This window comes from Methanofastidiosum sp. (genome assembly GCA_013178285.1).
Lineage (GTDB): Archaea > Methanobacteriota_B > Thermococci > Methanofastidiosales > Methanofastidiosaceae > Methanofastidiosum.
The window spans coordinates 173,015-259,375 of sequence record JABLXD010000001.1; the positions used below are offsets into that span (position 1 = coordinate 173,015).

Annotated in this window: 105 protein-coding genes and 4 tRNA genes (1 of these 109 running past the window's edge); 60 read left to right on the forward strand and 49 right to left on the reverse strand. The window is 37.2% G+C overall.

The annotated features are described in order from the left end of the window. Positions 1–272 carry the 3' portion of a HAMP domain-containing protein gene (locus HPY60_00955; protein ID NPV49754.1) on the forward strand. It extends 1,711 nt beyond the left edge of the window, so only the last 272 of its 1,983 coding nucleotides appear in the window; its start codon lies beyond the left edge, outside the window; the stop codon is at positions 270–272. Continuing rightward, on the forward strand, positions 272–1,099 hold the full coding sequence (locus tag HPY60_00960; protein ID NPV49755.1) for a response regulator: 828 nt from the start codon (positions 272–274) through the stop codon (positions 1,097–1,099). The genes HPY60_00955 and HPY60_00960 overlap by 1 nt, the downstream gene beginning before the upstream one ends. On the opposite strand, the gene HPY60_00965 is transcribed toward HPY60_00960, so the two are convergent. Both HPY60_00965 and HPY60_00970 read right to left on the reverse strand, forming a co-directional pair. Next, complete coding sequence (locus HPY60_00965; protein ID NPV49756.1) at positions 1,068–2,219, reverse strand: hypothetical protein; 1,152 nt, start codon at positions 2,217–2,219, stop codon at positions 1,068–1,070. The genes HPY60_00960 and HPY60_00965 overlap by 32 nt on opposite strands. Positions 2,220–2,222: 3 nt before the next feature. Then, entirely contained in the window at positions 2,223–3,203 is a 981-nt protein-coding gene (locus HPY60_00970) for a hypothetical protein (GenBank protein ID NPV49757.1), read from the reverse strand. A gap of 48 nt (positions 3,204–3,251) precedes the next feature. Between HPY60_00970 and HPY60_00975 the strand changes: the two genes are divergently transcribed. From HPY60_00975 to cca, 7 genes are all read left to right on the forward strand, one after another. Beyond that, a complete protein-coding gene (locus tag HPY60_00975; GenBank protein ID NPV49758.1) occupies positions 3,252–3,743 on the forward strand; it encodes a gamma carbonic anhydrase family protein in 492 nt (163 codons plus the stop codon). A 10-nt stretch (positions 3,744–3,753) separates the two neighbouring features. Then, positions 3,754–4,551 carry a di-trans,poly-cis-decaprenylcistransferase gene (gene uppS, locus HPY60_00980; GenBank protein NPV49759.1) on the forward strand — a complete coding sequence of 266 codons (798 nt, stop codon included), beginning with the start codon at positions 3,754–3,756 and terminating at the stop codon, positions 4,549–4,551. A gap of 123 nt (positions 4,552–4,674) precedes the next feature. After that, a complete protein-coding gene (locus tag HPY60_00985; protein NPV49760.1) occupies positions 4,675–5,187 on the forward strand; it encodes a TIGR00288 family NYN domain-containing protein in 513 nt (170 codons plus the stop codon). Between the two features lie 50 nt (positions 5,188–5,237). Continuing rightward, positions 5,238–5,726, forward strand: a complete 489-nt coding sequence (locus HPY60_00990) for a hypothetical protein (protein ID NPV49761.1) — start codon at positions 5,238–5,240, stop codon at positions 5,724–5,726. Between the two features lie 9 nt (positions 5,727–5,735). Beyond that, complete coding sequence (locus HPY60_00995; GenBank protein ID NPV49762.1) at positions 5,736–6,203, forward strand: phosphoribosyltransferase; 468 nt, start codon at positions 5,736–5,738, stop codon at positions 6,201–6,203. Next, the gene (thpR, locus tag HPY60_01000; protein ID NPV49763.1) at positions 6,170–6,757 is read left to right on the forward strand and encodes an RNA 2',3'-cyclic phosphodiesterase; all 588 of its coding nucleotides are present in this window, start codon (positions 6,170–6,172) and stop codon (positions 6,755–6,757) included. Before HPY60_00995 ends, thpR begins: the two co-directional genes overlap by 34 nt. Continuing rightward, on the forward strand, positions 6,757–8,031 hold the full coding sequence (gene cca, locus HPY60_01005; protein NPV49764.1) for a CCA tRNA nucleotidyltransferase: 1,275 nt from the start codon (positions 6,757–6,759) through the stop codon (positions 8,029–8,031). The genes thpR and cca overlap by 1 nt, the downstream gene beginning before the upstream one ends. On the opposite strand, the gene HPY60_01010 is transcribed toward cca, so the two are convergent. Beyond that, positions 8,028–10,625 (reverse strand): calcium-translocating P-type ATPase, PMCA-type, encoded by a 2,598-nt coding sequence (locus HPY60_01010; protein NPV49765.1) that lies wholly within the window; start codon positions 10,623–10,625, stop codon positions 8,028–8,030. The two genes, cca and HPY60_01010, sit on opposite strands and share 4 nt — an antisense overlap. A 120-nt stretch (positions 10,626–10,745) precedes the next feature. On the opposite strand from HPY60_01010, the gene HPY60_01015 reads away from it, so the two are divergent. Next, on the forward strand, positions 10,746–10,952 hold the full coding sequence (locus HPY60_01015) for a hypothetical protein (protein ID NPV49766.1): 207 nt from the start codon (positions 10,746–10,748) through the stop codon (positions 10,950–10,952). Beyond that, a complete protein-coding gene (locus HPY60_01020; protein NPV49767.1) occupies positions 10,945–11,442 on the forward strand; it encodes a PIN domain-containing protein in 498 nt (165 codons plus the stop codon). The genes HPY60_01015 and HPY60_01020 overlap by 8 nt, the downstream gene beginning before the upstream one ends. A gap of 20 nt (positions 11,443–11,462) precedes the next feature. Here HPY60_01020 and HPY60_01025 read toward each other — a convergent pair whose 3' ends face one another. Beyond that, positions 11,463–12,560, reverse strand: a complete 1,098-nt coding sequence (locus tag HPY60_01025; protein NPV49768.1) for a hypothetical protein — start codon at positions 12,558–12,560, stop codon at positions 11,463–11,465. Positions 12,561–12,702: 142 nt separating this feature from the next. Here HPY60_01025 and HPY60_01030 point away from each other — a divergent pair, with 142 nt between their 5' ends. After that, positions 12,703–14,070 (forward strand): TldD/PmbA family protein, encoded by a 1,368-nt coding sequence (locus HPY60_01030; GenBank protein ID NPV49769.1) that lies wholly within the window; start codon positions 12,703–12,705, stop codon positions 14,068–14,070. 16 nt (positions 14,071–14,086) lie between these two features. Here HPY60_01030 and HPY60_01035 read toward each other — a convergent pair whose 3' ends face one another. From HPY60_01035 to HPY60_01095, 13 genes are all read right to left on the reverse strand, one after another. Further along, the gene (locus tag HPY60_01035) at positions 14,087–15,028 is read right to left on the reverse strand and encodes a hypothetical protein (protein NPV49770.1); all 942 of its coding nucleotides are present in this window, start codon (positions 15,026–15,028) and stop codon (positions 14,087–14,089) included. A gap of 39 nt (positions 15,029–15,067) precedes the next feature. Then, positions 15,068–16,771: a hypothetical protein gene (locus tag HPY60_01040; GenBank protein NPV49771.1), complete on the reverse strand. Its 1,704-nt coding sequence runs from the start codon at positions 16,769–16,771 to the stop codon at positions 15,068–15,070. 38 nt (positions 16,772–16,809) lie between these two features. Then, positions 16,810–17,871 carry a type 2 isopentenyl-diphosphate Delta-isomerase gene (locus HPY60_01045; protein NPV49772.1) on the reverse strand — a complete coding sequence of 354 codons (1,062 nt, stop codon included), beginning with the start codon at positions 17,869–17,871 and terminating at the stop codon, positions 16,810–16,812. Further along, on the reverse strand, positions 17,837–19,336 hold the full coding sequence (locus HPY60_01050; GenBank protein ID NPV49773.1) for a cytochrome c biogenesis protein CcdA: 1,500 nt from the start codon (positions 19,334–19,336) through the stop codon (positions 17,837–17,839). Before HPY60_01050 ends, HPY60_01045 begins: the two co-directional genes overlap by 35 nt. Before the next feature lie 121 nt (positions 19,337–19,457). Then, a complete protein-coding gene (locus tag HPY60_01055; protein ID NPV49774.1) occupies positions 19,458–20,417 on the reverse strand; it encodes a dipeptide ABC transporter ATP-binding protein in 960 nt (319 codons plus the stop codon). Further along, a complete protein-coding gene (locus tag HPY60_01060; GenBank protein ID NPV49775.1) occupies positions 20,405–21,388 on the reverse strand; it encodes an ABC transporter ATP-binding protein in 984 nt (327 codons plus the stop codon). Before HPY60_01060 ends, HPY60_01055 begins: the two co-directional genes overlap by 13 nt. After that, positions 21,385–22,290: an ABC transporter permease gene (locus HPY60_01065; GenBank protein ID NPV49776.1), complete on the reverse strand. Its 906-nt coding sequence runs from the start codon at positions 22,288–22,290 to the stop codon at positions 21,385–21,387. The genes HPY60_01060 and HPY60_01065 overlap by 4 nt, the downstream gene beginning before the upstream one ends. Position 22,291: 1 nt before the next feature. Then, positions 22,292–23,275, reverse strand: a complete 984-nt coding sequence (locus HPY60_01070) for an ABC transporter permease (GenBank protein NPV49777.1) — start codon at positions 23,273–23,275, stop codon at positions 22,292–22,294. A gap of 60 nt (positions 23,276–23,335) precedes the next feature. Then, positions 23,336–25,024, reverse strand: coding sequence for an ABC transporter substrate-binding protein (locus tag HPY60_01075; protein ID NPV49778.1), 1,689 nt, complete (start codon positions 25,022–25,024; stop codon positions 23,336–23,338). Between the two features lie 185 nt (positions 25,025–25,209). Continuing rightward, positions 25,210–25,287: a hypothetical protein gene (locus HPY60_01080; GenBank protein ID NPV49779.1), complete on the reverse strand. Its 78-nt coding sequence runs from the start codon at positions 25,285–25,287 to the stop codon at positions 25,210–25,212. A 92-nt stretch (positions 25,288–25,379) separates the two neighbouring features. After that, complete coding sequence (locus tag HPY60_01085) at positions 25,380–25,589, reverse strand: type II toxin-antitoxin system HicB family antitoxin (GenBank protein NPV49780.1); 210 nt, start codon at positions 25,587–25,589, stop codon at positions 25,380–25,382. A gap of 57 nt (positions 25,590–25,646) precedes the next feature. Next, on the reverse strand, positions 25,647–26,168 hold the full coding sequence (locus HPY60_01090) for a hypothetical protein (protein ID NPV49781.1): 522 nt from the start codon (positions 26,166–26,168) through the stop codon (positions 25,647–25,649). Between the two features lie 21 nt (positions 26,169–26,189). Beyond that, entirely contained in the window at positions 26,190–27,026 is an 837-nt protein-coding gene (locus HPY60_01095) for a hypothetical protein (protein ID NPV49782.1), read from the reverse strand. Positions 27,027–27,328: 302 nt separating this feature from the next. On the opposite strand from HPY60_01095, the gene HPY60_01100 reads away from it, so the two are divergent. The 6 genes from HPY60_01100 to HPY60_01125 all read left to right on the forward strand — a co-directional run bounded on the left by HPY60_01100 (position 27,329) and on the right by HPY60_01125 (position 31,018). After that, positions 27,329–27,664, forward strand: a complete 336-nt coding sequence (locus tag HPY60_01100) for a hypothetical protein (protein ID NPV49783.1) — start codon at positions 27,329–27,331, stop codon at positions 27,662–27,664. A 202-nt stretch (positions 27,665–27,866) separates the two neighbouring features. Beyond that, positions 27,867–28,247: a hypothetical protein gene (locus HPY60_01105; GenBank protein NPV49784.1), complete on the forward strand. Its 381-nt coding sequence runs from the start codon at positions 27,867–27,869 to the stop codon at positions 28,245–28,247. A 191-nt stretch (positions 28,248–28,438) separates the two neighbouring features. Continuing rightward, on the forward strand, positions 28,439–28,780 hold the full coding sequence (locus HPY60_01110; GenBank protein NPV49785.1) for a hypothetical protein: 342 nt from the start codon (positions 28,439–28,441) through the stop codon (positions 28,778–28,780). A gap of 115 nt (positions 28,781–28,895) precedes the next feature. Further along, positions 28,896–29,939 (forward strand): hypothetical protein, encoded by a 1,044-nt coding sequence (locus HPY60_01115; protein NPV49786.1) that lies wholly within the window; start codon positions 28,896–28,898, stop codon positions 29,937–29,939. 188 nt (positions 29,940–30,127) lie between these two features. Then, entirely contained in the window at positions 30,128–30,457 is a 330-nt protein-coding gene (locus HPY60_01120; protein NPV49787.1) for a hypothetical protein, read from the forward strand. Positions 30,458–30,922: 465 nt separating this feature from the next. Beyond that, a tRNA-Met gene (locus tag HPY60_01125) sits at positions 30,923–31,018 on the forward strand. A gap of 45 nt (positions 31,019–31,063) precedes the next feature. Here HPY60_01125 and HPY60_01130 read toward each other — a convergent pair. From HPY60_01130 to HPY60_01140, 3 genes are read right to left on the reverse strand one after another with little or no spacing between them, the layout of a single operon-like run. Then, on the reverse strand, positions 31,064–31,588 hold the full coding sequence (locus HPY60_01130; GenBank protein NPV49788.1) for a hypothetical protein: 525 nt from the start codon (positions 31,586–31,588) through the stop codon (positions 31,064–31,066). A gap of 58 nt (positions 31,589–31,646) precedes the next feature. Next, a complete protein-coding gene (locus tag HPY60_01135; GenBank protein NPV49789.1) occupies positions 31,647–32,462 on the reverse strand; it encodes a site-specific DNA-methyltransferase in 816 nt (271 codons plus the stop codon). Next, positions 32,452–33,264: a hypothetical protein gene (locus HPY60_01140; protein NPV49790.1), complete on the reverse strand. Its 813-nt coding sequence runs from the start codon at positions 33,262–33,264 to the stop codon at positions 32,452–32,454. Before HPY60_01140 ends, HPY60_01135 begins: the two co-directional genes overlap by 11 nt. A 99-nt stretch (positions 33,265–33,363) precedes the next feature. Between HPY60_01140 and HPY60_01145 the strand changes: the two genes are divergently transcribed. Further along, positions 33,364–33,594, forward strand: coding sequence for a hypothetical protein (locus HPY60_01145; GenBank protein ID NPV49791.1), 231 nt, complete (start codon positions 33,364–33,366; stop codon positions 33,592–33,594). A gap of 70 nt (positions 33,595–33,664) precedes the next feature. On the opposite strand, the gene HPY60_01150 is transcribed toward HPY60_01145, so the two are convergent. Beyond that, entirely contained in the window at positions 33,665–34,138 is a 474-nt protein-coding gene (locus tag HPY60_01150) for a hypothetical protein (protein ID NPV49792.1), read from the reverse strand. Between the two features lie 138 nt (positions 34,139–34,276). Between HPY60_01150 and HPY60_01155 the strand changes: the two genes are divergently transcribed. After that, entirely contained in the window at positions 34,277–34,696 is a 420-nt protein-coding gene (locus tag HPY60_01155; GenBank protein ID NPV49793.1) for a GNAT family N-acetyltransferase, read from the forward strand. A gap of 4 nt (positions 34,697–34,700) precedes the next feature. Here the strand turns inward: HPY60_01155 and HPY60_01160 are convergent, their stop codons facing one another. From HPY60_01160 to HPY60_01175, 4 genes are all read right to left on the reverse strand, one after another. Beyond that, on the reverse strand, positions 34,701–35,606 hold the full coding sequence (locus HPY60_01160) for a PhzF family phenazine biosynthesis protein (protein NPV49794.1): 906 nt from the start codon (positions 35,604–35,606) through the stop codon (positions 34,701–34,703). A gap of 32 nt (positions 35,607–35,638) precedes the next feature. Beyond that, complete coding sequence (locus HPY60_01165) at positions 35,639–36,547, reverse strand: DMT family transporter (protein NPV49795.1); 909 nt, start codon at positions 36,545–36,547, stop codon at positions 35,639–35,641. Positions 36,548–36,611: 64 nt separating this feature from the next. After that, positions 36,612–37,499, reverse strand: a complete 888-nt coding sequence (locus HPY60_01170) for a DMT family transporter (GenBank protein NPV49796.1) — start codon at positions 37,497–37,499, stop codon at positions 36,612–36,614. Between the two features lie 101 nt (positions 37,500–37,600). After that, on the reverse strand, positions 37,601–38,041 hold the full coding sequence (locus HPY60_01175; GenBank protein NPV49797.1) for a hypothetical protein: 441 nt from the start codon (positions 38,039–38,041) through the stop codon (positions 37,601–37,603). Between the two features lie 203 nt (positions 38,042–38,244). Between HPY60_01175 and HPY60_01180 the strand changes: the two genes are divergently transcribed. Further along, positions 38,245–38,406: a hypothetical protein gene (locus HPY60_01180; GenBank protein NPV49798.1), complete on the forward strand. Its 162-nt coding sequence runs from the start codon at positions 38,245–38,247 to the stop codon at positions 38,404–38,406. Between the two features lie 82 nt (positions 38,407–38,488). Here HPY60_01180 and HPY60_01185 read toward each other — a convergent pair whose 3' ends face one another. Then, the gene (locus HPY60_01185) at positions 38,489–38,902 is read right to left on the reverse strand and encodes a hypothetical protein (protein ID NPV49799.1); all 414 of its coding nucleotides are present in this window, start codon (positions 38,900–38,902) and stop codon (positions 38,489–38,491) included. A gap of 125 nt (positions 38,903–39,027) precedes the next feature. On the opposite strand from HPY60_01185, the gene HPY60_01190 reads away from it, so the two are divergent. The 5 genes from HPY60_01190 (at position 39,028) to HPY60_01210 (ending at position 42,701) form a co-directional block, all read left to right on the forward strand. After that, the gene (locus HPY60_01190) at positions 39,028–40,194 is read left to right on the forward strand and encodes a winged helix DNA-binding domain-containing protein (protein ID NPV49800.1); all 1,167 of its coding nucleotides are present in this window, start codon (positions 39,028–39,030) and stop codon (positions 40,192–40,194) included. A gap of 4 nt (positions 40,195–40,198) precedes the next feature. Continuing rightward, a complete protein-coding gene (locus tag HPY60_01195; protein NPV49801.1) occupies positions 40,199–41,086 on the forward strand; it encodes a radical SAM protein in 888 nt (295 codons plus the stop codon). A gap of 12 nt (positions 41,087–41,098) precedes the next feature. Next, complete coding sequence (locus tag HPY60_01200) at positions 41,099–41,653, forward strand: flavodoxin family protein (protein NPV49802.1); 555 nt, start codon at positions 41,099–41,101, stop codon at positions 41,651–41,653. Positions 41,654–41,735: 82 nt separating this feature from the next. Further along, positions 41,736–41,993 carry a hypothetical protein gene (locus HPY60_01205; GenBank protein ID NPV49803.1) on the forward strand — a complete coding sequence of 86 codons (258 nt, stop codon included), beginning with the start codon at positions 41,736–41,738 and terminating at the stop codon, positions 41,991–41,993. A gap of 93 nt (positions 41,994–42,086) precedes the next feature. Beyond that, the gene (locus tag HPY60_01210) at positions 42,087–42,701 is read left to right on the forward strand and encodes a hypothetical protein (GenBank protein ID NPV49804.1); all 615 of its coding nucleotides are present in this window, start codon (positions 42,087–42,089) and stop codon (positions 42,699–42,701) included. Positions 42,702–42,727: 26 nt separating this feature from the next. Here the strand turns inward: HPY60_01210 and HPY60_01215 are convergent, their stop codons facing one another. From HPY60_01215 to endA, 4 genes are all read right to left on the reverse strand, one after another. Continuing rightward, positions 42,728–43,666: a hypothetical protein gene (locus HPY60_01215; protein ID NPV49805.1), complete on the reverse strand. Its 939-nt coding sequence runs from the start codon at positions 43,664–43,666 to the stop codon at positions 42,728–42,730. A 137-nt stretch (positions 43,667–43,803) separates the two neighbouring features. After that, positions 43,804–44,982, reverse strand: a complete 1,179-nt coding sequence (locus HPY60_01220) for an NAD(P)/FAD-dependent oxidoreductase (GenBank protein ID NPV49806.1) — start codon at positions 44,980–44,982, stop codon at positions 43,804–43,806. Beyond that, positions 44,979–45,128 (reverse strand): 4Fe-4S binding protein, encoded by a 150-nt coding sequence (locus HPY60_01225; GenBank protein ID NPV49807.1) that lies wholly within the window; start codon positions 45,126–45,128, stop codon positions 44,979–44,981. The genes HPY60_01220 and HPY60_01225 overlap by 4 nt, the downstream gene beginning before the upstream one ends. 57 nt (positions 45,129–45,185) lie before the next feature. After that, on the reverse strand, positions 45,186–45,692 hold the full coding sequence (endA, locus tag HPY60_01230; GenBank protein NPV49808.1) for a tRNA-intron lyase: 507 nt from the start codon (positions 45,690–45,692) through the stop codon (positions 45,186–45,188). Between the two features lie 91 nt (positions 45,693–45,783). Here endA and HPY60_01235 point away from each other — a divergent pair, with 91 nt between their 5' ends. The 7 genes from HPY60_01235 to HPY60_01265 all read left to right on the forward strand — a co-directional run bounded on the left by HPY60_01235 (position 45,784) and on the right by HPY60_01265 (position 48,670). Further along, positions 45,784–46,326: a DNA-directed RNA polymerase gene (locus tag HPY60_01235; GenBank protein ID NPV49809.1), complete on the forward strand. Its 543-nt coding sequence runs from the start codon at positions 45,784–45,786 to the stop codon at positions 46,324–46,326. Position 46,327: 1 nt separating this feature from the next. Then, on the forward strand, positions 46,328–46,513 hold the full coding sequence (locus HPY60_01240; protein ID NPV49810.1) for a DNA-directed RNA polymerase, subunit E'': 186 nt from the start codon (positions 46,328–46,330) through the stop codon (positions 46,511–46,513). A gap of 9 nt (positions 46,514–46,522) precedes the next feature. Continuing rightward, positions 46,523–47,041 carry a DUF359 domain-containing protein gene (locus HPY60_01245; protein ID NPV49811.1) on the forward strand — a complete coding sequence of 173 codons (519 nt, stop codon included), beginning with the start codon at positions 46,523–46,525 and terminating at the stop codon, positions 47,039–47,041. Further along, a complete protein-coding gene (rps24e, locus tag HPY60_01250; GenBank protein ID NPV49812.1) occupies positions 47,032–47,328 on the forward strand; it encodes a 30S ribosomal protein S24e in 297 nt (98 codons plus the stop codon). Before HPY60_01245 ends, rps24e begins: the two co-directional genes overlap by 10 nt. Further along, positions 47,328–47,477 (forward strand): 30S ribosomal protein S27ae, encoded by a 150-nt coding sequence (locus tag HPY60_01255; protein NPV49813.1) that lies wholly within the window; start codon positions 47,328–47,330, stop codon positions 47,475–47,477. Before rps24e ends, HPY60_01255 begins: the two co-directional genes overlap by 1 nt. 142 nt (positions 47,478–47,619) lie before the next feature. Beyond that, the gene (locus tag HPY60_01260) at positions 47,620–48,096 is read left to right on the forward strand and encodes a cell division protein SepF (protein NPV49814.1); all 477 of its coding nucleotides are present in this window, start codon (positions 47,620–47,622) and stop codon (positions 48,094–48,096) included. Further along, entirely contained in the window at positions 48,086–48,670 is a 585-nt protein-coding gene (locus tag HPY60_01265) for a ZPR1 zinc finger domain-containing protein (protein ID NPV49815.1), read from the forward strand. The genes HPY60_01260 and HPY60_01265 overlap by 11 nt, the downstream gene beginning before the upstream one ends. Here the strand turns inward: HPY60_01265 and HPY60_01270 are convergent. From HPY60_01270 to HPY60_01280, 3 genes are read right to left on the reverse strand one after another with little or no spacing between them, the layout of a single operon-like run. Continuing rightward, positions 48,667–49,551, reverse strand: a complete 885-nt coding sequence (locus HPY60_01270; GenBank protein NPV49816.1) for a hypothetical protein — start codon at positions 49,549–49,551, stop codon at positions 48,667–48,669. The two genes, HPY60_01265 and HPY60_01270, sit on opposite strands and share 4 nt — an antisense overlap. A 56-nt stretch (positions 49,552–49,607) precedes the next feature. After that, positions 49,608–50,534, reverse strand: coding sequence for a transcription initiation factor IIB (locus tag HPY60_01275; protein ID NPV49817.1), 927 nt, complete (start codon positions 50,532–50,534; stop codon positions 49,608–49,610). A gap of 56 nt (positions 50,535–50,590) precedes the next feature. Continuing rightward, a complete protein-coding gene (locus tag HPY60_01280) occupies positions 50,591–52,567 on the reverse strand; it encodes a DUF460 domain-containing protein (protein ID NPV49818.1) in 1,977 nt (658 codons plus the stop codon). A 46-nt stretch (positions 52,568–52,613) separates the two neighbouring features. Between HPY60_01280 and HPY60_01285 the strand changes: the two genes are divergently transcribed. Together HPY60_01285 and corA are read left to right on the forward strand one after the other, a co-directional pair. After that, positions 52,614–53,306, forward strand: coding sequence for an RNA methyltransferase (locus HPY60_01285; GenBank protein ID NPV49819.1), 693 nt, complete (start codon positions 52,614–52,616; stop codon positions 53,304–53,306). A 38-nt stretch (positions 53,307–53,344) separates the two neighbouring features. Further along, positions 53,345–54,301, forward strand: a complete 957-nt coding sequence (corA, locus tag HPY60_01290) for a magnesium/cobalt transporter CorA (GenBank protein NPV49820.1) — start codon at positions 53,345–53,347, stop codon at positions 54,299–54,301. Here corA and HPY60_01295 read toward each other — a convergent pair whose 3' ends face one another. Next, positions 54,302–56,110: a hypothetical protein gene (locus HPY60_01295; GenBank protein NPV49821.1), complete on the reverse strand. Its 1,809-nt coding sequence runs from the start codon at positions 56,108–56,110 to the stop codon at positions 54,302–54,304. It lies immediately after the preceding gene. A gap of 92 nt (positions 56,111–56,202) precedes the next feature. Here HPY60_01295 and HPY60_01300 point away from each other — a divergent pair, with 92 nt between their 5' ends. From HPY60_01300 to HPY60_01380, 17 genes are all read left to right on the forward strand, one after another. Next, a complete protein-coding gene (locus tag HPY60_01300; protein ID NPV49822.1) occupies positions 56,203–56,514 on the forward strand; it encodes a hypothetical protein in 312 nt (103 codons plus the stop codon). A 136-nt stretch (positions 56,515–56,650) separates the two neighbouring features. Next, positions 56,651–58,732: a CDC48 family AAA ATPase gene (locus tag HPY60_01305; GenBank protein ID NPV49823.1), complete on the forward strand. Its 2,082-nt coding sequence runs from the start codon at positions 56,651–56,653 to the stop codon at positions 58,730–58,732. A gap of 51 nt (positions 58,733–58,783) precedes the next feature. Then, the gene (gene amrS / locus HPY60_01310) at positions 58,784–59,776 is read left to right on the forward strand and encodes an AmmeMemoRadiSam system radical SAM enzyme (GenBank protein ID NPV49824.1); all 993 of its coding nucleotides are present in this window, start codon (positions 58,784–58,786) and stop codon (positions 59,774–59,776) included. Positions 59,777–59,878: 102 nt separating this feature from the next. Further along, complete coding sequence (locus HPY60_01315; GenBank protein NPV49825.1) at positions 59,879–61,429, forward strand: methylmalonyl-CoA carboxyltransferase; 1,551 nt, start codon at positions 59,879–59,881, stop codon at positions 61,427–61,429. A gap of 9 nt (positions 61,430–61,438) precedes the next feature. Beyond that, entirely contained in the window at positions 61,439–61,780 is a 342-nt protein-coding gene (locus tag HPY60_01320; GenBank protein NPV49826.1) for an OadG family protein, read from the forward strand. Beyond that, positions 61,780–62,220 (forward strand): acetyl-CoA carboxylase biotin carboxyl carrier protein subunit, encoded by a 441-nt coding sequence (locus HPY60_01325; GenBank protein NPV49827.1) that lies wholly within the window; start codon positions 61,780–61,782, stop codon positions 62,218–62,220. Before HPY60_01320 ends, HPY60_01325 begins: the two co-directional genes overlap by 1 nt. 8 nt (positions 62,221–62,228) lie before the next feature. Then, the gene (locus HPY60_01330; GenBank protein NPV49828.1) at positions 62,229–63,365 is read left to right on the forward strand and encodes a sodium ion-translocating decarboxylase subunit beta; all 1,137 of its coding nucleotides are present in this window, start codon (positions 62,229–62,231) and stop codon (positions 63,363–63,365) included. Between the two features lie 5 nt (positions 63,366–63,370). After that, complete coding sequence (locus HPY60_01335; protein NPV49829.1) at positions 63,371–63,757, forward strand: biotin attachment protein; 387 nt, start codon at positions 63,371–63,373, stop codon at positions 63,755–63,757. Positions 63,758–63,776: 19 nt separating this feature from the next. After that, positions 63,777–63,914: a hypothetical protein gene (locus HPY60_01340; GenBank protein ID NPV49830.1), complete on the forward strand. Its 138-nt coding sequence runs from the start codon at positions 63,777–63,779 to the stop codon at positions 63,912–63,914. Further along, on the forward strand, positions 63,911–65,098 hold the full coding sequence (locus HPY60_01345) for a CoA transferase (protein NPV49831.1): 1,188 nt from the start codon (positions 63,911–63,913) through the stop codon (positions 65,096–65,098). The genes HPY60_01340 and HPY60_01345 overlap by 4 nt, the downstream gene beginning before the upstream one ends. Before the next feature lie 31 nt (positions 65,099–65,129). Further along, entirely contained in the window at positions 65,130–65,717 is a 588-nt protein-coding gene (locus HPY60_01350) for an RraA family protein (protein ID NPV49832.1), read from the forward strand. A 22-nt stretch (positions 65,718–65,739) separates the two neighbouring features. Further along, positions 65,740–67,044 (forward strand): histidine--tRNA ligase, encoded by a 1,305-nt coding sequence (locus HPY60_01355; GenBank protein NPV49833.1) that lies wholly within the window; start codon positions 65,740–65,742, stop codon positions 67,042–67,044. 25 nt (positions 67,045–67,069) lie between these two features. Continuing rightward, positions 67,070–67,140, forward strand: a tRNA-Cys gene (locus tag HPY60_01360). Between the two features lie 7 nt (positions 67,141–67,147). Continuing rightward, positions 67,148–67,291 (forward strand) — tRNA-Trp (locus tag HPY60_01365). Between the two features lie 16 nt (positions 67,292–67,307). Next, positions 67,308–67,751 carry an acyl-CoA thioesterase gene (locus HPY60_01370; GenBank protein ID NPV49834.1) on the forward strand — a complete coding sequence of 148 codons (444 nt, stop codon included), beginning with the start codon at positions 67,308–67,310 and terminating at the stop codon, positions 67,749–67,751. A gap of 9 nt (positions 67,752–67,760) precedes the next feature. Further along, a tRNA-Leu gene (locus HPY60_01375) sits at positions 67,761–67,845 on the forward strand. A gap of 141 nt (positions 67,846–67,986) precedes the next feature. Continuing rightward, entirely contained in the window at positions 67,987–68,526 is a 540-nt protein-coding gene (locus HPY60_01380) for a hypothetical protein (protein ID NPV49835.1), read from the forward strand. 7 nt (positions 68,527–68,533) lie between these two features. Here the strand turns inward: HPY60_01380 and HPY60_01385 are convergent, their stop codons facing one another. Further along, on the reverse strand, positions 68,534–68,716 hold the full coding sequence (locus HPY60_01385) for a hypothetical protein (protein NPV49836.1): 183 nt from the start codon (positions 68,714–68,716) through the stop codon (positions 68,534–68,536). Positions 68,717–68,858: 142 nt separating this feature from the next. Between HPY60_01385 and HPY60_01390 the strand changes: the two genes are divergently transcribed. Continuing rightward, on the forward strand, positions 68,859–69,206 hold the full coding sequence (locus HPY60_01390; protein NPV49837.1) for a hypothetical protein: 348 nt from the start codon (positions 68,859–68,861) through the stop codon (positions 69,204–69,206). Positions 69,207–69,226: 20 nt separating this feature from the next. Here HPY60_01390 and HPY60_01395 read toward each other — a convergent pair whose 3' ends face one another. Beyond that, positions 69,227–69,919 carry a DUF2927 domain-containing protein gene (locus HPY60_01395; GenBank protein ID NPV49838.1) on the reverse strand — a complete coding sequence of 231 codons (693 nt, stop codon included), beginning with the start codon at positions 69,917–69,919 and terminating at the stop codon, positions 69,227–69,229. A gap of 100 nt (positions 69,920–70,019) precedes the next feature. On the opposite strand from HPY60_01395, the gene HPY60_01400 reads away from it, so the two are divergent. Beyond that, the gene (locus tag HPY60_01400; GenBank protein ID NPV49839.1) at positions 70,020–70,328 is read left to right on the forward strand and encodes a hypothetical protein; all 309 of its coding nucleotides are present in this window, start codon (positions 70,020–70,022) and stop codon (positions 70,326–70,328) included. Between the two features lie 124 nt (positions 70,329–70,452). On the opposite strand, the gene citG is transcribed toward HPY60_01400, so the two are convergent. The 12 genes from citG to HPY60_01460 form a co-directional block, all read right to left on the reverse strand. Further along, positions 70,453–71,304, reverse strand: a complete 852-nt coding sequence (gene citG, locus HPY60_01405) for a triphosphoribosyl-dephospho-CoA synthase CitG (protein NPV49840.1) — start codon at positions 71,302–71,304, stop codon at positions 70,453–70,455. Next, the gene (locus HPY60_01410) at positions 71,301–71,948 is read right to left on the reverse strand and encodes a hypothetical protein (protein NPV49841.1); all 648 of its coding nucleotides are present in this window, start codon (positions 71,946–71,948) and stop codon (positions 71,301–71,303) included. Before HPY60_01410 ends, citG begins: the two co-directional genes overlap by 4 nt. Positions 71,949–71,956: 8 nt before the next feature. Then, positions 71,957–73,075: an acyl carrier protein gene (locus tag HPY60_01415; protein ID NPV49842.1), complete on the reverse strand. Its 1,119-nt coding sequence runs from the start codon at positions 73,073–73,075 to the stop codon at positions 71,957–71,959. Positions 73,076–73,119: 44 nt separating this feature from the next. Further along, positions 73,120–73,995, reverse strand: a complete 876-nt coding sequence (gene mdcE, locus HPY60_01420; GenBank protein ID NPV49843.1) for a biotin-independent malonate decarboxylase subunit gamma — start codon at positions 73,993–73,995, stop codon at positions 73,120–73,122. After that, positions 73,996–74,961: a biotin-independent malonate decarboxylase subunit beta gene (locus tag HPY60_01425; GenBank protein ID NPV49844.1), complete on the reverse strand. Its 966-nt coding sequence runs from the start codon at positions 74,959–74,961 to the stop codon at positions 73,996–73,998. It abuts the gene before it with no gap. 10 nt (positions 74,962–74,971) lie between these two features. Further along, complete coding sequence (gene mdcC / locus HPY60_01430; protein NPV49845.1) at positions 74,972–75,295, reverse strand: malonate decarboxylase acyl carrier protein; 324 nt, start codon at positions 75,293–75,295, stop codon at positions 74,972–74,974. Continuing rightward, a complete protein-coding gene (gene accC / locus HPY60_01435; protein NPV49846.1) occupies positions 75,296–76,657 on the reverse strand; it encodes an acetyl-CoA carboxylase biotin carboxylase subunit in 1,362 nt (453 codons plus the stop codon). Between the two features lie 11 nt (positions 76,658–76,668). Continuing rightward, on the reverse strand, positions 76,669–78,414 hold the full coding sequence (gene mdcA / locus HPY60_01440) for a malonate decarboxylase subunit alpha (GenBank protein NPV49847.1): 1,746 nt from the start codon (positions 78,412–78,414) through the stop codon (positions 76,669–76,671). A gap of 29 nt (positions 78,415–78,443) precedes the next feature. Then, the gene (locus tag HPY60_01445; protein ID NPV49848.1) at positions 78,444–78,929 is read right to left on the reverse strand and encodes a hypothetical protein; all 486 of its coding nucleotides are present in this window, start codon (positions 78,927–78,929) and stop codon (positions 78,444–78,446) included. A gap of 203 nt (positions 78,930–79,132) precedes the next feature. Then, positions 79,133–79,999: an agmatinase gene (speB, locus tag HPY60_01450; GenBank protein ID NPV49849.1), complete on the reverse strand. Its 867-nt coding sequence runs from the start codon at positions 79,997–79,999 to the stop codon at positions 79,133–79,135. Between the two features lie 2 nt (positions 80,000–80,001). Further along, positions 80,002–80,493, reverse strand: a complete 492-nt coding sequence (locus tag HPY60_01455; protein NPV49850.1) for a flavodoxin family protein — start codon at positions 80,491–80,493, stop codon at positions 80,002–80,004. Position 80,494: 1 nt separating this feature from the next. Beyond that, positions 80,495–80,641, reverse strand: a complete 147-nt coding sequence (locus tag HPY60_01460; GenBank protein NPV49851.1) for a hypothetical protein — start codon at positions 80,639–80,641, stop codon at positions 80,495–80,497. Between the two features lie 140 nt (positions 80,642–80,781). Here HPY60_01460 and HPY60_01465 point away from each other — a divergent pair, with 140 nt between their 5' ends. Continuing rightward, the gene (locus HPY60_01465; protein NPV49852.1) at positions 80,782–81,006 is read left to right on the forward strand and encodes a hypothetical protein; all 225 of its coding nucleotides are present in this window, start codon (positions 80,782–80,784) and stop codon (positions 81,004–81,006) included. Here the strand turns inward: HPY60_01465 and HPY60_01470 are convergent, their stop codons facing one another. Next, the gene (locus tag HPY60_01470; protein ID NPV49853.1) at positions 81,007–82,203 is read right to left on the reverse strand and encodes a TIGR00375 family protein; all 1,197 of its coding nucleotides are present in this window, start codon (positions 82,201–82,203) and stop codon (positions 81,007–81,009) included. Positions 82,204–82,295: 92 nt separating this feature from the next. Here HPY60_01470 and HPY60_01475 point away from each other — a divergent pair, with 92 nt between their 5' ends. The 5 genes from HPY60_01475 to HPY60_01495 form a co-directional block, all read left to right on the forward strand. Further along, positions 82,296–83,225, forward strand: coding sequence for an FAD-dependent oxidoreductase (locus tag HPY60_01475; GenBank protein NPV49854.1), 930 nt, complete (start codon positions 82,296–82,298; stop codon positions 83,223–83,225). Then, positions 83,210–83,932 (forward strand): hypothetical protein, encoded by a 723-nt coding sequence (locus tag HPY60_01480; protein ID NPV49855.1) that lies wholly within the window; start codon positions 83,210–83,212, stop codon positions 83,930–83,932. The genes HPY60_01475 and HPY60_01480 overlap by 16 nt, the downstream gene beginning before the upstream one ends. A gap of 11 nt (positions 83,933–83,943) precedes the next feature. Continuing rightward, positions 83,944–84,585: a thioredoxin family protein gene (locus tag HPY60_01485; GenBank protein NPV49856.1), complete on the forward strand. Its 642-nt coding sequence runs from the start codon at positions 83,944–83,946 to the stop codon at positions 84,583–84,585. A gap of 53 nt (positions 84,586–84,638) precedes the next feature. Continuing rightward, positions 84,639–85,154 carry a hypothetical protein gene (locus HPY60_01490; protein NPV49857.1) on the forward strand — a complete coding sequence of 172 codons (516 nt, stop codon included), beginning with the start codon at positions 84,639–84,641 and terminating at the stop codon, positions 85,152–85,154. Next, a partial coding sequence (locus tag HPY60_01495; protein ID NPV49858.1) for a 4Fe-4S binding protein occupies positions 85,154–86,361 on the forward strand: 1,208 nt, incomplete at its 3' end. The genes HPY60_01490 and HPY60_01495, both read left to right, overlap by 1 nt.

Here is an 86,361-nt window from a genome sequence, read left to right on the forward strand (position 1 = left end):
TTACAGTAAGGGTATTTAGAATAGATGACCACATAAGAGTTGAGATACAAGACACAGGGATAGGCATCAAACAGGAAGAGTTAGACGTGATATTTGATGAGTTCAGACAACTTGATAGCTCTGAAACAAAGGCTTATCGTGGTACTGGTCTTGGACTTTCTATATCAAAGCATTATGTGGAGCTACACGGTGGGCTCATCTGGGCAGAGAGTGAGCCTGGTAAGGGTTCAACTTTTATAGTTGAAATACCGATAGAAGCAGGGGAAGAGTAATGACTAGTATATTAATTGTCGATGATACAGCCGATAATGTAAAACTTATCCGGGCTATGATAAAATCAGTTGCGACAGAAATTGATGTTGCTGTTGATGGTGAAGAGGCTTTAAACAAGATTACAAATAATGATTACGATATTGTACTTCTTGATATAATGTTACCAAAGATTTCTGGTATCGATGTATTAAAAAGGGCGAGAGAAAGAGAGATAGACGTTCCCATAATTGTCATGACAGCATATGGCTCAGAAGAGCTTGCAGTTGAAACATTAAGAGAAGGTGGCGATGACTACCTTATCAATAAACCCATAAGGACTGAAGATCTACTTGAAGCTATTAACAAGGCGCTTGAAAAGAGAAAGTCAAAGAACATTGAAGAGGAGTTCACAAATGAAGATGCTTACTCAATGATCTCAGAGTTTGAGAATAATCTAAGGGAGTTCATTTTGGAAGCATTGAAAAGAAAATACGGCCCTTCATGGTGGGATAGAGGTATTCCAAATTTCATTAAGTCAATCTGCCTTAAGAGACAAAATGATGCAATAGTCAGAAAAAGAGAGGTATATCCCCCTCTTTTTTATACAGACTTTTCACATTACCTCCCAATAATACTTTTTAAAAACAATGAAAAGGAGATAGACAACTGGAAGGACGTCTTTGAATACTATTTTGTAAGCATCGGCTGGATAAAAGGGAGATTAATTGAGCTGACAGAGATTAGAAACGAGATTGTCCACCCAAAGAAGATAACAAAGAGGCAGTTTAAGAAGATGAAGCTCTACATCGATGAGATCAATGAGTATATGGACAGACCTCACGATTAAATCCTTTTATTTCATAAAGCCTTCTTCTCATTTCCCTTATTCTTTCACTTGATGAGCTGTACATTTTCTGGCATTTTTTACAGATGCACTCTTCTTTTTGAGGGCATGTAATATATTCCGCAGAATCTTTTGATAAGCCAAAATCTTCTAATTTCTTTTTTAGAGAAATATCATTTCCATTGAATGCATCTTCAAAATTTACTATGTTCCTCTTTGATGATGGTAACAAAAATTTATTCTTCGTTGATGATCTCTCCTGAAGCCTATTTAAGAGAATGTCTTCGGGATTATCCGCTTTTCTGAAAGGTATTCCAAGTTCAGTTAAAGCAATTATCCTCTCTTCATAAGGATCAAGGGGTTTGTCCTCTAATAACTTGGATGCGATGGTGCCCTCAACTTTTTTTAAGGGTAGCTCTACTTTTCCAATATTTAAGTAGCATGACAGTGCTGACCTAATCGCATAGTTTGATAGGTAAGTCAAGAAAATACCATTATCATTTAATCTATCTACCATAATCTTAACAAACTCTATTGTGAAAAGCTCTGGTGAAGCTTCTGCCTTATAGGGGTCAAAGAATATAACATCGAAAGTCTCTCTCATCCCTAAAAGCACCGTTTCTGCATCCCCAATGTGGAGATTTATATCTGGATCATTTTCATATGCAAGATTATTAATTAATCCCATTTGAGAGAGCCTGTATTCTATCGATCCTTTTATCCGCTCAAATGATGGTGTCAAAAAAGAATAATTTTCGGGGAGAGGTATTATCAAAGGTATAGCAGATATCTCCCAGTACTTTTCCGCCATATCTATCTTTAACTTAGGGTTGTGATATAGTGCATAGAGAGCATTATATCCGAATCCACTGCAAATATCAAGAAGTCTTTCTCTTTCAGATATTTTTGAAGGAATAGAGTAAGCATAAAGCCTTTCTTTGAGTGCCCCTATGTATGAATGCATGGTGTCTTGAAACTTGAGGGATAGGGCGCCATCATCAGTAGTTATAAACTCATCTTTTATACTGAGAAAGAAATTCCTCCTTGATTCAATAACTTCCTTCTTTGTCAGGCTCTTTTTGTTTTCTCCCTCAAAATAATCCCTAATTACTGAAAGGTCCATTTCTTAATCCCTCTCAAAATGACTAAATATGCTCCTTATGGAACTAAGCCCTTCGTTTGACTCTAAAACGCCAGCCCTAACTTCTCTCAATACCCTGTGGGCGGTGAAAAACTTTTTTGATGGATGTAATCTATGAACTTCCTTTAGCAAAGGGCATCCAAACCCAGGGGACTCATATCCTGGGATCCTGTTGGACAGGTACTTCATGTCTTTTTTCTTCAAGGCCAAAAGTGAAGGTAAATTTATCCTTATCATCCCATCTCTAATCAAAATTGTCTGGGATCCTGTTGGTAGTAAATCTCCGAAGGCGATTGCAGATATGCCCCTCTCCTTTGTAGCCTTTATTATAACATCTTCCATGTGCTTGTGGCACCTGCCACACGGATGGTACCTCCCTTCAAGGGCGCCTTTTATAATCTCGGAGATGTCACCTTCTATGTACTCATGAGGCACGGAAAGATGTGCAACAACATTTTGGATTATAGACCTTGTCCTTTTTGGAACAATCATGTCGGAGGGGTAGTAAGTAAGAGCAACTACCTTAAATCCCATCTCGTTAAGTAGATACATTGTAGCCGTGCTATCTGACCCACCAGAATAAGAGACGGCTACTGTTATCTCCCTATCAATAGTTTTTCTTTTGCCATGTATGTAGTCCCTAAAGAACTCAAGTATATCCTTATTCTCCCCTGTTGCTTTCTTTAGTAGCTTTTCTATAGTATTTAGAGATTCTAAGCGCTTAAGTTCACTTACAATCTCTTCAGTGCTTTCAATAACTGTGACGGGTTTTCCAATCTCTTCGCTTAACTTCCCCGCTACCCATCCACCAGGCCCAATGAGCATAGATTTGTCTGACCTGTGGTAGCCACAAATGATAAGGACCTCATCATCCCTGACCCATTTTATCCTTGGACCAGAGGAGACATCCTGCCCTATCTCTTCTCTTATCCTCTTTACCCTCTCTTTTACCTCTTCAATATCCATTATACGAATAACAAAAGGTTTATATTAAATCATTTCCGTATACGAATCATGATAAATGACGAGTTAGATATTCATCCTGAAGCTTTTGTCCATGAAAAGGCATTTATCAATGGCAAGGTAAAGATAGGAAAAAACTCTAGCGTCTGGCCATTTGCCGCTTTAAGAGGCGACATCGATAGAATTGAATTAGGAGAGGGCAGTAATGTCCAGGACAATGCTGTAGTTCACACTGACAATGGAAAGCCAGCGATTATCGGAAATAACGTTGTCATCGGCCACTGTGCAGTTGTGCATGGTGCATTTATTGGAAATAACGTCTTGATAGGCATAAACGCGACAGTCCTAAGTGGCGCAAGAGTTGGAAACAACTGCATAATCGGTGCTGGGGCAGTTGTAAATGAGAACATGGAAATACCTGACAACTCAATTGCCGTAGGTGTTCCTGCAATGGTGATTAAGAGAGCTGATGAGAATACTGTCGAGAGGATAAAGAAAAATGCCGAGTCATATGTTGAGTTATCAAAAAAATACAAAAAATGATTAGATTATTATGTTCTTTTCATCACTATCCAAAAACATTCCCCATTTTATCCTTGGGCCAGCCTACCGTATCTATGAAAAAAATCTCATAAGCGAGATAAAGGAAGAAAGGGTTCCAAGCCATGTAGGCCTAATAATGGATGGCAATAGGAGATTTGCCGCTTCAAAAGGTCTCCCTTCATACTTTGGGCATGAGATGGGTATGAAAAAGGCGGAGGAGCTTTTGGACTGGGCAAATGAGATTGGAATTAAGGTAGTAACATTATACGCTTTTTCAACAGAGAATTTCAAGAGGGATAGTGAAGAGGTCAAATACATAATGGATATGCTTGAGAGGAAGTTCAGAGAGGCTGCCACGAATAAAAAAATAATTGATAACAGAGTAAGGGTAAAGGCGATAGGGAATATTTCACTCCTCCCTGAAAATGTGAAAGAGGCAATAAATGAAGGGGAGGCGGCAACTGAAAAGTATGATAACATGACGCTGAACATCTGTGTAGCCTATGGAGGCAGGATGGAGATTATAGAGGCTATAAAGAGAATACTTGATAGTTGTAATGGCGGCGGAGTTGATCCCGAAGAGATAGACGCAAAACTATTGAGTGAAAACCTCTTTACAAAGGGGCTACCTGACCCAGACATAATCATTAGGACGGGCGGAGAGGTAAGACTCAGTAATTTTCTTTTATTCCAATCTGCTTATGCTGAATTATTCTTTTTGAACGTTTATTTTCCCCTTATAAGGAAAATCGATTTTTTAAGGGTCATAAGGGATTTTCAACGAAGGAACAGAAGATTCGGAAGGTAATTGGATAAATTTAAAAACTCCGGATGCATTTATTGTTTTGTTATATTTGTTACAACTGTAGGTGTTATAATGGTAGAAAGATTTAGGTCAATTACAAGTGTGGGAAGAGGATTTAGCCGATACATGGGATCAATATCCCGCAAAAAAAGAAAGGCCGATAGGATGATAGGCCTTCTTATTGATGGCCCCAATATTTTAAGAAAAGAGTTTGATATTAATCTAGAAGATATTAAAAAGATCCTAGAAGATATGGGAGACATTAGGATAGGAAAGGTTCTATTGAATCAGTTTGCTCCTCACGGCCTTATTGAGGCAATTGCAAATCAGGGTTTTGATGCTATTGTTGTTACAGGAGATATTGATGTTAGGATGGGTGTTGAAGCAATGGAAATTATCTACAATGAAAACATCAACACCGTTGCAATAGCTACAAGGGATGCAGACTTTGTCCCTATACTTGCAAAGGCCAAAGAGCACGGTAAGGAAACAATAGTCATAGGAGCAGAACCAGGTTTTTCTATAGCCCTTCAAAACACTTCAGACTTCGTTATCAAGATGGGAAAGATCCCTCCTGAAGCAGTCGAAGAAGAAGAGGAGCTTATGATTGAAGGAGAAGAACTAGAGGACTCCTATTAATTTTTTATTTCTTAGTAAGTTTTATAAGTTTCGAGCGCTTTAATAATAGAGTGGATACAAGCGATGAATCTAGCGTTCTAACAAGGACAGAGATGCAGATAATAAGGTCTCTGAAGCTTTCTTTTAGAACATATGATGACCTGGAGAAGGAAGGGGTCGGTGACTCTAAGACATTGAACTCGGCGATAAATGCACTTTTATCAAAAAGGTTGATGTCTCAGATGATCAAAGAAAATGATCTTGGCTATTCCACAGAATATTTCTTAACGCCAAAAGGAATTGAAATGTCAAAGATTTTGGCCCTCATGAGAGTCTATAAATTTCCTGACGAGGGTATGACAAGACTTAAACTTAAAATATTAGAGTTCTTAGACGAAGAGAAAAAGCTTGAAAAGATAACTGAGTTCCTCGAGATAGAGGAGGCAGAGGTCAAGAGAAACTTAAGAGTGCTTGTCAACACGAACCTTGTCAAAAAGGAAGAGGACATCTATTCTATAACTTATCCTGGCGGTAAGTTCTTGAGTTTATTCTTGAAGTAAGGCGATTTTATGGATATCCTTTATCTTGAGTGGAGCAAGGTAGACGAAGCTATATGGACCATGTGTGACCTCATAAAAAAAGACTATGATTTTGACGTCATTGTCGGTATTTCAAGGGGCGGACTAATACCTGCAGTAAGGATCTCCCATATCTTTGACAATAAACGTCTTTTGTTGATGGAAGCTAAGTATTACAAGGACATAGGAGTTAGAGATGAAAAGCCCCAGATTACTTTAACTTTGAAAAAAGAGGATGTCCTTGGAAAAAAGATCCTCCTTGTGGACGATGTCGCGGATACAGGTGTGACGCTCGTTGCCGTCAAGGAGTATATAGAGGGGCTCTCCCCAAAGGAAGTTAGGGTTGCAGTAGTTGCCTCAAAGCCAATATCAATTGTGAAGCCAGATTATACAGTTTTTAACACAGACAAATGGATAATATTCCCATGGGAGAAGATGCCTGTGGAGAAGAGGAAATGAGAAGTTTTATCTCGATGGATATTACCTCAAAAGAGTTATTGGATAAAATAAAGTCTTTTCAAACAAATTTAAAAAATTCGGCGTGTCCGATGAAGGTAGTCGAGAGGGAAAATCTTCACCTGACATTAAAGTTTTTAGGAGAGATTGGTGAATCATCTTACAAGAGAATAGTTGAGTCGCTTTCTCCGTCACTGTCTGAGTTTTCTTCATTTGAAGTCAATTTAAAGGGAACTGGATTTTTCCCAAGTATCTCTGATCTAAGGGTCATATGGATAGGTATGGACGCCCCAGAGATAGTCTATATCCAGAAAGATATTGACGAAACTCTGAAAACAATGGGATTTAAAGAGGATAGGAAGTTTGTGCCTCACCTCACAGTTTCACGAGTTAAAAGCTCTCTAAATAAAAAATCACTTTTGAATGTCCTTGATGAGTATAAGGATTACGAGTTTGGGAGTCAACAAATAACAAGTATAAACTTCAAAAAAAGCACACTTACACCGCAGGGGCCCATATACGAAACTTTAAAAGAATTTAAGCTAAAGAGTGTATAATGTTTTCTGATATTAAGGCACATGTTCTAAAAGAAATAGTTCCAAGTGATATAGAAAGGAAGGAAGTAACCTCACTTGCCACTAGGATAGTAGAACATCTGACTCAAAAAATATCAAGAGAAAAGATAAATGCGAGAGTTGAGGTAGTAGGCTCAATTGCAAAGGACACCTGGATATCTAAAGACAGGGACCTCGATATTTTTATCGTTTTTGACAAATCTATTCCTTTAGAAGAGCTAAAAAAGATGGGTTTAATCCTCGGGAAAATTGAGCTAGAAGGATTCACTTCTGAAACGGCCTACGCAAACCACCCTTACACAATAAACAGGTTCAAAGAGTTTAAGATTGATGTTGTCCCATGCTATGACTCTATTGAAATAATCACAGCTGTTGACAGGACACCACACCACACAAGATTTGTAAAGGAGAATATCGGCGAGCTTAGAAATGATGTCCGCCTGTTAAAGCAGTTCATGAAGGGCGTAGGAGTCTACTCGTCAGAGCAGAAGATCCAGGGGTTTGCAGGATATTTATGTGAGCTTTTAATAATACACTACAAGAGCTTTGAAAACGTGTTGAAAAGTGCAGCAAACTGGGAGTATGGGGAGTATATAGATATTAAAAAGAAGGGAAATAAATGTGACTTTAAAGATCCACTTATAGTAATAGATCCGGTAGACCCAAAAAGAAACGTTGCTTCTGCACTATCCCTTGATAGACTCTCAGAGTTCATACACTACTCGAGAATCTTCTTAGAATCACCTTCTGTTGAATACTTTAAGAAGAAGAAAAAACTTTTTGTAAAAAGATTCCCAGAATCAGAGGTCTATGTAATTATGTTTGAAGGCGAGATGCTTGATGATATAATCTACCCACAACTTAGAAAAAGTGCAAAATACATATCCACGATACTAGAAAAAAATGACTTTAAGCCACTTTCATATGGGCTTTTCAAAAAAGGAGAGTTCTCAGGGATAGTTTTCGAGATGGAAAAGTATCTACTCTCCCCAGTAGTAAAACACTACGGCCCAAAGGTATTTGACCGCGCCAACTATGATAGTTTTATCTCTAAGTACAAGGAGACCTTCATAGAAGGGGATAGAGTATATACCCTAAGGCCCAGGAACTTTTCTAACCCCCTCGGCCTCTTTCTAAATATCTTAAATGAAAAAGAAGGTATTGGGAAAAATATGAAATCTATGTCTTTCAAAATACTAAAGGATGAGCGAGCTTTGTCCTTCTTAATAGGCGAAGAGGCAGATATCTATATCTAACTTCTAATAAAGTATTTTCTAACCTCATCAACTATTAGTATTGTAAATGCTGAAGGGATTATAATTGCCCAGTCATTTAAGCTTAGAGGAACTGTGTGAAAGAACCCCTGTAGGAATGGCACATAGACTACAGCCACATGCAAAATGAATGATGCTGTAATTGCTAAGAGAAGATTCTTATTCTCAAAGAACTTAATTTTAAAGATAGACTGGTCAAATGACCTGCAGTTTAGGACGTTTACAAGCTGGTATATGACAAAGAGTGTAAAGGCCAGAGTCCTTGCGTGATCCAATTCGCCTCCAATACTTGTGAAAATGATGTATGTCCCAAGACCCATTGCTATCCCCCCTATAAACATGGAAAGGTATAGCGGGCTTGTTAGTATTGGAGAGTCTTTCTTTCTTGGTGGCTTCTCCATTAGCCCTTCATGGAAGGCTTCCATTGAAAGGGTAACTGCAGGTGGGCCATCCATTATTATATTGATCCATAATATCTGTACCGGCAGTAATGGCAAAGGTGCTCCAGTCATTATTGCAGTAAACATGAGAATGATAGCACCAATGTTAGTTGAGAGCTGGAATCTTAAGAATTTCCTGATATTATCATATATCCTTCTCCCTTCACGTATTGCAGTAACAATGGTATTGAAATTATCATCCATCAAGACCATGTTTGATGCTTCTCTTGCAACATCAGTTCCGATGAGCCCCATTGAAACGCCTATATCGGCCATTTTAAGAGCTGGGGCGTCATTTACCCCGTCGCCAGTTACTGCAACTACCTCACCCACTTCCTTTAGGGTTTCAACTATCTTCACCTTATGAAATGGGCTTGCCCTGTAGTAAACAACTACATCCTTTACAACGGCAGCAAACTTTTCTTTGGACATCTCATCAAGCTCTTTCCCAGAAAGAGTCATGCCTTCTTTGCCAAGTATACCCGCTTCTCTTGCAATAGAAAGACCAGTTTCCCTCTGATCCCCTGTAATCATGGCGACCTTAATCCCGGCTTTTTTACATAGAGCTATCGCATCTTTTACTTCAGGCCTTAATGGATCCTTAAAGAAGGCCATACCAACAAATATAATATCTTCCTCACTGTCCCCTTCCTTGTATCCAAGGGCAAGGGCCCTAAGACCTTGGGCAGCGTACTCTCTATTTTTAAGGATAATATCCTCCTTTTCTTTTTCAGAGAGCTGAGTTAACTTTCCATTGATAAGTGCATATTTTGAGCGTGAAATAATTATTCTTGGAGCTCCTTTGATGTAAGTTGTCTTCTTACCTTCTTCCTCAATAAGAACAGACATCATCATCTTTTCAGAATCAAAGGGATTCTCTTTTATTCTCTCAACTTTGTGATGGTGATAGTTTCTTTTCCTTGCAAATACTTTTAGTGCACCCTCTACAGGGTCACCAATTACTTCTAGTTTGTCTCCATCTGTCTTTATGTGGGCATTGTTACAGAGCTCTCCTATTTTGAAAAATAGTTCATGTTTTTTTGAATCGACTTTTTCAGGTTCTAAAAATTCGTTGTTGATTAAAGCAGCTACAACACTCATCCTATTTATTGTGAGTGTTCCTGTCTTATCGGTGCATATGAAAGTGGTAGTACCAAGAGCCTCAACAGCTGCAAGCTTTCTGACAATTGCATTATTTTTGGCAAGTATCTGTGTTCCTATGGCCAAAGTCACTAGGACAACTATAGGGAGCCCTTCGGGGATTGTAGCAACTGCAAGGCTTATTGCAGTAAGGGCTGACTCTATCAATGCATCTCTTAGCGGTAGGGGTATTAATAGCTCCCGTATTAAAACTGAGACAAAAAGTAGAGAACTTATAACAACTGAAAGTGCCCCTAGTTTTTTCCCAAGATTATCAATGCTCTTTTCAAGAGGTGTGCTTCCCCTATCCTCCATCGATATAAGGCTTGATATCTTCCCTATTGGAGAGTCCTTCCCAGTTAGTATTACTACACCAACACCTCTGCCTCTTGTGACAACAGTTCCCATGAAGGCTGTGTTGGGGTAACCTTCTTCAGACTTTGATTCGACAGTTTTTGATACTGGAAAACTTTCCCCAGTAAGAGACGATTCATCTATCTGAAGATTTATTGCTTCAATAAGCCTAACAGTAGCTGATAGCTTGTCGCCGTCTTCTATACTGATAATGTCTCCTGGAACAAGCTCTCTCGATAGGATCTCTTTCTTTAAGCCATCCCTTATCACAACGACCTTTGACTGGACCATAGCCTTTAGAACTTCAATGGCCTTGTCAGCCTTGTACTCTTGTAAGAATCCCATTACACCATTAACAGCTATGACTAAAAATATGACAATTGAATCCTTTAGATTTCCAATTGCAACAGATAATATGCCTGCGAGTAAAAGAACAATAATAAGATTATTTTTGAACTGATTTATGAACTTCTTTATGTTGGACTCTTTCTTAGTTACAGGAAGCTCGTTATATCCATATTTTGCTATTCTATCTTCTGCCTCTTTTGATGAAAGGCCTTCTTTTGTTGTATCAAGTTTTTTTAGTATAGTATCAATATTATCTTTAGTCCAGATCGAATCAATCAGCTCTAGATCTTCCATGGTGATTAGACACCAGATTAGTTTAAAAGCCTTATGGGTAAAGAAACTGACCCATTGGTCATTATTATTCTAATTCTATTATACAAGAAGATATTTATATTAAAAAAACAATGAAAAATTATGTCAATTATTGTTCATGCCAGGGTAGAAAAAGGCATAATTAAACCTATTGAAGATATTTATAAACTAGGTATAAAGGATGGGGATGTTATACTAGAAATAAAAAAATCTAAAGTTGATGAAATATACAATAAAATTATCCCATCAAATGAAAAGCTTATCGAAGAGAGCATTGAATTGACAGAAATTGGTGCAGACCTTGACTAGTCTTTCGTTGAAAGATTTCTCCAAAGATACCAAATATTTTGTAGATTCAAATATATTTATTTACTTTTTATTGGGCCATAAAACATATTCGCCAATCGTAAAGTCTTTCTTTAATGCGATAGAAAAAGGAGAAATTAAAGCGTATATAAATCCCACAATTGTTTCAGAAGTCTATTTTAATTATATTAGGATAAAAACAAGTGAAAAATACAAGATCTCTCTTAAAGATTCTAACCTATATATCAAAACAAATCCTGATGTAATAAGAGAAATTAACTTAGGCTTTATAAATGAGATTTTCTCCCTCCCAAATCTATATTTATTAAATATTGAGAATCTTATAAAAATTCAATCGGCTATTTTTGATTATTCCTTACTCCCAAATGATGCAATCCATGTCGCTACATGTATAGAACATGAAATAACTAATATCGCTACAAACGATATAGATTTTGAAAGAGTAAATTTTCTTAAGATTTGGAAAATATAGATTAAATAAAAGAAAAAATATTATTTGTTTTTGTTTTTCTGTAGAATCTTAAGAATGAACTCTATTGGAAGGCTCTTCTTTTTAGGTTCTGCTTGGTACTTAACTGTAAGGAAGTAATCAGTGTAATCAAGCCCAGATCCTTTCCATCCATATCCTGCTGCAATAATGTTGTTATTTGAGTCAGTAGTTATGTCGTATGCAAATCCCTTGCTATTACCCGGATTTACGCTCTTCCATCCAAAGTTGCCATTACCGTCATATTTTACTACAAGCCAGTTATCCTGACTAGATTCTTTAAAAAGACCTGCAACAAAAATGTTACCTATGTTATCAGTTGAAACAGAATAGCCAACTGTATCATTAGCTCCTTCTTTGTATGTTTTTACCCAGAGCTGATTTCCAGCTAGACTGTATTTTATATTGAGCATTTCGTTCCCAGAAACTCCAGTTGCGATAATATTGTTATTTGGATCAACTGCAACTCCGTATGCATAATCATTTACACCGACAACGTCATATGTCTTGGTCCAAAGTAAGTTTCCATTAGTATCAAATTTAAGAACTTTTAATGATCTATCGCTACCTTCGTCCTTATATCCAGCGACTATGATATTGTTATTAGAGTCTACTGCAACTGAAACAGCATTTATCGTGCTGCTTATAGGGCCAGCCAATAAATTCAAATTAGAGTTGTATTTGTAAATATTGTTAGTACCAGTTATAACTACAATATTATTGCTTGAATCGACAGCTATGTCTTGTACTAAACCAGGATTTGCAGAAGCTAAGGCGGCCCCACCATTTGGACCATACTTAGCTACTCCACCGTTCCCCCCTACAAAAATATTGTTACTAGAGTCAACTGCGACACTATTAGGGTCCGAAATTGTAGCTTGATCCCATATCTTATTTCCATTAGAATCATATTTTACAATAGTGTCCGAATTATATCCAGCAATTATTACATTATTATTTGTGTCAACTGCAACTCCATATACGCTCTCATTTAATACGCCAGTATCAAATTCCCTCTGCCATACCACATCACCCATGCAATACGCAGGGGCAATAGAAACTATGAACATGGCAGCTATTAAAATAACAGTTAATTTTTTCATAGTGATCACTTGATAAAATAATTGATATCCGAATATATATAAATATTTCGTAGAAAATAGGGAAAAATGTTAGATTTTCCATATTTTTTTATTTTTAGGAATTAAGAAAAAGCCTTTTATTGGATTAAATTCTTTCCAATATATGGATATATTTGAATCTTTTAATTATGATAATCTGAAGTTCCCAAACTGTTTTGTTGATATAAGGCTTCAGAAAAGGACCAATAACATTGCAAATTTAGAAAACGGCGAGCTTGATGAAGTCTCTTCAAACGAGCAGGCTGGCGTTGGAGTCAGGGCCTTAGTAAACGGTGCATGGGGATTCTCATCAACAAACAATACTGAAGATGTCCAGAGGTGCATAGACTCTGCACACAGGATTGCTAAAGCAACTTCAAAAAGCTCTAACAGAGAGAACTTCGAGATAAATCCGCCTATTGAAAAAGGTCACTTTGAAAACAAGGTAAAAATTGGGCCAGAGGATATATCGCTAGAAGAAAAGATCTCCTATGCATATGAGATAGAAAAAGGGGCAAAGATAAACCCCCTTGTCAAGAATACTGTTTCTGCTTGTAGCGACTCAATAACAGAGCAGCTATATGTAAATTCAATTGGTAGCGAGATCTATCAAAAAACGGCTAGAGTATATCTAAAGTCAGTTGTTGCAAGTGGGAATGACTCACTCCAGATGGGCTACGAAGTCATGGGTGGCACAAGAGGCTACGAGGTCTTAAAAGAGAAATCTTTGGAAGAGCTTGGAAGAGAGGCATGTGAAAAATCAATAAGGTTACTATCCGCAAAGAAAGTTTCTGGTGGAGAAAAAACTGTTGTATTGGATCCCAAAATCCTAGGCGTTTTTATCCACGAAGCTTTAGGTCACGCTTGTGAAGCTGACATAGTGTTGCAAGGCGACTCAATCCTAGAAGGAAAGCTAGGAGAAAAGATTGGGGCCGATGGAGTTAACATCTATGATGATCCGACATTTTTAGAGAAGAATGGTTCATACTTCTCTGATGATGAAGGTATTAAGGCAACGAAAACTTGCCTATTAGAAGATGGAGTATTAAAGTCATACCTGCACAACTTAGAGACAGCTTCTAGATTTAAAACAACACCAACAGGTAACGGCCGTGCTCAGGGGTTTTCTTCTAGGCCGCTAGTTAGGATGAGTAACGTCTACATGGGTAGCGGTGACCATAGCTTTGAAGAGCTTATCAACATTAAAGATGGGCTCTATGTAAAGGGCGGGAGAGGTGGCCAGGTAGACACTGCAAAGGGCCTATTCACATTCGGGTGCGAAGAGGTCTATGAGATAAAGAACGGAGAGCTTGGACAGCTCTATAGAGACGTATCGCTATCCGGGAACACCTTAGAGATATTAAAAAACATCGAAGGTATTGGAAAGGACTTTGAGATGGGAAATCCTGGAAGCTGTGGAAAAGGTCAGTATGTGCCTGTTGACGATGGCGGCCCACATATAAGAACTAGGGCACTAGTTGGTGGGGAATAAATAGAAAAGAAAAATATTATTTGTTTTTGTTTTTCTTAAGTATTTCTAGGATCTTCATTATAGGTATTGATCCTTTTGGGCCCCTATTGGAAGTGTAGTGAAAACCCATGTCAACTTTTCCAACATCCCATTTTTCATCTACCCTTGTTGTAAATCCGTTGTATAAGTCCAGGGTTATTGACTGGTCAGAGCCAGAATCAACACAGGGACTAGAGTATCCAAGATAGTAATCTCCGAGCCTTCCTGTAATAAATTTAGGATCTGACGAGATTGAGGCTGTTTTAGTTGTATCGTCATAATCATCTCCAATATTGCCCCATGAGTTTGAATAAAGAATTTCTGATGGGTAGTTGTTATCAAAATAGAATCCGTCTAGGGTATTTCCAACTGAGATACAGTTTATCACCTTTGCTCCACCATCTTCATTTATAAATCCAAAAAATCCATTATTTACGGAAGTACAGTTTATGTATGTACTGAAATCTTCATCACTGAATCCATTGCCACCGTTATTATAAGAAAGACAGTTTTTTAGTGTACAGTTGCTGTTAGCTTCAAAACCGCTGTATTCATTAGCATAAGCAATGCAATTTTCAATTGTTCCATAATTATCAATGACAAATCCATCGAGAGGTGCGTTTCTCAGAGTTATATTCTTGATAGTTACATATTCATGATCTGTATAGATGCCGTAACCTCCTGAAGAAGTTGCATCGATTATTGTATTAAAAGGACTGTCGCCAATTATTGTAATATAGCTGGCAGGGATATTGATCTGGCTATTGACATAATAAGTTCCAGCATGGATATATATTGTATCTCCTGAGGCGGCCGCACCGACTATACTCACTATGTCATCATCTGGATAAATATGATGAGTTGCTGCAGAAACAGGAATCATAAAGACCAAAATAGAACTTAAAAGAATCAATGCTAGTATAATTGAAATTTTCTTCATGATGTAACCTATTTATTCTCATTTTTAAAATTATGTTAATTAAATCTTCTTTCTCCTTCTGATAAATAAAAATCCTAGCGCACCACCTAAAACTGCAACTACTACCAGTATTGGAATCAATATCAGTGTAGGGCTAAAAGGTAAAGTCTGTTGTTGGACTGGCTGAATCTTAGCGGAAGTTTCAGAAATCATGGCGTCAGTTGTTGCAACCATCGCTTTGTTTCCTACCTTCTCAAAGATGCGCCTTGCCTCATTGAACTGCTCAAGTGCCTTATCGTAGTTACCATTGTTTAGCTCAGTGTTTGCATTGTTAAATAGCTCCATTGCCTGAGCATTTAATGCCTTGTATTCAACAGCCGTCATTATGTTTTTCTCACATCTCTTAACAGCTTCTGCATCCCCAAGCTTAGTGTATAGCTCCTTTGATTTTGCAAACTCCTTTATTGACTCATCAAACTGCGCCCTTAGAAGAAGTCTTTCTCCCTCAGCATAGTGCCTTCCTGCAAATATTGTGAGAAAATTATTTTTGTAAACAAAGACGTAGTTACTGCAAACTATAACATCCTTGTACCCATCAGAATCTATATCAACTATAGATACAGTCTTTATAGGTCCATTGACATTTGTTTCAGAGAGCTTCTCACCATCGCTAGAGAACACGTAGAATGTCCCCTGGTCTATCTCCTGCTTTGATGATGACCACTTACCGGCGGCAACTAAGATTTCTGGCGAGCCATCGCCTGTGAAGTCATCTATTGTTACGTATCTAACATCTTTTCCAATAAATTGCGGGTCATTCCAAACTTTGTACCCCTTGCTATCAAATAGGTAAAGCCATCCGTCAACAGTACCAACTGCAATCTCCTTCTTTCCGTCCTTGTTGATATCGCCAACACCAAAAGAATAGATATAAGACTCAAGGATGTTTCGCCAGAGCTTCCCCTCTAGGCCAAAGACCTGAAGGTATTTGTAGGAGGCAGTTATGACTTCCATTTTCTGGTCATTATTAATATCACCAGAGTAGACCTGCTCAATTGGGTAGACATTTTCTACCTCCCATAACTTCTTACCTGTTGGGTCGTAAAGGTAGATGTTTGGATCACGCTCTCCAGATGCTACAACATCAGGAAATATCCATGAGAGGTCAACTTTTACATTAAGCGGATATTCATCCCATGTTTCATATTCTTCTACAGCAAAGTCAGCTGTGTAAAGTTTCATGACATAAAATCTATAGAAGTCGTTTTCCTTCCTCCACTGTGTACCGCTTATCGAATATACAGAGAATGTTGCGTCTTTGAAACCGACAACTATCTCTGGTACCCTATCTCCGTCAAGGTCTGATGCAACTAGAGAGTTAATCGGCTTTGTCAGAGGAAAGTAAAGATTCCATTTACTATTGCCATTGGAATCAAGAAGGTAGACAAATCCCTTGTCATTATAAAAAAGAACGTATCGATCCGTACCCTTTCTTATGACTGATAGACTTCTTCCCGGTGAGTCAAAATCTTTAGACCAAAGTGTTATCCCGTCTAGGGTGTATGCCCTTATCTCGCCAGTATCTGTTGAAAGAACGACGTCATGCGTTCCATCCCCATCTATGTCGCCAAGAGCTGATGAAACTGTACCGTAGTCATGCCTGAAGTAGTACTTTATTGTAAATGGCTCTACCTCTGCGGCTACAGGAACAGTTAATAAAAATGATAAAGATACCAATATGCACAACAGTTGTTTCATATTCATGAATACCGTTAATCACTAATAGTATATAAAGTTATTGCTTAACGATAGTTAAAATAGTGGAAATCCATTCCCCGCTGCTGCATGAGCTTTGCCAAATCACCTGTTAGAAACAACGGCCTGTTCTTTAGGTCGCTTGGACTTTGGCACGAGTTTAAAAACATCGCTATTTTAAACTCCCTCTTTATTGTTTCAATCTTTTCTACCAATCCATCGACATTTTCTTCAACTGCTAGCTTTAGAAAAGGCAGTGCTATGCCACAAGCAGTAGCGCCTAGAGCTATGCACTTTGCAATGTCAAACCCAGTCCTTACACCGCCAGAGCCTATAACGGTCTTGATACCTGCGGCCTTGCACTCTGCTATTGAAAGTGGTGTTGGTATGCCCCAATTCCAGAGCTTCTTTACTGTCTCTTTGTGCTGTTTACTTCTGTAATACTCAACAGCGCTCCAGCTTGTGCCGCCGACGCCTGCAACGTCAACACCATCTAAAAATTTTAGAGTTTCTGCTGTTTCTTTTGAGATACCTGCACCAGTTTCTTTAACAATTAGGGGAAACTCTAAATTTTCTTTAAGTTTTTTTAGAGTTGAGATCCCGTCTTTAAAGAATAGATCTCCTTCAGGCTGGGATACCTCTTGGAGGCTATTTAAGTGAACGGCTAGCATGTCGGCCTTTATCTCTTCTACAGCATATTCTGCCTCTTTAATTCCGTACCCCTTAACAAACTGGGGTAATCCAATGTTACCAATCAGAAGGATGTCCTTAGCGTATTTTCTAATATCGTATGTATAAGTTAATGAGTGGTCTTCAATCATTGCCCTCTGGCTTCCAAGGCCCATGCCTATGCCAGTCTTTTGACATGCCTTTGCAAGGGCTTTGTTTATCTTGAAAGCCTCTTCAGTTCCACCGGTCATGGCAGAAATAAATAGTGGAAAAGAAAGGTTTTTCCCAAATAACTTTATGCCAGTTTCTATATCGTCGAAGTTTAGCTCAGGGAGAGCACTATGCACAAAGGAAACATCTTCAAGGTAGTTGTACTTCGATTGGACATCTTCTTCAAGACATATTTTAATATGCTCGAACTTCCTTCTTTCCGTCGTCACCTTTATCTACCTTCTTCCATTTACCGTAGGCAAACCCTACTATAAACATTGTTATTGCATATGAGAGTATTGTATATAAAATATACTCTGTAGTTACTGCTTCTACGACCTCAAATCCCTGTAGTATAAGCCAGAAGGAGATTATAATGACTATGGCGCCGACGACAACCCAGCCAAAGAATCTAACTGTTGGATTCCATCTCATATCCCTTGCAACATTCTTTGTAAAGGCTCCGACAACACCGATTGCTATGAAAGGAATAATAACGCCAAGTCCGTAAAATGCAACCTTTATGAAAGCTGATGCATTTGAACCTGTTACTGCCTCGTCTATAAGTAGTGGAAGAATAATTGCTGCGCAAGGAAGTTTTATTACAGAAAATATCATGCCTAGAATGAAGACACCGATTAACCCGTAGGATAGGGCAAACTTATGGGTCATCTTCTGAGCAAAATGCTTTGTTGTTATAGGAAGCTCGACCAGGTCAAATCCGCTGTTCAATAGATTTAGACCAAGGACAAATGTGATTACAGCACCAAACAAAGATATTAAGTATTTGTAGGCATCAGGTATCGCTTGTCCTAATTTAAGGAACATGATTGCTACAATCACATAAGACACAGTTATACCAAGCCCAAAGAATATGGACTTTAAGAGGATTGTAATAGATTTTTTGCTTGTACCTGCTGTGTAGGCTATAATAAATGAAAGAACTGCCAAAAGACAGGGTGAGAAACTTGAAAAGAATCCTGCACCAAGTGCGCCCATCATAGTTATTGTTGAAACACTGCCCCCATTTGTAGGCTTTCCTGCAAGGCATCCCTCAATTGCACTCTGGATCTTTGGGTCGACTTGGTTTACACCCTCAAGCTTAGTTTTCCCGCAGACTATAACTGCAGGGACTATCTTAAATCCAGCTTCAGAGAACTCCTTGTAGCCTGCCGGAGTATAGACATCAACTTCAACGACATTTATGTTGTATCCCTTTTCTTCTATCAATGCATACATCTTAGCTTTAGAGGCCTTGCAGTACTCACACTGCTCTTCGTAGAAGAATCTAATTGTTTTACCATTGTCAGTTGGTGTTGTAGGTTGTGGCGTAACTGTAGTTGGATTAAGTATTGAGTCAAACAAAGTTCTTAAAGATGCTTCATTAAACTGACTTAAACCCTCAAGCTTTGTTGTCCCGTTTACTGTAGCTGCAGGAGTTATGCTAAATCCTAGATCCTTAAACTCCTTATAACCGCTTGATGTGAACGTTTCAATTTCAACTATGTTTAGCTTTCCATTGTAGACGGTCTGATTTAATCTATCAAGAGTTGCCTTTGCCTCGGCACATTTTTCGCAACCCTCAGTTTTAAAGAATCTGATATCTATCGTGTCTGCAGAAGAAACTGCAAACGTTCCAAATAGACTTAGTAAAAATAATGATAGTAATATTATATTAAGTACTCTTTTTTTCATGGTTTGTACTCCCCCACGAGTAAAATCATGTTATAAAAATCCTATTTAAAGATAATGGTTATTGATTTATAGATGAAACTGCCTAATAATATTAAAAATTAAATAAAAATCACTTCTAGAATCAATATAAGTGGCAGGCAACAAAGTGATTCTTACCAGACTCAACAAGAGGGGGCTCTTTTGTTTCACATATCTTTCCTATTTTCTTAAAGCACCTTTCATGGAATCTGCATCCTGAAGGGGGATTAATTGGGCTTGGAACATCACCTTGCAATATTATTTCTTTTTTTCTTAGCTTAGGATTAACAGTAGGAACTGCAGAAAGTAGTGCTTCTGTGTAGGGGTGGAGGGGGTTTTTAAAAAGTTCTTTTTTAGGCGCCATCTCTACAATTTTTCCAACATACATCACTGCAACTCTATCACAAATATGCTTTATTACGCTAAGATCATGTGTAATAAATAGGTAAGTAAATCCAAACTCTTTTTGTAGATCCTGCATCAAATTTAGTATCTGCGCCTGGATAGATACATCCAAGGCTGAAACAGGTTCATCTGCAACTACAAATTCAGGATTTACAGCAAGGGTTCTTGCCAGTCCAATTCTCTGTCTTTGACCTCCAGAAAACTCATGAGGGTACCTGTTTATCTGCTCAGGCGTTAATCCTACCTTTTCCATTATCTCTAAAACTTTTTTCTCCCTATCTGCCTTGGGGTAGAGGTTGTGGATGTCCATGGGCTCTGAGATAATGCTGCCAACTGTCATCCTAGGGTCTAATGATCCAAATGGATCCTGGTATACAATCCCCATCTTTCTCCTGTATGCCCTCATCTCTTCTCTTTTCAGGTGAGTTATGTCTTCGCCTCTAAAGATTATTTTGCCGCCGTCTGGCTCATAAATCTTCAGAATAGTTTTTCCGCATGTCGTCTTGCCGCACCCACTCTCCCCAACAAGGCCAAGAATTTCACCTTCCATTATCTTAAAAGAAACATTGTCAACGGCCTTGATGACATCTGGTTTCTTTAGAAACTCTGCCTTTGTGTTAAAGTACTTTTTCAGCTCAATAATCTCTAGGATTTCCATGGAAGTTCCTCCAAATAGCACCTTGATAGATGGCCATTCTCTTTTCTTTCTAAAGGAGGCTCTTTTTGCCTGCAGATGTCCATAGCATAAGGGCACCTTGGTTGAAATTTGCACCCTGGTGGCAGATCTATGAGATCAGGAACATTACCTTCAATTATTTGTAGCCTTTTTTTATCGACATCGAGCCTTGGAATCGCATTGTTTAAGCCAACTGTATAGGGATGCAAGGGATTTTCAAATATGTTTTCTACGCTCCCCTGCTCAACTATCTTACCCGCATACATCACTGCAACATTCTTGCACGTTTCTGCAACGACTCCAAGGTCGTGAGTTATAAGAAGAACTGCTGTAGAAAATTCATCTTTTAAGTCTTCAATCAATCTCAATATCTGCGCTTGGATTGTAACGTCCAAAGCTGTGGTAGGCTCGTCAGCTATCAATAGCTTAGGATTGCAGGAAAGCGCCATTGCAATCATTGCCCTCTGTCTCATCCCACCTGAGAGCTGGTGAGGATACTCCTTAAATCTCTTCTCAGCTTCAGGTATTCCAACTATCTTTAACATCTCTATAGCTTTCCTTGTGGCTTGTTTTTTGTCTAGATCTTGGTGGAGCATTATGACCTCCATGAGCTCATGGCCTATAGTAAAAAGAGGGTCAAGAGAAGTCATTGGCTCTTGGAATATCATCGATATCTCCTTCCCCCTTATCTTCTGCATTTCCTTTTCAGTCTTTGTAATAAGATCCGCACCATCGAGAAAGATATTCCCTCCAACTATTTTTCCAGGAGGGTATGGGACCAGCCTTATTACTGAGAGAGCTGTTACAGACTTTCCGCATCCACTCTCCCCAACAAGGCCAAAAGACTCCTTTTTATCAATTGAAAAACTGACTCCGTCTACCGCCTTTACTACTCCGTCATCGGTGAAAAAATGAGTTTTAAGCTCAGATACCTCAAGAAGGGGTTTTGTCATATCTTACTCCCTCCTTTAAGTCTTGGATCTAGTGCGTCCCTTAATCCATCACCCAGCATATTAAGTGAGATAACTGAGAGTAAAATAGCAATACCTGGAAACGTGGCCGCCCACCAGGCACCCGTCACTAGGTATTTTCTCGCAATTGAGAGGGAAAGGCCCCATTCTGGAGAGGGTGGCTGTGCACCAACACCAAGGAACCCAAGGGCTGCTGCATCAAGTATTGCTGTTGCAAGCATGAGAGTTGAATAGACTATGAGTGGTGCTAGGGAGTTTGGCAGGACATGTTTGAAAACTATCCTCCAGTTTGAAGCACCTAGGGCGTGTTCTGCTTCGATGTATTCCATCTCTTTAATTGATAGAACTGAGCTTCTAATTATTCTCGCCATTTGAGGTGCGTATACTATCCCAATTGCAAGCATGGCCTTATCTATGCCCCTTCCAAGAGTACCTGCAACTACAAGAGCTAGTAATAGGGCAGGGTAGGCAAAAAGGATGTCTGCTATCCTCATCAAAATACTATCTATCTTACCTCCTACATATCCCGCAACAAGGCCCAATCCTGTTCCAACTATTAAAGCAAATCCTAGTGCAACAAACCCTACGCTAAGTGTTATCCTCCCGCCATAAAGCATCCTCGAAAGTATATCCCTGCCTAAATTATCTGTTCCGAGATAGTACCCTTCAAGCCCGTCGTCAGCCCAAAATCCTGGTTTTAGGCCACGGTCAAGGTCAACATCAGTAGGATTGTGTGGAGCAAATATAGGGGCGCCAAAACAAAGTATGAATATAACAATGAGCATCCCAAGACCAATCATGGCAGTCTTATTCTTCCTAAGCTGCTTGATTGTTATCTCGGCCCTTGTACGCTGCTTTGGTTTTATTGGTAATCCCTTCTCCATCTCATCCCTCATACTTAATTCTCGGATCAATATACACATAGACAATATCTGTAATTAGATTAACAATGACAAAAAGAGTTGCAAAGAATAAGGTGAATCCCTGGACCACAGGGTAATCATAGGCAAGTATCGCATCAGTGATATACTTCCCAAGTCCAGGAAGTGTGAAGATAGTTTCTGTTAAGACCGCCCCTCCCATAAGTAATCCTATCTCCATCCCGATGACAGTAACTATGGGTATCAGGGCGTTTTTCACTGCATGCTTGTATACTACAGTTCTTTCTGAAAGACCCTTTGCCCTTTCAGTTCTAATAAAATCCTGTCTTAAAACTTCAAGCATTGATGAGCGGGTCATCCTTGCAACAGTTGCCATTGGTATTGTTGCAAGAGCAAATGCTGGAAGTATCAGATGTTCAATAGAGTCAACAAATGCAGGCCAATTCAATGTTAGGATGCTATCAAGGACATACATCCCAGTAATCCGTTGAAGCTCTATACCTATTGAAAGCCTACCCCCTACCGGAGTTAACCCTAACTGTATACTAAATATATAGATTAACATAAGCCCTAGCCAGAATACTGGCATGGACACACCAAAGAGAGCGCCTAGCATGACCCCATAATCCGCTATTGAATACTGCTTAACTGCAGATATAACGCCGGCAATAATGCCTATTATAGTGGCTATAATAATTGCAAAAAGAGTAAGCTCTAGGGTCATAGGTAGTCGTTCTATTATCTCGTTAGTAACAAGGTCACGGGACTCTATTGACCTTCCAAGATCTCCTTGTATAGCCATCCTGAGCCAATAGAAATATTGAACGTATATTGGATCATTAAGATGGTATTTCTCCCTTATGTTTTCTAAAACTTGAGGTGAAGCGTGCTCTCCGGCAAGATGAACTGCAGGGTCTCCCGGAGCAAGCCTAACTAAACTAAATGTGATTATGGACACTCCAAAAAGGACTATGACCAATAATCCCAATCTTTTTAGTATATACTCCTTCATTTTTAATCTCCAAAAAAAAAGAAAATAAAAATTAATTTATTTTTCTTTATATACTGGATAAAAGAACTTCCTATCTGTTGGGTGTATCACGAAACCCTTTATGTTTGACCTAAAGGCTAAATTCTGGTCTGCATGTGCAATGAATACGTGTGTGGATTCGTCTACAATCATCTTGTTTGCAAGCTTGTAGAGTGTATCCCTCTGCTCTTGGTCGAATGTCAAGAGGGCATTGTTCAAAACTTTTTGTAGTGGCGCATTCCTCTTAAAGCCGTAGTTACCAGCACTGCCAACTGTGCAGACGTGGTCAGAGTATAGGACATTTAAGAAGTTGTCTGGGTCACCATTGTCGCCGGACCATCCGAGCATTATCATTGGTGCCTTCCCTGCTTCTGCATCCTGTAAGTATGTTCCCCAGTCTTCAGTGAATAGATTTACCTTTATTCCAACCTTTGAAAGGTCGCTCTGTATCGCCTCTGCTATTCCAGTTGGTTCTGGGAAGTATGGTCTTGAGGTTGAACCCATGTGCCAGAGTGTTACTTCAAATCCATTTTCATAACCTGCATCTTTCAATAATTGCTTTGCTTTATCTGGGTTGTATGGGTATCCTACAATGTCGTAATTGTATCCGAGTAGCCCTGGTGGCATTCCTTGAACGGCAACAGTTGCTGCTCCATTGTAAAGATTCTTTACTATTGCTTCTTTATTAATTGCGTATTGGATAGCTTGCCTTACCCTGATATCTTTGAATGGTTCAAATTCTCCTGGAACTGCGACTTCTTCTCCATCGTCCCACTGGTAGTTACCATTCTTGTCGACATAGCCTTCCCCACAGTTTAGGGCAATGTAACCAACATTCATACCCGCCTGAGAAACAAGCTGCAAGTTTGGATTTTGTTTGATTATCTCAAGCTGTGATGGGTCTGGGTATTCCATTCCATCTACTTCACCTGCCTGTAAGGCCATAAGACGTGCAGAGGGGTCTGGTATAACCCTGAATATTACCTGATCAAGGTATGCCCTTCCTCCCCAGTAGCCCTCGAATGCCTTCAAGGTGATGTGGTCATCCTTTACCCACTCGACAAATTCAAATGGTCCTGTACCAACTGGGTTTTTGAAGTAATCGTCTCCATATTGCTTTGCTGCTTTTTCACTTACTATATCAGCAGTGAACATTGCAAGGCTTGTCATCATCGAAGAGTTTGGCTTAGTCATATGAATTGCAACTGTGTAGTCATCTATCTTCTCAACTTTTTCAATGTCGCTGAACATGTAACCCCAGTATGCCCATTCCCCTTTGTCATGGTACCAGTTGTTTACATCATACTGTCTTGCAAAAGAGAATACGACGTCATCTGCGGTCATCTCTCCAAATCCTTTGTGGAATTGGACGCCTTTTCTAAGCTTAAATGTAATTGTTTTCTTATCTTCTGAGATTGTCCACTCAGTAGCAAGAGCAGGTTTTATACTTGTAGTTCCCTCTTCATACATGACGAGTCCCTCATGTATGTTGTCCATCCTCTGTATTGATTCACCATCTGTGACATCAGCTGGATCGAGTCTAACTGCATCACCACTGGAACCAAAGACTAATGTACCCCCATATTTGGAAGTTGCGTCTGTTGTGCTTGGAGGGGTTGTTGTTCCCTGGTCAGCACAACCGCTAAAAACGGATGACAGCATTATCAATGCTATCAAGAGTCCAAGTAGTTTACCTTCTTTTTTCATTAATTTCACCTTAGAAACTCACTCTTACTGAAAGATATTGTTCTATTTAACTTTTTCTATATCTATTGAGAATATAGCAGTAAAAATTAATTGATTTAATAAAAAAGAAAGAGAATTATTAAGATTAAAGTAATTTAAAAAATTCTTCTTTTGACATGTTTAAATCTTTTTTTTATAATTTTTAGTTAAAGTCCAGTTCCTATCTTTTCGCCAGGATGATTTGGTATAACTATGACTCTGCCGTCGCCATGTTTGTATACCATATGACTCCCGGCAGTATGGCTGTAGAAAATCCTAACTTTTGGACTATTTTTGAAAGTTCTTTAGCAGATATTTTCGGCGTATTTGGCAAATACTATACCTCTATTTCTTGAACTTTGACAAATTTAGGAGAATAATCGATTTGAGTTTCAACTTCAAGGTAAGCCTTTATTGCTTCTTTCGTTCTATCGATTAACTCCTCAATAGTCTTAGCTTGAGTATGACATCCAGGTAAATCTATAACCTCTGATACATAGTACCCATCTTCATCTTTTTCAATGAGGACATTATATTTTTTAGTCATCAATAAAGAAAATCCTCTCCATTATAAATAATTTAAGGTAAAATATCTCATGATAATTTATGGAACTCTTGTTGTGAGATCCTTTATCTTCCCGCTTGTTTCCAATCCATCGTAGGTATATGAAATAGTCCCTGTATAAACTCCGCTCTGATTTGCCTTGAGATAAATGTTCAAAATAAACTTCTCACCAGCATCAATATTTCCTATAAAAAATTTGTTTCCTTCTACAGTTATTGCAGGATCCACACTCTGTAGAGTAAAGTTTGAGTAGTAGTCGTTTGATATTATCACGGCGACATTTTTTGCTGTGCCCTTACCAAAGTTTTCAATAGAGAGGTAGATATGATTATTCCTATCAACTGTCTCTATGTCATAGGATATGGATGCAAGTAGATAGGGTGTGCCTGTTTGTGAGGTAGTATCTTGATTCTGTGAAGTTGAATCTGACGTTTGGGTAGTTGTTGATTGTTGAGACGTTGAGCCAGTTGGAACTGTCTTTTGCCCAACGCAGCAGCTAAAAATAGAAGCTACAGCTAACAATATTAATAGAGAACAAATTAATCTATACCCTTTTTTCAATGAATTCGCCTCAAATAGATATTAAGGAACTCTTGTCGTGATATCCCTTATCGTAGCATATGTCTCAAGTGCATCGTGAGTGTATGAGATAGTTCCAGAATAAACGCCGCTCTGCTTTGCCTTTAAGTGAATTTGGAAATCAAGCACTTCACTTGGGTCAAGTTCCCCAATGTAGAATTTGTTTCCTTCAACTTTTACAACTGGCTCAGTGCTAACAAGTGTAAAATTAGAATAGTAGTCCTCTGATATCTCTACTATCACATTAGTCGCCTTTCCCTGACCGTAGTTTTGCATCTTGAGTTTAATATCACCGAGATTATCAACTGTTTCTGTAGTATAAGATATGCTTGCAAGGACTAACGGAAGATCCCTTATGCTGACCCTTCCCTCGGCAGCTTGTTTTACTTCATTTTCAAAGCTAACGTTTGACCCATTGACAAGGTTAAAAACTTCTTCATAGGTCTTTTCACGCTCTGAGCCTGCAATGATTATGACTTTATCGGCGTGTCCGTAAGGGTCCGGCTTGATAAAAGCAAATTTTTGCCCTGGCTGCCTTATGAAGCTCATTTCAAGGGAGTCTAGATATTTACTTACTAAGGGCCCAGTTCCAAATGGGGCATCTGGCCCACCAAGGATAACAACTAGTTTTACGCCTTTTATCTGAGCCATATCTTCAGGGGCTAGAAATTCTGGGAAAAGACCAAATCCCCTGAAATAGTCTTCTAAGATAGGTTTTGCTACGATATCTATATTGTTTGAGATTATATAGACGTCCTGCTGTGCTGAGATTGGTATTAAAGCCATGCTTAATACAATGATAAAAGAAACTACTAAAGTAAAGAATTTTTTATTAATCATGAATAATAATTCTTTTCTTTATATATAAGTTTTATTAAAAAGTTGATGAAGAATTGTAAAAGTAGTAATTAGATAAGAAAAGGATATTTAGAACATATTTAATTGATTCAATCCTTATTTATACTTATTTTTAATTTAAATTTAAAATTATAACTAAATAAAACTTTGTAAAACATTGGAGAGATTATTTTAAGAATTTAATTCTTAATTAACCTTTAATTTTATGATAAAATGACGTTTTACACAAAAATTATATATAACGGACAAATGAAGATTTATTAGCCTAACAAGGAGGTTAAACTATGAAGAAAATTATGACCTTGTTTATTGCTGTTGCATTGATCGCATCTATGGGTATCGGCGCAATAGCCGGTGCAAACAAAGATACCTTCGCAAATGCAGTTAATGACGAGCAGGCCCAACTTGCACTTGAAAAAGCAGCTGTTGAGTTTGCAAATGGCAACGATGTCGAAGGCTTGGCTGCTGAAGACGATGCTACAAACAACTTTGGAAAGACTGAACTTGGATTCCACAAGCTTGCCGGAGCAGTTATTTCTGCAAGCTGGTGCATTGATACACCATCGCATCCAACATACAGAATGCACAAGCCATTGTGTACTATATGTACGCCTAACTAAATATATTATATATTTTAATTAATATTTTTTCTATTTTTAAGGTAATATTTGATTTAAATAAAACAATATGAAACATCTTTTGCCTTATTTTTAATTTCTGGGGTTTATTTAGACTTTAATTTTATCTGAAATTGAAGGTTTAGACAACAACTATATATAAGGAACAAATAAAAATGTATTAGCTTAACAAGGAGGTTACGCTATGAAGAAGATTATGACCTTGTTTATTGCAGTTGCTTTGATCGCATCCTTTGGTATCAGCGCAATAGCTGGTGCTGGAGAAGATGAATTTGCAAATGCAGTAATTAACGAAGAAGCTCAATTGGCATTAGAAAAGGCTGCGATTGAGTTTGCTAACGGTAACGATGTTGAAGGTGTCGCAGCTGAGGAAGATGCAACAAACAACTTTGGTAAGACTCAGCTTGGATTCTTGAGGATTTCCGGTGCTGTAATATCTGCAAGCTGGTGCATTAACACACCGGCACACGCTTACTACAGAATGCACAAACCATACTGCTCAAACTGTGGTCCAAGTGCAGGATTTACCCACGTAGGCATTGGAATATGTGTTGATGCTACATAATTTTACTTTATTTTTTTATTATTCTATTTTTCTAAGTCAAGTGAAAGATTGTGAAACGTCTCTGGCCTTATTTTTATAATTTGAGTTATCAATAGTTTTTAATTGATGAAGAAAAAAAAAGGTTTACACCACAACTATAAATACTAGCTATACGCATTAAATACGGTGAAAAAAAGGGGGCTTAGAGATAGATGAAAAGAATTTTGAGTTTAGGGATTTCGCTCATAATGATCTTTTCCATTGCAATCATTGCTATTGCTGGATCCAATGAGGATGCATTTGCAGAGGCTGTCCTTAGCGAAAAGGCTGAGCTTTCACTTGAAAAGGCAGCTTTAGAGTTTGCCCAAGGAAATGATGTTGAAGGCTTAGCTTTAGAGAATAATGCTACAAACAACTTTGGGAAGACTCAGCTTGGGTTCTTGAGGATTTCTGGAGCTGTTATCACAGCTAGTTGGTGCCCAGGATTATACACACCTTACAGACCACACAAGCCATACTGCAGTATCTGTTACTCAGTACAAGTACTAGAATAAATTTAAAATTTAATTATTCTTTTTTTTGAAGATTGATTTTAGATCAATCCAACATTTTTCGCAATAGAAGGCAAAAGGATAAAAAAATATACGAAGTATTTATCATGGTGTTTTTATGAAGAAAATACTTACTTTTGTCCTTGTAATGGCAATTATGATTTCTATTTTACCTGGAATTTCTGCACCTATTCAGGTACAAATAATTCCAGAAGGAATACAGCCCGGAGCCTCCATAGTCAATGACTATTGTGTCCCGGATTATTATTCGATAGGAACATTTACATTGGCCCAACGTCAAATTGTTTCCGTTAATATACCCCCTACCGCATGCCCTCCTGTCAAACAAGGGCCTATTCTAGGGATGGCAACAATTGCAGCCCCAATAGGTCAACTCAACGATATAGGTCTCGAGGCCGATTTTTCAGTTATAGACATCCCACAATATCAATATACTTGCTATTACAAGAGCCCTTGCCCTTGCATAATCCCTGAAGGTCCGAATGGAATAACGAATGGTGCTGGCCAAGTTGGGATATGCCCTCCCAGGGGACTCCAAATATGTGTGACTAGCCCCACCACCCCATGTTTATCTATCCGTATTTATGGGGATCAAGGCCCTATATCTGTTACTTTGCCGAATCAAGTTGGCCCTAATGAGTGGTGCACTTCCATACCTATAGCTCCAGATATTGTAAGAATTGAAATACAAAATTGTGGGGATCCTCTAGAAGGGGAAGTAGTGATATGGGAATGCTGCTGTTACGACTGCTATAAACAAAAAGCACTTCCGACCACGCTCTACCCAAAGATAGACATAGAGACATTCTCAGTTGCAGGTGGTCCAACAGTTATCCAGAACGGGAAGGTTATCTCAAAATTCCAGATGACACCAGGAAGCCAACAGGTATTACTACAAGTAGAAAACAGAGGATTCTTTACCCAAAACGATACAAGATTAAAGTTTGAAGGACTCCCAGAAGGGATAACAGTTGAGATAGCTCCAGAAACGCAAAAGATAAACGCCCACAATATCGGTACCTATTCAGCCAATTTTACTGTAGGGCCAAACGTCCCTTCAGGTACATACCAAGTAACAATGGTGGCGTACTCGCCCAACGGCATGTTTGACAAGATAACATTTGAGTTCGTTGTGCAATAATTAATTTATTTTTTTATTCTTTTCTAAGCTCAAATTAACCTAAATAAAACAATGTGAAACATTATTGGACTTATTTTAAGATTTTAGGATTGGATAAGCCTTATTTATACTTCTAATTAAAAGGTTTACACAACAATTATATATAACGGACAAATCAAGATTTATTAGCCTAACAAGGAGGTTAAACTATGAAGAAAATTTTTACCTTGTTTATTGCAGTTGCATTAATCGCATCTATGGGTATCGGCGCAATAGCTGGTGCAAATGAAGACACGTTTGCAAATGCAGTTAATGACGAGCAGGCCCAACTTGCACTTGAAAAAGCAGCTGTTGAGTTTGCAAATGGCAACGATGTTGAAGGCTTGGCTGCTGAAGACGATGCTACAAACAACTTTGGAAAAACTGAACTTGGATTCCACAAGCTTGCCGGAGCAGTTATTTCAGCAAGCTGGTGCATTGATACACCATCACACAATCCATACAGAATGCACAAGCCAAACTGTGGTTCATGCCAATAATTTGAATAAGTATATTTTTATTTATTCTTTAATTTTTATTGTTCTATTTTCTAAGCATATCAATAACAACCTTAAATATGAGGATTATCCCTTTCTTTTGTATCCGAGGTTATTTAGATTCCCGATAAGATACGCATCTAGTCTATCGAAGTGGACAAATAGAAAGGCGTTACGGATTTTTGGGTCTTTTCCCACCCTTGATTTGAAATACTTCTCAATTCAGGATTCTATCTGTTCTTTGTTCATTAAAGGTTGGGTAGAGATTTTTATAATTTGTGTAATTTTAGAGAAGGTGGATTTTGGATGAAGATCTATAAAGAGTATATTGTGACTTTCAAATGAGTGAAAAATCGATATATTACTGAGCCTTATATAAGATTATTAAATTTATATAGTATAATAAAAAAATATAGCCCAAATAGCAAATCTTAAAAAGGTTGGGCCATAGTTCATTTAATCTCACCTGCCGGGGTGGCTTAGCCTGGTTATAGCGCACGGCTCATAAGCATGAAACAAGGCTGGGAAACCGTGAGGTCGCGGGTTCGGATCCCGCCCCCGGCACCTTTTAATTCTATTCCAATTTACTTTGGCAGTAGAAAATACAAACTAGTCCATGTCCAAACCTATTATCAATAAAGGTATGGTAACGGACATCTTAGCATATCTTAATTCCCGTATAACTCTTTCGAAAAATGCTACATTTTCATCGATAGTTTTTGCAAAAATCTGAGTTGGGATTACAGATATTCCTAGGTCTATTTCATCTAATGAATAGGATATCTGAAATTTAAAAATGTCCGCATACCATCTCGCCATATTTCCAAATTGAACTTCGATTTGAATTCTATCTTTTTTGTAATCTGCCTTTATTTTAGTCAAATCATCATTAGTAATTAAAGGTTCAATTTCCCAATTATAAAGTCTAAATCGTTCTTTGACATAATCATTTATCTTAGATTGATCAGTCGTGAAAATTAAGTTTTTTCTTCCTCTATGGCGATATTTTGGTTTATCTAGAATAAATACAGGGCAGTTTTCAAAGATAGAGATTACCATATTATAATAATCTATATATTTTGGGCTTTTCAAAACTTCTTCTGCAAATCTATGACTATAAAATTTAAGTTTCACGGAACTAGAAATATGATTTGATATATATAATTAACTCAAATAGTCTGTTAAATGTAAGTTATACTGTTACTTTAGCTTCTTTTTCATAGTTTTTATTTCTTATGGGCAATTTGTATTTGGCTGGAATATCTCCATCTAATCTAATTCTATCTAATATCATATTATAGTATATTTCATCTATCTCTGCAGATACATATTTTCTACCCAACTGTTTTGCCAATATAACCTCATTTCCAGATCCGCCAAAATGAACAAATATTAAATCATTTGGTAAAGTTGAAGCCAAAATTAGTTTTTCAACTAATCCTAAGGGTATTTGACAAGAATGAATAGTTTTATCTTTTGATACATTTTTTACTAAATCATAATATAACCATGAATATGGCATTCTTCCCGAAGATCCATTTGAAATATTTTGTAATATTCTTTTATCTTTTGGATTCTTATATGGCTCAGCAACTGTTTTCTTAAACCATTTATTATTTTTAGTTTTTCTACAATGCAAAATACTTCGATGGGCTCTAGTAAATTTTTTTGGGGAGTGGCCTACATTTGTATTGTAGACCCATACATAATCCACTACTTCATGACAAACTTCATCTAAATATTTTACTCTCAAGTTGGCATTTTGTTTGGGATAGTTAATAAAAAACATGTTCCCATCATCTTTTAGAACTCTAAAGGATTCTTGAGCAAGTTCAATATACCATTGTATGTACTCATTGAAATTACGAGTATAAGATTTATCATTATATTTGATGCCTACGTTGTAATCAGGATCACTATATATCATGTCCACTGATTTATCAGGCATATTTTTTAAGACGTTCATTACGTCATTATGAAAAATTCTATTTTCATATTTAATTTTCATCTAACTCCCTTAATACCCTATATTCTCTTTTTTTAAGGACTTTAATAGAGGTAATATCTAAAGGATCTTTAAAGGTATAGTTATATAGTCTGACATAGGACCCATTGTCTTTTCTCTGGCGGATTAAATAGCAAGCAGTTATTTCACTTATATCTAATTTATTTTTTTCTTTTAGTTCATGATAATATCTAAATGGTGTATACAATTGGTATATATTAAAGTTGTCAATCCATTCGTAAGAATTTTTTGTATTTTTACCTTCAAATACAGTTACCTTCCCATTCATTTCTATTGTTAAATCTATTTCTGTTTGTAGATTCTCAAATTTCATAGGGATACTCTCTATGTTATAAGAGAAGTTAATTCCTCGTTTTCTTTCACTGTTATACATCTTTGGACTACAAGATACATCTTTATACAAAAAGTCATGCATTATTCTTTGATTAAAACAAAGTGATAAAACGCTACTCTCAGAAATAGAGTAATCATTTAGTATACTTGGAACATAAGCCCACTTTTCAATTTCGTTTTCTTTAATAGATTCAAATTTGTGATATATTTTAGAAATACCTTTAACAAACATATGTTTCCCAGACCCAATGTGGGCTATAAAATAGTCTTTATCTAATAGTATTTTGGGTAATTTTGAGATATGATCTATTTTAGTCATGTCATAAGGATTAGTTTTAGAACCACTATCCATTACTATTTTTTTAATTAATTCATTATCAAAAACATAATTATTATTTTTTTCACAATAGTCAAATATAAGTTCAATTATACCTCTCTTATTTATTGCCATATTATACCTCTATATTAATGATATTTTAATTTAAGAATATAATCTTTTCTTCTGTTTGGCTAAGACAATAGACTAATACAAATAAATCTTTAGTGTTTCATGAAACTTTACATTGCCATATACAATGGAGATGTGTTCAAAAATCAAAATGTAGATTATGAAGTATTTCCAGAAAAAGAAATTGAGGAATTAGAAAAGATCTATGATTCAATTTACGATTATTTTGATAATCATTCAACAGTAGCATATATTCCTGCTCTAGAAGAGAATATAAAAAAATTAGAAGAAATTGTAGAAGCATTAAAATTTATTAATTCTATTGAGAAATGATGTTTAATATATTTCAATAAATTCTTTTATCTTTTCAAACAATTCCAAGCTATCCATAGTAACCATTTCCCTATTTCTCAATCTTCACTTTATAGACTCTCTTTATCTTAATATCCTTCTTTTTTAACCTGTGGAGTGAAACTTTCTTAATAGGGGCATGATCATCAAAATTTGCAGCCATCAAGCTTTTTTTCCCTTTGTTTAGTTTGTATGCAAGCCAGTAATGAGAGTCTTCCTCATCTTCTATCTTTGAGTGGACTATTGCCACATTCTGTGTTTTGCCAGCAGGTTTATCTTTATCTAGCCACTCGACAATCACATCTACTTTGGGCTTTCTATGCACCTTTACTTTTTTGACCTTGGGGATACTTTTCAAAGCTTTAGCATATTTTATAGGCTCCAATACCCCCTCATGTTTTATTATACCTGCTTTATGAGGAAGAATTCTCTTTTTAGTCCTAGCAATACGTTTTAAGTTTTCAATTGCTTGGACCCCGCAATCCCAGTCATTTGTGTTGTTTGTTAATCTTCTTCTGCGGTTCATAGTTCTCTCCATTAGTTTTGAGTAAAATAGGAATTAATAGTATTTATATTTCACCCATACAAAAGATAAATCCCTTCTCTCCTTCTAGTTTGTTATGCCATCAAAAGCTTTAATACCAAATCAGATGAGTATCCTCTTATGGAAATAGTGAAGGCCACAAAATCCCATGCCAAAGAGCTATCAGCCCTCCTAAAAGGGCTTGACACAGAAGAGTATTCTTTTTCTGAAGTAGAGAAGATTATGCCTCTAGTTGAAGAAGGCAACTACTATATTGCAATTGATGACGGCAAAATAGTTGGTGCTATAGGTTTACTAATGATTGAAGAGTCATGCGAGATAGATGCGCTGATAACTTCACAGAAGGGCGTTGGTAAGGCCCTGATAGATTTCACTATCGATCTCTGCAGAAAAGAACATGTGAAAAAGCTCTGGTGCTGGAGCTTAAAGCGCTACAATGCAATCGGATTCTACGACAAGATGGGGTTTAAAGAGCAGTTCTTACTGGAAAAGCAGTGGTGCGGCGAGGACTGCTATATCTTTGGCAGGGTAATTGAATAAAAAGTTAAGGAAGGTAAATCTCTCCTTCTAAAACTGTAACGGCGGTACTTATTAATTTAGACGAAAAGTATCCATACTCATCCTTTGTTACATTAATAGTTAATCTCCCAGGCCTTCCCATGATGTCGCCCTGCTCAGATTTTATATCAATCTCATTTCCGCTAAATTCAAGGATGCCACTTATTAGGAGATATGCACCAAGAGGCCCCTGTGCAGAACCAGTCACTGGGTCTTCCTTAACGCCAAAAAGAGGGGCAAAGAACCTTGAATGCGCTTTAGAGTCTTTGTCAAATGTCTCAGTTGTAAAGAGCATTACACCTGGGAAGTTATACCTCTCGCAGAACTTCTCCAGCTTTGAGTAGTCATAGTCTATGTTTTTTAGTGTTTCAAGATTATTGACAGGGACGTAAAGGTAGTCAAGGTTTTTTTCTCTCATTATTGGGTAGTTCAAATCAAGATCATCTTCCTTTATCTTTAAGGCCTCAAAGAACTCAAGTCTTTCAATCTCTTCTCTTGCAAGATTTATTTTAGGGGAATGCAAAATTATGTTTATCTTGCCATTTGATTTGATTACCTCAACTTTTATTACCCCTATCATCGTTTCAACTTTGAAGGAGTAATCCCCCTCGATATCCATCCCAAACTTTTCATCTTGGGCTAGGGCATGAAGGCTTGCAACAGTGGCGTGGCCACAGAAAAGGACCTCTTTCTTTGGGGTAAACCACCTTATTCTAAAGTCGGCTGTATCGCTATCCAAAATAAAGGCTGTTTCAGATAGGTTCATCTCATTTGCTATAGAAAGCATCTCTTTATCTGATAATCCATCTGCGAAAGGAACAACTCCCGCAGGGTTTCCTCCAAATGGTCTGTCTGTAAATGCATCAATCTGTTTTATTTTATAGTGTCTCATGAGTATATAATCGTAGCAAAAGAATAAAAATATTAGTGTTTGAAATGGGGATACTTTCCTTCTGTATCGACTAAGATTGTTCCAAGAATCGCAAAACCGCCACCAATAAGGGTCAATAACGCAGGGAACTCACCGAGCCAAATCCAGGCGATAATTATTGATAGTATGGGGATCAAAGAAATAAAACTTGCAGCTATTGACACATGCATCTTTGATATAACATAGCTCCAGAAGATATTACCTATTGCAAGTGGGAAAACACCTAAATAAACGACAGATATTGTGGAAGTTATTGGGGCTGCTTTGATATCGGAGATAAGATTTGGTAGAAAGAACAGTAGAAATAAAGTTCCAGACCAGATTGCATATGTTGCAATATCCTGCGATGGATATTTTTTAAAAAAGGGTTTTTGAAATACATAATATACGCCATTTGAAATTGCCGCCAGAACTAAGAAGATCGCTCCTGGGGCTATTGTGAATCCCCCTCCAGTTTTAAAGGCTATGAGGGCAACGCCAAAAAAACTAATAAAGATGCCAATCCAGCCTATCTTTTCTAGTTTTTCTTTTAGAATAAAGGTGGCAAATATTGCAGTGAAGATTGGGCTTAAAGACCCGATCAGGCTTGCAGTTCCAGCTTTTATAGTTACTTCGCCAAATGAAACAAACAGCTGATTTAGAACGAGCCCCACAAAACCCAGTGCAATTATTGCCGGGATATCTTTCTTTTTTGGGAGAGGTGTTTTTTTTATTATAGCATAGATCAAAAGTATCGAAGACGCAGATATAAATCTCAAGAGGATTAGATGCGGAGGGTGATAGAATTGAAGTGCGGCCCTGATTGCGGGATAAGAAGATGCACTTAAGATTAAATATATAGCCAAAGCTAGGGATGATCTTGATTCAAATTTTGAAAGCTGTATAAAATCAAATCTACCCATTGATATCTCGCATTTTAAAAGAGTTAGTAAAAATATATAACTTTAATGACCCGTTATTAGGAATCTATCTTCCCTTAGTATTGACAAGCGTCACGCCAAGTATTGCAATTATTCCACCTATTATGGAAAGTGAGCCAGGTATCTCGCCAAGCCAAACCCAGGCAATCAGGATTGATAGAAATGGCGAAACAGCAAGGAAGCTTGTCGCAATTGAAGCTGGCATCCTGGCTAATGTATAAGTCCATGTTAAGTAGGATACGCCTGCTGGGAATATACCAAGGTATACAATTGCAAGTGTTGATTCAATTGGTGCTGTTTTAATTTCTGTGAAGAGGCCAGGGAGAAATACAAGTAAGAATAGTGTCCCACCCCATATTGTGTATGATGCGAAGTCTACCGATTTATAATCTTTAAGAAGTGGTTTTTGTAAGACAAATGCAAGGCTTGTTGAAAATGCGGCAATCAGGATCAATATAGCCCTTGGGTCAAAGCTAAATCCTCCGCCTTCACCTATGGAAATTAGGCCCACTCCAAAAAAGCTGATAAAGATTCCAATCCACCCAAGGTATTTCAGCTTCTCTTTGAGAAGCAGTGTTGCTAGCATCGCAGTAAAGATTGGGCCAGAGCCTATTATGAGGCTTGCAGCACCTGCGGTGACTGTGACCTCCCCATATGAAAGAAAAGAGTGGTATATTGTAATTGCAAAAAAACCAACAGCTATGATCATTGGCAGGTCTTTTTTCTTTGGTAAGTTAATCTTCTTATAAGATGCGTAAATAGCTAAGAATGCTGATGCAACTAGGAATCGAAGGAGCGCAAGATGCCCTGGCTCATAAGCTTTGAGTCCTGCCCTAATGCCTGCAAAGGCTGATGCCCAGAATATCAAAGTGATGAAAAGGGCAAGTGCAGTTTTACTGTCAATCTGCTTAAGTTTAGAAAAATCAATAGCCATCTTATCAGGTCTTCTTAATAGAAATAGCTAAGATATAACAAATATAAGTCTTACTAAGAAATTAAGAAATATAAAAATAGAACAGAGAAAAGAAAATTATTTTATGCTGATTCATTCCCAAATCCAAGTATCTTCATGAATTTAAACATTGGAAGGGAGTTTGAAGTTATTGTCACTGGATTTGAAACTATATTTCCATTTATTTTTGCTGAAGTTGGAGGGCCAAAATCAAATTTAATAGTTCCTGGAGCTGTTGCTCTGTAAATCCATGTGAAAGTTTGCTCAACTGGGAAAAGACCTTTTGAAAATGAGGTGGCAGGTCTTGATACTAAAACGGCATCGCCTTTGGGCTTATCTCCGTCTGCTATTATAGCCGGGTCTAGGCTTGAAGGATAGTTAGTTGTAACTGTTATCAATTCTCCAACTTTTACTGTTTCAGGAGCTGCAACAGCTGAAAACCTTATATCTGCCATCGTAGAAGCAACACCAAATACACTTACTACGAATAGTAAGGATACCAATATAACAAATAATTTCTTCATAATTATCACCATTGTATTTAATTAAAATAAATTCTCTAATATTTAAAGATATGCTAAAGTTATAGAGAAATTAATAACCGTCTTATCAGGCCCTCTTAATGAGAAGGCAAGAATTGTTATAACGTTTACAAGAATAAGAGTATAGTAAATCGTGCAGATTAATGTTAAATATTATAATTCCCAGATATTACTGGTGGGAAAAAATGGCTCGAAAATATGATTCAAACAAGATTGTAGATTATCTGGTAGTTGCTATAGCGACATTTTTAGGATATACTATAGGTGGGTATTTCAGGAGCTCTTTGATAGGGGCTGTCGTTGGGAGTGTAGTTGGTCTTTATATTGCATCCAAATATATTCGATGAACTTGAATTAGATACCCTAAACTAGTTAAAATTAAAGATTTTACTAAAAATAATTGAAAAAGTAGTTAATAAAAAATTAAATTTATTTATTCTTACCAAATCCAAGTATCTTCATGAAGGAGAACATTGGGTATTCCCTTGGGGTTACAGTTACGCCATAGTAGACTCTTTCATCTTCAAAACACCCAACATAAAACAATTTCTCGTAAGTACCTACTTTTAATGCTTTGTATGTAAAAAGATATCCACCAGGTATAATATCATACCCTTCGCATCCTGGTTGCGTACAAAATTGTTCAAGGGCCCCCTTTACTCCTCCATTATTTCCCCAACAACAACCATTTTGCATCAACTTGACTTGGAATGTATCCCCAACTTGGACAGACTCTGGGCCAATAATTTCATATTTACATGGGTCCCCTGCCATTGCTGAAGCTACTCCAAAAACACTTACTACGAATAGTAAGCTTATTATTATAGCAAATATTTTCTTCATAGTTATCACCATTGTATTTACTAGACAGAGTTCCAGAGATATATAAACATTTGCCTAACTCCATCTTCGGCATTAGTCCTAAAATAAGAGTTAAAATATTAAACTAGAAAAATAAATGTAGCTAAATGACTGAATACCATGTATCCCAAATTAACAATTTTCTTATGAGAAAGCAGCACCTCTCAAGTGAATCTAAAATCCAAAATATCTCCGAAATTACAAAAGATATCTGGGGCCTCCATGCAACAAATTCGGGCACCCCTTATCTATCACTTTTTAACAGAATGAACAATTTTAGCAAAGACTCCCTGGATAGAGAAATTATAGAGAAAAGGCTTGTTAAGATCAGGTGCATTAGGAAGACCGTCCACATTATCCCAAAGGAAAATGTATCTATCGCCTTTTCTGCAACTAAAGAAGTGATACAGATTAATTCAGAAAAATATTACAAATATATGGGTATAAGTGAAAATGAGTATGAAAAGATTTCAGAAGCTATTCTCTCTCTTCTAGGAAATAAAGGCATGAATGCAAGCGAAATAAAAAAAGGGCTCAATCTAGAAATTAACTTATCCCCAATAATAAACTACATGTGTGATGTTGGGATATTAGTTAGAGGGCTATCTAAGGGCGGGTGGAAGAGTAACGCCCACACATATTTTAGAATGGATGAGTACCTGCCTGACATAAATCTAAATCAATACAGCCAAGAAGAATCAAGAAAAAGATTGGTGCAACAATATCTTTCCTCGTTTGGACCAGTGACTGTAACTGACGTCTCCTGGTGGGCAGGATTCCCAAAGACTGAAGTAAAGAGAATTGTTGATAGTTTAGACGGTATAGATTATGTTAATATTTCTGGCCTTGGGGAATACCTCATTTCTTCTAGTGATAAGGATCTATTAAAAAGTCTAAAAGAAAATACTAAGCCAGAAATTAATCTTTTGCCAAATCTCGATCCTTATATAATGGGGTACAAGGAGAGGGAAAGGTACCTTGACAAAGAACACTATAACTATATTTTTGATAGGTCTGGGAATGCAACGACAACAATTATTAATAATGGCAAAATAATCGGTGTTTGGGACTTTGAGGATAAGCCAAGCCCCGTAGTGAAAATATTTGTTTTTGAGGAGCATCCTAATATAACAGAGATTGAGAAGAAGGCAAAAGATATAGGAAACTTTATATCTGATAAAAATGTCAGCGTTAAAATATGCAAAGATATGGCCCCGCTTGATAAGAGGACTGCAGGCAGTTTTATGGCGCCCCTAAAAGATATGGACGGATGAGTATATGGGAAAGGTAGTCTACGAACATGTTGAAGTAGAAAAGATGCTTCACAGGCTTAACGTCTGGTTTCTGCCATTTAGGTGGGGATCCAATGTCTACAGGGGCTGTGAGCATGACTGCATATATTGCAATGCTAGATACACACATGAATACCTTGGTATGCCTACAGGAGAGTTTTCTCACAAGATTATAGTTAAAGATAATGCGGCTGAAGCCCTTGATAGAGAGTTCTCTAAAGAGAAGTGGAACAAGAACCTCACTGTCAATGTTTCTACTGTTTCTGACCCATACCAGCCGGCAGAAAAAGAGTTTGGAAATACTAGAAAGGTATTAAAGGTATTCTTGAAGCACCACAATGCACTCCTAGTCACTACAAAATCAGATCTAGTTTTAAAGGATATTGACCTCTTAGAAGAGATTTCAAAAACAGGATTTCTTAATGTCTGCATGACTGTAACAACTCTTGATCAATCCCTAAGTGACAAAATAGAGCCTAGAGTCCCTTCAATTGAAAAGAGATTGGAAGCAATTAAACAATTAAAAGAGGCTGGGATCACTGTAGGTGTTACAGCGATACCTGTTCTCCCTTACATATCTGATGATGAAGAAACTTTAGAAGAGATGATAAAGACTTTCTCAGGATTAAATGTTGACTATGTAATAGTCGATGTTCTTAATTTCAAGGGTGAAACAAGGCAACGGATGGTAAAGTTTTTAGAAGATTATGATCCCTCTCTAATCCCAAAGTATGAAGCACTTTACCAGACTGACTATTGTGACAAGGAATACTCAAAAGGTATTAGGAAAATTACAAATAAGCTTGTCAAAAAGTATGGTGTTGACCACTACGATAAGATGTTCTCATACAGAAAGAATAAAGAAGCCAAATGAAAAATCGTTATTATGGCGAAGATCTTAGGCATTATAGGAAGCCCCAGAAGGAACGGTAACACCCACATTCTAGTAAATAGAGTTTTAGAAGGGGCAAAGAGCGAAGGTGCAGAGACTGATTCTATTTTCTTAAATGATTTTACAATTAAGGAGTGTGATGGCTGTCATGCATGCTGGAAAGGATTAGAATGTGCTAAGAAAGATGATATGAACAACTTCTATCAAAAAATAATTGATTCTGACATACTTGTTTTTGGGACGCCTGTCTACTGGTACGGGCCAACGGCCGTAATGAAGGCGTTTATTGATAGATTTGTGTACTTCAACTGCCCGGAAAATAGGGGTAAAATAAGGGGTAAGCAAGCAGTTGCTTTGATCCCCTTTGAAGAGGAGGATGATAGGACTGCTTTAGCAACTGTAGAGATATTTGAAAAAAGTGTAGGTTACCTAGAAATGAATCTAACAGATTTATTGCTTGCTCCGGGAGTTGGTGAAAAAGGTGCTATACTAAAAAAGAGGATAATCCTTGAAAGGGCCTATAACATCGGGAAGATGGTATCCAGGTAGCCTATAATTGGGGTTAATTTGGGAATAATCTCGGAAATCCCTTATATATTGACTGCTTATTCTTAATATTACGGCGATTATTATGAAGAGAAATTACATAATAGGCCTTGCAGTCATTTTCTTGATTGCAATGGTGAGCATCGGTGCAGTCCTCTCATTTAGAGGGCCAACGCAAGACACGACAACATGCCCAAATGCAGGGGACTGTGTTGGGAACGGTAATTGCAACGGAGACTGCGATGGTGACTGTGACCCAGCTAACTGCACAGGCACATGTCCAAACAATAACACTCAACAGCAACAGATAAGAAACTGCGGCAGAACATGCACTAGAAATTAAATAATATTTTCTTTTCTTTTATTACTAATTTTTACCATTTGGATGATAATCTAAAATCTTTTATATTCTCTCACCCTAAAGGTATTGAATATTATGAGTGACTATAAGATACCTGGTTCTCTTTTGAATATAATATTTAAGAGCGTTGAAGAGCAGCTTGGCGAGAAGGGTTTAAGGATGCTTCTTACCCAGGCAAAGTTAAATGACTTTATAGAAAATCCGCCTCCTGATGATGACACGCCAACTCTTGACATGGATAGATTCAAAGGAGCTATGGGTGCTGTTATAGAACTATTTGGTGAAAAGGCTGCAAGACCCCTTCTTATGAGGTGGGGAAAATTAACCTTTGACTATGCCCTTGAATCAAAGCCAACTCTTTTTGGACTTGCTGGGTTTGCAACTAAGTTCATGAATGATGAAGGGAAGGCTAGATTTATCCTAAAGAGAGTTCTAAAGGAAAGTGAAAATCTCTATGGCGTGCCCCATATAATGACTGAAACTGATGATGCCTTTAACATTGAAATAAAGAACTGTTTCTACTGCGGGAATCATAAATCAAGCCAGTGTATATGCTGGTCTCCGGTCGGCTTTTGGAGAAGTATGATGAAGTGGGCGACTGGAAAAGACTACGATGTGCGTGAAGTAGAGTGCATGTCTATGGGTGCAGAGTCTTGTAAATATACAATACCTAAAAAAGCTATAGAATAAAGATAAATTAAAAATAAAAAATAAATTTATGGAACTACAAACTTAAACTGTATTACGTCGAACGTTCCAGTTGAAGAGTATGCTACTATTGTGACGTCATAAGTTCCTGATGGCACATTGGGGTCTACGGTGAATATGGCAGAATATGTTCCAAGATTGTGTGCTTTGATCTTCTGGGCTTCTGGAGTAATATTTACTGTTACACCGTTGGGGAGTCCCATGAACTTTATCATGGCTTCATTTTGTGTGAAGAATCCTCTGTTTTCAACCTGGATGAATGTCTGCTGTGTTCCCGGAGAGATTTCAAATGACGATAAAATCTTTCCATCCCTTATTATAGTTGATCCGCCTGTTACTGTGAATTGTTCAATGTCAACTTTTGGGTATAGTGGAGGCAGACTGCATGGACACTCTTCGTATATCTTGAAGTTGTATTGTAAGGAAGGTTCTCCAACGGCATCATCATCTTCCCAATATATTTTAACGCCTATGGGGTATCCATAGTGGGGATTCCAATAGAAAGAAGCACATTCAGTTCCTTTAACTTCTCCTACATCAACAGGAAATTCAAATAGCTGCTCAACTTCTGGGTAAAGTAATCCTAAACGCACATCGGCATGGTCACCTGGGTTTCCAACTGATGTTCCGCACGCCTCTACTCTGTAATTGCACCCTTGCTTTATCGGAATCTCTCCCCACATATGAACTGCAGGATTATTATTTACGACTACAGAAACGGCATGCGTAAACTGCTGTGTACTTGAATCGGTTTCTTGCAGAGGTATAACGCCACTACCTTCATACAAAAGTCTACTATTGGTACAGCCAGAAGTTCCACCCGGTGGTTGATATGTCAATATCTGTTCAAATGAAAGTTGTTGAACTGGAAATTGCGAGCTCACAGCAAAAACAAAAATAGAGCCTAGCATAACAAACATTAACACTATTGCTATCGTTTTTTTCATATTTATCTCCCTGTTTAAAACTAATTTAGATTATCCAATTAATTAAAATTTTTTAAGAATATAACTTTTTCGGTAATTGATTAATTAAAATGAGGGAATTGCCGAATAATAAAAGTATAAATTATAAAATAAAAAAGTTACATGAACTTCCCAAGCTTCAATAGAAGTCCGGGATTCTTTGAAACTATTGCCTTAAGGACGCTTATTGTAGAAATTGTCTCAAGCTTTAGGTCTTTTAATGTTTCAGCAATTGCATCGAGATCCTTTTCAGATAGCGTCATAAAAGCTTCCTGTGCTTTAAGACACTTGTCAAGTTCGTCGTAGATGTCTGGCTTCCACATGTCGTTGTATTTCTTCAAGAAGTTGCCTGTGTAGTTCTCTTTGGCGATTGCTTCAGCTGCGAGCTCTCCTGCATGTTTTCCAGTTATTATGGCTGTATGAATACCTCCGCCTGTGAGCGGATTTACAAATCGTCCCGCATCTCCTGCTAGCAATAGATTGTCCATATATGGCTCTTTTAATGGGCCGTTTACTGGGATTGCACCAGCGTTTACTTCAACTATCTTTGCTTTTTTGAACCTGGGTCTTTCGACAAACTTATCTAAGTAGTACTGAGCAGTTTGTTTTGCTTTTACTGGAAGAACTCCTAGCCCAACGTTTGCCTGATCATCTCCCTTTGGGAACACCCAAGAGTAACCACCAGGTGCATAGCAGTCTCCGAAGTAAAGCTCAATGCAAGGCTCAATTTCCATTGGCATCATTAAATACTGTATACCAGACTCAAGATACCTTAATGGAACAGTTGTATCCATCCCCAATGATTTTGCAACGATTGAAGGTGGTCCATCTGCACCAATGATAATTTTGGCGTCAATTTGAATATCTTCGTTCATCTGTTTTGCTTTTACTGTAACTCCATTAGAATTTCTCTTTGCAGAAACAAATCTTGTTTTCATCAAAAAGTCTGCCCCATTTCTTGCAGCTTCCTTTGCAATGGCCTTGTCAAAGACTTCCCTATCGAGGATCATTCCACTCTTCCAGTATTTTACCCTCTCACCATCAAGTCTTATGACAGTTCCGTTTGGAGCAATAAGTTTAACAAATTCAATATTGGTAGAAATATATCTATCGCTCTGTTTCATTTCAAGTTTCTCAAAGAGCCCCTGGGAAACTCCCTCAGCGCACTGTACAGGTCCACCGATTTCCTTCTTCTTTTCAATAACAATTACGTCTGCACCTTTTGCCGCATACCTTGCAGCATTACTTCCTGCAGGACCTCCACCTACAACTAGAACGTCACATTTGTAGTTCTTCATTCAATCGCCCCCACAGGACAGGACTTTACACAGATCTTACACTCTGTGCAGTTTTCATTAAAGATAATCTCATTTTCTGTCATATCAATGCCGTTATTTGGGCATACAGAAGCACAACAAGTGCACAGAAGACATCGCTCCTTCATGACCTTCAAATAATTCACCTAAATGGTTTTCTTGAGTTTATGTTTTAAAATTTTTGGTTAAAAAGTCATCCTTTTCACATGGTAATAGGTAATATCATTGTCTGAATCAACAAAAGCGAATATCATATCTTTTTTTACAGAATGGGCAATTCTAACATGGGCAGCAAGTATATTGGCATCTATCTTTTCCCCTTCCATGAAAACATCTATTATATAGTCGGCATGCTCCTCTTCTATTGATCCTCTGTAAATACGAAAAGCACACCCATACTTGAATGCTGTTTTTACGTGATAGCCTTTTTCTTTTAGGTCTTTAAAGACAACATACTTCCCGAAAATATTCCCTTCACTGCTTCCAAGCTTTAGTAGCTCTTCAAAAGATATCTCTTTATTATCAGATATTACTTTTACCAATCCCCTCTCAGATAAGTATAGTGCTTCGACAACTGTCAGGTACAATTTTTTATCTATGAGCTCCCCAAATCCTCTTTTTCTGTGGATCTTACTTACAGCATCTTGGTCATCGATTATGGCCCTATTTTCAACGAGAGTGGCAGAAAACATAAAATAATTATGATTTTAGATGTTAAAAGCTTTTAGAAACACTTAAATATACTTGGACGAATTTCACCATATATTCTAAGGTGACTATATTATGTTTAAAGTTGTACAAATCAGGGATACTGCAAGGGTCCCACCCAACAAATTTGGTGGCGAACTTGACCAATCCATAGCAGAAATCCTTCAGGGGCAGTATGAAGGAACATGGGATAAGGACCTTGGGTTTATCCTTGCTATCCACAACATCATTGAAATAGGGGACGGAAAGATTGTCCCAGGCGATGGAAGCGCCTACTATGACACAGTATTCGAGGCTTTAACTTACCTACCAAAGCTATACGAAGTTGTTGAAGGGGAAGTAGAAGAAATAACTGAGTTTGGGGCTTTCGTAAGGCTTGGCCCAATAGATGGACTTGTCCACGTATCACAGCTTACAAACGATTTCATAAATTACGATAAGAAAAATAACACCCTATCAGGAAAGGAAAGTGGAAGAGTATTAAAGGCCGGAGACAAGATAAGGGGAAGAATTGTAACTTTATCTCTTAAAAGGGGCTCTGCAAAGATTGGACTTACCATGAGACAGCCTTACCTAGGGAAGTTTGAATGGATAGCTGAAGAAAAGAAAGAGGGATAAAATGAGGGTAGCATGCCAGAAATGCCAGAGAATCCTAAATGAAAGCATGTGTCCAGTGTGCAAAGACGATAAGACTACTGACAACTGGAGCGGCATTGTTGTAATAATTGATCCTGAAAAATCAAAGATAGGTAGGGCCATTGGAGTCAATGTCCCTGGTGCCTATGCCCTAAAGGTTAGGGGATGAAGTAAAGAGATGGCTCTTGTTCTCACAGAAAAACTAAGATTGGAACTAAAATCTCCCATGGGGCTTCTTATTGAAGGTGATGTTGAATCCGTTATGGGTAGACTTCTACCTATGATAGAAAATAAGAGGGTAATATCTGTTGGGGACGTTGTTTCTCAAAACCTTATTGATCGTGGAGTTTACCCTGAGCTAGTAATAGTTGATGGGAGGAACTTAAGGGCAGAAATAGGCGACGGTATAGATTGCGATGACACGACAACAGTTGAAAATCCCCAATCAGAGATAACAGGTGAGCTTTGGGTCGCAATTGAGCGATTTTTCAAGGACAAGACCAAAAGGTTTAAAAAAATATTGGTAGAGGGAGAAGAAGATTTGGCAGTTATGCCTGCAGTGCTCCACGGAGATGGAGATACTGTGGTACTTTATGGTCAGCCCGGCAAGGGTGTTGTGATTATTGAAGTAACAGAACAGAAAAAAAAGGAGATATCAGATTATTTAAATGAGATGGAGGGAGATCTATGGAATTAAAGATCGTAAATGAGAGAGAGAACCCACTATTCGGCAGGAAAGAATTAGAAGTTAAAGTAATTCATGATGGTGGAACTCCTAAAGTGTCAGAAGTTAGGGATAAGTTGTCTGCTTTAAAGAGCTTCAAGATGGATTCCTTTGTAGTTAGATCAATTGAAACAGGCTACGGAAGGGAAGAATCTACTGCAAAGATATTTGTTTACGCTGACCCAAAAACTCTGATGAAAGTAGAACAAAAGCATATATTGAAGAGAAACGGCTTGATTGAGGAAAAGGAGGAAAATTAATGCCATCCTTGTACAGTGTAGAAGGGGACAAAGTAGTTAAAAAGAATCCCTACTGCCCAAGATGTGGTCCAGGAACATTCATGGCCGACCACAAAGACAGGTATGTATGTGGCAAGTGCGCATATACACAATCCAAAAAAATGAAATAAAAATAGATAATAACTATTGTTTAACAATAGTTAAACTTTTTTATCTGCTGTTGTAAGCGAAAACTATAAAAAGGGTTAGTTACATATTAATAGTTAGCTTTAGTATTAATGATTAATATGGGCTCCACAAGGAGATGGTATTATGAGAAGACTCAATAAACTATTTGGTAGGGATGAAAGTCAAGACTACGGCGAGTACGATGAAAGCTACTACCCTGATGAGTATTATCAAGATGAAGAGTACACGGAAGAGGAATCATGGGCAGAAGATGAAAAGTCGGAGTCACCAAGGGCTATCAGAGAAGTAGAATCAATTCCTTATGAGGAAGAGGTACTCAAGAGAAACGATTTCATGGATTATGGGGTCGTTTATGTGAAATCATTAAAGCTCAGAGGGCTTGGTGATATAAGGGATATCTCAAAGCAACTCTCGGAAGGGCACATCCTGATAGTTGATATCGGTCTTTTGGCAGAAAGGGAACCACTTGAACTTAAAAGAGCCGTTGACCAGATCAAAGGTATTTTAAGGGGTATAGGTGGGGATATTGCTGGTATTAGTGAGCGAAAGATTTTAATAGCCCCTTCATCTGTCAAGATTGTAAGATCACATGAACCATGAGAACGTAGAGTGCGATTATTGTCCGTCGTGCAATAGGAAGACCCTTAGGGTAAATAATACTGTTATTTCTATTCCTTATTTTGGCGAAGTTCTAGATTTTACTATTCTTTGCAGTAATTGCGGTTACAAAAGGGCAGATATAATGCCTATAGAACTTAAAGAGCCATCAAGATACTCTTTAAATGTTGAATCTGCCTGCGATGTGAGCATAAGGATTGTTAAATCAAGCACGTGCACCATTAGAATCCCAGAGCTTGGGATAATAGTTGAGCCTGGGCCCCTATCAGAAGGATACATAAGCAATGTAGAGGGCCTACTTTCCAGGATATCAAAAGTTATCAGCATGGGGATGAAGATGGGTCAAGACGAAGAGAAAAAGAAGGGCCAAGAACTAATTGATAAGATAAACAAATTAATTGAAGGCCATGAAACTGTCTGCATTATCTTAGAAGATCCTCTGGGTTACAGTGCTATAGCCTCTGATAAAGCAATAAAAGAATCCCTAACAGAAGAAGAATTAAAAGATTTAAAATTTGGGGATTCATGTTTTGAGATAGAAAAAGACATCACTTAAGATGGCCTCTGCCAGTTCCAGTGGACTATATTCCCTGACTCGTCCATTTCTATGTAGCAGATGTATCTTGTGACTGATTGATACTTCAAGTCGGCAGGCATATTTATTTTAAATGTTTTATTTACTTTTTCAATAGTTGCCTTCTCGTAATAGACTCTGACCATTTCAGGATTTGTTGTTCCACACTCAACAGGTAGATTCTTACTTGCATCGTTATTGACAAACTCTAGGGCCAAATAAAGTGCATAGTCCTCATTTATTAGTTGATTTTGGTATGTGCTCTGAAGCTTATACATAGAGTTTCTTGCATCGACTAGTTGATCCCTTAACATGTCGTTTCTCTTGTTTAGACTATCATTTAGCTCTTTTAGGGTCTGATTCTCTTTTGTAAGTGCTTGTAACTGTTTTTCAAGGTCAAATATGTAGGATTCTTTCGTGCCTAGATTTGTATCTATTTGTCTATTGGCAACTGAAAGTGAAAATGAAGTTACTAGAACAACTGAAAGTAAAAGAGACAGAACAACAGAAACTTTAAACCAGTTGATATCTGGTTTTAAATTAAAGTTTTTTCTTATTTTGTTGTCAATGTTCGTCGTTCTTTGCTTTTCAATCTCTATGACCCTCTTTGATCCATCGTCTGTTGGCTCAGGTGCTGCACGTCTTCTTAGTACTCTGTCGTGTTTTTCTTTATAAGACTGGTAAAAAGTGTTAGAACGAATCTCTGGGATGTTATAACTTGAATTTCTGTCATTGCTAGCCGTTTGTTTGGGCATTGGACGTTTTACAGGTTCGCTATTGCCTGAAAATCGCTCTTGAATGAGCTTTTTCTTTTCCTCTAAGCGCTTCAGCCTCCAAAAAATATCCAATTCTTCATCATTCATAGGTTATCGCCAGCGCATATATAACGGTGTATTCCCACTATATAAAGATTTATGTTTTAAATCTTAACATCAATTCCCAATTTCTCTATAATTTCTTTATATCTGTTCCTAACAGTTACCTCTGTGACCTTTGCTACCTCTGAAACTGCCTTCTGGGTTCTTCTTTCGCCCTCCATAATGGCTGCAAGGTATATGGCTGCTGCACAGACTCCTGTTGGACCCCTTCCTGATGTAAGACCAACCTTTATTGCGCCTTCTAAGATATCCTGTGCTTTTCTCTGGACCTTTCCTGAAAGCCCTAGTTCAGTGGCAAATCTTGGGATATAGTCCACCGGGCTTGTTGGATAAAGTTTTATCTCAAGTTCTCTTGTTATAAATCTGTAACTTCTGCCTATCTCTTTCTTATCCACTCTGGAATGTTCTACAATTTCATCCAAAGTTCTGGGGACTTTATACTCACGGCAAGCAATGTATATACATGCAGATGTTACTGATTCTATTGATCTACCTCTAATAAGCCTCTTGTCGACTGCTTTTCGGTAAACCATCGCGGCTCCCTCCCTAATATTTCTAGGTAGGTGCAAGTGAGAAGAGAGTCTATCAAGTTCAGTTAAAGCGAAAGCTAAATTTCTATCTTTTGCATCGGCAACTTTAATTCTTTTGTGCCATTTTCTCATTCTATATATCTGGGCTCTCCTACCGGCACTGATATCCCTTCCATGGATATCCTTGTTCTTCCAGTCAATCATGGTGGAAAGACCCTTGTCATGGATAGTGTAGGTCATCGGGGCCCCTACTCTACCCCTTTTCTCTCCCTGTTCATGGTCGAAAGCTCTCCATTCGGGACCCGTGTCGATAATATCCTCAGAAATTACAAGACCGCATTCGTCACAAGTAACTTCAGCTCTAGAATAGTCCCGAATAAGTTTATGACTCCCACACTCTGGGCAAACATGAACTTTTTTCGTCTCGGTTTTCTCCATAGCATATTAGGCAACCAAAACCTTTATATAGCTTTCGGTAGAATTAAAATTCCAAATTAGGCCTTATAATCTGATTTTCTTTGTTCTTTATAGTCTTCAATGATTTTAAGAAGTTTATCTGACTCTCTTTGCTTTTTAAAAGCCAATAAAAGTTCTTTTTCCTTTTTATAGACTAAATCAAAGCTTTCTTTATCGAGTATAACGAACTTCGAAATAACGTCCATTTTTATATCTTTCGAATCGATTATTGGTATTTGACCATCAATTAGCTCTTCTTGTGCTTGATGGGATACGTTTCCGGTAATAAGAACAGCCTTGATCTTTATTTCAGAAAGCATCTTTGCTGCTTCTGCTCCCCCGCCTGTGGCATCTTTTAGATAAACTACATCTTCTTCAGTTAAATCCTGATTTTTCACAAGATTTCTAATAGCATCGATAGAAAAAACGGGCAATACCTTTCCAATTACAATGTCTTCAGATTCCATAAGAGGTTTTAATTCCTTAAGCCTCTTGTTTTCCTCGGCCAGTAAGTTAACTTTTGTTTTTAGAATATCCACAGTTTTTCTCAAAGAAGTAATCTCAAAATTCTTAGTTTTTATTACATTGTCCTTCAGCGCTTCTTTTTTCTGATTGCTCAATATGTCAAAGAGTTTCCTCTCAAGGGAGATTATTGATGACTCCTTCTCCTGGAGTTTCTTTTTCAGATCAATATTTTCCAGTTGAAGCTTTTCAAAATCTTTTTTAAGTACATTTTGTTTTTCTTTGTAGTTTTCAATGATTTTCAATTGCTCTTGTATAATCTCGTCTGGATTTCTTTGCTCAGTTTTTATTTCGTCTTGTTTTTCCATCATGTCTTCTTTAACTTTATCAAAAGCCTCTTTGATTGGCATTCCCCTTATGACCTCGCCTATTATCCTTGAGCTATAAAGAGAAAGTTCTGGGGGTATTTTAGATTTAATTTGGATAAATTTATTCTTATAGTGTAGATATGCTTTTAGAGCAGCTGAAAGAGCGTCTCTTTCGTGTGCATTTGTTGCTTCGTGATCCTTTGACAGTTCGTTCTTTTCTTTAACAGGTATTGATAAAGAGGGGACATATAGTATAGATCCAAAAGAAGTACTAAGTTTTTCGATATATCCTGAAGGCGGATTAACATCAGAACCAAATATTAAAGGATAGCCATATTTTCGTATCTCTTCTTTGACATCGGACATGGAATAATTTCTCTTTGAAATAATTGCAAGGACATTCCCTTCTAGGTCTAAAACTGAAAGACCTACTGTTGTTCCGGGATCAACTCCAACGATTACATACTTGTCCTTGATATTTGACCCTTCTACCTTTTTCTCAAGCTGTTCATACTCAATTGAGCTCTTTTTCAGTGGCCTAACATCTATCCTTATGTCGCCCCTGCTGCTTTTTATAGGAATATTCTCAAAATTTGAGTATACTCTAAAAGTGCCTTTTGAAAATCCCCCTTCTCTTTCTACAATGTCTAGATCAAAGTTGAATCCTTCGTTAGAGAGTTCCTTCTCAAGCTCCCTTACCCGATACTTAATGAGTGCAAAAGTTCTTCTCTGGTATCTTCCTTGAGAATATCCTCCCCTGCCGAGGCTTCTACCACTTGAAACAAGGATTTCAGTTTCATCTTCATACAACTTTAATTTGTATCCGACGCCCTCAAATGGCAGTCTTGCAAGTGCATATGCCTCATCGAAAGGATTTTTTGGATTTAAATTAATTCTATGCCTTTTAGCTAATACAGGAAGCGATGTAAAATCGTCAAACTTACCAGTAACTTGGACGATTGTGACAAACTTTGAAAGCTTCTCTAAATCATTTCTAGAGAATTCTTCAGTAGAATCTATTCCCATGTATAGGGGAGAGTAGTTTTTTATTAGTTTCAAAAGTTTTAGCCTTGACCCGCTTTCCTTCAAAACAGGCAAAAATCTGTTTCCTTCCCTCGAAATTATGACCATTGCATAAATTCTTGGGTCACGGGAGATTATGTCGACTCCCAGGGATGTTTCCATGAATGCACCCAAAACTTTATCTTTGTCTTAATATCCTTTTCTTTTGATGTTTTATATAATTTTTGTAGAGCCAGAAACGCCCGGGAATATAGGGAGTGTCGCTAGGGTGATGAAAAATTTTGGTTTCTACAATCTTATTCTAGTTAATCCAGTTGCAATAGATGATGAAGCATACAAATTAGCCGTTCACGCGGAAGATATTCTAAGAACAGCTGTGACTGTGCCATCTTTAGAAGAAGCTCTAAAACATGTAGATGTGTCAGTGGCTACAAGTGCGAATACTGGTGGTGGTGTGCTAAGAAACTATACCCCTGTAGAAAGTCTTGCAAAAAAATTACCTTCAGATTTTAAGGTTGGAATTGTTCTTGGCAGGGAAAGCAGCGGCCTTAGAAATGAAGAGGTCGAGATGTGTGATACAATGACCACCATCCCGACAGATAAGAAGTATCCGACTATGAATGTTTCTCATGCACTTTCTATAATATTATATGAAATCTTCAAATCAAAATGCTCCATAAAAACAAATCCTCTGGAAGGTAAGGAAATAATTGAGAAAGATTTATTGATCGAGGATTTCAAGAAGATATTGGCACATATTGAAGAAAGGGAATACCGAAGGGATAACGCATTGACTGTATTTAAACATGTTTTAGCAAGGGGATTTAATACTCAAAGAGAAGTATACACGTTAAAAGGTATTTTTAGAAGGATTATTTTAAAGCTAGAGGGCGAACTTTAAGAACAACTAATTTAAACATCTTAATATATTTCTATTTAATGTTTGAGGTATTCTATCTTGAAGGCGGAGTTCAGAAGGAAGTGGCTTCCCCAGAAAGACTAAGAAAGTTACTGGAAAGTGAAAAAAAATTATGGATTGACCTAGTTGACTGTACAAAGGAAGAAATTTTGAGTTTAGGAGATATCTTGGACCTACACCCTGTAACAATAGACGACCTAATTGAGGAAGGCACCAGGGTAAAGATAGAGAGTTTTGAAAATTATGGTTTTATCGTGTTATACAATCTATTCCTAGAAACAAGGATAAATAAATATGAATACGATATCGTAATTGGGAATAATTACATAATAACAAAAGATGCGAGAAGAGAAATCAAGATATTGGAAAAAATAAAGAGTGACCAAAAGTCTCTTTCAAAAATACTCACTAAAGGCCCTGACTTTCTCTTGCATGTTATAATGGATCGAATAATTGATTCTTATTTTTTGATAATGGATAGGCTTGATATAATCGTAGAAGAAACAGAAGATCAACTCTTCAATGGTGGAGAAAAAGAGTGCATAAAGAAGGTCATTGAACTTAAGAGGGATGTTTCTCTTTTCAAGAGAGTTGTTGTTTCGGTAAGAGAAGAACTCTTGGGCCTATTGAGAAAAGAGTCGATGTTTGTTTCTGAGGAAACTAAGATCTATTTCAGGGACAACTATGATAGTATCATAAGTATTTTTGACTCGCTTGATTCGATGAGGGATTCTCTAATTGGTATACAGGATACCTACTTGTCATTTACCTCAAACAAATTAAATGAGATAATGAAGGTATTGACTATAATTGCAACTATAATGATGCCTCTTACATTGATTACAGGGATATATGGTATGAACTTTGAGTTTATGCCTGAATTAAGATCTCCTTACGGGTACTATGCCGTGCTTTTGCTTATGTTATCCTTAGGGCTCTCGATGGTTTACTATTTTAGAAAAAGAGGATGGATGTAATCATAGTCTCTCCAAGATTATTAGTGCTCCTCCAATGTCTCCCCTCTCGTATAAATCTGCCATTTTAAGGAGTTCTTGTTTTATTCTTTGAAGCTCTTCGCCTTCCAAATATGAAATTCTTTGAGCCTTATTTCTAAGAATAATAGATGACCTTTCTAGGATTCTTTTTCCTTTTTCATCTGGTGCGCCTCTTGAAAGCTGCATAAGTTTATCAGAGGCCCCTAATAGTAGATTCATTGACGCCTGTCTATCGGTATCTAAAGAAATTGAAGCTTTTCTAATTTCATTTGAAAGCTCAGTTAAAACTGGAGGTATCCTTGGCTGCTCTTGGGGTAGTGTTATCTGGCCGCTCTTTGTAGCGTCATATACGATAAACTGACCAAATTTTTCAATTATTAATTCTTGGGGTATATTCATTCTTTGTAAGTTATTTATTTCCATTACGCCATACTTAGAATTTGAAGGGGGAGATTTTCCCATGCCCTCATTTGTTACTTCTCTCCACATACCGTTATCAGTTCTTCTATCAGTAAAAAGAGAGATACATGTAGCTATTGGCCCACCTTGTACATGAATTATGTCATCTTTGTCTGTATTTTTTATGATAAAGTTGTACATCCTATAAGCGTCATCAGAGAGATAAGGGCTTATTTTTAAATTTCTAAGCTGGACATCTAACAATGCATTCATATTTTCTTTTAGAGGGGTCGATTGGATTACAATTGGGGATCCTCTTTGTATAGGGGGTGCCTCGCCGATAGGGTTTGGCCCATATTTTAATTGAGGGGCCTGTGGCCCACCTGCAGGAGCCCCAAAAGGCATTAATCTTAAAGTTGGTTCACCTGTATAGGATATCACTAAAAAAGCAATCAAAAATATGTAAAACGTATTTTTATTTATCCTCTTTGAAGTTTCATAGGCGCCTACTGCCATTATAATTGCAAGTACCACAGGAGCATGCATAAAGAACCTAAATCCATACAATACGCCTATGAGGATTGTAGATGGGATAGTTGCAATTATCAAAATGTCCTTTGTATCCCTCCTTTTAGCAAGGAAGTAGACCCCTAAAAGTGAAAAAAGAATTGTTAAAATCCCAAAAGTTGGCATGTTAGCAAAGGAAGACCAGTTTCCATGAATCCAGTCACGATTCAAAATTACATGAACTGCCCAGGGAATATAAATTACCAACGATACAAGTATTATCTTCAAATTATATTTTAGGTAGTCTCGTTTCAATATACCAAATATACCTATGGCTAAAACTACTAAAAAGGAAGAGAAGTGTGTCCATAAAAATATTGAAAGAAGCGCTATTGAAAGGACCGTCTTTTTCTTGTATACTGCCCACATTGCTAACGGAAAGAGGGCAAATATTAGTGATGTTGGTGCAATTGAAATCTGCCACCACCAGTAGTTATACGAAGCAGATAGTATTACCACTGACAATAAACCTACCTTTTTTCCAAATAGATTTCTTGAAACAAATAAGGTTGAAAGAAGGGAAACTGGGTAGATGAGTAGTCCATAAAACTTCTGGATTGTTACCCAACCCATCCCCAAGATGTTTGTGGCTGCAAAAAGTAAATGAAGGAAAGGAGGGTACAGATGCGGCCTACCAATTGGGGCAAACTCGTAGTAATCCCACAAAAAAGATTTTTCTTCAACAAACATCTTCGCTATCATCAAATGATACGACCAATCCTTTTGGTCAGCGGGTAACTGGGAAATATTCAAAATAAGGAGTATAGTCTGGAATAAAATAACTGAAATTGCGGCGATATCAATAAGGGATAGGTCTTTTTTCATTTAAAATATTAGATTTGAATATATTAAATAGTTTTCGAATTTGTAACAATATCTATTTAAATTAAGATTTAGAAATTTTTACTGGTGACTTTATGAACTTCCTTTTCGATGAAGACAAGAAAAGAGGCGGCTATGAAGTTGAAACTTTAAAGGAGTCTATCAGAAGAATTAAACATAATCTCGATATTATCTATAAGGAGATAGAGGAAATTGAAAGTAGGGTCTTTAATGAAAGTGATCTTTTTGAGGTAAGGCAAGATGATCGTGATGATTATGTCAAAAACGCTTTAAATAGGAAAAGACCTCCTCGCACGGAAATGGACGTATCTTTTGAAGCAGACGATAGCCCAAAATCGTATAATACGAATGATTTTGCCAGAAAGCTCGAAGAGTACGACGGATAGCTCAACTATTTTTTCTTAAAAATAATTTTTATCATTTTAAAACCGTAAGATTTATAAAGAGTTAGTTTAACTTTATATTAGCTTAACTTAATGTTAATTTATTTATATGGTGTTTAAAATGAAAGAAAATAATGAAATGGAACTTGTTGTAGGGAGCGCAGAAAAGCTCGATGTGGGAAAGGGTATTGTAAGGATTGACCCCGATGCAATGAGAAAGATGTATCTGAACTATGGCGAGATTGTAAAGATTAAGGGAGATAAGGTAACAGCTGCAAAGGCCTTGCCCGATACTGAAGAAGGTTCAGGTATAATAAGAATGGATAGTATTCTAAGGAAAAACTCCGGTGCATTGCTTGGTGACAGAGTCACTATTTCTAGGGCAGAAGTTAAGGATGCCAAAGCAATAACTGTAGCCCCAATGCAGGCCGATATGCAGTTTTCAGGAGATTTATCAAGCTACTTTAAGGAAAAGTTTACAGACATTTCAATTGTTCAGAATAATGTTTTTGTTTTTGAGATTTTCAATAGGAGCCTTCCATTTGTCATTACAAAGACAAATCCGAGAGGTATCCTAAGAATTGTTCCATCAACAAAGATAACTATATCCCCCAAACCGGTGTCAGAAGCAGAAATATCAAAGATGCCTGATGTTACCTACGAAGATATAGGCGGGCTGAGGGATGAGATCCAAAAGATTAGAGAAATGATTGAGATGCCGATGAAGCATCCTGAAGTATTCTCAAAACTGGGTATAGACCCCCCCAAGGGAGTTTTACTGTACGGTCCTCCTGGTACAGGTAAAACTCTCCTTGCAAAGGCACTTGCAAATGAGATCAATGCATACTTCACCTCTATTAATGGGCCGGAGATAATGAGCAAATACTACGGTGAATCTGAAGAGAATCTTAGGAAGGTCTTTGAAGATGCTGGAGAAAACTCACCGGCTATAATTTTCATAGATGAGATCGATGCAATTGCCCCAAAAAGGGAAGAGTCCAAAGGGGAAGTTGAAAGAAGGGTGGTTTCTCAGCTCTTGACTTTGATGGATGGATTAAAGACAAGAGGCAAGGTAGTTGTTATTGCTGCAACAAACTTGCCTGATACAATTGACCCTGCATTAAGAAGGCCGGGCAGATTTGATAGAGAAATTGAAATTGGTGTTCCCGATATCAATGACAGAAAAGAAATTCTTCAGGTCCACACACGAGGTATGCCGATAAATGAGGACGTCGATATTTCTCACTATGCCTCAAAGACACACGGTTACAGCGGAGCAGATCTTGAAGCCCTATGTAAAGAAGCTGGAATGAAGGCTTTGAGGAGAGTTCTCCCAGATATCAGAGGAGACATTGAGATAACTCCTGATATTCTAAACAAGCTTGAAGTTAATAAAAATGACTTTGATCTAGCCTTTCTTGAGGTAGAGCCATCTGCAATGAGAGAAGCTTTAGTTGAAGTTCCGACAGTTAAGTGGAGTGATATTGGAGGTCTAAAAGAGGTAAAACAGAGATTACAAGAAGCGGTTGAATGGCCATTGAAATACCCGGAGGTCTTCAAAAAGATAAAAGTTGAAGGTCCAAAAGGTATACTCCTATACGGTCCACCGGGATGTGGAAAGACCCTACTTGCAAAGGCAGTTGCGACTGAGAGTGAGGCAAACTTCATAGCAGTGAGAGGCCCAGAGCTAATCTCCAAATGGGTCGGTGAGAGTGAGAAAGGGATAAGAAAGATCTTCAGCAAGGCAAGGCAAGTAGCCCCTGCTATAATATTCTTTGATGAAATAGACTCTATCGCGCCAAGGAGAGGACAAGAAACTGGTGCAAAAGTTACTGAAAGGATGGTAAATCAGCTGTTGACAGAGATGGATGGAGTTGAGTCGTTAGAGAGGGTAATAGTAATAGCAGCGACAAATAGACCGGACATCTTGGATGAAGCCCTAATGAGGCCTGGAAGATTTGACGTGATAGTAGAAATACCTTTCCCAGACAAAGAGTCAAGGCTTGACATTCTAAAGATTCATACAAAGGAGATGCCATTAAAAGATGTGGATATAAACGATCTAGTAGATCCAACAGAAGGATTTACAGGCGCCGATATAAAATCCCTTGTAAGGGAAGCCGGCCTTAACGCCATAAGAAAGAATCTTGACAAGACTGATTATGTCACTAAAGAAGATTTTAACGAAGCACTTCTTAAGGTAAAATCCTCTAAAAAATAATTTCTTTTTTTTTTAGATAAATTAAAATACTATTAATTTAATATTTAAAGCATGAGAGAGGCACTCTTTTACAAAAAAGAAGATGGGAATATTAGGTGCCTTTTGTGCCCACATGTATGTCTTATTGGCCCAAATGAGAGGGGTAAGTGTAGAGTCAGGATAAATTTAGATGGAAGATTGAATACCCTTGTATATGGAGAAAGTGAATCAGAAAAACACTATTTTCATGTAGACCCAATCGAGAAAAAACCCCTTTACCACTTTTATCCTGGTTCATACTCCCTTTCTTTTGGAACGCCTGGATGCAATCTATTCTGTGAAAACTGCCAAAATTACACCCTTTCCCAATCAAATTCAGGAGATATAAAAGACCATTTTTTAAAACCTGAAAAAATAGTTGAGCTAGCTAAAGCCTATGACTGCAAATCTATTTCTTATACATATACTGAGCCAACTATATTCTATGAATATCTGATAGATACTTCAAAAATTGCAAAAAAGGAAGGCATTAAAAATGTCTGGGTAACAAACGGTTTCATAAATCCAAATCCTTTGAAAGAAGCGCTCCCCTTTATTGATGCTATGAATATAGACCTCAAATCATTCTCAGAAGATTTCTATCAAAAGGTATGCGGGGGAAGATTAAGGCCTGTCCTAGAAACGATTAAAAAAGCATCAAAAGAAACCCATATTGAGATAACTAATTTATTGATTCCAACTTTGAATGACTCTGACGAAGAGATAACAAAAATTGTTGACTTTGTTTCAGGGTTAAGTAATGAGATCCCTTTGCACTTTTCTGCTTACAGGCCTATGTACAAAATGAATAAAGAACCTACACCGATAAATACCATTTTTAGGGCAAAGGAAATAGCCGAAAAAAGATTAAAATATGTATATCTAGGGAATATTCCCACTAACAATGATACAATATGCCCTAATTGCAAGAGTACCGTTATAAAAAGAGATTACAAAGTAAAAATTAGCTTAATGGATGAAAAATGTCCAATCTGCAATACAAAAATCCCAATAATAATCAATTAATAGACCAATTATTAGGAATACCATAAACTTTTTAAACAGTTGTATTAATTGTTGATGGAGTGCCGCCTAAAACAAAAAATAAGGCGAAAAGGTGGTAATATTATGGCCATTGAAGGTATGCTAAAAGAACTAAAGGAAAAGAAAGACAAGTTAAAGATGGGAGGGGGAAAAGAAAAGCTCGAATCCCAACATGCAAAGGGGAAACTCTCTGCTAGGGAAAGGCTTGATATTCTCCTTGACAAGGGCAGCTTTGTTGAAATAAATGGACTGATGAAACATAGAGCAGTTGATTTCGGTCTTGATAAAACGGATATACCTGGAGATGGCGTCATTACGGGTTTCGGTACAATTGAAGGCAGGCTTGTATACGTTTTTTCACAAGACTTCACTGTTATGGGTGGTTCTTTGGGAGAAGCTCACGCGTTCAAGATAAGTTATCTAATGGACCAGGCAATGAAAGTTGGAGCCCCGGTCATTGGGATAAATGATTCAGGTGGAGCAAGAATCCAAGAAGGTGTGGACTCACTTAAAGGATATGGCGAGATTTTCTACAGGAACACTATATCTTCTGGAGTAATCCCTCAGATAACAGCTATTATGGGCCCATGCGCAGGGGGGGCAGTTTACTCTCCAGCGATAGGGGATTTTGTCTTTATGACCGATACTACAAGTTACATGTTCATAACAGGACCGCAGGTTGTAAAAACTGTATTGCACCAAGATGTTACATTTGAAGAGCTCGGCGGGGCTCATGTTCATGAAACAAACAGCGGGATGGCACACAGGGTTGGCAAGAATGATGAAGATACATTGAATCTAATGAGAGGTCTTTTTAGCTATTTGCCATCAAACAATATGGAAGACCCTCCAGCAATTGACCCAACAGATGATCCGATGAGAGAAACATCTGAACTCTATTCAATTATCCCAGAGGATTCGAACAAGGGATACCATGCAAGCCAAGTTGTTAAAGCAGTCCTCGATAATAATGATTTCTTTGAGATACATCCCCTCTATGCACCAAATATAATTGTTGGATTTGGAAGGCTTGACGGGAAGGTAGTTGGCATTGTGGCAAATAATCCAAGTCATATTGCAGGTGTATTAGATATTAACTCATCAGACAAGGCTTCAAGATTTGTAAGATTCTGTGACGCTTTTAATATCCCAATACTTACTTTTGTCGATACCCCAGGATACATGCCAGGATTAGACCAAGAGCATGGAGGAATTATAAGACACGGTGCAAAACTATTATATGCTTACTCTGAGGCGACAGTTCCTTTGATTACAGTTATCGTTAGAAAAGCTTATGGCGGGGCTTACATAGCCATGGCTTCAAAACACCTTAGGGCAGATGCAGTTTATGCACTTCCAACTGCAGAGATTGCAGTTATGGGGCCAAAGGGAGCATGTGAAATTGTCTTTAGAAAAGAAATCTCGGAAGCTAAAGATCCTGTTAAAAAAACTGATGAATTAAGTGAAGACTACAAACAAAAATTTGCAAATCCATACATGGCAGCCGCACGTGGATATGTAGATGATGTAGTTGATCCAAAAAATCTAAGGGCAGTCCTTATCAATTCACTCAGGGCATACCAATCAAAGAAAGAAGTGCTACCTAAGAAAAAACATGGTATAATTCCCTTTTAGGTGAAGATAATGGTAAACATGGAATACTTAACTTTGGGATTAACATTAGTTATAGTAGGTATGGCTATAACCTTTTTAGTTTTAATTATTTTATCTGGGGTAATCCATTTTTTTGGTAAATATTTAAACAATAGAGAGGACAAGAAAAATAAGAAAGCAGAAGAAAAACTTAAAGTTAATGAAACTCAAATTGAAGAAAAAATTGAAAAATCAAATGACAGTGAATTAACTGCTATGATAATGGCCGCTTATTTTCACGTATACAAAGATGCAGTTTCATTGATTAATTTGCAGTCTAAGATAGATAACTGGAAATTATTGGGAAGACGAGAACAGATGGAGAGATTATAATGGCAAAGTACAAAGTTAATGTAGACGGAAAAGAGTACGAAGTTGAAGTTGAAAATATTGGGGATGGGAACCTAGAGATTAAATTAGGCGATAAAAAATCAACGGTAAATATAGAAGAGTTATCAAGTGGAATAGCACGCCCTTCATCTCCAAAACCTGCTTACAAAGCTCCATCATACACTCCTAAAGCGGAGCCTGCTCCAGCCCCCGTGCAATCTTCAGGAAAAGGGGAGCCTATAAAGGCTGTAATGGCTGGCACTGTCCTATCTATTAAAAAGAAAGTTGGCGATAAAGTAGCAATTGGTGACGTAGTGTTAATTTTAGAGGCGATGAAGATGGAAAACGAGATTTCCACACCCACTGAAGGAGTTATAGGTGCAATTCTAGTAAATCCCGGGCAGTCCATCAACACTGGCGATACACTCTTCACAATAGGATAAGTGGTAATATGGTCGACTTAATATCGTCCTTTATTGAAATATTTAAAACAACAAGTGGCATATTCAATATATCTCTAGGTAATATTGCAATGATAATAGTGGGTCTTGTACTCATCTATCTCGCAATTTACAAGGGATTTGAGCCACTTTTATTAGTGCCAATTGGATTTGGTGCAATACTTTCTAATATACCATTAACAGGCATTGCTGATCCAGACGCAATAGGGGGGGTACTTGGTATCTTTCTAAAGTATATGATTGCTAATGAAATCGTGCCGTGTCTAATATTTATGGGTATAGGTGCTTTGACTGATTTTGGCCCTCTGCTTGCAAATCCAAAAACATTTTTATTGGGCGCTGCTGCACAAATTGGAGTTTTTATAGCCTTAGTTGGGTCTATATTTTTGGGATTTACACCCCAACAAGCTGGATCCATAGGAATAATTGGTGGTGCAGACGGCCCAACTACAATTTATGTCACAACAGTATTAGCACCTGAACTGCTTGGTGCGACTGCAGTGGCAGCATACTCCTATATGTCTTTAGTACCTTTAATATTACCTCCGGCCATAAAACTTACAACTACAAAAGCCGAAAGGAAAATACGAATGGTACAAATGAGAACAGTTTCAAAAAAAGAAAAAATTGCTTTCCCTATAATAGCTGCGATTGTAGCTGGAATGTTAGTTCCAAAGGCGATACCACTAGTGGGAATGCTTTTTGTAGGGAACTTATTCAGAGAAACTGGGGTAACACAAAGACTCGCTAAAGGTGCAAGTGAAGAGCTATTGAACATTGTAACAATTATCTTAGGCCTTTCAGTTGGTAGTACAATGGACGCTGCCAATTTCCTTAATATACAAACAATTAAAATATTGGTCTTAGGGGTGGCTGCATTCTTTACTGCTGCATGTGGAGGCGTAATCGTTGCAAAAATCATGAATCTATTCCTTAAGGAAAAGATTAATCCAATGATAGGTGCTGCAGGTGTTTCAGCAGTCCCAATGTCTGCAAGGGTAGTCCAAAAGATGGGATTGAAAGAAGACCCACAGAATCACCTTCTAATGCATGCAATGGGGCCTAATGTCGCAGGGGTAATTGGCACAGCTGTTGCGGCTGGGGTTTTGATAGCTTCTCTAGCTTGATTTTCATGGATGAATTCAAAATAAAAGTTGGCGATCAAGAACACCAGATTAAATTGAAAAAGGTAGCTGATGGCGAATATCAGGTATTATATGATGAATTCATCTATGAAGTTTCTATTTTAAAGAAGGTTCAAAAAAAGGAAAGAGATAGCCAGTATAGAAAGGAAAATGACATAATATACGTTGATTCTATGATAGGAGGTATTGTCCTCAAACTTTCAAAAAAAGCTGGGGAGAGGGTAATTAAAGGGGACCCTATAATGACATTAATTGCAATGAAGATGGAAACAGAAATACATGCCCCAGAGTCAGGACTGCTTTCGAGGATACCTGTATATGAGGGCATGATAGTTGAAAAGGGAGAACTTCTCTTTGTAATAGATACAAAATAAATGGGAAAAGTTTATTAATATGGTAACTGAAGTCGTAATAGACGAAAATCAAGAAAAAACGGACAAATGTCGCTCAATTGAGATAGATGGCAATCCATCTGTTGAGGAAATTGTTGTGATACTTTCACTGTTTAATTTTAGTGGGGTGGATAAATGAAGCCATTAGAAGGAGTAAGAATATTGGATTTAAGCCATGTGCTTGCAATGCCATACTGTACCATGGTCTTGGGCGATCTTGGAGCAGAGGTAATAAAGATAGAAAAACCTGGTGCAGGCGACGATTCCAGGGAATTCGGACCATTCAAAAATGGAGAAAGTGCATATTTTATCAGCATAAACAGGAATAAAAAGAGCGTAACGTTGAACTTGAAAGAAGAAAAGGGTAAAGAAATCTTAAGAGAATTGATTAAAGTTTCTGATGTAATAACAGAAAATTTTAGACCTGGAACGATGGAAAAACTTGGCTTCTCATATGAAGATGTTAAAAAAATCAATCCAAATATTATCTATGCTACAATATGTGGCTTTGGACAAGATTCAGTTTATCCTGGAAGGCCCGGTTATGATATCATCGCCCAGGCTTTTGGAGGATTGATGAGTATTACCGGATATCCAGATAATCCACCTACAAGAGTTGGCTCTTCACTAGCAGATATAATCTCTGGTTTGTTCACAGCTATCGGGATACTTGCTTCACTTAGGACCAAAGAAAAGACAGGTAAGGGGGAATATATCGATACTGCAATGGTTGATTGTATCTTAGCAGTATTGGAAAATGCCATGGTAAGGTATACCGTAACAGGAGAAATACCAAAGAGAATTGGTTCAAGACATCCAAGTCTTACACCTTTTGACGTTTTTGAAACAGAAGATGGCTACCTTGTTATAGGAATCGGAAACGATCACCTCTGGGAAATTTTCTGTAACAAAATTTCTGAATTTAGCCACTTGTTGTCTGATGAAAGATTTAAAACAAATGAATCAAGGTCAAAAAATGAACGTATCTTAAAACCAATAATCGAAGCTTGGACAAAAAAGCATAAAACAAATGATCTTGTTGACATAATTTCTAAAGCTGGTGTGCCATGCGGTCCCGTTAACACAGTTGATATGGTTGTCAATGACCCAAATACTACCCATAGAAAGATGCTATTTGAATTTGACCATCCAATTGCTGGCAAGATGAAGACTGCTAATAGTCCTCTGAATTTATCAAATACTCCTTGTAAAACTCATGTAAGGGCCCCAACTTTGGGAGAAAATACTGAAGAAGTATTGTCCAAGGTACTAGGATATCCAAAAGAGAAAATAGAAGAATTAAAGAATAATAAAATAGTATAATACGGGGGTAGATAGAACGAAGAGGGAAGAGATAGAGAAAAAATTAAGAACTCTAGACGCTGCTTCTATCAACGATGCCTTAAGAAAAAGAGGCTCAGTTGATGAATCTATAAAGTCGATAAAGCTAGGCGACTTCCTTTGTGGTCCTGCCTACACAGCAAAATGCTGCCCTGGGGATATGCTTACGGCCCTAAAAGCCCTTGATGAGATTTCAGAAGGTCAAGTTTTAGTGATTGATGGTGGAGGTATCACTAAATTCTCTCTTTTTGGAGACCTTATGGCAATGCAGGCCAGACTTAAAAAATTAGCAGGGGTAGTCGTAGATGGGGCAATTAGGGATGTAAGGAGCATTAGGGGAGAAGGGATACCTGTATTCTGTCGCGGTATAGTGACAAAAGCTGGAACTGCTACAAGGCTAGGTGAAATTAATGTCCCTGTTGTCTGTGGAGGCGTTATAGTTAATCCTGGAGATTGGATAGTCGGTGATGACGATGGAGTTGTCGTCATCCCAAAAGACAAAGTTGAAGTGATTATCCATGATGCTGAAGAAACTCTTAAAAGGGAGGCAATAATCAGGGAAGCTATAGAGCAAGGTAAATCAATTAGTAAACTGCTTTAAATTTTTTAATTTGGGTGCAAAGATGTTCGAACGCTTGAGAGGTACGAGGGACTTTCTTCCAAATGAGATGGCTGCAAGAAAGAAAGTTTTTTCATCGATAAAAAAAACTGTTGAGGAATTTGGTTTTTTTGAAACAGATACGCCAGCAATCGAACTATTTGAACTTTATTCTATAAAAAGTGGTGAAGAGATCATTGAAGAGCTTTATGCCTTTCAAGACAAAGGTGGCAGGATGATCTCTTTGCGCCCGGAACTTACCCCTTCAATTGTCAGGGTATTAGTTTCAAGGGCTAAAGAGTTATCCTTTCCTGTGAAATGGTATTCTATACCAAGACTCTGGAGGTATGAAAGGCCACAGAGCGGTAGATTAAGAGAGTTCTATCAGCTTAACATTGACATTTTTGGATCAGAAGATCCAAGGTCAGACAGTGAAGTTATTTCTTGTGCTATTAAATTACTCTGTGACCTGGGATTTGATGAATCTGACATTGAGGTAAGGATATCAGATAGAAGAATGCTTCATGAATTTCTATTAAATCTTGGAATCGATAGTTACCAGGACGTTCTTAAAATTATAGACAAGAGGGAAAAGGTAAGTGAAAATGACTTTAATGAAATGCTTACCGAGATAGGAATGAGTGCTACACAAATAAAAGAAATAGAAGATTTTCTTAATTCTAAAGGTAACTTTTTAAAATCAATTGAAAACCTATCTAAAATCTACAAAGGAGAAGGCATCTCAAATGTTATTGAATCGCTGAGAAAGATTGCAGAAAATCTAAATGACAGGGGCTATGAAAAATTTACGACATTTGACCCATCGATTGTAAGAGGGCTTGACTACTATACGGGCATGGTATTTGAAGTCCATGATAGGAAAAGAGAATTCAGGGCTCTATTTGGTGGAGGCCGATATGATAATCTAGCAGAGCTCTTTGGAGGAGAGCATATACCGGCCGTTGGATTTGGGATGGGTGATGCGGTATTAGAGCTCATGATGAGGCGAAAAAACATATGGCCTGAAGAAAAAGTTGAGATTGATGTTTTCATTGCGACTATTGGAAATGTAGAGAAGGAAGTTTCAAAGTTATTGACTAGTTTAAGAAATTCTGGGTTTAGAGTTGATTTTGACTTTATGAGCAGGAATTTATCAAATCAGATGAAATTTGCAAACAAGCTTGGTGCAAATTCTCTTTTGATAATAGGTGAAAGGGATCTAAAAGAGGGAAATTTAACTCTCCGTGACCTAAAATCTGGGGAAGAAAGTAAAATTTCCTTTGATAAATTTGTTTCTACGCCTTCAAAGTATTTAACGAAAGTTTTATAAAATACTTAAAGGCTATCTTGATTAAGCCGGGGTTGTCGAGAGGCTCGGCCTCGGACTGCAGATCCGATTACGAGGGTTCAACTCCCTCCCCCGGCTTCGCAAAGGGGACATGGTGTAACCAGGCCATCATCATGGACTCCAGAATCCTTTCCAGATGAAAGAGATAACTGATGGCATTTGCCGATGAAGAAATTCTGGAGTTTGATGGGGAAATCCATGGATCAGGGTTCAAATCCCTGTGTCCCCACTTTAAGGTTGATTTTATGAATACTTCAAATTTTACTTCAATATCCAAACTTGTTAGACCTGAAAATTTAAATCATCATGGGACCCTTTTTGCAGGTGTAACTTCAATGTGGTTTGTTGAGGCTGCTTTCATTGAAGCTGCAAGGGTATATGGAGATCCTACAAAAATTGTTTGTATAAAAGTTCATGGTATGAAATTTATTAGACCTGGAAATAATGGAGATATTCTAGAGATTAAATCAGTTTTGGCGCATGTTGGAAAAACAAGCCTTACCATCTATACAAGGATATACAAAAGAAATACGGGAGATCAACATGTTGACGGGTTTGTTACAGTTGATGAAAATGGTAAATCCATGCCCCATGGGATTAAATATGAAAAGCCGACTGAAGGAGAAGGATTAACACTCTGGAATGAAGTAGAGAGATTAAAACATTCTGATACCCAGACTAAATTGTAATATAATTAAGGAGGGGTTGCCGAGCTTGGCCAAAGGCGCAGGATTCAGGGTCCTGTCACGTAGGTGTTCGGGGGTTCGAATCCCCCTCCCTCCACTTCTTTTCGTTAAAATAGTACTAGAAAAGGGAAAAATTTCCTTTATTACTTTCCCTATTTTTTTCCCTATTTTCCCTATTTTTTGCCATATCTTTATATATAGGGAAAATCTTCATATTATACACCTATAGGTGATAATTATGAAGAAAATATTAGCTATGACGATATCCTTACTATTTGTAGTAAGCGTTTTTGGTATTGCCTCAACGATGGCTGAATGTCAATTCGACGAAGGATACTATAAAATCAGTAACAATACGCCCAAAGTTGGAGAAACATTTTCAATTACTCTAGAAAAAGCCGCTATGGGTAGTGTTAAAATCGAAGGTAAAACAGTCGATCAAATAACTTTAGAAATTGTTGCAAATAAGAAACTCCCTTACCAAATAGGTACTGTTGAGTTAATAAATGTAGAATATTATAAAGCAGATGGCACATTAATTTACAGCGGACTCGTATTACCAGATGCTCTGCCATCTCCAGATTTTCCACATTGGGGTGAACTTGCTCCAAAAAGTTGGGACGATGTTGCATCAATAAGATGGATATTCAGAGCAGTGAAGCCAGGCAAATTGACTTTAAATGGAGCATGTGGTGAAATAGAAACAGTCACAATCCTTTCCAAAGATCTGCCATTCAAATTCTTTGCAAAACTATTTGGCTTTGGACAGAAAAAATAAATATTTTTTATTCTTTTAATTTTCTTGATTCTTCCCTTCCTTTTGTTATCAAATATATTCCAGCGACTAATGATACTGCCAATATAACGATGTCCATAAATTCAAAATAAAGGGAGTTTGTAAATCTATAGTAGAGTACAGACAATCCTGATCCGATGCAAAGGCACCCTAAAAGTAGTTTGTAATTCATGATTTGATTATAACTAAACCACTTAAAATAGTTTCTATTGCCAAGTTCTTATTAGACGTATGATAAATAATTATAACTATAAGTTATATTAATACCAAAAAATATATAAACTAGAATATAATTTTATTATTGGGGTGAACAGATGAAGAAGATAGCAATAGTTGCTTATACAGATGAGATTGGAACTTTTATCGATGCACTGCAAAGTGGATTAGAAAAGAGAAAAAATGGTGATGATGTCAAACTAATCATTGAAGGAAATGCTACTCATTATCTAAAGGACATATCAAAGTCCGATGAAAAATACAAAAAAATATTCGAAACTGCACGTAAGAATGGATTGATAGATTGTGTATGTGAAACATGTAGCAAAAAAACAAACACGATTGATTATGCGAAAAATCAGGGATTACATCTAAGCGGTGAGTCATACGGCCATCCAAGTCTATTCAATTATTCTAGAGTGGGTTATGAAATAATCTATTTCTAAAAATTAAAGATTTATAAAATCTATTTTTTTAATATTCCTTCAACTTCAACTTTTGACATGCCTGGCCTAATATCATTAGAATAAAGTATCTCTATCATTTTTCTATCAATTTCTGAATAATTTAAAGTTTGAGTCCAACCTTCATAAAATATACTGTCACGATACTTGAAGGAGTCCTTCATAAGACCTAAAGACTGCGTTAGCTCTTCTCTTATCATGTGGGATCTTTCCTCTTGTAGAAGTGAATCATCAGTTGCAATGCAAATGTCACATTCATAAATAACATTATTTCTCCATCTGCAGTTGAAGTACCCATAGTTCCCAGGTTTTGCATTACAGATAGAAAAGTCAGACAGTGGAACAAAGTTAATTTTTATATTTTCATTAGTATTCACAATAGTCAGGTATACTTTGTCACCAATAAGTTCGTTGATATCTGAGATCACCTGATTCACAGCTTCCATATCCTTTTCTCTTGGATTTCCATTAATTTTTATTCTAATATCAGAATCCCATTTTCTAATAACCTGTAAATTGTTTCCATACTCAGTTCCGAGAGCTATTTCTGTAAAGTATTCAATCTCCTTATCACTATAGATATAGGAATTTTGTGTCTGTTCAGGGATAGGTGTTGGCTCATCATAAGTTACGCAACAAACTGAGAATAAACCTAAAAGAAATATAAATGAAAAAATTATTATCTTACTAATCACAATTAATAATAAGAAGTAGGATATATAATAATATGGTATTATACATCTAATTAAAAGCGATAAACTTAATAAACTAATTTCAGAATTAGGGTCGACTAATATGAATAACGATATACCCCGTGATGCAATAAAAAATTTACTTTTTGAGATTATATGCGCCATAGATTCGGCAGAATATCAGATATCAGTCAAAGAAGTAGAGGATCACATTGAATCAGGAAAAATTATGGAATTTCTGGGAAAACGCATAAGTATTGTACAATTGACAGGTAACGAGTGTGAAGTAATAAATGAAGAATTGAAGAAGTTCCTGGGTGTTGCAAGGCCAAATGTAGAAAGTTACTGGGGCGTTAAAAATTCTGGATTGTGTTTTCTTGCTTCGCTTATAATAGAAGAATTCTGGAAGTAAATTATTTCTTTTTATTGCCCCTCTTTTTATAGTAGTACAATACCCCACCGAATATTAATAGAGGAACTGATGCTCTAAAAAAAAGTGCGATTATTAGTGTTTGAAGTGGTGTAAATTCCATGACCTATACCTCCCTTTCAATGAAGTAAAAGAATAAAGTTGCGCTCAGTAAATCGGCTGCACCGCCGGGGCTGATATTCCTTTTTAGAAACTCCATTTCGATATCTAAAATTTTTGACATCCCTGTTGTCGTTAAAACTCCACCAACTTTAATTATCTCATCTGCTTTTTTCTGGATGTCATAGTATGTATCGATTCCATTTCGTGAAATTATATTTGTGTCTTCGGCTCTTGACATTATGGCAATTAATGCGTGAAGGGAGGATTTATTTAGATCTTGAGTTTTCTCATATGCTTTTTTAAACTCAGGGAGCCCCAGCTCCATTACAGTTGGTAGGCCTTTTTCTACTTCCCCCCTAATTCCTGTAATCCCGTGTTTTACAAAAGTGTTTTCTCCTTTTGAAAGAGATTTTTTTCCTTTTTTTATTGAACCTAGTTCCTTCTCAGTTAAGCCAGCTGTTATCTTAGAAACTGAAGAAGAGACATTTTTTGGAGAGAGTCTTCTTTTATTTAATAAATATCCTGAGGATCCAAGTATCAAATAAAAAAGAAATATAAGGCCTTTTTGAGTATTAACTCCATTTGTAACCTCAAACATCCTCTCTTCGACATCAAGACCGAGTTTTCTTAGAGGAGGGAGCATTTTACCTAAATCACCCTTATAGTTATAGCCAAAGTGAGACACTTCCTTAAAGCCCTGACTCAATACAGCTGTGCTTTTCAAGAAAAGTGTGAAGTCCATATCCCTATGTGCACCAGATGAAAACGGAGTTACAAGACCTGGTTTTGGGTGTGTCGATACTTCAAGGAGAATACTTCTAGTTGCCAGCTCCCCTAGTATGTCTACTTTTTTCATAGGTATGCCTCAATGCTCTTTCTATCTAATAATACAACGTCTCTTAATCCTTTCCCAAGCAGTGTATCGCTTTCTGATGCATACTCTTTAAGGTTTATGCCATATCCTGATTTAAGGTGAATTTCTACATCGATCTTAATTCCTAAACCAGATTCAATCTCATTGCATAAAGATAGAAGGGCGATTAATTCATCTTGATTGTAATTTTTTACGATTAGATCAAGATCTGATTTATTGTGAGTATAGAGCAATCCCGTAATAATTTCTAGTGAAGTTGAGCCCCATACACCTACCTTAAATTCACTCTTTATTTTAGATAATGCAGATAATGCAGGAGTTCTTGATTCAAATTTAAAGTTGGAAATTTCATATGGCGTTATTAGTTTTGTAATTTTATCTCCATAGACGTAAGTTGCATATCTAAGCCTTCTCCCATTTTCGGTATAAGGATGCACAAATCCGATAAAGACTTTCTCATTTTCAGAATAATAGTTTTCTCCTTGAATAGATTCTAGTTCATCGCGTCTTACTATTCCAGGTAAGGCATTCTGAAGTATAAGTTTCTTAAAATTCTCATTTTGAACTAGCGACGTGTCGATTTCTCTCCAGTCTGAAAATACAAGATCGTGTCTCTGGAAAATCATGATGAGATTTACCTATCCTTTACCCAGCAAGGGTCTTTGACGCTTAAAGTTTGGTAGTCAAGCTGTGCTTGAACAAGTAGGTCAAACATTCTAGTCTTTACAGGCCCTTCGATGAGAATTGGATCATGATTTTCTTCATATCCTTTTGGTATTATTGAAGGTAAAAGCTCTAAAACTGTTCTATCAGAGTTTAAGACTACATCTTCGGGAACTTTAGCTATTTTGGATTTTATTCTCAATATGCTGCGGCATGCCCTTTCAATTGTTTGTTTGGCATTTAATGTTGTTTCTCTGACATAAATTTCATAATCGGGTTGAGTTCTAGCCCTCATGTAAGTAATAATTTTACCATTTTTGTCAAGTGCGTGTCCAGATTCAACAACAGGGAAACTGTCGCCTGTAGGAAGGCCACCAACAACTGCTTCTTTGAAATCACGGCCCACATCAGATCTTACAAATTCGATGTCCTCTCTTACTGGATTTCCATTCATTGCAATCCAGCCAAATTCCTGGGTACCGTATATATCATTGACTCTTGCACCTAAGATATCTTTTATAATGTCAACAGCTTCTAGATCTAATGGAGTACCAATACAGTTAACTATATCTACGTGGGGCAAATCTTCAGCGATATTTAATTTTATGGCATCTTTTAAAGAAGCTTTCAAAAATGCAGATTCGCCGAATATTACATTTGGTTCTTTGTAATATAAATCCATTAAGAAAGAATCTCTAGAGGATTTTGTTAGAAATGTCCATGTAACACCCAACTCTTCCAATGCATTTCTTGTTATGGCATTTAGTAGGGGCGGGTAACAGAACATTGCTTTTTGGCCTTCTTTTACTCCTGCCATTTTTAATGCGTTTTTACCAACGTTTTTCCTATATTCTTTTTCGTTTGGTGTTATTCCAACAATATTCTGCCAAGCGGTAGTTCCAGTAGTAAAAGTAATGTATGCATAGTTTAAGGGGGTATGTACTTCTTCTATAATGTGAGCTGCAGTAGGGCCATTGATACCCTTATCAGCAAGTGTTCTATGCTTCATTTCATCGAAAGAAGGAACTGTAGAAAAGGTTTCAACGCTATCTTTTAAATCTTCAAAATAGGTATTTGATTTTTTTACCATTTTAATTCCTCAAAATATAAAAATTTAAAATAAAGGAAAATAAATTATAAGAGCTCAGGGAGCATCTTTTCGTATTCTTCTTGCATCTTCTTGATGGCTTCCATTCTCTTCTTTCTGCCGCCTCTCTGTGCACCGACTTCTCCTCTGTGCCAAATTCCAAGTTGATCGTCTTTACCTTGCTTTCTGAGATCTCTAACTTCCTTTACTGTTTTAAGTATAGTAGCCCTCATATCCTCAGGTTTCTTAACCATTTCATCGATTCCACCGAGGTCGTAGAAAAACTCTGCTCCTGATGCAAATACTGGATTTGTCTTGACAAGTTCGTTTAGTCTTTCCAAAGGAATCTTTGTAATTACTGCGATACTTGTTGTAGGCATGACGTGGACAATTGTTCCGTAATCACGTGGAAGTGCAAGAATTCTGTCTGAAAGAAGTCCGTGGCATAAGAATCCACCGCTGACTGCCCTTCCTATAATCATTCCAATTACAGGATGACCTGCAAGTCTTGCATCTTCAATTGCGAACTGATATGAAGCTGTTCCTTTTGTCATTCCGACAATTTCTTCTATTTTTCCTGGGCTGTTTCCTGGGGTATCGATTAAAAGGACAATAGGTCTCTTCTTGTCTTTTGGTCTGTCTTTGTCTGCGTCGATTGTAGCATAAATTGCCTGAGAGAATTTGTAAGCTTCTTCCATTCCCAAGATCCCGCTGTAAACAACTCTAAATCTGGGATTTGGCCTTCTGGAATTGTTAGCAAGAACGGAACATACCTCTCCATCTAACATTGCCTGACCTACCATTACTGGTGGAGCAAGTTCTTTATCTAGATGAGTAGTTCCAATTACGTTTTCTTGGAAGGTATCTTTGTCAAATATCATCTGGATTGCTTCTTCAGTCTTTCCAATAAGTGATGTTACCATTTAAATCCTCCTTGGCCTTCTTTTTACAACTGAAAGGAACTTATCTTGTGGCATCTCGGGTATTTGGTCAACGTTTTCATTTCCGTATATTTTCCATAGGTCTTTTGAATCCTTTATCTGTTTTTCAGCTGCAAGTTTTACTACTTCAAGATTCTCTTCAACAAGCTGTGGTGAACCAACTTTTCTTGTCTTTGAGATCTTGCTCATAGGTTCATCTACGATGTTTACAATTGTATCTCTAAAGGTACCAATTGTATCCTTTAATAGGTAGTCAACATCGCCGAGGATGTATTTTGACCTTGCACCCATTGTTCTCCATATAAGGGCTCTGTCTGAAGCGTCAAATTCGTCTTTTCCTACTTCCTGCTGAATTACTTCTGGGCCAGTAAGTCCTATTCTCCCAAAGTCATTTGCTATTACAACGTCTGCACTTAAGCAGACGAATCCCTGGGCACCGTATGCACCTATTGTGCTACCGGTAATTGCAATGTAGGGTACTTTGTTTTGAAGTTCCCAAATAGTTTCCATTGATTCGGAGTGCATTAAAAGGCCAGCGTTTGCTTCGTGGAGTCTAACTCCTCCAGAGTCAAAAGAGACTATGCATATTGGCTTTCTGTCATCAGGTACTGTTCCGTATTTTTCCTTCATCTTTTCATATGTTCTTAGTGCAAGTTTCATTGTGTAGGCCATCTTAGCTCCGTTTACTTCACCAAGCGCCCCACCGACGAATTTTCCTTCTTGAGAGACTACAAATACTGGGTGTTTCTTTATTTTACCAACGCCAACAGTGATTCCATCGTCAAATTCAACTGCCTCTCCGAGAACTAATAAATGTGGGCTTGTCATTTTGTCTCTTGGGCCAAGGAATTCCTTGAAAGTGCCTTTGTCTACCATTCCGTAAGCTCTTTCCCTAGCTGTTGCTTGGTAAAAGCTCTTACCTTGAAGATCTTCCCAATTAATTTTCATAAAATCACCCTTATTGGAGTCCTCCTCCATTATCTACGGCCTGTTGGAGTCTTCTGATAACTACTGCTGGTGTAGCTGCGTTGTCATTTATGCTTACTTTGACCCCTGAGAGTCCAGTTTTATCGATGAATTTCTTAACAACTGTTTCCCAGACGTCGTCAAATCCTACTACGGTAGTTAAAATGTGGAGTTTTATTTTTCCTTTTAGAGCATTTTCTTTTTCAATCAAGACTTCAAGGTCTCCGCTGCCAACAACGCCAACGTGAGACCATTCTTCTATAATTGTTTTAGGGTTTTCAGGCTTAAATTCAAAATTTAGTTCAGTTAAAGCCATTTATTCCCCTCCGTTCTTTGACTTGTCCATATGTTTCTCTATGAAGTCGGTGTGGAAAACTCCTCCCCTGAATATCTGGTTTTTCATGACTTTTTTGTGGAATGGGATTGTTGTGTTAATACCCTCTACAATAAATTCATCAAGTGCTCTGTACATTCTGTCAATAGCTTCGTTTCTGTCTTCTCCCCATACAATCAATTTTGCAATTAGAGAGTCGTAAAACGGTGGAATTTGGTATCCCTGGTAACATGCTGTGTCCACTCTGACAAAAGGCCCTCCAGGTAATATGAGTTTTTCAATGTCCCCTGGTGATGGAACGAATGTGTTTGGATCCTCTGCATTGATTCTGCATTCAATTGCATGTCCCATTAGTTTAACATCCTTCTGGGCATATGGTAATTTCTCTCCGGCTGCAACCCTTATACCTGTTTTTACTATGTCTATATTTGAAATCATTTCAGTTACACAGTGCTCTACCTGAACCCTTGTATTCATCTCCATGAAGTAGAAATCATTTTCTTTGTCGTTGAACAAAAATTCTACAGTTCCGGCACCTTCATATTGTGCAGCGAGTGCTGCCTTAACTGCGGCCTCTCCCATCTTCTTTCTAATTTCAGGAGATACTGCAGGTGATGGTCCTTCTTCAACAAGTTTCTGGTGTCTTCTTTGAATAGAACAGTCTCTTTCTCCAAGGTATATTGCATTACCGTACTGGTCAGCAATAATCTGAATTTCAACGTGCCTTGGCTGTTCTATATATTTTTCAATATAAACATCTGGATTTCCAAATGCAGCTTGGGCTTCGGCTTGACAAGATCTCAAGGCAGATTCTAATTCTTTCTCGGACTTGACAAGTCTCATTCCTTTTCCACCGCCGCCAGCTGAGGCTTTACAGATGACGGGGCATCCAATCTTCTTAACTAGCTTATCGGCTTCTTCAATTGTTTTTATAATTCCATCAGAACCGGGTGTTACTGGTACACCACCTTTCTTCATGGTATCTTTAGCTGTTGCTTTGTCTCCCATTGCGTCTATTGATTCTGCACTGGGGCCTATGAATTTTATACCATTGGCTTTACAAAGCTTAGAAAATCTAGAGTTTTCTGCAAGAAATCCGTAACCTGGGTGAATACCTTCTGCGCCCGTGACAATTGCAGCGTTAATAATATTCATCATGTTCAAGTAACTCTTAATTGATGGAGCAGGTCCAATATTAACTGCTTCATCAGCGAGTTTAACATGAAGTGCATCTTTATCAGCGTCAGAGTAAACAGCTACTGTTTTTATTCCCATTTCCTTACATGCCCTGATTATCCTTACAGCAATTTCTCCTCTATTTGCAACAAGAACTTTCTTAAACATATTAATCCTCCTTACCAATTTCTAAATCTGACTGGTGGTTCGTACAAACCTCCAGACCATTCAACAAGTTCACTCATGCTCTTTGCAGCAAGTTTTGATCTTTTAGCATCATTAAATGATAGGTCTAAATCTTCAGGAAGTGCAACAATTCCAGCTTTTCTTAATTTGTTAGTCTGCGAATCATCGGCTGCAAGTCCTAGTGGTGTGTATCCTGCTACGGCTTTGATTGCGTCCATTCTTTCCTTTAATGATTTACACTTGTGTATATATGCAATTCCTTCTTCTGTAACTATGTGTGTGATATCGTCACCGTAAATCATGATAGGGGGTATATCGAATTTTGCTTGTGCTTGTAGCTTGAATGCATCTAACTTTTCGATAAATACTGGAGACATTCCCTCTCCAAATGTTTCTACCATCTGGACTACAAGTTTTCTTCCTCTGTATATTGGTCCAATCAATGACTCTCTCATACCATCTTCTTTTGAAGCCATTAGCCATCCTTTAGATGGGTGTCTTCTACCTGGTGCATTACATGCCATGTTAGGTGCTCCTCCAAATCCAGGAATCCTACCGGCAGTTGCAGCGGCACTGTTACCAAATTGATCTATCTGAAGGGTAGAACCAAAGAATGCATCAACAGCATAGTGACCTGCTGCTTGTGACATTACTCTGTTTGACCTCATTGTTCCGTCAGGACCTATTGGGAAAATATCTGGTCTTGCCATGATATATTTCTCCATTCCTACTTCGCTACCAAATGGCATGAAGGATTCTGCCCATCCTGACTCTATAGCGGGGATCATTGTTGGGTGTGGATTTAATGCCCAGTGTGTACAAATCTTACCTTTAAGTCCCATCTCTTCTCCAAATGTAGGAAGTAAAAGTTCAACTGCTGCTGTGTTAAAACCTATACCGTGGTTAAGTGTTTTAACTTCGTATTTACCGTAGACGCCAACTAGGGCCATCATGGCTATGAATATCTGAGATTCTGTAATTAATCTTGGATCCCTTGTAAAGAGGGGTTCAATGTAGTATGGGTCTTCAGTTGGTATAATAAAGTCAACCCAGCCACCTGGTATATCTACACGAGGTACTTTGTTAACAATTTCATTGACTTGGACTATTACAATACCTTTCCTAAACTTTGTAGCTTCAATTACAGAATGGGTTTCTTCGGTATTGAATCCTGTGTAAAGATTTCCTTCCTTATCTGCAGCATTTGCGGCAACTAAACATACTCTGGGAGTAAGGTCAAGATAAGTTCTTGCAAACAATTCCATATATGTGTGAATTGCACCAATTGTTATCTTCCCACTCATTACCATATTTGCAAGTCTTGTTGCTACAGGGCCTGAATAACAAAAATCGACTTTTGAGGCTATACCTTTATCAAAAACATCTAAATGCTCAGGTAAAGCAAGTACAGATTGAATCATGTGAATGTTATTTACTTTTGAAGGGCTTACTTTCGCAAAAGCTTTTGCTAAAAAGTTGGCCTGCTTCTGATTGTCCCCTTCAATTGCAACTCTATCTCCTGGTTTTATTACGCTTTCCAGGAGAGCTACTGCATCGGCTGGGTCAACAATCTTTGTGCCTGATTTCACAAATCTTTTTGCTTCTGCAAGTCTTTTTAGGGTGTCCTCTCCTTTTTTGTCCCATCCTTTTTTTGCTCTCTCTATTCTATCGTCATGGGGTATACCTGACACTTTGCCGGGTGTTTGAAATATATCCCTTAGGTAGTTTACATCTTCCATAAGTATCACCTTATTAGGGAGTACCCAGCTTAGAGAGGCTCGAGAAGCATTAGTACCTGTCCAACTTTGACAAGAGTTTCATTTGTTACTTTAATTTCTGCAATTCTTGCTTTTCTTGGTGCTGTTACTTCATTAAACATTTTCATAGCTTCAACAAGTGCTACAACTTGACCTGCTTCTACTATGTCCCCTTCCTTTGGAAGTGGTTTCTTATCAATTGTAGTTCCTGGGGATACGTAAGATACTCCTGGTGTTGGGGCTGTAAGTTCAATCATGTTTGAAGATGCAGCTGCTTTTGGCGCTTCCTTTGCAACAGGTGCTGCGGCTTCTTCAACGGCTGCTGCACTCGTCATTGCTGCAGGTATAGAAATTTGAGGTTGAGCAGCATGAACAGCGGCACTGCCACCGGCGACAACAGTTCTAATCTCAACGGAATCCTTTCTGACTACCAACTCTGCGATATTGTTTTTTTTACAAGCTTCAAGAATTGATATTAAAGACTCTAAGTTCAACATTTATTTTCCTCCAAAATTATTTCTCTTACCTCTAAAGGGTAGTTGTTTTAAGAGATTAAAAATTCATTTAAAAATCTTTTGATTGTTTTCAGTGCAAACTGCAAAAAATAACATGAAAATAAATAAAAAATAATATTCTAAATATATGATTTTGCATTTTATTGCCAAATTCAAGCCATGATTTCTAATTTTAGGCCTAATTATCATGTCATTTTTATGTACTTGTAAGTCATCATTTTGTAAAGAAGTTTGCTTGCAACAAATTCTGAAACTGTAGAAGATTCTTGGGGGGCAACTTCAACTATATCTACTCCAACTACATTTTTATTGAAAAAAACTTCTTTTAAGAAGTCACAAACTAAATACCAAGGTAGGCCGCCAGGTTCAGGCGTTCCAGTTCCGGGTATAAGGGAAGGATCAAAAGCATCAATGTCAAATGTTACGTAAACATTCTCTGATAAATTTTCAAGGGCCCTGTTAAACCAACTTTTATTATCATGAATGTCTTTTGCATAGAAGATATTATACTTTCCATTTTTGATTTTATCATATTCTTCTTCAGAAAAACTTCTTATACCTACTTGAACAATTGGTGCCTGTTCTTCTACCCTTGACATGACTGAAGCATGACTATATTTGTCCCCAAGGTAGGCATCTCTCAAATCTAAATGTGCATCAAATTGTAAAACTGAAAGATCTTTGTACAATCTTTTAGCAGCTTTTACGGGGGCTTGAGAAACTGAGTGTTCCCCTCCAAGTACACAAAGAAACTTTTTATCATTTAATATTTTAAATGATTCTTCTTCAATTTCTTGCATTATTTTTTCTATTTCCTGATTGCAATTTATTTCATTTTTTGTATGAATCCCCAATGTGCAAGTAGAAACAAAAAACTCCTCATCGAACAGTTCCATGTTTTGACTGGCATTGATAATTGCTTTGGGCCCTAAAGAAGTTCCTCCTTTATAGGAAACTGTTTTCTCTAAAGGTACCGGCAATACAGCAAAATATGAATTTTCATAATTTGAGAAATTATCCTCAAGTCCACCATAATTATCTGGCACGTCCATATTTAATCAACTATATCTAAGCCTTTAAGACTTTTTAGAGTATCAGCAAATTTTCTAGCATAGATCCTGCATTGCTTTTCTGCTCTGTCATCTGGTGCACCTATTGACACTGGTCCATAATGATCTGCATTATGGACTCCTACAACAACCATCCCATGAATCAACATAGCTCTTAAAATAGAAAGAAGTGTAGTTTCATTTCCTCCTCCAATATATGCACTTGAAGTAAAAGCTCCTCCGAGTTTTCCAGATAATTCACCATGGTATTTTACGCTTCTGTCTATAAGTTCCTTCATTTCAGCCGCCATATCACCGTAATAAGTTGGAGATCCGAGTAGGATTCCATCATAATCTAATAAATAGTCTGGTGAAGTTTCAAGAACATCTCTTACTTCAACATCAATATCTTCATCTCTCAAAAATGTTGCCAACATGTTTGCCATTTCTCGTGTGTTCCCAGATTTTGTATAATAAACTATCAATACAGAAACCATATTAATCCTCTATCTCAATTTTTATTATCCCTTTCTCATACCCCCTAAGAGAGGAAACCATGCCCTTGACAGTGTTTTTAATGAATTCTTCTACAAAAGGGTTTAATTCTATATCTTTTCCATTGATACTCACTTCAACCTTCGACATTTTTATCCCCGTGTTTATTAGACTTAGTTATTTATAAATATCTCTATTTTTTATTTATATTTTTAGTTTGTATATCCAAAATAGTTATACATTAATTAGTTTTATATATTAAAAAATCAATAAAAGTATTTGGGGATAGTTTGGTTACAGAAAAAATCCTCGAACGGGCAAAGCAGCACCAAAAGAAAGATTATTTTGTAAGAGATATTTTTATTTCTAGAGAAGAGGTAGATAATTTAAGACATATTAGTCTGCCTTCTGGAGTCCATTTGGATATCAAAAAATTGAAGCAAGGTTTTGTGGCAAGATTTTCTGGCGATACTGAAAAAGTAATAATGGTTGTAAAAACTCTTTTTGATGATTAATTATAGAAAGCCATCCAAACTAGATTGATTTCTGTCTTTTTTAGTAAGGTGTACTTTTCCATACATTCCCCCTCCGCCAGGTTCAATGTATATCTTACCTTCTCTAAAATCAATTATTGCTTGGGCCACTTTTTCACCGGCAACTTTTTCTATCTCTTCTCTAGGAGTTACAATAAGAACATTTATTTCATTTTTGAAAGATTGGATTAATAGTTTCCAAAGGTCCTGAACTTTTTTTGAATTTACTGAAGCAAGCCCAAGTGTCTGGACTAAAATTTCTGCCAAGGGGATAGTTTTGAGATATTTAGGCCTATGAGAAGGATGAGTCACTTCTTGGTCGCATAATTCTTTGATTCTATCCGCGACACCTTTTTTTATAAGACCCCCACAAGTGCATCTGTTTTTTTGTTCAATGGCCCTCTCAATTGTGTATTTTTTATAACACCTTGTACACGCTGTCATATGATACTTTCCAAGATCAGGATCAATTCCAACGTTAAGAACGAATTCGTTTCCTCCACGCCTTCTTATGGCTTTTATTATTTCATCATAATTATTATCCCTTACCTTTATTCTGTTAAACTCTCTTCCTATCCTATGTGGCCAAGGAGAATGAGCGTCTGAGTTAGTCATGAAAGTCACATCTTTCAATTCTGATATACAATCTGCCATATGTGTGTCAGCTGAAAGACCTAGTTCAAGAAAAGGGATATTCTTAGTCTTGTAGCAATCTTCAAGAGTGTCATATTCTTTGTATATTGAGGTCCAAGGAGTAAAAGCATGAGACGGCCCAATTAATCCATCCATATTTTTAACTATGTCAAGTAATTCGTCCCCCGCTAAGTTAACATTGCATCTACCATCGGTATCTAAATTTGGAGATTTATCTCTTATAATATAACGAAATTCTTCAACAGAAGATAAAGAAGGAAAAATAATAACATGGTGAACTCTTCTTTGATCTTCAACTTCTGTAGTCAATATAAATCGTATGCCACTTTTATGTTCAAAAGTACCTTCATCTATTTTATTAACAGAAGAAACAAAATGATTCAGCCAATTTTTATTGAGACAGTCGCCACACCCTATTGTATTTAAACCTTTTAATTTTGATTGTTCAGCAATGACTGGAATCTCCATATTGCTAGAAGTCCCACCAGAATACATTGAATGAATATGAAAATCAACATTAATCATGTAATAGATATAATAACTACTCTTATAACGTTTATTTATGTGGACAATATATCACAGATAGGTTTAAAAGAATCCTCAAATCTTAAAATTATATGGAAATTTTTGATGTTGCTATTCTTGGGGGGGGTCCCGCCGGAATTTCTGCAGGTATATACGCAGCAAGATTCAAATTAAATGCTGTAATTATATCAAATTCTTTAGGGGGTACAGCGCAGTCTGCACACCTTATAGAAAATTATCCAGGGTATGGCGTTATATCTGGATTTGAATTGATGCAGAAATTTAAAGAACATCTAAAAAGTTTTGAGGTTCCAATAATAGAAAAACATGTTTATTCTGCTGATAAAGATAATGACATATTTACTATTAAATTAACAGATCAAGAAATCAAAACTCGATATATTCTTATTGCAACTGGAACTAAAAGAAGAAAGTTGGGAGTTCCAGGAGAAGCACAGTTCTATGGTAAAGGTGTAAGTTACTGTGCTACATGTGATGCATTTTTTTACAGGGGTAAGACTGTAGCTGTTGTTGGTGGGAGTGATGCTGCAAATATGGCGGCTATATTACTTTCTTCTATGGCAAATAAAGTGTATATTATTTATAGAAAAGAGAAGCTACGAGGAGAATTAGTTTGGATTGAGAGAGTTCTAAAGAATTCTAAAATTGAAGTTATGTATAATTCTAATGTAGTAGAAGTAACTGGAAAAGAATTTGTTGAAGGGGTAAAATTAGAAGATGGAAGGGAGATTGCTGTAGATGGAGTATTCGTTGAAATTGGATCAATCCCTGAATGTTGCTGTGCTAAAGAACTTGGGATTGAAATAAATGAAAAAGGATACATAAAAGTAGATTCTTCACAGAAAACTAGTACTGATAGAGTCTATGCCGCGGGAGATGTAACATCGGGATCCAATGGATTCCAGCAGATTGTAACTGCAGCAAGTGAAGGAGTAATTGCAATAAAAAGCATTTTTGACGATATGGAGAGATCAAAGGTGACATTATGGAAAAAAGAATAAAGTTTATTATTATTTGTTTAATGCTAATAGGTACTTTATTATTTGCAGGGTGTAATGAGGCCAATCCCGATAAAGTACTTTCTGAATCTGATAAAACAGAGATAAAGAAAATGCTAGCCAATATGGATGGAAAAGTTGATATCTTATTATTTACTTCAGAATCTGGTTGCTTTAGTTGTTCTAAGACTGAAACACTTATGAAAGAGTTTGATCAGCTTTCTGACAAAATATCTCTAAAAGTGTATGATACCGAGAAAAATAAGGATTTAGCTATAAAGTATAATATTGAATTAGTTCCAGCAATTGTAGTAATTGGAAAAGAAGATTATGGCATTAAACACTACGGGTTTCCAGGGGGAAAGGAATTCAATCCCCTCATAGAAGCTGTAATAGATTCCTCAAGAGAAAAACCAAATGCTTCTGAGGAAATAGCTAAAAAAATAAGCACAATAAAAGGTCCTGTAGAAGTAAAGATATTTGTTACCCCAACTTGCCCATATTGTCCGGATATGGTAAGAGTTGCAAATGCTTATGCAATTGTTTCAGATAAAATATCCACAGTCACAATAATGTCTAACGAATTCGAAGAATATAGTCAAAAATATAAAATTACTGCAGTTCCAACGACAATTATTAATGATTCTTTCAGGAAAGAAGGAAAGATTGAAATTGAAGAATTTATTAACTATCTTGTAGTAACATCATAGGAGGAAGAAAAATGAAAAAAATATTAGTATTTATTATAGGGATATTAATATTATTTGCTGGATGTACTTCCCAGCCGAATACGAATACAAATAATACAAATGATCAAAATAATACAACGAATGGAACTTCAAATAAAACTCTCTATGAACAGATAGAAGAAGAAGCTATTTGTCCCTGTAGTGCGTTATTTAATTTGAAAGATTGTAAAAAATACTTCCCGGACTGTCAATACACTCCCATCGTTGATGCTACTATCAACAATATGATTTCTGAGGGTAAAACCAAAGATCAGATATTACAAGCTGTTGATCAATACAATACTGGAATAATCGAAGGTAAATTAAATGAATTTAGGGAATCTCAAGAAGAAAATCGTGTTATTGTGCTATACTTCAAATCTTCAGTTTGCGAAATATGCCATGAAAAAGAACCAGTCTTAGATGAGATAAAGGAAAAATATAAAGGAAAAATTGATATTTACGAATTTGATAGGGTTGAAGATGGAGTAATATTCGATTATTTCATCGTCGATAGAATACCAAGTATTATCTTCTTTGATGGAAAATCAAGATTAAATGACGTTCCGTTTAATAACATCACTGTTGACGGAATAAGTTCATTACTAGATTTTACATTAGATAAAAAGAAATGAGCAACAATGGTTGATACCCAAATACTTTTAAATATCATTATTGTTAATAAGATGTGATAAAGATGAAGGTAGCTAGTATTATAGCCTTTATATTGGCTTTTGTACTTCTTATTTCAGGTATTTACGGACTTAATATAGGGCCAGTTTCGATAGAAGGACTACAATACCAACAAGCAAATCAAATTGGATCTTATATTTGCCTATCTTGTATTGGTTTGACTGGTAGTACTGTAAGCCACACTTTGACAGATGATACAATTAACAGACTTAAAAAAATCGATTATCCTGTAAAGATATGGGTTTTTACATCAAATGATTGCCCAACATGTCCTGACGCAAAGGCAATAATACTAAATTTCACTTTAGAAAATCCAAATATAACTTACGAAGAAATAAAGCTTGAGACTCAAGGTCAATTTTTTGATACCTATGCTGTATCGGAGCTTCCTACCGTTATATTCTTTAATAAAGACGGTGTTGTTCTAAGAAAAAATAATTTTGTCCATAAAATTGTAGGAATAGACAAATTACAAGAAAAGGTAATAGAAGCAATTGAAATGGTGAGTTGATGGGCAAAATAAAACGTATTAGGACCTTATCCCAATCAGCTTCTTTGATTCTGATAAATCTTGGTTTTCTTGGAATATTTTTAAAACACCTTACAGGCCCTGTTTTCAATTGTTATGCTTGTCCTTGGGCTTCAATAAGCTGTCCTATAGGGCTATTGCAAAACTTTGTAATGAATGGTCAAGTTCCAACATACGTTTTAGGTACAATGGGCGCAGTATTTGTATTTGTTGGAAGTGCATTTTGTGGATGGGTTTGCCCATTTGGATTTTTTCAAGATGCAATAGATTTTGTAAAAAATTTGTTTAAAAAGAATAAGAAGTTAAAAAGAAAACCAAAGGCAAAGAGTAAATCAAAAGATTTTTCATTAATATCTAGATTGATAGTCCTTGTAGCAACGTTAGTGCTCGCCATAAGATACGTAGACACGATATTCTGTAAATTATGCCCAATAGGTACAATCGAAGCAACTTTTCCATATCAGATTGCAAATGGATTTTCATATAATATTTGGTTGGCTGCAAGAATCGGTATATTAATATTTTTGGTAATTATGTTCTTTATTGTTAGCAGGTTCTGGTGTAGATATCTATGCCCCATAGGGGCCCTATCTGGGCCTTCTAATAAGATTAGCCTTCTTAAATTATTTCACAGTGGCAATAATTGTGAAGGATGTAATATATGTAAAGATGTATGTCCTCTTGACATAGATGTAGTTAAAGATCCAAATTCTACTAGATGTACAAGATGTGCCGATTGTGTAGATAAGTGTCCAAAAGGCCATCTAGCATTTGGTTTAGATATATTCGGCCTTGTTACAATTTCTCCTTTTAAAAAGAAAAAACCAATTGTTCCTGAAAAGAAGATTGTAACTCCTACCTCTAAAGGAATCCCAGGAGAAGAAAAAACTTTAGAATCAGAAACTACTTCTGCTGAAGAAGTTGATGTATTAGACGAATTTAAGTTCAGGGAGAAAGGAACACTTGTTGAAAGGCCAGCATATATGGGATTCAAAAAAGGTGAAAGAGTGTATCTACCTTATGAAGAAGTTAAAAAAATAGGTGTTAGACCACCTAAAACCTCACTTTCCGCTTTGTTAAAACAATATTCTGAAGGGCGTCTGGCTGAAGATTACAATGCCCAAGAAGCTCTCGTTGAAGAAAAAATTGAGGAAAAATTAAAAGATGTTCCTAAAACAATTCCAAAGGA

Coding starts and splice junctions, on each gene's coding strand:
- HPY60_00960 (NPV49755.1), top strand. CDS start 272: ATGACTAGTATATTAATTGTCGATGATACAGCCGATAATGTAAAACTT.
- HPY60_00965 (NPV49756.1), bottom strand. CDS start 2,219: ATGGACCTTTCAGTAATTAGGGATTATTTTGAGGGAGAAAACAAAAAG.
- HPY60_00970 (NPV49757.1), bottom strand. CDS start 3,203: ATGGATATTGAAGAGGTAAAAGAGAGGGTAAAGAGGATAAGAGAAGAG.
- HPY60_00975 (NPV49758.1), top strand. CDS start 3,252: ATGATAAATGACGAGTTAGATATTCATCCTGAAGCTTTTGTCCATGAA.
- uppS (NPV49759.1), top strand. CDS start 3,754: ATGTTCTTTTCATCACTATCCAAAAACATTCCCCATTTTATCCTTGGG.
- HPY60_00985 (NPV49760.1), top strand. CDS start 4,675: ATGGGATCAATATCCCGCAAAAAAAGAAAGGCCGATAGGATGATAGGC.
- HPY60_00995 (NPV49762.1), top strand. CDS start 5,736: ATGGATATCCTTTATCTTGAGTGGAGCAAGGTAGACGAAGCTATATGG.
- thpR (NPV49763.1), top strand. CDS start 6,170: ATGGGAGAAGATGCCTGTGGAGAAGAGGAAATGAGAAGTTTTATCTCG.
- cca (NPV49764.1), top strand. CDS start 6,757: ATGTTTTCTGATATTAAGGCACATGTTCTAAAAGAAATAGTTCCAAGT.
- HPY60_01010 (NPV49765.1), bottom strand. CDS start 10,625: ATGGAAGATCTAGAGCTGATTGATTCGATCTGGACTAAAGATAATATT.
- HPY60_01015 (NPV49766.1), top strand. CDS start 10,746: ATGTCAATTATTGTTCATGCCAGGGTAGAAAAAGGCATAATTAAACCT.
- HPY60_01025 (NPV49768.1), bottom strand. CDS start 12,560: ATGAAAAAATTAACTGTTATTTTAATAGCTGCCATGTTCATAGTTTCT.
- HPY60_01030 (NPV49769.1), top strand. CDS start 12,703: ATGGATATATTTGAATCTTTTAATTATGATAATCTGAAGTTCCCAAAC.
- HPY60_01035 (NPV49770.1), bottom strand. CDS start 15,028: ATGAAGAAAATTTCAATTATACTAGCATTGATTCTTTTAAGTTCTATT.
- HPY60_01040 (NPV49771.1), bottom strand. CDS start 16,771: ATGAATATGAAACAACTGTTGTGCATATTGGTATCTTTATCATTTTTA.
- HPY60_01050 (NPV49773.1), bottom strand. CDS start 19,336: ATGAAAAAAAGAGTACTTAATATAATATTACTATCATTATTTTTACTA.
- HPY60_01055 (NPV49774.1), bottom strand. CDS start 20,417: ATGGAAATCCTAGAGATTATTGAGCTGAAAAAGTACTTTAACACAAAG.
- HPY60_01060 (NPV49775.1), bottom strand. CDS start 21,388: ATGACAAAACCCCTTCTTGAGGTATCTGAGCTTAAAACTCATTTTTTC.
- HPY60_01065 (NPV49776.1), bottom strand. CDS start 22,290: ATGGAGAAGGGATTACCAATAAAACCAAAGCAGCGTACAAGGGCCGAG.
- HPY60_01075 (NPV49778.1), bottom strand. CDS start 25,024: ATGAAAAAAGAAGGTAAACTACTTGGACTCTTGATAGCATTGATAATG.
- HPY60_01080 (NPV49779.1), bottom strand. CDS start 25,287: ATGGTATACAAACATGGCGACGGCAGAGTCATAGTTATACCAAATCAT.
- HPY60_01085 (NPV49780.1), bottom strand. CDS start 25,589: ATGACTAAAAAATATAATGTCCTCATTGAAAAAGATGAAGATGGGTAC.
- HPY60_01095 (NPV49782.1), bottom strand. CDS start 27,026: ATGATTAATAAAAAATTCTTTACTTTAGTAGTTTCTTTTATCATTGTA.
- HPY60_01100 (NPV49783.1), top strand. CDS start 27,329: ATGAAGAAAATTATGACCTTGTTTATTGCTGTTGCATTGATCGCATCT.
- HPY60_01105 (NPV49784.1), top strand. CDS start 27,867: ATGAAGAAGATTATGACCTTGTTTATTGCAGTTGCTTTGATCGCATCC.
- HPY60_01110 (NPV49785.1), top strand. CDS start 28,439: ATGAAAAGAATTTTGAGTTTAGGGATTTCGCTCATAATGATCTTTTCC.
- HPY60_01115 (NPV49786.1), top strand. CDS start 28,896: ATGAAGAAAATACTTACTTTTGTCCTTGTAATGGCAATTATGATTTCT.
- HPY60_01120 (NPV49787.1), top strand. CDS start 30,128: ATGAAGAAAATTTTTACCTTGTTTATTGCAGTTGCATTAATCGCATCT.
- HPY60_01135 (NPV49789.1), bottom strand. CDS start 32,462: ATGAAAATTAAATATGAAAATAGAATTTTTCATAATGACGTAATGAAC.
- HPY60_01140 (NPV49790.1), bottom strand. CDS start 33,264: ATGGCAATAAATAAGAGAGGTATAATTGAACTTATATTTGACTATTGT.
- HPY60_01145 (NPV49791.1), top strand. CDS start 33,364: ATGAAACTTTACATTGCCATATACAATGGAGATGTGTTCAAAAATCAA.
- HPY60_01150 (NPV49792.1), bottom strand. CDS start 34,138: ATGAACCGCAGAAGAAGATTAACAAACAACACAAATGACTGGGATTGC.
- HPY60_01155 (NPV49793.1), top strand. CDS start 34,277: ATGGAAATAGTGAAGGCCACAAAATCCCATGCCAAAGAGCTATCAGCC.
- HPY60_01160 (NPV49794.1), bottom strand. CDS start 35,606: ATGAGACACTATAAAATAAAACAGATTGATGCATTTACAGACAGACCA.
- HPY60_01165 (NPV49795.1), bottom strand. CDS start 36,547: ATGGGTAGATTTGATTTTATACAGCTTTCAAAATTTGAATCAAGATCA.
- HPY60_01170 (NPV49796.1), bottom strand. CDS start 37,499: ATGGCTATTGATTTTTCTAAACTTAAGCAGATTGACAGTAAAACTGCA.
- HPY60_01175 (NPV49797.1), bottom strand. CDS start 38,041: ATGAAGAAATTATTTGTTATATTGGTATCCTTACTATTCGTAGTAAGT.
- HPY60_01180 (NPV49798.1), top strand. CDS start 38,245: ATGGCTCGAAAATATGATTCAAACAAGATTGTAGATTATCTGGTAGTT.
- HPY60_01185 (NPV49799.1), bottom strand. CDS start 38,902: ATGAAGAAAATATTTGCTATAATAATAAGCTTACTATTCGTAGTAAGT.
- HPY60_01190 (NPV49800.1), top strand. CDS start 39,028: ATGACTGAATACCATGTATCCCAAATTAACAATTTTCTTATGAGAAAG.
- HPY60_01195 (NPV49801.1), top strand. CDS start 40,199: ATGGGAAAGGTAGTCTACGAACATGTTGAAGTAGAAAAGATGCTTCAC.
- HPY60_01200 (NPV49802.1), top strand. CDS start 41,099: ATGGCGAAGATCTTAGGCATTATAGGAAGCCCCAGAAGGAACGGTAAC.
- HPY60_01205 (NPV49803.1), top strand. CDS start 41,736: ATGAAGAGAAATTACATAATAGGCCTTGCAGTCATTTTCTTGATTGCA.
- HPY60_01210 (NPV49804.1), top strand. CDS start 42,087: ATGAGTGACTATAAGATACCTGGTTCTCTTTTGAATATAATATTTAAG.
- HPY60_01215 (NPV49805.1), bottom strand. CDS start 43,666: ATGAAAAAAACGATAGCAATAGTGTTAATGTTTGTTATGCTAGGCTCT.
- HPY60_01220 (NPV49806.1), bottom strand. CDS start 44,982: ATGAAGAACTACAAATGTGACGTTCTAGTTGTAGGTGGAGGTCCTGCA.
- HPY60_01225 (NPV49807.1), bottom strand. CDS start 45,128: ATGAAGGAGCGATGTCTTCTGTGCACTTGTTGTGCTTCTGTATGCCCA.
- endA (NPV49808.1), bottom strand. CDS start 45,692: ATGTTTTCTGCCACTCTCGTTGAAAATAGGGCCATAATCGATGACCAA.
- HPY60_01235 (NPV49809.1), top strand. CDS start 45,784: ATGTTTAAAGTTGTACAAATCAGGGATACTGCAAGGGTCCCACCCAAC.
- HPY60_01240 (NPV49810.1), top strand. CDS start 46,328: ATGAGGGTAGCATGCCAGAAATGCCAGAGAATCCTAAATGAAAGCATG.
- HPY60_01245 (NPV49811.1), top strand. CDS start 46,523: ATGGCTCTTGTTCTCACAGAAAAACTAAGATTGGAACTAAAATCTCCC.
- rps24e (NPV49812.1), top strand. CDS start 47,032: ATGGAATTAAAGATCGTAAATGAGAGAGAGAACCCACTATTCGGCAGG.
- HPY60_01255 (NPV49813.1), top strand. CDS start 47,328: ATGCCATCCTTGTACAGTGTAGAAGGGGACAAAGTAGTTAAAAAGAAT.
- HPY60_01260 (NPV49814.1), top strand. CDS start 47,620: ATGAGAAGACTCAATAAACTATTTGGTAGGGATGAAAGTCAAGACTAC.
- HPY60_01265 (NPV49815.1), top strand. CDS start 48,086: ATGAACCATGAGAACGTAGAGTGCGATTATTGTCCGTCGTGCAATAGG.
- HPY60_01270 (NPV49816.1), bottom strand. CDS start 49,551: ATGAATGATGAAGAATTGGATATTTTTTGGAGGCTGAAGCGCTTAGAG.
- HPY60_01275 (NPV49817.1), bottom strand. CDS start 50,534: ATGGAGAAAACCGAGACGAAAAAAGTTCATGTTTGCCCAGAGTGTGGG.
- HPY60_01280 (NPV49818.1), bottom strand. CDS start 52,567: ATGGAAACATCCCTGGGAGTCGACATAATCTCCCGTGACCCAAGAATT.
- HPY60_01285 (NPV49819.1), top strand. CDS start 52,614: ATGTTTTATATAATTTTTGTAGAGCCAGAAACGCCCGGGAATATAGGG.
- corA (NPV49820.1), top strand. CDS start 53,345: ATGTTTGAGGTATTCTATCTTGAAGGCGGAGTTCAGAAGGAAGTGGCT.
- HPY60_01295 (NPV49821.1), bottom strand. CDS start 56,110: ATGAAAAAAGACCTATCCCTTATTGATATCGCCGCAATTTCAGTTATT.
- HPY60_01300 (NPV49822.1), top strand. CDS start 56,203: ATGAACTTCCTTTTCGATGAAGACAAGAAAAGAGGCGGCTATGAAGTT.
- HPY60_01305 (NPV49823.1), top strand. CDS start 56,651: ATGGAACTTGTTGTAGGGAGCGCAGAAAAGCTCGATGTGGGAAAGGGT.
- amrS (NPV49824.1), top strand. CDS start 58,784: ATGAGAGAGGCACTCTTTTACAAAAAAGAAGATGGGAATATTAGGTGC.
- HPY60_01315 (NPV49825.1), top strand. CDS start 59,879: ATGGCCATTGAAGGTATGCTAAAAGAACTAAAGGAAAAGAAAGACAAG.
- HPY60_01320 (NPV49826.1), top strand. CDS start 61,439: ATGGTAAACATGGAATACTTAACTTTGGGATTAACATTAGTTATAGTA.
- HPY60_01325 (NPV49827.1), top strand. CDS start 61,780: ATGGCAAAGTACAAAGTTAATGTAGACGGAAAAGAGTACGAAGTTGAA.
- HPY60_01330 (NPV49828.1), top strand. CDS start 62,229: ATGGTCGACTTAATATCGTCCTTTATTGAAATATTTAAAACAACAAGT.
- HPY60_01335 (NPV49829.1), top strand. CDS start 63,371: ATGGATGAATTCAAAATAAAAGTTGGCGATCAAGAACACCAGATTAAA.
- HPY60_01340 (NPV49830.1), top strand. CDS start 63,777: ATGGTAACTGAAGTCGTAATAGACGAAAATCAAGAAAAAACGGACAAA.
- HPY60_01345 (NPV49831.1), top strand. CDS start 63,911: ATGAAGCCATTAGAAGGAGTAAGAATATTGGATTTAAGCCATGTGCTT.
- HPY60_01355 (NPV49833.1), top strand. CDS start 65,740: ATGTTCGAACGCTTGAGAGGTACGAGGGACTTTCTTCCAAATGAGATG.
- HPY60_01370 (NPV49834.1), top strand. CDS start 67,308: ATGAATACTTCAAATTTTACTTCAATATCCAAACTTGTTAGACCTGAA.
- HPY60_01380 (NPV49835.1), top strand. CDS start 67,987: ATGAAGAAAATATTAGCTATGACGATATCCTTACTATTTGTAGTAAGC.
- HPY60_01385 (NPV49836.1), bottom strand. CDS start 68,716: ATGAATTACAAACTACTTTTAGGGTGCCTTTGCATCGGATCAGGATTG.
- HPY60_01390 (NPV49837.1), top strand. CDS start 68,859: ATGAAGAAGATAGCAATAGTTGCTTATACAGATGAGATTGGAACTTTT.
- HPY60_01400 (NPV49839.1), top strand. CDS start 70,020: ATGAATAACGATATACCCCGTGATGCAATAAAAAATTTACTTTTTGAG.
- citG (NPV49840.1), bottom strand. CDS start 71,304: ATGAAAAAAGTAGACATACTAGGGGAGCTGGCAACTAGAAGTATTCTC.
- HPY60_01410 (NPV49841.1), bottom strand. CDS start 71,948: ATGATTTTCCAGAGACACGATCTTGTATTTTCAGACTGGAGAGAAATC.
- HPY60_01415 (NPV49842.1), bottom strand. CDS start 73,075: ATGGTAAAAAAATCAAATACCTATTTTGAAGATTTAAAAGATAGCGTT.
- mdcE (NPV49843.1), bottom strand. CDS start 73,995: ATGGTAACATCACTTATTGGAAAGACTGAAGAAGCAATCCAGATGATA.
- HPY60_01425 (NPV49844.1), bottom strand. CDS start 74,961: ATGAAAATTAATTGGGAAGATCTTCAAGGTAAGAGCTTTTACCAAGCA.
- mdcC (NPV49845.1), bottom strand. CDS start 75,295: ATGGCTTTAACTGAACTAAATTTTGAATTTAAGCCTGAAAACCCTAAA.
- accC (NPV49846.1), bottom strand. CDS start 76,657: ATGTTTAAGAAAGTTCTTGTTGCAAATAGAGGAGAAATTGCTGTAAGG.
- mdcA (NPV49847.1), bottom strand. CDS start 78,414: ATGGAAGATGTAAACTACCTAAGGGATATATTTCAAACACCCGGCAAA.
- HPY60_01445 (NPV49848.1), bottom strand. CDS start 78,929: ATGTTGAACTTAGAGTCTTTAATATCAATTCTTGAAGCTTGTAAAAAA.
- speB (NPV49849.1), bottom strand. CDS start 79,999: ATGGACGTGCCAGATAATTATGGTGGACTTGAGGATAATTTCTCAAAT.
- HPY60_01455 (NPV49850.1), bottom strand. CDS start 80,493: ATGGTTTCTGTATTGATAGTTTATTATACAAAATCTGGGAACACACGA.
- HPY60_01460 (NPV49851.1), bottom strand. CDS start 80,641: ATGTCGAAGGTTGAAGTGAGTATCAATGGAAAAGATATAGAATTAAAC.
- HPY60_01470 (NPV49853.1), bottom strand. CDS start 82,203: ATGATTAATGTTGATTTTCATATTCATTCAATGTATTCTGGTGGGACT.
- HPY60_01475 (NPV49854.1), top strand. CDS start 82,296: ATGGAAATTTTTGATGTTGCTATTCTTGGGGGGGGTCCCGCCGGAATT.
- HPY60_01480 (NPV49855.1), top strand. CDS start 83,210: ATGGAAAAAAGAATAAAGTTTATTATTATTTGTTTAATGCTAATAGGT.
- HPY60_01485 (NPV49856.1), top strand. CDS start 83,944: ATGAAAAAAATATTAGTATTTATTATAGGGATATTAATATTATTTGCT.